At 57.2% G+C, this 111,827-nt stretch carries 124 protein-coding genes and 4 pseudogenes (1 of these 128 running past the window's edge); 79 read left to right on the top strand and 49 right to left on the bottom strand.

The features are described from left to right. Positions 1-272 precede the first annotated feature (272 nt). Positions 273-1,736, top strand: coding sequence for a glyceraldehyde-3-phosphate dehydrogenase (locus tag B7L09_RS27570; protein ID WP_094471533.1), 1,464 nt, complete (start codon positions 273-275; stop codon positions 1,734-1,736). A gap of 164 nt (positions 1,737-1,900) precedes the next feature. On the opposite strand, the gene B7L09_RS27575 is transcribed toward B7L09_RS27570, so the two are convergent. Next, a complete protein-coding gene (locus B7L09_RS27575) occupies positions 1,901-3,199 on the bottom strand; it encodes an MFS transporter (RefSeq protein ID WP_094471534.1) in 1,299 nt (432 codons plus the stop codon). Between the two features lie 217 nt (positions 3,200-3,416). Here B7L09_RS27575 and B7L09_RS27580 point away from each other — a divergent pair, with 217 nt between their 5' ends. After that, a complete protein-coding gene (locus B7L09_RS27580) occupies positions 3,417-4,403 on the top strand; it encodes an FAD:protein FMN transferase (protein ID WP_094471535.1) in 987 nt (328 codons plus the stop codon). Positions 4,404-4,610: 207 nt separating this feature from the next. After that, positions 4,611-6,005: a Si-specific NAD(P)(+) transhydrogenase gene (gene sthA / locus B7L09_RS27585; RefSeq protein ID WP_094471536.1), complete on the top strand. Its 1,395-nt coding sequence runs from the start codon at positions 4,611-4,613 to the stop codon at positions 6,003-6,005. A 42-nt stretch (positions 6,006-6,047) separates the two neighbouring features. On the opposite strand, the gene B7L09_RS27590 is transcribed toward sthA, so the two are convergent. Both B7L09_RS27590 and B7L09_RS27595 read right to left on the bottom strand, forming a co-directional pair. Then, positions 6,048-6,770 (bottom strand): glycerophosphodiester phosphodiesterase, encoded by a 723-nt coding sequence (locus B7L09_RS27590; protein ID WP_094471537.1) that lies wholly within the window; start codon positions 6,768-6,770, stop codon positions 6,048-6,050. A gap of 14 nt (positions 6,771-6,784) precedes the next feature. After that, positions 6,785-7,363 carry a PilZ domain-containing protein gene (locus tag B7L09_RS27595; RefSeq protein WP_094471538.1) on the bottom strand — a complete coding sequence of 193 codons (579 nt, stop codon included), beginning with the start codon at positions 7,361-7,363 and terminating at the stop codon, positions 6,785-6,787. 94 nt (positions 7,364-7,457) lie between these two features. Here B7L09_RS27595 and B7L09_RS27600 point away from each other — a divergent pair, with 94 nt between their 5' ends. From B7L09_RS27600 to B7L09_RS27610, 3 genes are all read left to right on the top strand, one after another. Next, the gene (locus tag B7L09_RS27600; RefSeq protein ID WP_094471539.1) at positions 7,458-8,708 is read left to right on the top strand and encodes a lipoprotein-releasing ABC transporter permease subunit; all 1,251 of its coding nucleotides are present in this window, start codon (positions 7,458-7,460) and stop codon (positions 8,706-8,708) included. A gap of 7 nt (positions 8,709-8,715) precedes the next feature. After that, positions 8,716-9,399, top strand: a complete 684-nt coding sequence (lolD, locus tag B7L09_RS27605; protein ID WP_176457784.1) for a lipoprotein-releasing ABC transporter ATP-binding protein LolD — start codon at positions 8,716-8,718, stop codon at positions 9,397-9,399. A 65-nt stretch (positions 9,400-9,464) separates the two neighbouring features. Continuing rightward, positions 9,465-10,709: a lipoprotein-releasing ABC transporter permease subunit gene (locus tag B7L09_RS27610; RefSeq protein ID WP_094471541.1), complete on the top strand. Its 1,245-nt coding sequence runs from the start codon at positions 9,465-9,467 to the stop codon at positions 10,707-10,709. A 102-nt stretch (positions 10,710-10,811) separates the two neighbouring features. Here the strand turns inward: B7L09_RS27610 and B7L09_RS27615 are convergent, their stop codons facing one another. Together B7L09_RS27615 and B7L09_RS27620 are read right to left on the bottom strand one after the other, a co-directional pair. Beyond that, positions 10,812-12,161, bottom strand: coding sequence for a heavy metal sensor histidine kinase (locus B7L09_RS27615; protein ID WP_094471542.1), 1,350 nt, complete (start codon positions 12,159-12,161; stop codon positions 10,812-10,814). After that, complete coding sequence (locus tag B7L09_RS27620) at positions 12,161-12,841, bottom strand: heavy metal response regulator transcription factor (protein WP_094471543.1); 681 nt, start codon at positions 12,839-12,841, stop codon at positions 12,161-12,163. The genes B7L09_RS27615 and B7L09_RS27620 overlap by 1 nt, the downstream gene beginning before the upstream one ends. A 155-nt stretch (positions 12,842-12,996) precedes the next feature. Here B7L09_RS27620 and copI point away from each other — a divergent pair, with 155 nt between their 5' ends. Beyond that, complete coding sequence (copI, locus tag B7L09_RS27625; RefSeq protein WP_094471544.1) at positions 12,997-13,521, top strand: copper-resistant cuproprotein CopI; 525 nt, start codon at positions 12,997-12,999, stop codon at positions 13,519-13,521. A 61-nt stretch (positions 13,522-13,582) separates the two neighbouring features. Then, positions 13,583-14,413, top strand: coding sequence for an NADPH-dependent 7-cyano-7-deazaguanine reductase QueF (gene queF / locus B7L09_RS27630; RefSeq protein ID WP_094471545.1), 831 nt, complete (start codon positions 13,583-13,585; stop codon positions 14,411-14,413). A 173-nt stretch (positions 14,414-14,586) separates the two neighbouring features. On the opposite strand, the gene B7L09_RS27635 is transcribed toward queF, so the two are convergent. Together B7L09_RS27635 and pcrP are read right to left on the bottom strand one after the other, a co-directional pair. Next, positions 14,587-14,850 (bottom strand): DUF4404 family protein, encoded by a 264-nt coding sequence (locus B7L09_RS27635; protein WP_094471546.1) that lies wholly within the window; start codon positions 14,848-14,850, stop codon positions 14,587-14,589. A gap of 109 nt (positions 14,851-14,959) precedes the next feature. Continuing rightward, positions 14,960-15,580: an HAD superfamily inactivated hydrolase PcrP gene (gene pcrP / locus B7L09_RS27640; RefSeq protein WP_094471547.1), complete on the bottom strand. Its 621-nt coding sequence runs from the start codon at positions 15,578-15,580 to the stop codon at positions 14,960-14,962. A gap of 200 nt (positions 15,581-15,780) precedes the next feature. Between pcrP and B7L09_RS27645 the strand changes: the two genes are divergently transcribed. Next, complete coding sequence (locus B7L09_RS27645) at positions 15,781-16,470, top strand: MlaA family lipoprotein (RefSeq protein ID WP_094471548.1); 690 nt, start codon at positions 15,781-15,783, stop codon at positions 16,468-16,470. 62 nt (positions 16,471-16,532) lie between these two features. Here the strand turns inward: B7L09_RS27645 and B7L09_RS27650 are convergent, their stop codons facing one another. Next, positions 16,533-16,832 carry a PilZ domain-containing protein gene (locus B7L09_RS27650; RefSeq protein WP_077748235.1) on the bottom strand — a complete coding sequence of 100 codons (300 nt, stop codon included), beginning with the start codon at positions 16,830-16,832 and terminating at the stop codon, positions 16,533-16,535. A gap of 276 nt (positions 16,833-17,108) precedes the next feature. Here B7L09_RS27650 and rssB point away from each other — a divergent pair, with 276 nt between their 5' ends. Together rssB and rssC are read left to right on the top strand one after the other, a co-directional pair. Continuing rightward, positions 17,109-18,290, top strand: coding sequence for a two-component system response regulator RssB (rssB, locus tag B7L09_RS27655; RefSeq protein ID WP_094471549.1), 1,182 nt, complete (start codon positions 17,109-17,111; stop codon positions 18,288-18,290). Next, a complete protein-coding gene (gene rssC / locus B7L09_RS27660) occupies positions 18,290-18,772 on the top strand; it encodes an anti-sigma factor antagonist RssC (RefSeq protein ID WP_068587814.1) in 483 nt (160 codons plus the stop codon). Before rssB ends, rssC begins: the two co-directional genes overlap by 1 nt. Positions 18,773-18,883: 111 nt before the next feature. On the opposite strand, the gene tal is transcribed toward rssC, so the two are convergent. Continuing rightward, complete coding sequence (gene tal, locus B7L09_RS27665; protein ID WP_094471550.1) at positions 18,884-19,810, bottom strand: transaldolase; 927 nt, start codon at positions 19,808-19,810, stop codon at positions 18,884-18,886. A gap of 340 nt (positions 19,811-20,150) precedes the next feature. Here tal and B7L09_RS27670 point away from each other — a divergent pair, with 340 nt between their 5' ends. After that, positions 20,151-20,534 (top strand): hypothetical protein, encoded by a 384-nt coding sequence (locus B7L09_RS27670; protein WP_094471551.1) that lies wholly within the window; start codon positions 20,151-20,153, stop codon positions 20,532-20,534. A 25-nt stretch (positions 20,535-20,559) separates the two neighbouring features. Here the strand turns inward: B7L09_RS27670 and B7L09_RS27675 are convergent, their stop codons facing one another. After that, complete coding sequence (locus B7L09_RS27675) at positions 20,560-21,525, bottom strand: glycosyl hydrolase family 5 (protein ID WP_094471552.1); 966 nt, start codon at positions 21,523-21,525, stop codon at positions 20,560-20,562. A 305-nt stretch (positions 21,526-21,830) separates the two neighbouring features. On the opposite strand from B7L09_RS27675, the gene B7L09_RS27680 reads away from it, so the two are divergent. The 8 genes from B7L09_RS27680 (at position 21,831) to B7L09_RS27715 (ending at position 31,410) form a co-directional block, all read left to right on the top strand. Continuing rightward, positions 21,831-22,271: a low molecular weight protein-tyrosine-phosphatase gene (locus B7L09_RS27680; RefSeq protein WP_094471553.1), complete on the top strand. Its 441-nt coding sequence runs from the start codon at positions 21,831-21,833 to the stop codon at positions 22,269-22,271. A 44-nt stretch (positions 22,272-22,315) separates the two neighbouring features. After that, complete coding sequence (locus B7L09_RS27685) at positions 22,316-24,544, top strand: polysaccharide biosynthesis tyrosine autokinase (RefSeq protein ID WP_094471554.1); 2,229 nt, start codon at positions 22,316-22,318, stop codon at positions 24,542-24,544. Between the two features lie 95 nt (positions 24,545-24,639). Beyond that, positions 24,640-25,722: a glycosyltransferase gene (locus B7L09_RS27690; RefSeq protein WP_094471555.1), complete on the top strand. Its 1,083-nt coding sequence runs from the start codon at positions 24,640-24,642 to the stop codon at positions 25,720-25,722. 14 nt (positions 25,723-25,736) lie between these two features. After that, positions 25,737-26,849 (top strand): polysaccharide pyruvyl transferase family protein, encoded by a 1,113-nt coding sequence (locus B7L09_RS27695; RefSeq protein WP_094471556.1) that lies wholly within the window; start codon positions 25,737-25,739, stop codon positions 26,847-26,849. Then, positions 26,846-28,066, top strand: coding sequence for an MATE family efflux transporter (locus tag B7L09_RS27700; protein WP_094471557.1), 1,221 nt, complete (start codon positions 26,846-26,848; stop codon positions 28,064-28,066). Before B7L09_RS27695 ends, B7L09_RS27700 begins: the two co-directional genes overlap by 4 nt. Positions 28,067-28,296: 230 nt before the next feature. Beyond that, complete coding sequence (locus B7L09_RS27705; protein WP_255142794.1) at positions 28,297-29,169, top strand: hypothetical protein; 873 nt, start codon at positions 28,297-28,299, stop codon at positions 29,167-29,169. Between the two features lie 12 nt (positions 29,170-29,181). After that, a complete protein-coding gene (locus B7L09_RS27710) occupies positions 29,182-30,219 on the top strand; it encodes an acyltransferase family protein (RefSeq protein ID WP_094471559.1) in 1,038 nt (345 codons plus the stop codon). 39 nt (positions 30,220-30,258) lie between these two features. Next, positions 30,259-31,410, top strand: coding sequence for an SGNH/GDSL hydrolase family protein (locus B7L09_RS27715; protein ID WP_094471560.1), 1,152 nt, complete (start codon positions 30,259-30,261; stop codon positions 31,408-31,410). 4 nt (positions 31,411-31,414) lie between these two features. Here the strand turns inward: B7L09_RS27715 and B7L09_RS27720 are convergent, their stop codons facing one another. Both B7L09_RS27720 and galU read right to left on the bottom strand, forming a co-directional pair. After that, positions 31,415-31,822 (bottom strand): phosphohexomutase domain-containing protein, encoded by a 408-nt coding sequence (locus B7L09_RS27720; protein ID WP_094471561.1) that lies wholly within the window; start codon positions 31,820-31,822, stop codon positions 31,415-31,417. 27 nt (positions 31,823-31,849) lie between these two features. Next, a complete protein-coding gene (gene galU / locus B7L09_RS27725) occupies positions 31,850-32,683 on the bottom strand; it encodes a UTP--glucose-1-phosphate uridylyltransferase GalU (protein ID WP_090182155.1) in 834 nt (277 codons plus the stop codon). Between the two features lie 308 nt (positions 32,684-32,991). On the opposite strand from galU, the gene galE reads away from it, so the two are divergent. From galE to B7L09_RS27755, 6 genes are all read left to right on the top strand, one after another. Beyond that, positions 32,992-34,008, top strand: a complete 1,017-nt coding sequence (gene galE / locus B7L09_RS27730; RefSeq protein ID WP_094471562.1) for a UDP-glucose 4-epimerase GalE — start codon at positions 32,992-32,994, stop codon at positions 34,006-34,008. A gap of 141 nt (positions 34,009-34,149) precedes the next feature. Beyond that, positions 34,150-34,392, top strand: coding sequence for a hypothetical protein (locus B7L09_RS27735; protein WP_094471563.1), 243 nt, complete (start codon positions 34,150-34,152; stop codon positions 34,390-34,392). An 86-nt stretch (positions 34,393-34,478) separates the two neighbouring features. Then, entirely contained in the window at positions 34,479-35,588 is a 1,110-nt protein-coding gene (locus B7L09_RS27740; RefSeq protein ID WP_497006760.1) for a polysaccharide biosynthesis/export family protein, read from the top strand. Positions 35,589-35,602: 14 nt separating this feature from the next. Beyond that, positions 35,603-36,268: a YjbF family lipoprotein gene (locus B7L09_RS27745; protein ID WP_094471565.1), complete on the top strand. Its 666-nt coding sequence runs from the start codon at positions 35,603-35,605 to the stop codon at positions 36,266-36,268. After that, a complete protein-coding gene (locus tag B7L09_RS27750) occupies positions 36,265-37,026 on the top strand; it encodes a capsule biosynthesis GfcC family protein (RefSeq protein ID WP_094471566.1) in 762 nt (253 codons plus the stop codon). Before B7L09_RS27745 ends, B7L09_RS27750 begins: the two co-directional genes overlap by 4 nt. Then, positions 37,023-39,101 carry a YjbH domain-containing protein gene (locus B7L09_RS27755; protein ID WP_094471567.1) on the top strand — a complete coding sequence of 693 codons (2,079 nt, stop codon included), beginning with the start codon at positions 37,023-37,025 and terminating at the stop codon, positions 39,099-39,101. Before B7L09_RS27750 ends, B7L09_RS27755 begins: the two co-directional genes overlap by 4 nt. 297 nt (positions 39,102-39,398) lie before the next feature. Here B7L09_RS27755 and B7L09_RS27760 read toward each other — a convergent pair whose 3' ends face one another. The 4 genes from B7L09_RS27760 to B7L09_RS27775 all read right to left on the bottom strand — a co-directional run bounded on the left by B7L09_RS27760 (position 39,399) and on the right by B7L09_RS27775 (position 43,393). After that, a complete protein-coding gene (locus tag B7L09_RS27760; RefSeq protein ID WP_094471568.1) occupies positions 39,399-40,793 on the bottom strand; it encodes an undecaprenyl-phosphate glucose phosphotransferase in 1,395 nt (464 codons plus the stop codon). Positions 40,794-41,154: 361 nt separating this feature from the next. After that, a complete protein-coding gene (locus B7L09_RS27765; RefSeq protein WP_094471569.1) occupies positions 41,155-41,844 on the bottom strand; it encodes a helix-turn-helix domain-containing protein in 690 nt (229 codons plus the stop codon). A 30-nt stretch (positions 41,845-41,874) separates the two neighbouring features. Beyond that, positions 41,875-42,624 (bottom strand): EAL domain-containing protein, encoded by a 750-nt coding sequence (locus B7L09_RS27770; RefSeq protein ID WP_094471570.1) that lies wholly within the window; start codon positions 42,622-42,624, stop codon positions 41,875-41,877. Positions 42,625-42,652: 28 nt separating this feature from the next. Beyond that, positions 42,653-43,393 carry a winged helix-turn-helix domain-containing protein gene (locus tag B7L09_RS27775; protein WP_094471571.1) on the bottom strand — a complete coding sequence of 247 codons (741 nt, stop codon included), beginning with the start codon at positions 43,391-43,393 and terminating at the stop codon, positions 42,653-42,655. Positions 43,394-43,892: 499 nt separating this feature from the next. On the opposite strand from B7L09_RS27775, the gene B7L09_RS27780 reads away from it, so the two are divergent. Then, on the top strand, positions 43,893-44,726 hold the full coding sequence (locus B7L09_RS27780) for an undecaprenyl-diphosphate phosphatase (protein WP_094471572.1): 834 nt from the start codon (positions 43,893-43,895) through the stop codon (positions 44,724-44,726). Between the two features lie 53 nt (positions 44,727-44,779). On the opposite strand, the gene dusA is transcribed toward B7L09_RS27780, so the two are convergent. Then, entirely contained in the window at positions 44,780-45,799 is a 1,020-nt protein-coding gene (dusA, locus tag B7L09_RS27785; RefSeq protein ID WP_094471573.1) for a tRNA dihydrouridine(20/20a) synthase DusA, read from the bottom strand. A gap of 102 nt (positions 45,800-45,901) precedes the next feature. On the opposite strand from dusA, the gene B7L09_RS27790 reads away from it, so the two are divergent. The 3 genes from B7L09_RS27790 (at position 45,902) to B7L09_RS27800 (ending at position 48,536) form a co-directional block, all read left to right on the top strand. Beyond that, positions 45,902-47,041, top strand: coding sequence for a site-specific integrase (locus tag B7L09_RS27790; protein ID WP_010456238.1), 1,140 nt, complete (start codon positions 45,902-45,904; stop codon positions 47,039-47,041). A gap of 69 nt (positions 47,042-47,110) precedes the next feature. After that, positions 47,111-48,040, top strand: coding sequence for a hypothetical protein (locus tag B7L09_RS27795; protein ID WP_010456235.1), 930 nt, complete (start codon positions 47,111-47,113; stop codon positions 48,038-48,040). A gap of 1 nt (position 48,041) precedes the next feature. Continuing rightward, positions 48,042-48,536 (top strand): hypothetical protein, encoded by a 495-nt coding sequence (locus B7L09_RS27800; RefSeq protein ID WP_010456233.1) that lies wholly within the window; start codon positions 48,042-48,044, stop codon positions 48,534-48,536. A 57-nt stretch (positions 48,537-48,593) separates the two neighbouring features. Here the strand turns inward: B7L09_RS27800 and B7L09_RS27805 are convergent, their stop codons facing one another. The 11 genes from B7L09_RS27805 to B7L09_RS27850 form a co-directional block, all read right to left on the bottom strand. Continuing rightward, the gene (locus tag B7L09_RS27805) at positions 48,594-48,863 is read right to left on the bottom strand and encodes a pyocin activator PrtN family protein (protein ID WP_010456231.1); all 270 of its coding nucleotides are present in this window, start codon (positions 48,861-48,863) and stop codon (positions 48,594-48,596) included. Beyond that, on the bottom strand, positions 48,860-49,012 hold the full coding sequence (locus B7L09_RS32065; RefSeq protein WP_158491245.1) for a hypothetical protein: 153 nt from the start codon (positions 49,010-49,012) through the stop codon (positions 48,860-48,862). Before B7L09_RS32065 ends, B7L09_RS27805 begins: the two co-directional genes overlap by 4 nt. Continuing rightward, a complete protein-coding gene (locus B7L09_RS27810) occupies positions 49,009-49,428 on the bottom strand; it encodes a hypothetical protein (RefSeq protein WP_010456229.1) in 420 nt (139 codons plus the stop codon). Before B7L09_RS27810 ends, B7L09_RS32065 begins: the two co-directional genes overlap by 4 nt. 72 nt (positions 49,429-49,500) lie before the next feature. After that, positions 49,501-50,313 carry a DUF2303 family protein gene (locus B7L09_RS27815; protein ID WP_010456227.1) on the bottom strand — a complete coding sequence of 271 codons (813 nt, stop codon included), beginning with the start codon at positions 50,311-50,313 and terminating at the stop codon, positions 49,501-49,503. A gap of 42 nt (positions 50,314-50,355) precedes the next feature. Then, positions 50,356-50,706 carry a YfdP family phage-associated protein gene (locus tag B7L09_RS27820; protein WP_010456225.1) on the bottom strand — a complete coding sequence of 117 codons (351 nt, stop codon included), beginning with the start codon at positions 50,704-50,706 and terminating at the stop codon, positions 50,356-50,358. A gap of 59 nt (positions 50,707-50,765) precedes the next feature. Continuing rightward, positions 50,766-51,008: a pyocin activator PrtN family protein gene (locus B7L09_RS27825; RefSeq protein WP_010456223.1), complete on the bottom strand. Its 243-nt coding sequence runs from the start codon at positions 51,006-51,008 to the stop codon at positions 50,766-50,768. Beyond that, on the bottom strand, positions 51,005-51,388 hold the full coding sequence (locus B7L09_RS27830) for a hypothetical protein (protein ID WP_010456221.1): 384 nt from the start codon (positions 51,386-51,388) through the stop codon (positions 51,005-51,007). Before B7L09_RS27830 ends, B7L09_RS27825 begins: the two co-directional genes overlap by 4 nt. Continuing rightward, complete coding sequence (locus B7L09_RS27835; RefSeq protein ID WP_010456219.1) at positions 51,385-51,660, bottom strand: hypothetical protein; 276 nt, start codon at positions 51,658-51,660, stop codon at positions 51,385-51,387. The genes B7L09_RS27830 and B7L09_RS27835 overlap by 4 nt, the downstream gene beginning before the upstream one ends. A gap of 10 nt (positions 51,661-51,670) precedes the next feature. Continuing rightward, positions 51,671-52,042, bottom strand: coding sequence for a hypothetical protein (locus B7L09_RS27840; RefSeq protein ID WP_081853999.1), 372 nt, complete (start codon positions 52,040-52,042; stop codon positions 51,671-51,673). Beyond that, entirely contained in the window at positions 52,039-52,245 is a 207-nt protein-coding gene (locus B7L09_RS27845; protein WP_010456215.1) for a hypothetical protein, read from the bottom strand. Before B7L09_RS27845 ends, B7L09_RS27840 begins: the two co-directional genes overlap by 4 nt. Before the next feature lie 139 nt (positions 52,246-52,384). Beyond that, positions 52,385-53,062: a LexA family protein gene (locus B7L09_RS27850; RefSeq protein WP_010456213.1), complete on the bottom strand. Its 678-nt coding sequence runs from the start codon at positions 53,060-53,062 to the stop codon at positions 52,385-52,387. Positions 53,063-53,163: 101 nt separating this feature from the next. Between B7L09_RS27850 and B7L09_RS27855 the strand changes: the two genes are divergently transcribed. The 34 genes from B7L09_RS27855 to B7L09_RS28020 all read left to right on the top strand — a co-directional run bounded on the left by B7L09_RS27855 (position 53,164) and on the right by B7L09_RS28020 (position 82,088). Further along, a complete protein-coding gene (locus B7L09_RS27855) occupies positions 53,164-53,361 on the top strand; it encodes a helix-turn-helix domain-containing protein (RefSeq protein ID WP_010456211.1) in 198 nt (65 codons plus the stop codon). Positions 53,362-53,499: 138 nt separating this feature from the next. Beyond that, positions 53,500-53,988, top strand: coding sequence for a phage regulatory CII family protein (locus tag B7L09_RS27860; RefSeq protein WP_042933044.1), 489 nt, complete (start codon positions 53,500-53,502; stop codon positions 53,986-53,988). Further along, positions 53,981-54,187, top strand: a complete 207-nt coding sequence (locus B7L09_RS27865; RefSeq protein WP_010456207.1) for a TraR/DksA C4-type zinc finger protein — start codon at positions 53,981-53,983, stop codon at positions 54,185-54,187. Before B7L09_RS27860 ends, B7L09_RS27865 begins: the two co-directional genes overlap by 8 nt. Further along, complete coding sequence (locus B7L09_RS27870; protein WP_010456205.1) at positions 54,184-56,883, top strand: bifunctional DNA primase/polymerase; 2,700 nt, start codon at positions 54,184-54,186, stop codon at positions 56,881-56,883. Before B7L09_RS27865 ends, B7L09_RS27870 begins: the two co-directional genes overlap by 4 nt. 328 nt (positions 56,884-57,211) lie before the next feature. Next, positions 57,212-57,694, top strand: a complete 483-nt coding sequence (locus tag B7L09_RS27875) for a hypothetical protein (protein WP_010456203.1) — start codon at positions 57,212-57,214, stop codon at positions 57,692-57,694. Positions 57,695-57,886: 192 nt separating this feature from the next. Then, positions 57,887-58,225 (top strand): phage holin family protein, encoded by a 339-nt coding sequence (locus tag B7L09_RS27880; RefSeq protein ID WP_042933045.1) that lies wholly within the window; start codon positions 57,887-57,889, stop codon positions 58,223-58,225. 172 nt (positions 58,226-58,397) lie between these two features. After that, positions 58,398-59,000 carry a hypothetical protein gene (locus B7L09_RS27885; RefSeq protein ID WP_042932705.1) on the top strand — a complete coding sequence of 201 codons (603 nt, stop codon included), beginning with the start codon at positions 58,398-58,400 and terminating at the stop codon, positions 58,998-59,000. Between the two features lie 4 nt (positions 59,001-59,004). Further along, positions 59,005-61,020 (top strand): phage terminase large subunit family protein, encoded by a 2,016-nt coding sequence (locus B7L09_RS27890; protein ID WP_010456199.1) that lies wholly within the window; start codon positions 59,005-59,007, stop codon positions 61,018-61,020. A gap of 1 nt (position 61,021) precedes the next feature. Then, entirely contained in the window at positions 61,022-61,228 is a 207-nt protein-coding gene (locus B7L09_RS27895; RefSeq protein ID WP_010456197.1) for a phage head-tail joining protein, read from the top strand. Next, a complete protein-coding gene (locus B7L09_RS27900; protein WP_010456196.1) occupies positions 61,228-62,709 on the top strand; it encodes a phage portal protein in 1,482 nt (493 codons plus the stop codon). Before B7L09_RS27895 ends, B7L09_RS27900 begins: the two co-directional genes overlap by 1 nt. Further along, the gene (locus B7L09_RS27905; RefSeq protein ID WP_010456194.1) at positions 62,706-63,866 is read left to right on the top strand and encodes a head maturation protease, ClpP-related; all 1,161 of its coding nucleotides are present in this window, start codon (positions 62,706-62,708) and stop codon (positions 63,864-63,866) included. The genes B7L09_RS27900 and B7L09_RS27905 overlap by 4 nt, the downstream gene beginning before the upstream one ends. Next, positions 63,863-64,207 (top strand): head decoration protein, encoded by a 345-nt coding sequence (locus tag B7L09_RS27910; protein WP_010456192.1) that lies wholly within the window; start codon positions 63,863-63,865, stop codon positions 64,205-64,207. The genes B7L09_RS27905 and B7L09_RS27910 overlap by 4 nt, the downstream gene beginning before the upstream one ends. Before the next feature lie 62 nt (positions 64,208-64,269). Then, positions 64,270-65,265 (top strand): major capsid protein, encoded by a 996-nt coding sequence (locus tag B7L09_RS27915; protein ID WP_010456190.1) that lies wholly within the window; start codon positions 64,270-64,272, stop codon positions 65,263-65,265. Between the two features lie 2 nt (positions 65,266-65,267). After that, positions 65,268-65,588, top strand: coding sequence for a head-tail joining protein (locus B7L09_RS27920; RefSeq protein ID WP_010456188.1), 321 nt, complete (start codon positions 65,268-65,270; stop codon positions 65,586-65,588). Beyond that, a complete protein-coding gene (locus B7L09_RS27925) occupies positions 65,585-66,250 on the top strand; it encodes a hypothetical protein (RefSeq protein ID WP_010456186.1) in 666 nt (221 codons plus the stop codon). The genes B7L09_RS27920 and B7L09_RS27925 overlap by 4 nt, the downstream gene beginning before the upstream one ends. Beyond that, positions 66,243-66,761, top strand: a complete 519-nt coding sequence (locus B7L09_RS27930; RefSeq protein ID WP_010456183.1) for a hypothetical protein — start codon at positions 66,243-66,245, stop codon at positions 66,759-66,761. Before B7L09_RS27925 ends, B7L09_RS27930 begins: the two co-directional genes overlap by 8 nt. After that, positions 66,758-67,315, top strand: a complete 558-nt coding sequence (locus B7L09_RS27935; RefSeq protein WP_010456182.1) for a phage baseplate assembly protein V — start codon at positions 66,758-66,760, stop codon at positions 67,313-67,315. Before B7L09_RS27930 ends, B7L09_RS27935 begins: the two co-directional genes overlap by 4 nt. A 53-nt stretch (positions 67,316-67,368) precedes the next feature. Then, complete coding sequence (locus tag B7L09_RS27940) at positions 67,369-67,599, top strand: hypothetical protein (RefSeq protein ID WP_010456178.1); 231 nt, start codon at positions 67,369-67,371, stop codon at positions 67,597-67,599. 5 nt (positions 67,600-67,604) lie between these two features. Further along, positions 67,605-67,931 (top strand): GPW/gp25 family protein, encoded by a 327-nt coding sequence (locus B7L09_RS27945; protein ID WP_010456177.1) that lies wholly within the window; start codon positions 67,605-67,607, stop codon positions 67,929-67,931. Further along, positions 67,928-68,815 (top strand): baseplate assembly protein, encoded by an 888-nt coding sequence (locus tag B7L09_RS27950; RefSeq protein WP_010456175.1) that lies wholly within the window; start codon positions 67,928-67,930, stop codon positions 68,813-68,815. Before B7L09_RS27945 ends, B7L09_RS27950 begins: the two co-directional genes overlap by 4 nt. Continuing rightward, a complete protein-coding gene (locus B7L09_RS27955) occupies positions 68,812-69,420 on the top strand; it encodes a phage tail protein I (protein WP_010456173.1) in 609 nt (202 codons plus the stop codon). The genes B7L09_RS27950 and B7L09_RS27955 overlap by 4 nt, the downstream gene beginning before the upstream one ends. Next, positions 69,413-71,743: a phage tail protein gene (locus tag B7L09_RS32535; RefSeq protein ID WP_255142816.1), complete on the top strand. Its 2,331-nt coding sequence runs from the start codon at positions 69,413-69,415 to the stop codon at positions 71,741-71,743. Before B7L09_RS27955 ends, B7L09_RS32535 begins: the two co-directional genes overlap by 8 nt. 12 nt (positions 71,744-71,755) lie before the next feature. Further along, complete coding sequence (locus B7L09_RS27965; RefSeq protein ID WP_010456169.1) at positions 71,756-72,181, top strand: phage tail assembly chaperone; 426 nt, start codon at positions 71,756-71,758, stop codon at positions 72,179-72,181. A gap of 104 nt (positions 72,182-72,285) precedes the next feature. Continuing rightward, on the top strand, positions 72,286-73,452 hold the full coding sequence (locus tag B7L09_RS27970) for a phage tail sheath subtilisin-like domain-containing protein (RefSeq protein ID WP_010456166.1): 1,167 nt from the start codon (positions 72,286-72,288) through the stop codon (positions 73,450-73,452). A 12-nt stretch (positions 73,453-73,464) separates the two neighbouring features. Continuing rightward, positions 73,465-73,968: a phage major tail tube protein gene (locus tag B7L09_RS27975; RefSeq protein ID WP_010456165.1), complete on the top strand. Its 504-nt coding sequence runs from the start codon at positions 73,465-73,467 to the stop codon at positions 73,966-73,968. A 13-nt stretch (positions 73,969-73,981) separates the two neighbouring features. Further along, positions 73,982-74,302 (top strand): phage tail assembly protein, encoded by a 321-nt coding sequence (locus B7L09_RS27980; protein WP_010456163.1) that lies wholly within the window; start codon positions 73,982-73,984, stop codon positions 74,300-74,302. Between the two features lie 147 nt (positions 74,303-74,449). Further along, entirely contained in the window at positions 74,450-77,362 is a 2,913-nt protein-coding gene (locus B7L09_RS27985) for a phage tail tape measure protein (RefSeq protein WP_010456161.1), read from the top strand. Between the two features lie 12 nt (positions 77,363-77,374). Further along, positions 77,375-78,235 carry a phage tail protein gene (locus B7L09_RS27990; RefSeq protein ID WP_042932707.1) on the top strand — a complete coding sequence of 287 codons (861 nt, stop codon included), beginning with the start codon at positions 77,375-77,377 and terminating at the stop codon, positions 78,233-78,235. Continuing rightward, entirely contained in the window at positions 78,210-78,416 is a 207-nt protein-coding gene (locus B7L09_RS27995; protein WP_010456157.1) for a tail protein X, read from the top strand. Before B7L09_RS27990 ends, B7L09_RS27995 begins: the two co-directional genes overlap by 26 nt. A 99-nt stretch (positions 78,417-78,515) precedes the next feature. Continuing rightward, a complete protein-coding gene (locus B7L09_RS28000) occupies positions 78,516-79,562 on the top strand; it encodes a phage late control D family protein (protein WP_010456155.1) in 1,047 nt (348 codons plus the stop codon). Positions 79,563-79,617: 55 nt separating this feature from the next. Continuing rightward, the gene (locus B7L09_RS28005) at positions 79,618-80,253 is read left to right on the top strand and encodes a glycoside hydrolase family 19 protein (RefSeq protein WP_094471574.1); all 636 of its coding nucleotides are present in this window, start codon (positions 79,618-79,620) and stop codon (positions 80,251-80,253) included. Continuing rightward, complete coding sequence (locus B7L09_RS32540) at positions 80,163-80,705, top strand: lysis system spanin subunit (RefSeq protein ID WP_094471575.1); 543 nt, start codon at positions 80,163-80,165, stop codon at positions 80,703-80,705. The genes B7L09_RS28005 and B7L09_RS32540 overlap by 91 nt, the downstream gene beginning before the upstream one ends. Before the next feature lie 149 nt (positions 80,706-80,854). Beyond that, positions 80,855-81,649, top strand: coding sequence for a DNA adenine methylase (locus B7L09_RS28015; RefSeq protein ID WP_010456149.1), 795 nt, complete (start codon positions 80,855-80,857; stop codon positions 81,647-81,649). A 208-nt stretch (positions 81,650-81,857) separates the two neighbouring features. Next, on the top strand, positions 81,858-82,088 hold the full coding sequence (locus B7L09_RS28020) for a hypothetical protein (protein ID WP_010456147.1): 231 nt from the start codon (positions 81,858-81,860) through the stop codon (positions 82,086-82,088). Here the strand turns inward: B7L09_RS28020 and B7L09_RS28025 are convergent. The 5 genes from B7L09_RS28025 to B7L09_RS28045 form a co-directional block, all read right to left on the bottom strand. Then, positions 82,085-82,792 carry an SOS response-associated peptidase family protein gene (locus B7L09_RS28025; protein WP_094471576.1) on the bottom strand — a complete coding sequence of 236 codons (708 nt, stop codon included), beginning with the start codon at positions 82,790-82,792 and terminating at the stop codon, positions 82,085-82,087. The genes B7L09_RS28020 and B7L09_RS28025 overlap by 4 nt on opposite strands. A 22-nt stretch (positions 82,793-82,814) precedes the next feature. Next, positions 82,815-83,543: a hypothetical protein gene (locus B7L09_RS28030; protein WP_010456144.1), complete on the bottom strand. Its 729-nt coding sequence runs from the start codon at positions 83,541-83,543 to the stop codon at positions 82,815-82,817. Positions 83,544-83,700: 157 nt separating this feature from the next. Beyond that, the gene (locus tag B7L09_RS28035; RefSeq protein WP_010456142.1) at positions 83,701-83,949 is read right to left on the bottom strand and encodes a hypothetical protein; all 249 of its coding nucleotides are present in this window, start codon (positions 83,947-83,949) and stop codon (positions 83,701-83,703) included. Further along, positions 83,946-84,197: a hypothetical protein gene (locus tag B7L09_RS28040; RefSeq protein WP_010456139.1), complete on the bottom strand. Its 252-nt coding sequence runs from the start codon at positions 84,195-84,197 to the stop codon at positions 83,946-83,948. The genes B7L09_RS28035 and B7L09_RS28040 overlap by 4 nt, the downstream gene beginning before the upstream one ends. Next, the gene (locus B7L09_RS28045; RefSeq protein ID WP_010456137.1) at positions 84,188-84,514 is read right to left on the bottom strand and encodes a hypothetical protein; all 327 of its coding nucleotides are present in this window, start codon (positions 84,512-84,514) and stop codon (positions 84,188-84,190) included. Before B7L09_RS28045 ends, B7L09_RS28040 begins: the two co-directional genes overlap by 10 nt. Positions 84,515-84,973: 459 nt before the next feature. Between B7L09_RS28045 and B7L09_RS28050 the strand changes: the two genes are divergently transcribed. The 6 genes and pseudogenes from B7L09_RS28050 to B7L09_RS28070 all read left to right on the top strand — a co-directional run bounded on the left by B7L09_RS28050 (position 84,974) and on the right by B7L09_RS28070 (position 90,379). Beyond that, positions 84,974-85,225, top strand: coding sequence for a DUF6555 family protein (locus B7L09_RS28050; protein WP_010456135.1), 252 nt, complete (start codon positions 84,974-84,976; stop codon positions 85,223-85,225). Positions 85,226-85,654: 429 nt separating this feature from the next. Further along, a complete protein-coding gene (locus tag B7L09_RS28055; RefSeq protein WP_010456133.1) occupies positions 85,655-86,641 on the top strand; it encodes a nucleoid-associated protein in 987 nt (328 codons plus the stop codon). A gap of 1 nt (position 86,642) precedes the next feature. Beyond that, complete coding sequence (locus B7L09_RS28060; protein WP_010456131.1) at positions 86,643-88,100, top strand: hypothetical protein; 1,458 nt, start codon at positions 86,643-86,645, stop codon at positions 88,098-88,100. Positions 88,101-88,134: 34 nt separating this feature from the next. Continuing rightward, positions 88,135-88,543: pseudogene (locus B7L09_RS32545) on the top strand (tyrosine-type recombinase/integrase); the annotation flags it as partial. A gap of 298 nt (positions 88,544-88,841) precedes the next feature. Further along, the gene (locus B7L09_RS31815; RefSeq protein ID WP_141213513.1) at positions 88,842-89,678 is read left to right on the top strand and encodes a pentapeptide repeat-containing protein; all 837 of its coding nucleotides are present in this window, start codon (positions 88,842-88,844) and stop codon (positions 89,676-89,678) included. Between the two features lie 8 nt (positions 89,679-89,686). Beyond that, positions 89,687-90,379, top strand: coding sequence for a nucleotidyltransferase domain-containing protein (locus B7L09_RS28070; RefSeq protein ID WP_010456129.1), 693 nt, complete (start codon positions 89,687-89,689; stop codon positions 90,377-90,379). A 760-nt stretch (positions 90,380-91,139) separates the two neighbouring features. Here the strand turns inward: B7L09_RS28070 and B7L09_RS28075 are convergent. The 3 genes and pseudogenes from B7L09_RS28075 to B7L09_RS32950 all read right to left on the bottom strand — a co-directional run. Next, positions 91,140-91,565 (bottom strand): response regulator, encoded by a 426-nt coding sequence (locus B7L09_RS28075; protein WP_010456127.1) that lies wholly within the window; start codon positions 91,563-91,565, stop codon positions 91,140-91,142. 336 nt (positions 91,566-91,901) lie between these two features. Next, the gene (locus B7L09_RS28080; protein ID WP_010456124.1) at positions 91,902-92,117 is read right to left on the bottom strand and encodes a hypothetical protein; all 216 of its coding nucleotides are present in this window, start codon (positions 92,115-92,117) and stop codon (positions 91,902-91,904) included. Positions 92,118-92,243: 126 nt separating this feature from the next. Next, a pseudogene (locus tag B7L09_RS32950) lies at positions 92,244-92,333 on the bottom strand (hypothetical protein); the annotation flags it as partial. Between the two features lie 243 nt (positions 92,334-92,576). Between B7L09_RS32950 and B7L09_RS32550 the strand changes: the two are divergent. Then, the gene (locus B7L09_RS32550) at positions 92,577-92,777 is read left to right on the top strand and encodes a hypothetical protein (RefSeq protein WP_094471577.1); all 201 of its coding nucleotides are present in this window, start codon (positions 92,577-92,579) and stop codon (positions 92,775-92,777) included. 134 nt (positions 92,778-92,911) lie between these two features. Here B7L09_RS32550 and B7L09_RS28090 read toward each other — a convergent pair whose 3' ends face one another. The 9 genes and pseudogenes from B7L09_RS28090 to B7L09_RS28130 form a co-directional block, all read right to left on the bottom strand. After that, the gene (locus B7L09_RS28090; protein ID WP_094471578.1) at positions 92,912-93,703 is read right to left on the bottom strand and encodes a transporter substrate-binding domain-containing protein; all 792 of its coding nucleotides are present in this window, start codon (positions 93,701-93,703) and stop codon (positions 92,912-92,914) included. A 159-nt stretch (positions 93,704-93,862) separates the two neighbouring features. After that, the gene (locus tag B7L09_RS28095) at positions 93,863-94,132 is read right to left on the bottom strand and encodes a heavy-metal-associated domain-containing protein (protein WP_010456118.1); all 270 of its coding nucleotides are present in this window, start codon (positions 94,130-94,132) and stop codon (positions 93,863-93,865) included. Positions 94,133-94,230: 98 nt separating this feature from the next. Further along, a complete protein-coding gene (locus B7L09_RS28100) occupies positions 94,231-94,638 on the bottom strand; it encodes a hypothetical protein (RefSeq protein ID WP_094471579.1) in 408 nt (135 codons plus the stop codon). A 104-nt stretch (positions 94,639-94,742) separates the two neighbouring features. Then, positions 94,743-95,135: a hypothetical protein gene (locus B7L09_RS28105; protein WP_010456114.1), complete on the bottom strand. Its 393-nt coding sequence runs from the start codon at positions 95,133-95,135 to the stop codon at positions 94,743-94,745. Between the two features lie 85 nt (positions 95,136-95,220). After that, positions 95,221-96,156: a copper homeostasis membrane protein CopD gene (copD, locus tag B7L09_RS28110; RefSeq protein WP_010456112.1), complete on the bottom strand. Its 936-nt coding sequence runs from the start codon at positions 96,154-96,156 to the stop codon at positions 95,221-95,223. Positions 96,157-96,159: 3 nt separating this feature from the next. Beyond that, positions 96,160-96,531: a copper homeostasis periplasmic binding protein CopC gene (copC, locus tag B7L09_RS28115; RefSeq protein WP_010456110.1), complete on the bottom strand. Its 372-nt coding sequence runs from the start codon at positions 96,529-96,531 to the stop codon at positions 96,160-96,162. A gap of 55 nt (positions 96,532-96,586) precedes the next feature. Then, positions 96,587-97,363 (bottom strand): annotated as a pseudogene (locus tag B7L09_RS28120) (copper resistance protein B); the annotation flags it as partial. A gap of 122 nt (positions 97,364-97,485) precedes the next feature. Then, positions 97,486-99,186 carry a copper resistance system multicopper oxidase gene (locus tag B7L09_RS28125; protein ID WP_094471581.1) on the bottom strand — a complete coding sequence of 567 codons (1,701 nt, stop codon included), beginning with the start codon at positions 99,184-99,186 and terminating at the stop codon, positions 97,486-97,488. A 159-nt stretch (positions 99,187-99,345) separates the two neighbouring features. Next, positions 99,346-100,050 carry a murein L,D-transpeptidase catalytic domain family protein gene (locus B7L09_RS28130; RefSeq protein ID WP_094471582.1) on the bottom strand — a complete coding sequence of 235 codons (705 nt, stop codon included), beginning with the start codon at positions 100,048-100,050 and terminating at the stop codon, positions 99,346-99,348. Between the two features lie 81 nt (positions 100,051-100,131). Here B7L09_RS28130 and B7L09_RS28135 point away from each other — a divergent pair, with 81 nt between their 5' ends. After that, entirely contained in the window at positions 100,132-101,883 is a 1,752-nt protein-coding gene (locus tag B7L09_RS28135; protein ID WP_094471583.1) for a L,D-transpeptidase family protein, read from the top strand. A 68-nt stretch (positions 101,884-101,951) separates the two neighbouring features. Here the strand turns inward: B7L09_RS28135 and B7L09_RS28140 are convergent, their stop codons facing one another. Together B7L09_RS28140 and B7L09_RS28145 are read right to left on the bottom strand one after the other, a co-directional pair. Further along, on the bottom strand, positions 101,952-102,419 hold the full coding sequence (locus B7L09_RS28140) for a hypothetical protein (RefSeq protein WP_094471584.1): 468 nt from the start codon (positions 102,417-102,419) through the stop codon (positions 101,952-101,954). Between the two features lie 110 nt (positions 102,420-102,529). Then, positions 102,530-103,378 (bottom strand): LysR substrate-binding domain-containing protein, encoded by an 849-nt coding sequence (locus B7L09_RS28145; RefSeq protein WP_094471585.1) that lies wholly within the window; start codon positions 103,376-103,378, stop codon positions 102,530-102,532. A gap of 108 nt (positions 103,379-103,486) precedes the next feature. On the opposite strand from B7L09_RS28145, the gene B7L09_RS28150 reads away from it, so the two are divergent. From B7L09_RS28150 to B7L09_RS28165, 5 genes are all read left to right on the top strand, one after another. Then, positions 103,487-104,191: a haloacid dehalogenase type II gene (locus B7L09_RS28150; protein WP_094471586.1), complete on the top strand. Its 705-nt coding sequence runs from the start codon at positions 103,487-103,489 to the stop codon at positions 104,189-104,191. Between the two features lie 18 nt (positions 104,192-104,209). Further along, positions 104,210-105,001 carry an aldolase gene (locus tag B7L09_RS28155; RefSeq protein ID WP_094471587.1) on the top strand — a complete coding sequence of 264 codons (792 nt, stop codon included), beginning with the start codon at positions 104,210-104,212 and terminating at the stop codon, positions 104,999-105,001. A gap of 65 nt (positions 105,002-105,066) precedes the next feature. Then, positions 105,067-106,638, top strand: coding sequence for a sensor domain-containing diguanylate cyclase (locus B7L09_RS28160; protein ID WP_094471588.1), 1,572 nt, complete (start codon positions 105,067-105,069; stop codon positions 106,636-106,638). Between the two features lie 142 nt (positions 106,639-106,780). Continuing rightward, on the top strand, positions 106,781-106,933 hold the full coding sequence (locus B7L09_RS32955; protein WP_255142829.1) for a hypothetical protein: 153 nt from the start codon (positions 106,781-106,783) through the stop codon (positions 106,931-106,933). Between the two features lie 20 nt (positions 106,934-106,953). After that, complete coding sequence (locus tag B7L09_RS28165; protein ID WP_255142831.1) at positions 106,954-108,189, top strand: DUF1254 domain-containing protein; 1,236 nt, start codon at positions 106,954-106,956, stop codon at positions 108,187-108,189. Between the two features lie 53 nt (positions 108,190-108,242). Here B7L09_RS28165 and B7L09_RS28170 read toward each other — a convergent pair whose 3' ends face one another. Next, entirely contained in the window at positions 108,243-108,545 is a 303-nt protein-coding gene (locus B7L09_RS28170) for a hypothetical protein (protein WP_438269356.1), read from the bottom strand. A 140-nt stretch (positions 108,546-108,685) separates the two neighbouring features. Continuing rightward, positions 108,686-108,811 (bottom strand): annotated as a pseudogene (locus tag B7L09_RS28175) (GNAT family N-acetyltransferase); the annotation flags it as partial. A gap of 144 nt (positions 108,812-108,955) precedes the next feature. Here B7L09_RS28175 and B7L09_RS28180 point away from each other — a divergent pair. Both B7L09_RS28180 and B7L09_RS28185 read left to right on the top strand, forming a co-directional pair. Then, on the top strand, positions 108,956-111,526 hold the full coding sequence (locus B7L09_RS28180; RefSeq protein ID WP_094471589.1) for a bifunctional diguanylate cyclase/phosphodiesterase: 2,571 nt from the start codon (positions 108,956-108,958) through the stop codon (positions 111,524-111,526). Between the two features lie 43 nt (positions 111,527-111,569). Further along, a protein-coding gene (locus tag B7L09_RS28185; RefSeq protein ID WP_094471590.1) for an exodeoxyribonuclease III crosses the window boundary here: on the top strand, positions 111,570-111,827 show its 5' portion. 537 nt of this gene lie beyond the right edge of the window; the window shows 258 of its 795 coding nt (coding positions 1-258); its start codon is at positions 111,570-111,572; its stop codon lies off the right edge, out of view.

A 111,827-nucleotide genomic window follows, 5' to 3' on the forward strand; every position in this document is an offset into this window, starting at 1 on the left:
GTTTGTAGAAATGTAGTGGTAAAGACAAAATCCGCCGGTTTTTTACCGGAAATTGATGATTATGTAGTGGCAAAACGACCGGGTGTTACGGAGGGTTACGGATAAGACAGCGGTATCTCCAAAAAATTGACTGCGCTGAAAGCCGCGGTTTTACTGGGCTCCGTCGCTGCGTGATTTTTTTGAACCTGAATTTGTTACGGATCGCACGACAGGCGCGCATTGCTACGGGAGGCACTCGGCGGCATAATGTAGCCCCTTTTTTCTGCCCCTACATGTGGAAGGTTCCCGTGACTCAGAAGCCCGACCAGTGTCTTGGTGAATGGATCGACCGTGAAGCGCTCGCTGAAGCGATGATTCCGCTTATCGGTCAGCTGTACCGCAATAACAATGTGGTGAGCTCGATCTATGGCCGCAGCCTGATCAACCAGTCAGTCATCGCGATTCTCAAAGCGCATCGCTTTGCTCGCCATCGTTCTGCCGACGACAGCGAACTCTCCGTCCACGAAACATTCCCTCTGCTTAAAGCCATGAGCGAGCTCAAGCTCGGCGCCGCTTCGGTTGACCTGGGCAAGCTTGCCGTCAAGTTCAAAGCCGAAGGCAATGGCCGTACTGCCGAGCAGTTCGTCCGCGAAGAACTGGCTGACGTCGTTGGTCAGCAGAACGTTTCCGCTCGCAAAGGCACCGACGTTGTGCTGTACGGTTTCGGTCGTATCGGCCGTCTGCTGGCGCGCATCCTGATCGAAAAAACCGGTGGCGGCGACGGCCTGCGTCTGCGTGCCATCGTGGTACGTAAAGGCGCCGAGAACGACCTGACCAAGCGCGCCAGCCTGCTGCGTCGCGACTCGGTACACGGTCCGTTCAACGGCACCATCGTCATCGACGAAGAAAACAACACCATCACCGCCAACGGTAACCTGATCCAGGTGATCTACGCGAAGAACCCGGCTGAGGTGGATTACACCCAGTACGGTATCAAGGACGCCCTGCTGGTGGACAACACCGGCGTATGGCGTGACGCCGAAGGCCTGGGCCAGCACCTGGCTTGCCCGGGTATCGATCGCGTTGTGCTGACTGCGCCTGGCAAAGGCAAGCTGAAGAACATCGTTCACGGCATCAACCACGGTGAAATCACCGCCGACGACAAGATCGTGTCCGCTGCTTCCTGCACCACCAACGCCATCGTGCCGGTGTTGAAGGCTGTGAATGACAAGTTCGGTATCGTTAACGGTCACGTTGAAACGGTTCACTCGTACACCAACGACCAGAACCTGATCGACAACTTCCACAAAGGCGATCGCCGTGGCCGTAGCGCCGCGCTGAACATGGTTATCACCGAGACCGGTGCTGCCACCGCTGCTGCCAAGGCCCTGCCTGAGCTGGCCGGCAAGCTGACCGGTAACGCGATCCGCGTTCCGACGCCAAACGTGTCGATGGCCATTCTCAACCTGAACCTTGAGAAAGCCGCCACCCGTGAAGAGATGAACGAGTACCTGCGCTACATGGCGCTGCACTCCGACCTGCATAAGCAGATCGACTTCGTTAATTCGCAGGAAGTGGTCTCCACCGACTTCGTTGGCTCGCGCCACGCCGGTGTGGTGGACGCTGAGGCGACCATCACCCAGGACAACCGCGTTGTACTGTACGTCTGGTACGACAACGAGTTCGGCTACAGCTGCCAGGTGGTTCGTGTGATGGAAGACATGGCCGGGGTTAACCCGCCTGCGTTCCCGCGCTAAGCCTTAGCTGCACATGAAAACGCCCCGACTTTGGTCGGGGCGTTTTTGTTTGTGCAGTTTGTCAGTGGCAAGTGTGTTGAATGTACAAGTCTCTTCGCGGGCAAGCCTCNCTCTGAAATCGCACACGACCTGTAGGAGCGGGGCTTGCCCGCGAAGGCTATAGATCAGGCGCCACCAGCCACAGAGGCTTGCGCCGTGCGCAGTTCATGCCGATTGCCCTTGAACAGGATCAGTGTGGCAATCAACCCCAACACCGCTGCCCCACTGAGCCAGATCCCCGGTGCCGCCTTGTTGTCCAGCACATGGATCAGATAGGTGCAGGCCGCCGGCGTGAAGCCACCGAACGTTGCGGTTGCCAAGCTGTAGGCCAGGGAGAAGCCGGTTGTGCGAACTTCCACCGGCATGATCTCGGTCAGCGCCACGACCATCGCACCGTTGTACGAGCCGTACAGGAACGACAACCACAACAACACAATCAGCAGGTGGTTAAAGCTCGGGTTGACCACCAGCCAGGACAGCGCCGGGTAAGCCGTGAGGATCGCCAGAATAGTCGCCGCCAGGAGTAGGGGTTTGCGACCGATCTTGTCGGACACGGCACCCATGACCGGCAGCCAGAAAAAATTCGACAGACCGATACACACCGTCACCAGCAACGCATCGAAATCCGAGAGGTGCAATTCGGCCTTGCCGAAGGTCGGGGTGTAGGCGGTGATCAGATAGAACGACACAGTGGTCATCACTACCAGGGCCATACCGGCGATGACGATGCCAAAGTTCTGACCGATAGAGCGGACGATTTCCTGCAGGGTAGGGCGGTGTTTGCGCGCCTGGAACTCAGGCGTTTCTTCCAGCGAGCGACGAATCACGAAAATCACCGGCACGATCAGGCAGCCGATCAGGAACGGCACGCGCCAGCCCCAGTCACCCATTTCTTCGGGGCTTAGCCAGTGGTTCAGGCCCACGCCGAGCAAACCGGCGAACACCACGGCGGCTTGCTGGCTGGCGGACTGCCAACTGACGAAGAAGCCCTTGCGGCCCGGTGTGGCGATTTCCGCCAGGTACACCGACACGCCGCCCAACTCGACGCCTGCCGAGAAACCCTGCAGCAGGCGGCCGAACAACACGAGCAGCGGCGCGGCCACGCCGAGGGTGGCGTAACCCGGTACGCAGGCAATCAGCACCGTACCGGCAGCCATCATCGCCAAGGTGATGATCAAGCCTTTGCGGCGGCCATGACGGTCGATGTAGGCGCCGAGGAAAATCGCACCCAGCGGGCGCATCAGGAAGCCGGCGCCGAAAGTGGCCAGCGACAACATTAGGGAGGCGAAAGCGCTGTCGGCAGGNAAGAAGGTTTTGGCGATGGCCGTGGCATAGAAGCCATAGACCATGAAGTCGAACATCTCTAGGAAGTTGCCGCTGACAACGCGAAAAATCGCTTTGCCTTTGCTCGTGTTGGAGGACATTTGTAGATACTCCCTCTGGTGAATCTTGTTTGAAAGCGCTGCTCCTGTGGGAGCCTGTGTGGCGAAGGGACTTGCGAGCACGCTCGCTCCCACAGGTTTTGCGTCTGGCAGGTAGATGAGGCAGGTCTGGCTCCCCTGCGCTCTGAAGCCCATAATGGCGGGCGCGGTTTTGGGGGGAGATGAAGATTTGTTAACTGGACGGTGGGCTGGGATTGTGATGCTGGTCGGCGTTTTGTCCGGTTGTGGCAACGGCGACAGTCTGGAACGCTTCGACGGCCCAACCATGGGCAGTCGTTATTCCATTCAATACGTAAGGCACTCCTCCACGCCCGGGCCGAAAGCGGTGCAGGCTGAAGTAGAAAATATCCTCGCTGAAGTGGATCGACAATTCTCGACCTACCGCAGTGACTCGGACATCGAGCGCTTCAACGATCTCCCCGCCAATCGCTGTCAGAAAATGCCCGCGCCGATCCTCAAACTGATCCGCTTTGCTCAGCAGCTGTCCGAACAAAGCGAAGGCGCCTACGACCTGACCGTGGAACCGCTGCTCAACCTCTGGGGGTTCGGCCCGCAGGCCCGTGAGGAAAAAGTCCCCGCGGCCCGGGCACTCGCCGAAGTCAGGCAGCGGGTCGGCTACCAACACCTGCGCATCGACCGCGATCAGCTGTGCAAGGACGCCGCCGTCGAAGTCGACTTCAACAGCATCGCCGCCGGTTACGCCGTCGATACCATTGCCGAGAAACTCGAGGCGATGGGCATCCGCAACTACCTGGCCGAAGTCACCGGTGAGCTCAAGGCTGCTGGCAAAAAACTCGATGGCTCAGCCTGGAAGATCGCGCTGGAAGAGCCTCGTGACGACCAGCAAGTGGCGCAAAAAATCATTGCGGTCGACGGCTACGGACTGTCCACTTCCGGCGACTACCGCAACTATTTCGAGCAGGACGGTCGGCGCTATTCCCACACCTTCGATGCCCGCACCGGTGCGCCGGTCTCACACACCCTGGCGTCGGTCACGGTGATTAATCCTTCAGCGTTAATGGCCGATGGCTTATCGACGCTGTTGCTGATTCTCGGCCCCGAGCGCGGTTGGGACTACGCAGAAAAACACGATATCGGCGCATTTTTTGTGATCCGTGCCGATACAGGTTTCGTCACACGAACCAATCAGGCATTTGAGCGCCTCAGCGGCGGCAAAACCGAATGATTACGACAGTTCGTGCATTGAAGACTGGCGTTGTAGTGCAGGCAAAACTAGCCTACGACGCGACCAAGGGTTAATGTGCCCGGCGTTGACGCTTCTATAGACTGTGTCCGGGTTCTGCATTGGCCCCAAATTGTTCCTTCACGCCACAGATCGGCGTGATTTAGCCGCAGGTGCCGAGGGCGCCGCGGCCTGTTCTGAGGAGTACGCATGGCTGTCTACAACTACGACGTGGTGGTACTGGGTTCCGGCCCGGCTGGAGAAGGTGCGGCGATGAACGCCGCCAAAGCTGGGCGCAAGGTGGCGATGGTCGATAGCCGTCGCCAGGTCGGCGGTAACTGCACCCACCTGGGTACCATCCCGTCCAAGGCCTTGCGTCACTCGGTGCGCCAGATCATGCAGTTCAACACCAACCCGATGTTCCGGGCCATTGGTGAGCCGCGCTGGTTCTCCTTCCCGGACGTGTTGAAAAGCGCCGAGAAAGTCATCTCCAAACAAGTGGCGTCGCGCACCGGTTACTACGCCCGCAACCGTGTCGACCTGTTCTTCGGCACCGGCAGTTTCGCCGACGAGCAGACCGTCGAAGTGGTCTGCGCCAACGGCGTGGTCGAGAAGCTGGTGGCCAAGCACATCATCATCGCCACCGGTTCGCGCCCGTATCGCCCGGCCGATATCGATTTCCACCACCCGCGTATCTACGATAGCGACACCATCCTGAGCCTGGGCCACACCCCGCGCAAACTGATCATCTATGGCGCCGGCGTGATTGGCTGTGAATACGCCTCGATCTTCAGCGGCCTGGGTGTGCTGGTGGAGCTGGTGGATAACCGTGATCAGTTGCTGAGCTTCCTCGACTCGGAAATTTCCCAGGCGTTGAGCTACCACTTCAGCAACAACAACATCACCGTGCGCCACAACGAAGAGTACGAGCGGGTCGAAGGCCTGGACAACGGCGTGATCCTGCACCTCAAGTCCGGCAAGAAGATCAAGGCCGACGCCTTGCTGTGGTGCAACGGCCGTACCGGCAACACCGACAAGCTGGGCATGGAAAACATCGGGGTCAAGGTCAACAGCCGTGGCCAGATCGAAGTGGACGAGAACTACCGCACCTGCGTGACCAACATCTACGGCGCCGGTGACGTGATCGGCTGGCCGAGCCTGGCCAGTGCCGCCCACGACCAGGGCCGTTCGGCTGCTGGCAGCATCGTCGATAACAACAGCTGGCGCTTCGTCAACGACGTTCCGACTGGCATCTACACCATTCCGGAGATCAGCTCGATCGGCAAGAACGAGCAGGAACTGACCAAGGCCAAGGTGCCTTACGAAGTCGGCAAGGCGTTCTTCAAGAGCATGGCGCGTGCGCAGATCGCCGGCGAGCCGCAGGGCATGCTGAAAATCCTGTTCCACCGCGAGACCCTGGAAGTGCTGGGCGTTCACTGCTTCGGTTATCAGGCCTCGGAAATCGTGCACATCGGCCAAGCGATCATGAGTCAGCCGGGTGAGCAAAATACCCTCAAGTATTTTGTGAACACCACGTTCAACTACCCGACCATGGCCGAAGCCTATCGGGTAGCGGCCTACGACGGCCTCAACCGGCTTTTTTGAGCGGCTCCGGCCGGTGGCCTGAGCCGGCCGGGGAGACCGATTTCAGTAATTCTCGAGGGTGGCAGTGGCCAAACCGGGAAAGTCTGTAATCAGGCTATCTACGCCGAAGTCGGCGAGCCTGCGCATCAGCGCAGGTTCGTTGACTGTCCATACCGACACATGCAGCCCCTGACGTTGCGCCTTCTGCAGGCGTTCCGGCGTACACAGGGTCCAGTTCAGCGCCAGAATCTCACAGCCATAACTCTGGGCGACCTTCAACGGGTCGAGCCACGCATATTCAGCCACCAATCCACGAGATACGTCCGGCACCAGGTCCAGTGCGGCTTTCAGCACTTCGCGTGAACTCGACGTGATCGTGACCTTGTCGAGCAGACCGAAACGCTGCGCCATTTCGCGTATCGCCAGCACGGTCGTCGCGGCGCGGGTGCGAGAAGCGCTTTTGACTTCCAGCTGCCAATGCTCGAAATCGCATTTCTCGAACAACTCTTCCAGCGTGGGGATCGGGCAAGGCTTGATCCAGCCCGGCCCGCCCTTGCGTGCGTCGTAGGTCACCAGCTCGGCCGCCGTGTGCTCGACGACCTTGCCGCGNCGGTCGGCNGTGCGCTTGAGGGTGGGGTCGTGGATGACCATCAGCTCGCCGTCCATGGACAGGTGCAAATCCAGTTCGCAGCGGCGCACGCCGTGCTTGAGGCATTGCTGGAAACTGGTCAGCGTGTTTTCCGGTGCTTCGCCCTTGGCGCCGCGATGGCCGTAGATGAGGGTCACGGTTCTTCCTTAAATTAAATGCCTGATTCGTTTTCGCGGGCCAGACGTCGTTCCTGGGCCTGCTTCTGCAAAATGTAGCGGGCCAGCAATTGGCGCTGGGCGTCGGTCGGGTATTCGAACTCGGTGCCCACGTCGTAGGCACCCGCCTTGCGATCGCAATGCGTGACCTTGGCCCGCAGCAACAGGCCGAGGGCTTGCGGCATCAGCACCAGTTTGACCGACAGGTGCGCGCCCACGGCGATGGGCGTCGGGTACTGAAAGTCGATACCGCCTTCGGAAATGATTACCGGCTGCGGCTCGCCGATCTGCCCGAGCACGGTGATGGCGATCACCTGGCTCAACAGATCAATGCGTTTGTTCTGGGATTTCAGGAAGGCTGCCAGGCTGCGATCTTTCTCGCTGATCTGGCGCAGCAGGTGCTGGGCTTCGAATTCGCTCAGGTGCAGTTCGCTGAGCAAGTTGAACAGTGGGGAAGCATCCTGCAACACTTCCTGGCCTGCGGCTTCGGGAGCGGACAGGGGGCNAATTTGAAGTGCGATCATGTCGTCGATACGGTAGTATTCGCGGCGTTCTTCTTCATCTAATGTCGACATGGCGAACCCAAAGTAGCGGTAATGGTCTGAGTGTAAAGCTGCTTACCTGACCCCGCCACCGGGACGTCTTCTTTTCCTCCGAACAAGCCCCGACATGTTCAGACCTCTCTTCGTATTTATCGGCACGCGTTATACCCGTGCAAAGCGCCGCAATCATTTTGTGTCGTTCATTTCCCTTACCTCGATGATCGGGCTCGCCTTGGGCGTGGTCGTGATGATCGTGGTGCTGTCGGTGATGAACGGCTTCGATCATGAGATGCGCACCCGTGTGCTGGGCATGGTGCCCCACGCGACCATCGAGTCCGATGAGCCCATCAGTGACTGGCCAAGCCTGGCCGACAAGGTCAAGCAGAACCCCAAGGTGACGGCCGTTGCGCCGTTCACCCAGATGCAGGGCTTGCTGACTAACAACGGCAAGGTCTCCAAAGTCCTGCTCAATGCCATCGACCCTGCGCTGGAACGCCAGGTCTCGATCATCGATAACTTCATGCAGCAGGGCAAACTCGATGACCTCACGCCNGGCAGCTTCGGCATTGTCATCGGTGACAAGGCGGCCGCGAAGCTTGGCGCAGCGGTCGGCGACAAGCTGACGTTCGTGGCGCCGGAAGTCACNGTGACCCCGGCCGGCATGTTCCCGCGCATGAAGCGCTTTACCGTGGTCGGCACGTTCCACGTGGGCGCCGGCGAGATCGACGGCTACCTGGGTGTCACCAACCTGCAGGATCTGGCGAAGCTGCATCGCTGGAAGCCGGATCAGGTCCAGGGCATCCGCCTCAAGTTCGATGACCTGTTCCAGGCCCCGCGCACGGCGTGGAATATCGCCCAGCAACTGGGCGAAGACCATTTCTACGCCCGCGACTGGACCCGTACCCACGGCAACCTGTACCAGGCCATCCGCATGGAAAAAGCCATGATCGGCCTGTTGTTGCTGCTGATCGTTGCCGTGGCCGCGTTCAACATCATCTCCACCCTGGTGATGGTGGTGAACGACAAGAAGGGCGACATTGCCATCCTGCGTACCCTTGGCGCCACGCCGGGGCAGATCATGGCGATCTTCATGGTGCAGGGCACCGTGATTGGCGTGGTCGGCACCTTGATCGGCGCCGTGGTCGGGATCTTCGCCGCGTTGAACGTCAGCGCCGCGATTTCGGCCCTCGAAGGGTTGATCGGTCACAAATTCCTGAACGCCGACGTGTACTTCATCGACTACTTGCCGTCCCAGGTTCAGGCCCAGGACGTGTTGATGGTGGGCGGCGCCGCGTTGCTATTGAGTTTCCTTGCCACCCTGTATCCAGCCTGGCGCGCGGCACGTACCCAGCCAGCACAGGCCTTACGTTATGAGTGAATCGGGCATGAGTGAAAAAGCGATTTTGAGCTGCCGCAACCTGGGCAAATCCTACGAGGAAGGTCCGGAGTCGGTGGTGGTGTTGTCCAACCTGCAGCTGGAACTGCACCCGGGCGAGCGCGTGGCGATCGTCGGCAGTTCCGGTTCGGGCAAAAGTACCTTGCTCAACCTGTTGGGCGGCCTCGACACGCCGACCAAGGGCAGCGTCTGGCTAGACGGCGAAGAGCTGTCGGCCCTGAGCGAGAAGAATCGCGGCCTGTTGCGCAACCGGTCGCTGGGTTTCGTCTACCAGTTCCACCACTTGCTGCCGGAATTCACTGCACTGGAAAACGTGTGCATGCCGCTGCTGATCGGCAAGACCGCGATTCCGGAAGCCCGCCAGCGCGCCAAGGCGTTGCTGGAGCGCGTCGGCCTCGGCCATCGCCTGGAGCACAAGCCGGCCGAGCTGTCCGGCGGTGAGCGCCAGCGTGTGGCGATTGCCCGCGCCCTGGTGAACAACCCAGGCCTGGTGATGCTCGACGAGCCGACCGGCAACCTCGACTCCCACACCGCCCAGGGCATCAAGGATTTGATGCTGGAACTGAGCACCCAGATGCGCACGGCGTTCCTGGTGGTGACTCACGACATGAACCTGGCTCGCCAGATGGATCGCGTCCTGCATTTGCAGGAAGGTCGCCTGACGCCCATCTGATTGGCCGAAACCCGGCGTGCTGAACAGTACGTCGGGTCTTTTATTTTTATACGGTGCCCCAGCGAATGTTCAGACCGTTATCGATTTTCATCGGCACGCGCTATACCCGCGCCAAGCGCCGCAACCGTTTTGTTTCGTTTATCTCGATGACCTCGATGATCGGCCTCGCCCTGGGCGTGCTGGCGATGATCGTGGTGTTGTCGGTGATGAACGGCTTCCAGCGCGAAATGAGCACGCGGATTCTCGGCATGGTGCCCCACGCCACCATCGTCGGCGTAAACCCGATTGATGATTGGCAGCCCGTGGCCGCTGCCGCGTTGAAGAATCCGGAAGTCACCGCCGCCGTACCATTCACCGAAATGGAAGGCATGCTCTCCTATAAAGGCACGATGCAGCCGATTCAGGTCAGCGGTGTGGATCCGGCGCTGGAAGGCAAGGTGTCGATCGTTGCCCAGCACATCGTTCAGGGCCGTCTCGATGCATTGAAGCCGGGCGAGTTCGGCGTGGTGATCGGCGAAATCACCGCGCGGCGTTTCCGCTTGAATGTCGGCGACAAGATCACCCTGATCGTGCCGGAAGTCAGCAACGCACCCGGCGGCATTACCCCGCGCATGCAGCGGCTGAACGTGGTGGGCGTGTTCAAGGTCGGTGCCGAGCTGGATGGCTCGATGGCGCTGATCCACGTCGCCGATGCTGCGCAGATGCAGCACTGGGAACCAAACCAGGTACAGAGCGTGCGTCTGGCCGTCAAGGATTTGTACGCGGCGCCGAAGGTGTCGAGCGATGTGGCTGCGGGTCTCGGCACCGCCTACCGGGCCGACGACTGGACCCACACCCAGGGCAGTCTGTTCAGTGCGATGAAGATGGAAAAAACCATGATCGGCCTGCTGTTGCTGATGATCGTCGCCGTCGCCGCGTTCAACATCATTGCCACCTTGATCATGGTGGTGAACGACAAGGGCGCCGACATTGCGATTTTGCGCACTATCGGCGCCACGCCACGGCAGATCATGGCGATCTTCATGGTGCAGGGCACGGTGATCGGCATCGTCGGCACCTTGATCGGNGGCGTGCTCGGCGTGATTGCAGCGTTGAACGTCAGTGAACTGGTGGGATGGATGGAACGGGTGAGTGGCCAGCACATCTTCAGTTCGGATGTGTATTTCGTCAGTAACTTGCCATCGGAATTGCAGGGTGGGGATGTGTTGCTGATCTGCTCCGCCGGGTTCGTCCTGAGCTTCCTGGCGACGGTCTACCCGGCCTGGCGTGCGGCGAAGATCGAGCCGGCTCACGCGTTGCGGTATTCGTAAGCCTTTACACCCACATCGCGGGCAAGCCCGGCTCCCACAGTTGATCGAGTTNAAACCCTTTGGGAGCCGGGCTTGCCCGCGATGAGGCCGGAACCGCTGGCCTCAATCCCCCTTAGGCAACTCGAGCACAAACCGCGTCCACCCATTCTCCGATTCGCAACGAATCTGCCCGCCATGGGCACGAATGATCGACTGCGTAATCGCCAACCCCAACCCCGCATGCTCACTGCTGCCTTCCTGGCGAGCCGGGTCTGCCCGATAGAACCGGTCAAACAATCGCTGCAGCAGCGCCCCATCAATGCCATCGCCACTGTTTTCAACCGTCAGACTCAACCCTTTGGCCTGTTCAACAATCCGCACCCGAACCTCACCCTCGGCCGGCGTGAACCGCAACGCATTGTCCAGCAAGTTGGACAGTGCTCGCCGCAACATGCTGCGATCACCTTCCATGCGCGCACTGCCTTCACGACTCAACCTGACCTGAGCGTCCTCCGCCAACGGCGCAAAAAACTCCAGCAACAGATCCGCTTCTTCCGCCAGCTGCAGGGACTCCCGCTTGGGCGTCAGCAACCCATGGTCAGCCTTGGCCAGGTACAACATGTCGTTGACCAGTTGCGCCATCCATTGCAGCTCCTCCAGGTTGCTGTGCAGCGCCTCGCGGTAGTCCTCCAGTGGGCGCGGCTGGGTGAGGATGACCTGGGTGTGGGTCAGCAGGTTCGACAGCGGCGTGCGCAGTTCGTGGGCGATGTCGGCAGAGAAGGCCGAGAGCCGTTGAAAAGAGTCGTCCAGGCGTCCGAGCATGGCGTTGAAGCTGTGGGCCAATTCCTTGAGTTCCGACGGCATATTCTCTTCGGGCAGTCGGGCATTGAGCGATTGCGCCGAAACGCCGCTGGCGATCGCACTCATGCGTCGCAACGGGCGCAAACCACTGCGTGCCGCCCACGCACCGAGCAGCGCGGTGGCCAGGGCGGACAAGCCGACGGTCAGCCAGATCAGGTGCTGCATGCGTTGCAGAAAGTGCTGGTGATGGGTGATGTCCAGAAGCAAGGTCAACTGCGGTGAGTCAGGCCGGTCGACAAACAACGGCGCGTTCAGCACACGGTAATCGGTGCCGTTGTCGTTCAGCGTGGATATGCCCGGTTTTTGCGGGAGCTTTTCCGGCAGGCGCGCCGAGCTGTCATACCAGCGCTGGCCATCGTTGCCGGTGATTCGCAGCGACAGGTCCACCTGCCGATTCAATTCATCCGCCAGTCTGACTTCGCTGTCACTCGATTGAACGTCGTGCAGCGCGCGGCGCAAATCCATCAATTTACCGTCCAGCAACTGCTGATCGAGTTCGACGAAGTGCGCCTCGCTGGCGCGACTGAACAGCACCCCGGCAAACAATGAAACCACGGCGGTACAAGCCGCAAATAGCAGCGCCAGACGACTGCTCAGCGAGAGTCGACGCATCAGGCAGGGCGCTCTTCAAGGACATAACCCATACCGCGCACGGTATGAATAAGCTTGTTGGGGAATTGGTCGTCGATTTTCAGGCGCAANCGGCGGATCGCCACTTCGATGATGTTGGTGTCGCTGTCGAAATTCATGTCCCACACTTGAGAGGCGATCAGCGACTTGGGCAGCACTTCGCCCTGGCGGCGCAGCAGCAGTTCCAGCAGGGAGAATTCTTTGGCGGTGAGGTCGATGCGCTGGCCGTCCCGCTCGACGCGGCGGCGGATCAGGTCCAGGCGCAGGTCGGCCAGTTGCAGCGCGGTTTCCTGCGGTGTGCTGCTGCCACGGCGCAACAGGCTGCGCACCCGGGCCAACAGTTCGGAAAAGGCGAAGGGCTTGACCAGGTAATCGTCGGCGCCCAGCTCCAGGCCGTGGACTCTGTCCTCAACGGCATCTCGCGCCGTCAGAAAAAGGACTGGCGTATCGAGACCGGCGCCACGCACCGCCTGCAGGATTTGCCAGCCATCACGACCGGGTAGCATCACATCAAGGATCAATAACGCGTAGTCACCACTCAAGGCCCGTTGTTGCCCGGTGATGCCGTCAGCCACCAATTCGGTGGTAAAGCCCGCCTCGGTCAGGCCCTGGCGCAGGTAATGGCCGGTTTTCGGTTGGTCTTCGACGATCAGCAGCTTCATGGGCAACTCGAGGCAAGTGGAACGAACGCTTTATACCGTGGGCAGCGTTAATACAGGTCAACCTGACAAAGTTGTAATCTGGCTGTCAGGTTGCGGGCAGTGGCAACAGTTTAGAGTTTTCCACAGGCTGAACCTTATCTCGTTGGAGTACGACTATGTTTTTGCGCAAATCTCTGGGGCTGGCCGCGTGCTTGCTGGCACTGAGCTCGCCGGTGTGGGCAGCGCCGGCGCATACCTACGATTTCGGTCAACCGGCCCCGGCAGCCAAGGCTACCCGCAGTGTCGAGGTGGTAATGGGCGACATGTCGTTCACCCCCAAAGCGATCGATATCAAAGCCGGTGAGACGGTTCGTTTTGTGCCGGTGAATAAAGGCCAGTTGTTGCACGAATTCAACCTGGGCGATGCGGCGATGCATGCCAATCATCAGCAGGAAATGATGAAGATGCAGCAGAGCGGCATGCTCACGCCTACAGGCATGAAGGAAATGGACCACAGTTCGATGGCTGGCATGGACCACGGGATGATGAAACATGACGACCCGAACAGCGTGCTNGTNGAGCCCGGCAAAACGGCCGAGCTGACCTGGACCTTCACCAAGGCCACGGGCCTGGAATTCGCCTGTAATATCCCAGGCCACTATCAGGCGGGCATGGTCGGCAAACTGACTGTCAGTCAGTAAGCACTCAAAGGCGGGCGCAAAGGCTGGTAGAATCCGCTGATTCTTCAGTCAGGTTTCCGCCATGCATCCCGCAGCCGAACANTCGCCGCTGGGCAAATCCAGCGAATACATCGCCACTTATACGCCGTCCTTGCTGTTCCCGATCCCGCGCACCGCGAAATGGGCGGAGTTGGGCCTGACGGCGCAAACCCTGCCTTATAAGGGTGTGGACTTCTGGAACTGCTTCGAGCTGTCGTGGCTGTTGCCGTCGGGCAAGCCGGTGGTGGCGATTGGCGAATTCAGCATCCCGGCGGACTCGCCGAACATCATCGAGTCCAAGTCNTTCAAGCTGTACCTGAACTCGTTGAATCAGACGCCGTTTGCCGATACCGCGACCCTTGAAGCGACGCTGGGCAAAGACCTGTCGGCCGCTGCCGGCAAGCCGGTTGGCGTGCGGATTCGCAGCCTCAAGGATGTCGAAGCCGAAGGCGTCGTGGCGTTGCCGGGTGTGTGCATNGATGACCTGGACATCAGCGTCAGCAACTACGAACACCCGCGCCCGGAACTGCTGCGCTGCGATGATTCGCGCATTGTCGAGGAGAGCGTGCACAGCCACCTGCTCAAATCCAACTGCCCGGTTACCAGCCAGCCGGATTGGGGCAGCGTGGCGGTGCAATACCGTGGTTCGGCCCTGGATCACGCCAGCCTGCTGGAATACATCGTGAGCTTTCGCCAGCATTCGGACTTCCATGAGCAGTGCGTGGAGCGGATCTTTCTCGACCTGCAGCGCTTGCTCAAGCCGGAAAAATTGACGGTGTATGCACGGTATGTGCGGCGCGGTGGGTTGGACATCAACCCGTATCGCAGTACTGAAGAAGTGCAACTGCCGAACCACCGCCTGGTCCGCCAATGAAGATCTAATGTGGGAGCGAGCTTGCTCGCGATGGCGGGGTGTCAGACAGCATCAATGTTGAATGTGCCGACCTCATCGCGAGCAGGCTCGCTCCCACAGGTGGATTGCATTGCAAATTGCAGATATGAAAAAGCCCCGCTAGCGATAGCGGGGCTTTTTTGCATCTGGCGGGTTCAGATCCCCATATTGCCGAGGGCCTGCACGATGTTGCGCAAGGTGCCGGCAAGGGTAGGGTGTTCGATTTCGAAGCGCTCGACAGCCAGGTTCACATTGTCGGCGAGGTTGGTGTCCTGGGTTTTGGTTTCGAGCTCCAGCTCCAATTCGATCTGTTGCATCAGCGCGTGCAGGTCTTCGCGCTCGGCTTCCGTCAGCGGTGGATTCTGTTCCAATTGCTCGCGCAGAGTATTGAGCTGTTGTTGCAGTTCGCGGGCAGGCATGGCGTTCTTCCTTTTATCGATAGGCACTGGCATAGACCGCAGCAGCGTGCCAAAGGTCTATGGCTTGCCTTTAGATTAATCCACTCCCGCGCAACCTGCATGATCTCGATCAGGGCTTTTCGCCCTTGAGCCGACGCAGGCTGATGTCCGCCAGGCAGGTGTCGAGCTCTCCGAGGTGATCGATTACCGAATGCACACCTAGGCTGAACAATTGCACGGTCGCTTTACCACGCAGGTGTTCGCGCTCCTTTTGGCTCAAGGCCTGCCATTCGCTGGGCGCCAACCCGCAGAGCGAGCCGCAGGACGCCAGGCCGATCGTCCACAACCCGGCGTTGAGGCCCGCTTGCAGCAAGCGTGGCTCGCCGCTGACCAGCACGCAACCATCCAGTTGCTCGACATTCAAGGCCATCAACGCTTGCCAGCAAGCGTTCGGGGCGGGCCACGGATTGATTGTTGCAGGGTGTTGCGAAGATTTGATCCACGAAGGCAACGCGCTGGCCAGGGAATGGGTGAGGGCGGGGGGCAACTCGTCGAGCCAGGCGCAAGGAATCTGCTGGCGTTGCAAACTGTTCAGACTGTCCAGCGCGCCGGGCGTGACATCGGCGTGCTCGGACGTGTGAGTGTCGTTCTGGCGGATCCGGGAGCCGAAATCCACCAGGCAACCACTGAGCCCGAACAGTACGGCGGTCAGGCTAGGTGCGGCAACGGGCAAGGCTTCGGCGTGCGGCATATCAACGTCCCTGAAATAGCGACAAGGCTATGTGCTGCCGGTGACAGTTGCATGACACTGATGTGAAGCGCTCTCAGTCAGGACGAATCATCCGTAGGTGATCACGTGCGAGGCTGCCCTAAACCGGCTTTTCCGTCTTATACTAGCCAACTTACCGCCTGGGCCAAGCGCCCATGCCAGTACAATCCAAGGAGTTTTCTATGCGCTGGAGCAATCGTCTAGCTCAGCTTTGTGTGTGTGCCAGCGTGTTGCTGGTTCCGTTCGCAGCCCAGGCTGCCACGGAAGAAGACCCTTGGGAAAGCGTCAACCGTCCTATCTTCCAGTTCAACGACTTCGTCGACACTTACGCACTGAAGCCAATCGCTCAAGGCTATGAGTTCGTGACGCCGCAGTTTCTGGAAGACGGCATTCACAACATGTTTCGCAACGTCGGCGATGTCACCAACCTCGCCAACAACGTGTTGCAGGTCAAACCTGCCGCCGCAGGCGTCGACACGGCGCGTCTGATTTTCAACACCACCTTCGGCCTGCTGGGCTTCTTCGACGTCGGCACCAAAATGGGGCTGCAACGCAACGACGAAGACTTCGGCCAGACCCTGGGTCGCTGGGGCGTCGGCAGCGGTCCTTATGTGATGTTGCCGCTGTTGGGCCCAAGCACCTTGCGTGATGCGCCATCCAGGTACGTCGACGGCTACACCGGCCCGTACCGCTATATCAACGACGTGCCCGTGCGTAACTCGATCTTCGGCCTGAACATCGTCGACACTCGCGCCAGCTTGCTGTCGAGCGAGAAGTTGATCAGCGGCGACAAATACACCTTCATCCGCAATGCGTATTTGCAGAACCGCGAGTTCAAAGTCAAAGACGGCCAGGTCGAAGACGATTTTTGATCTCGACCCCATAAAATGAAGAGGGCGGCCAATCGGCCGCCTTCTTTCGTTTGGATCCGGGCTTATTTCATCTTCAAGATTGTAAGCCCGAGTTTCTGACTCCCACCGTCCTGTTCTTTCACCCATACCACTTCGGTGTCGGCTTCAAGCCCTTTGAGCGCTACGTGATCGGAATCGATGCGCACGCTGAGCCGGTCACCGACCTTGAACAAGCGGGGTGCCTCAACCTGCATGCCACTGCTGGAAAGGTCTATACAGACGGCTGGCACCTCATCGCCTTCGTGAATCAGCGACACATCGGCATCGACCCGCATGCGGATGAAATCGCGCTTTTCGCTGTAGTCCCGATCGGTTTGACTCATGGGCTTCATCCTTTCATTGGGTTACGGTTTTGCCTGTTCTTATAACTCCCGGTGATTTGACAAGTAAAGACGTCAAGCGACCATCGGCATGAGCTTGAAACCCCTGACGGATGGGAGTACCGTCTGCGCCTTAGAAGGGCACCTCTGCTTTACCTTTGTGTAGGGCAAACGCTCGAAAACGGTGCAGTAGAGAGGCTAGAAAGCGAATCCAGTAGTGTGAGCCGGGCTAAACCCTGTGCCTGCTACGCCAACCTAATTCTGGCGCCGTTTGCCCACATGCAAAAAACCAGTGCCACGCTGCTGATAATCGATGACGACGAAGTAGTGCGCGCGAGCCTCGCGGCCTATTTGGAAGACAGTGGCTTCAGCGTCCTGCAGGCCAGCAATGGCCAACAGGGTCTCCAGGTATTCGAGCAAGACAAGCCCGACTTGGTCATCTGCGATCTGCGCATGCCGCAGATGGGCGGACTCGAACTCATTCGCCAGGTCACCGAGCTGTCGCCGCAAACGCCGGTGATTGTTGTGTCCGGTGCCGGCGTGATGAACGACGCCGTCGAGGCCCTGCGCCTGGGCGCCGCCGATTACCTGATCAAGCCCCTGGAAGACCTGGCCGTGTTGGAGCACTCGGTGCGCCGCGCGCTGGACCGTGCCCGCCTGCTGCTGGAAAACCAGCGCTACCGCGAAAAGCTCGAAACCGCCAACCGCGAACTCGAAGCCAGCCTCAACCTGCTCCAGGAAGACCAGAACGCCGGTCGCCAGGTGCAGATGAACATGCTGCCGGTCAGCCCCTGGACCATCGACGAGTTCAAGTTTGCGCACCAGATCATCCCGTCGTTGTACCTGTCGGGTGATTTCGTCGATTATTTCCGCGTCGATGAGCGGCGGGTAGCTTTCTACCTGGCGGACGTTTCCGGTCATGGCGCTTCTTCTGCTTTTGTCACCGTGTTGTTGAAGTTCATGACCACACGGCTGTTGTTCGAATCCAAGCGCAATGGCACCTTGCCGGAGTTCACCCCCTCCGAGGTGCTGGGCCACATCAACCGAGGCCTGATCAGCTGTAAGCTGGGTAAACACGTCACAATGGTCGGTGGTGTCATCGACGAGGAGACAGGTTTGTTGACCTATAGCATCGGTGGTCATTTGCCGTTGCCTGTGTTGTACACGCCAGACAGTGTGCGTTACCTGGAAGGCCGTGGTCTGCCGGTGGGCTTGTTCAATGAAGCCACCTACGAAGATCACGTGCTGGAGCTGCCGCCGACGTTCAGCCTGACGCTGATGTCCGATGGCATTCTGGACCTTTTGCCAGAGCCTACACTCAAAGAAAAAGAAGCGGCTTTGCCCCAACGGGTCAAGTCGGCGGGCGGCAGCCTGGATGGCCTGCGGCAGGTTTTTGGATTGGCCACGCTAGGGGAGATGCCGGATGATATCGCCCTATTGGTGTTGAGCAGGAATCTTTGATGAGTACCGGAAGAATCCAATTCGCCGAGCAGGATGGCACCTTCGTCCTGAAGTTCGTCGGTGAAGTTCGCCTGACCCTGTGTTCGGCGTTGGATGCGACTATTGAGCGGATCTTCACCGCGTTGAATTTCTCGGCGATCGTGATCGATCTGACCGAAACCCGCAGCATCGACAGCACCACCCTTGGCTTGCTGGCCAAGTTGTCCATTCTGTCGCGGCAGAAGGTCGGCCTGTTGCCGACTGTCGTCACCACCCACGAAGACATCACCCGGCTGTTGCAGTCCATGGGTTTTGACCAGGTGTTCAACATCGTTGACCGCCCGATCCCCTGCCCGGAATGCCTGACCGACCTGCCTTCGCAAGACCAGTCCGAAGAAGTCGTGCGGATCAAAGTGCTTGAGGCACACAAAATCCTCATGGGCCTGAACGACTCCAATCGTGAAGCTTTCCATGACCTGGTGAATGCTTTAGAGCGTCATTGATCACTGAAATGGATGTGGAGTAGACGGGCCCCGTCGCGAACACCCGAATCCAAAGCATGAAAAAGGGCGAACCTGTAAGGGTTCGCCCTTTTTGCGTTGCGCTGGACTAGATCAAAGCTTGGCTTGCAGCAGTGCTTCGAGTTTTTCCTGGTCGCGAGCGAACTGACGAATCCCTTCCGCCAGCTTCTCAGTCGCCATCGCGTCCTCGTTGGACTCCCAACGGAACTGCGCTTCAGTCAAATGCACCCGCGCTTCGCCGGCATGGCCTGGTGCCAACTTGCGCTCCAGCTTGCCTTCATCCGCCGCCAGCTTCTCCAGCAGGTCCGGGCTGATGGTCAGGCGATCACACCCGGCCAGCTCTTCAATCTGGCTGAGGTTACGGAAGCTCGCACCCATCACCACCGTCTTGTAGCCATTGGCCTTGTAGTAGTTGTAGATGCGCGTCACCGACTGCACGCCCGGGTCATCGGCGCCGGTGTAGTCGTTGCCGTTGGCTTTCTTGTACCAGTCGTAGATGCGGCCCACGAACGGCGAAATCAGGAACACCCCAGCCTCGGCACAGGCCACGGCCTGGGCAAACGAGAACAGCAGCGTCAGGTTGGTCTGGATGCCTTCTTTTTCCAGCNTCTCGGCGGCGCGGATGCCTTCCCAGGTGGAGGCGATCTTGATCAGCACGCGGTCGCGGCCGATGCCGGCCTTGTCGTACAGCTCGATCAGACGGTGCGCACGCTTGAGTACGGCGTCAGTGTCGAACGACAGGCGGGCATCCACCTCAGTGGAAATACGGCCCGGTACAACCTTCAGGATTTCCTGGCCTACCGCCACGCCAAAGCGGTCGCTGGCCAGGCCCACATCGCCCTGGCAGTCGTGAACGCAGGCGTTCAGCAACTCGGCATAACCGGGAATGGCCGCCGCTTTCAGTAGCAGGGAAGGGTTGGTGGTAGCGTCGACGGGTTTTACGCGAGCGATAGCTTCGAAGTCGCCGGTGTCGGCAACTACGGTAGTCATTTGTTTGAGTTGTTCCAGCTTGGAAGTCATGGGCGTGCTCTGTCCTGTGGGTCTGATGACATTACCCGAGCGCNGACAGCCACTCAAGGGCGCATGTACGTATCGATGGCCCCGTTGGCAACAACCGGAAAACGGATGTTTGAAAGGTGGGGCGCGGGTCTCGGTAAATACGATGCCAAAACCGCGCGCAGGTTCAAAGCAACTGACCGTTGACGGCTCTGTGGCAACTCTGGCGCCTGAGCTGGTAAGCCTGCATTCGGGCGCCAACCGGTGTTAAAAATGGTCAAGTTCAGCCGTTATAAGATGTCAATTAGTGCTGCTCGAATGGCGTGTAATGTGGCGCGGATAAATGTAGGTATTGGATGGGGAAATGACTTCACAAGGGGAGCGGGTGTCTGCAATTGTGGAGGCCTTCGATGACTTTATTCTCGGTTATGTCTTGAAGAAATTGACCGAAGTATTTGAAGAGCTGATGGCCGCATCAAAGAAGAACCATCCGGACAATATGACGGGGCTGGTTGAAATGGGACAAGTGAAAGCCGCAAAGAAAATTCCCGGCTGGCTAAATCGAGTGAAACACAGCATGCCCAGTCAAGTCACTCGCGTGTTGATGGCACAAATGAACGATTCACAGAAGTCCAAACATGACCTGCGGTTTGACGCGCAAGTCGTATTGTTCGAGGTGCTTGTGGAGGAGTCACTGGCAATGGACGCCGCGAGTTATACGGCATGGATTAATAAAAGCCCCTGTTAACGGTGTGCGAGGTCATTCGACAGGGTTACTTCAATAACATTTTGACGGCGGCTTCCGCAGGTTTTGATGTTCCATTGGACGACTTTAATCCAAAACTTCGCTCGCGATCATTACTGCCAGAGTCGCTGTTTTTCCATTCGTACAGGGAGGTCAGCGGTATATTCAGCTTTTTGACATCCGAGATGAATCGTGTAATCCGTGATGCTTGTCCGGCGGTGCCTCCGATGGAACTGAGTGATGGCACTCCCCATTCGGTAATGACCCCCGGTACATGGAAGTTATCAAGGATAAACGCTTGAGCACGGCTGATCTCGGCGCCCGACATGCCATACGGGTGATAAGAAACAGCACTGAGGCAGTGTGGGTGTTCTTTCTGGATTTCAGTCAGTGCGACGGTCGCCTTGGAGTCTTTGGTGGGCGCCTTCGCGAATCCAAACCCGATCAGGGGTGTTGAGTGATCCCGCTTTTGTAACGCGTTGCATACCGCGCTCATGAACGGCACAAACGTTCCTTCAAAATCCTGGGTAGGCCAGTATTTTGGCAAGTCTGGTTCATTCCAGATTTCAATGGCGACAAGCTGCGTGCTGAAGGCGTTTTCCAGACCGATGACCGAGTTGGCGAATGAGTCTCCCGCAGCGGCGAGATCTCTGCCACTGCTTTGTGTTTTGTGGGTTAACGCTTTGGTTGAGCGAACGGTCATCAATACGGGCAGGTCGGCGGATTTGGCAGCCGCGAAAGCTTCATTGATCTGCTGTTGATACGCCGGGTTACCCAGGCTGTTCGTCCATACGCCAAGGCGCACGAATCCGAACCCTGAGGCCTTGATCTGATGGGCGTCGGCCGTCGAGAAACTCTGGATCTTCACCTGAACGCCTATTGTCTTGTTGTCCTGGGCCAGCGCTGAAAAAGCCTGACTGGCGTAAACAGGGCTGAAGGCGCCAAGTATAAATAGTGTTGAAGTGGCAATCAGTCGAAAACACGTGGAGGGCATAACGGGAAATTCCTGTAGTCGTCCCGGGTAGGGACAGGGGAACATAGCATTAGTCAGTTAATACAGCGATATCATCAATCTTCCATCCCGGACGCCCATTGTTAATATTGGTCGGATAAATAACTTCCATTTCGCGAGTGTTATTTATGGTCCGGTTTTCTGGTTGGGCGTTTTTTGTGTGTCGTGGTATTTAATACGAAAGTATTTTCATGATGGGTCCCTCTCTGAATACGGGACGGTCTTGTTGGTTCACTTATATCCTCGCTATACGTGGGCCGAATCGACACTACACGGGAAGAGTAGCCTTGTTCAGAAAGATTCTTGTGGTCTGTGTCGGCAATATTTGCCGAAGTCCTACTGCTGAATTGTTGCTACGCCATGCGCTGCAACCTTCAGGTATCTCGGTGACCTCCGCGGGATTGAGCGCGCGGGTGGGTGAGTCTATGGAGCCCGACGCACTTCGGGTTCTTGAAGAACAGGGGCACGAAGACCAAGGGTTTAAAGCGCGGCAGATTACGCCCGCCATTGTCAATGAATCAGACCTCATTCTGGTCATGGAAAAAGAGCATGTACAGGGCGTACTAAAGATTGCATCACACGCCAGGGGCAAAGTGTTTCTTCTGGGGAAGTGGCAGAGCGAACGCGAAATAAAGGACCCGTATCGTCAAGGAAAAGCTGCGTTTGTCCATGCCCATGCATTGATTGAAGATGCCGTTTGCTCATGGGCGCAGCGCCTCGGACGTTGATGGATGATTTTCAGATTAGTAATAATGGTAAAAGAATAGACCTTATGCAGTTACCGTCAGTAATCAGCACCCGGCATAAAGACAGAGACGAGATTGATCTGCTCGGTTTATTAGGCACATTGATTGACCATAAATGGTTAATAGGTGCCATCACCGGGGCGTTCATGGTGACCGGTGCCGCGTATTCGATTTTATCGCCGCCCGTGTATCTGGCGAACGCCTTGGTCCAGGTCGAGCCGAAAAAGAACGACATGCTGGGGTTCTCGGATATCAGCAGCATGCTCGGTGGACAATCACCGGCGGCGACCGAGATCGGCATTATCAAGTCTCGCGCGGTCATCGGTAAAACGGTCGATGATCTGCATCTTGATATTGTGATTACACCCAACACCTTTCCCGTCGTTGGTGGGTTTATTTCTCGGCGCTATAAAAGCAGCCCCACGGAAAGTGTCTCGCCACCGCGCTTTGGCATGAACAGTTTTGCATGGGGCGGCGAGCGCCTTGATATCGAACAGCTCGATCTGCCGGCTGAACTGCTGGGCAAGAAATTGATGCTGGTCGCCGAAGAGAAAAATCGATTCAAGCTCTACGATGACAACGGCGGTTTGTTAGCCAAAGGTGCCGCAGGCGAAGCCATCGCGCAGGAGGGTGTCGAGATCCTTATCGCGAGCATGGCCGCGAATCCGGGCACTAAATTTGAAGTCGTGCGCAATCCACGCATTGTCACCATTCAGAATTACCAGGACGCCCTTGATGTCTCCGAGCAAGGTAAAGAGTCGGGCATTATAAGTCTGGCCCTGGCCAGCACCGACTACACCCTGGCGGTGAAGATTCTCAACAAGATCTCAAGGCTTTATGTGCAGCAGAATGTGCAACGTACTTCTGCCGAGGCTGCCCAGAGTCTGGAGTTCCTTCAGGCACAACTCCCGCAAGTCAAAGAAGACCTGGTCAAAGCCAGCAACGCACTGAACAGCTATCAGACCCGCGGAAACACAGTCAACATCTCCCTCGAAACCAAGTCTGTGCTGGAACAGATGGTGGTGCTGGATACGCGCATCTCGGATCTGAAACTCCAGCAAGCGGACATGGATCGAAAGTTCACCCGAGAGCACCCGGCCTACCGCGCATTGATGGCGCAGATGGGGGATTTGAATAAACAGCGACAAGGGTTGGAAAAGAAAGTCCAGGGGCTTCCGGCTACACAGCAGGAGCTGTTGAACCTGACCCGTGATGTGGAAGTGGCGACACAAATCTATACCCAGTTGCTGAACAAATCCCAGGAACTCGACATCGTCAGGGCAGGGGCGGTCGGTAATGCGCGGTTGATAGATACGGCGGATGTCGACATCACCACCCCGGTCAAACCTCGCAAAGCCCTGATCGTATTGATCGCGACTTTGCTGGGGGGCTTTGTCGGTGTAGCGCTGGTGTTAGTGCGCAAATCGCTGAGCAGAGGACTCGAAGGGCCGGAAGCCATCGAGCAACTGGGTCTGCCCGTTTATGCCTCCATTCCTTACAGCACCCTGCAACAAGAAGAGGACACTAAAAAAGTCCGGCTGGGCGACAGCGCCAACAGCCAGTCTTTTCTATTGGCCCTGCGTAACCCTACTGACCTGTCCATCGAATCGATACGCAGCTTGCGAACTTGTCTGCATTTTGCAGGCTTGGATGCGACCAACAACCGGATCATGATTTCCGGTCCGAGCCCCCAGGTAGGCAAGACGTTTGTCTCTTCTAACCTGGCCGCGGTCATCGCTCAAAGTGGGCAGAGGGTCGTACTGATCGATGCCGATATGCGCAAAGGTCATCTGCACAAGACCTTGGCGACACCGATCAGCAATGGCTTGTCCGATCTGTTGACCAAGCGCTGCAGTATCGAGCAAGCGATCAATAAACTCGAAGTCGATAACCTGCATTTCATCAGTCGTGGGCAAGTACCACCCAACCCGTCCGAACTGTTGATGCATGCCAACTTCAGAGAACTCCTGGCCGAGCTCAGCGAACTCTACGACGTGGTCATCATCGACACGCCGCCTCTTCTGGCCGTGACCGATGCGGCCATCGTTGGCCGTGAAGCCGCCATTAATCTGATCGTGACGCGCTTCGGTGTCAATCCAGCCAAAGAGATCGAATTGACGATTCGTCGGTTTGCTCAAAACGGCATCGAATTGAAAGGCGCGATTTTCAACGGTGTCGAGAAGCGAGCGTCCAGCTATTACGGTAATGGCGGTTATGGCTATTACAACTACGAGTACGCCTCTGACAAGTCGTAATGCGAGTTCTATTTGCCAGGTAATGGACTGAGAGTGGACTAACCATTCTCCGGTCCCTGTTGCCTTGCGACTACGATAATGGAGTTGGGTGAACTGTGAAAAAAATACTACATGTGGCGGAAACGATTAAAGGTGGTGTTGCGACGGTCATCCGGACGATATCAACCCCTCCCAAGGGCGACGCCCAACAGTATGAACTGGTGTATTTGATTCCGTTCGACCAGAAAAAAGAACTGCATGGCATTGATGAAAAAGACATCAGGACCTTCTCCCGAAACAAGAGAGATGTCGTGTCGCTGCTGCGGTTTGCCTGGCAACTCATTCGAGTGATCTTCAAGGAAAAACCGGATGTCGTGCACTTGCACAGCACGTTTTCCGGGGTCATTGGCCGATGCGTGTGTCTGATCTTGCGCCCTTGGCGGTCTCCGAAAATCATCTACTGCCCGCACGCGTTTTCGTTCTTGATGGAAAGTTCTCCCGCCAAACAGAAAGTGTATTCACTGATTGAGCGGCTTTTGCAAAAAGTCACGGATGTCATTATCTGTGTCAGCCAGTATGAACTGGATAAAGCGGCCTCGTTTGGTATCGACCGCCACCGTATGAAACTGATCTACAACGGCATTCATTATAAAAACGATGAGAGCCTGTCCAGTCAGTGCACGGATATTCAACTTTTATTTGTGGGGCGACTGGACTATCAGAAGGGCTTCGATGTGTTGCTCAAGGCATTCACGGAAGTCGAGCGCACCGACTTGAAACTGACGGTGGTCGGCAGTGCCGTGAATGAGGAGGCGGTAGAGTGCCCCGTCATTGACGCTGTGGAATACCTGCCTTGGGTGACCCCGGCCGAAGTCAATGCCCTCTATAAAACCGCCGATGCCCTGATAGTCCCTAGCCGCTGGGAAGGTTTTGCCATGGTTCCCCTTGAGGGCATGGCCATGGGCGTGCCCGTTATTGCCAGCGACTGCACTTCGCTGCCTGAACTGGTTACGCACGACGTTACGGGCTACATCTTTTCGACGGGCGATCACCAGGCGCTCGGCAACATCTTAGTGAACATCAAGAAGCAAAAGTTGCTGGAACTCGGCACCGCAAGCCGCAAGCGGGTGCGCGAACGGTTCAGCGCAACGCTGATGATTCAGCAAACCTATGACGTGTATTCCGCTCAAACTTATTAAGTAGATATCAAGATATGAACGTAACTATTTTGCATGGCTACAGTGCATCCAATTCCGGTGATGGCCTCCTGGTGGATCTGGCAATCGCCTTGGTGCTGCGAAACTTCGGTGCCGACACATTAATCAATGTCGTTGCGTCAGACCCTCAATCATTCAGTTACCTTCCCTATAAGCGGTATGACGCGCCGGTCATGGCGGCTAAAGGACTGGGACGCGTGAAGGAAGCGGTTTTCCTTAAACAGTCTTACGCGCCACTCGCCGACCTCTTGAGCACCAGCGATCTGATCGTCGGGGTGGGCGGTGGGTACATGCGGTCAAAGAGCGCCTTTGAACACATCAAGCTGAAGCTGGGTCACGCCAAACAGCTCGAAACGGCGATCTTGAGCAAGGTGCCGTCGGTTTACCTGCCGCAAAGTATCGGCCCGTTCCACGGTGAGAGCAGCGCGATCGTAAAACACTATGCCAGTGCCGATGCGGTGTTTGTCCGGGACAACAGGTCATCGGCTATTTTTCAATCCAATGAAAATGTCTACCGAGCGCCGGACCTGGCGGTCCAGGCGTTGGCGAAAAAGATTCTGGTGCAACCCAAGTTCACCCGCTGTGCGTCATCGCCGGCCGTGGTCTGCGTGGTTTTACGCAAGCCGCCGGAATGGAGCAAAGAGAAAAAGATCGCCTACGTTGCCAACTTGAAGCTTCTTTTGAAGAGACTAAGGGCGAAAAGCAAAGTGGTCTGCGCTGTTCAAAGCGCCGTCCGTGGCAACGATGACGGGGCGTTCTATCGGGAACTTGGCATCACCGAGGACCTCTTGCCCTTGAAAGCGACCCTGTCCAAGTATCAGCCCGACCTGGTCATTTCCGTAAGGCTGCACGGAGCCATCGAGTCTTTACTCGCCGGCGTGCCTGCGTTTCATATCAGCTATGAACGCAAAGGTTTTGGCGCCTATCAGGATATGGGCGTGGAAGATTGGGTGATCAACGGTGGGGACATCAATGTCGACACCATCATCGACACGGTTTACGCCCCGAACGCGTTGTCCAGATTCGGTAAAAAACTGACGGACACCTGCAAAGAAATCGAAGCCAAAACGGAGCAGATGGACACGATCATCAAAGGGATCGTTCGATGATATTTCGGCTGTTGCTACGCGGAGGTGCTTTAGGCGCAAAGTTTTTACTGGTGTTGGCCATCACGCATTACCTGGGTTATGAGGCATTGGGTTTTTACGGGGTGGTGGTGGCCGCTTCATTGATCGCTTCCAAGTTTTACAGCGTCGGGTTCAGTTCTGAAATCAACCGGCTGATCAGCGTGGGGGGCAGTACGAAGCTTGTCGTTGATAAGGTACTGATTCTGTACCTGGCCGTTGGTTTGTTGTTATCGGTGGTCACGGTCGCACTCTACTCACTGTTCAGCGATGTTGAGGCGAGTGCCGCGTTGATCGCCTGCGTCACGCTGTTGCTGCTCACCGAGCATCTGTCCTTCGAAATAAACTCGTTTGTCTTTTCCGCACAAAAGGCCAACTGGGGGGCGTTGTTGTTTTTCATCAAGACCGGCCTCTGGGCGCTCCTTGCCGTGGGCGGACTGATGACGGGCGTAGTGTCCACTATCGCCAGTGTGCTTTGGTTGTGGGTGGCCACCAACCTGTTGGTCATCGTGGCCGGTTACTTCATTGTGGTTAACGTTCATAAGGGCCGCGACGTCAGTGCCGTCACCACGGTTTCGGTCTGGAGGGCAGGGTTGCCCTTTTATCTGGGAGGCGGGCTGATCGCATTAAGTCAGTACGCTGAACGATTTCTGATTCTGGACATTGAGCCGTATGCCAGCCTCGGCAAATACGTTTACTCCTGGTCTGCCGCCAACACGTTGCAAGCACTGTCCTACGCCGTTGTTGCAGTGGTGGGCATTCCCGTGCTCGCCAAGCGTTATAAAAATAACCAGCAGGCGCTGACAGTCCGGCAATTGTTCGTTAATCAATGGGTGCTGCGCTCTTTGATTATTTCCTGCGCGGTGGCTGTGCTGATTTATGCTTTCTTCAACATCCTGCTCGACTACGTGGACGCAGCAGTCCCGCGTCCGGATAACCGGATTTTAGCGATTCTGATTTTCTCTTTTGCCCTGCGCGCCGTCGGCGACATCGTGTGGGGCGGTCTTATTGCCTCGAAGAACAGTCGGGTTTCGTTAGCCAGTGCAGCGATCTGTTTGGTGGCATCACTGCCCGTCAGCTATGTGCTCATCAAGCACTATTCAATTTATGGCGCGGCGTGGGGCAATGTCTTTTCGATCACGGTGCAGTTGGCCGTCATTGCTTTGCTGACCAGATTTGCCCGGTCGAAGGGGGCCTTGTAATGGCCATCTCTCTACCGTCCATAGAGTTTCGCGGAAGAAAACTCGATTCGCCCATTTCATTGCTGATTCTACTGTGTGGTCTTTTTCTGTCTATTGCGATGCCGCTGCTGATGCACCGCGATCCTGGCCCGGATGCCATGACGTTGTGGACGTCATACGTTCGTTCAGACAACTGCAATTTCTGGAATCCGTTTTCACCAGACCGGTCCTCTTACGAGTGCTCCGCCTACTTGCTGCGTCCCACCGGTATCAACCTGACCAATGCATGGGCCTATGGGATGTTGTGCAACCTGTTTCTGACCTCTATCCCGATCTTCATCTTCAAAAGAATACCGATAACGATCTTCCTGACCTTGTGCCTGTGGGGGGTGGTCAGGTCGTTTTTCCTCGATAACCTGACCAAGGAAATCATTGTCTCGGTAGCGGTGATCGCGATTCTTTTTTTCTCCTTTTCGAAACGCTACCGCGCGGGCTTTTTCCTCTCTGCGCTGTTTTACGGTGTGCTGATCCGGCCCTACTGGATATTGTTTTCGCTGGTCTGGGTCGGCGTGTGCGTGATGAAGAAGCATGTGTCGCGTTTCAGCTTTTTCGTGATGTTGTTCATGTTCTATTTGTTGATCGCGACGGCCATTCAGTTGCTGGTCGGCTATTCGGTTTCGTCTATTCGCGCCAGTAACAATGAGCAGCGCACGCTGGGTGAAGAAGGCTCGAAGTCGTTGATCGTTTCGTGGATTAACGGCGGTGACTTCGTGTCGCAGGCCGTGGATTCGATGAGCATCTTTTTCAGGCTGTCATTCCCGGTGGAGTTGATCCTGCTCTCCGGTCTGGGGCAGATCATCTTCGTCGTCCTGATGATGATGACCTCGTTGTTGATGTTCAAAATGATGACGTCGAGTCATTACAAAGGCTCAACCATCGAGCCGAAAGTCAAAGAGCTGATTGCGATCCCACTGTCCTTTTTATTGGTGCAGGGGTTGTTCGAGCCTGACTTCGGCTCGTTTGCCCGACATTTCTCCATGGTGGTGCCGGTGCTGTTTCTGGGCCTGGGATTGCAGTTGCGCTCAAGGAAACCTGAGTCGGTTGAATCAAGCGTCTTGAGCTGAGGTTTGTGGTTTATGCAAAGCAAGAAAAAATCGTTGGAAATAGAAACGCTCAGAGGCCTGGCATGCCTGCTGCTGGTGCTCTATCACGTGATAGGGCCGCTGGGCGGCGGACTGAAAATTGACCTGGGATCACCTTTTCGGGTGCTAGCGGATTCGATGGTGTACGTCAGGATGCCGCTGTTCACCTTCATATCGGGCTACATCTATTCGATATACAAAATCAGAGGCAATGACTTCTCCGCTTACTGCGTTGGCAAGGTGAGAAGGTTGATCGTGCCGTTGTTTTTTGTCGGTATTCCGTTTTCGGTGCTGCAGGTTGTAGGGCCAGGCGTGAATAAGGAGGTCGGGTTAATCGACGCCTTGTTGTCGTTCTACATACCGGTTAACCATTTCTGGTTTTTGCAGGCCGTCTTCATCATCTTTATGTTTGTCGGTTTTCTGCAGTGGCGCGGTCTGTTGCAGGCGGCGACGCGGCTGTATCTGCTGTTCTCGTTTTCGGCGCTGGTGTTCTTGTTGCCGGCTTTTCCGGTTGACGCGTTTGGCATCAATGGCGCGGTCTATTTGTTGCCGTTTTTCGTGACAGGGATGATTTGCCACGAAAAGGTCAGCGCTTTAAAGCAATCGCTGAAAGTGATCGGGCCGGTCGTGTTCGTCTTGATATCGGCTGTGCTGCTTTATGTCGCCGCCGTGGATCGCGAACTCATTGTCGATCGTAGAAGCGTTGTCGGTTTGCTCGTTGGCTGTATGTCCTGTGTCGCGCTACTGTCGACTGACATGCGTTCGAAAGCCCTGATCTGGCTGGGTGGATATTCTTACGCCATTTTCCTTTTTCACGTGCTGTTTGCCGCCAGTTCGCGGTTTGCCTTGGGGCGTTTGGGCGTCACGGACGACAGCGTTCTGGTCGCAGGCGGCGTGCTGTGCGGATTGTTGGGGCCCGTGCTGTTGTCGAACTTTCTCAGCCGTTTCACCCTGACTTCCGTTCTGTTTTTGGGCGAGCGTGTTACCCGCAAAAAGACTCCAGAGGTCGGGTTGAAGGTGCCTCAATCCTGAGTGCCCATTCAGCCGGCTTCCTGATAGAGGGATGAGTCAATGGTAGATGTCGATGATGTGCGCCCTGTTCCTGCTCCGGTTGTCGAAGTGAGAAGTTCACGCGAGCGGCTTTCCACAATGGCTAAGGGTAAAGCGGGGGAGGTGCTGGCCATCTCGGTGATAGGCGACAGTTACAGCGCCGGGCAGGACTTTTATCTCAATGCCCTTACTCAGCACCTGGCGAAAGAGTTTGGTTTCGCCGGGCCTGGTTATGTCGGGTTCAATCACGGTGCCGCGCTTGGCGGTACGAATTTCAAATACACCCGCAGCAGCAAGAACTACTTCGGTGGGGATTGGGACGTTTCCAGTCTTGGCCAGGCGAGTCCGGACAGCCGCACCGTGACCGGGCAGGCGGGTGCTTTTCTTGAAGTGGACTCCAAAGAAACAGCAACCATCAATACAACCATTACCGACGCCAAGTTGCTCTACCTGGGCAATGGCAAAACCAGTGAGATGCGCTATCGGTGGACACCTTCAGATACCTGGCATCCTTTGACGATGGCGGGTTCAGGGGTTCAGGAAGTGCAACTCAGCGTCCCCGCCAATGATGAATGGTCGTTAAGGCTCGAAGTGGTGAGCGGTGCGCCGACGTTGTTTGGTCTGTGGCTGGCCAATAATCAGGGCGGCGTCAGGGTCTCCAAACTCGCTGCTTCCGGCGCCGCCTCAGGTGACTTTTATAAGAACGACCGCCCATGGCAAACCCAATGGAAGACCGTTGTTTCCAAGATACCGGCGGACGTTTACCTGATCATGTTAGGCGGTAATGACCAGGGGTTTGGCGTCAAGCCCCAGGACTATCTGAAGAACATGAAAGGGTTGGTGCGGATGATTCGCGAAGTTCATCCGGCGGCGAGCATCAACGTCATCCTGCGTCAGGACACAACGCGCTCCAGTGCCTATCCGATGTCGGAGTACGCTCAGGTGCTTGAGCCTTGGGCGCGTTCGGAAAACATTGTGTATTCGAGTTTGCAATGCACGTTCGGTCCCGACTTCAAACGCTACGCCAGTGGCGGGCCGACCCCCATGATCGGCCCGGACAACATCCATCCCATCCCGGGTTCGGGCGGTCGGCTCATCGCCGATTACGTGTATCGCCTGATTGTCGGAGGTGTCAGTGAGTCGTCGGGTCAGTGTGGTTCTGCTTTGAAATAATCACTCACCGTTCAAAGCGTTCCAGATGGCTCAGCAGCTCTGCGGTTTTCACAGGCATCAAGTCAGGATCACATCGCGTTTCAATATTGATGATGATTGCCGGGTCGCTATAGCGCACGCGAACCCGGAATCGCCAATCATTGAAAATCACTTTTAGCCCGTCGCGTTCATCGATATCCAGGGCCTGGTGGGCGTACAGACTTTTCAGATGTTTCAAGAGTGCAAAAGGGTCCCTGACCGGGCGATGGATATCGCCCGAAGAGGGGAACACCCCGATGCGCTCAACCAACAAGGCTGTGCCAAACCAGGCCGCCGAAGTGGAGGATAACGATGGGGTTTTTGACAGCCAGGCCATCACCCCGACGTTGCCCGCTTTCTGTTCGATGTCTACCGAGCGTTTTGCAGTGGTCATAGTGGCCTGCCTGGGTGAGTGAGTGGGTCAAAGACCGTTGAGATACAGCTGCTCATAGCAAAAGTTGGTGGCGTCGATATAGCCTTCTGCACCACCGCAATCAAAGCGCAGGCCTTCGAACTTGTAGGCCAGCACGCAGCCATTTTGCGCCTGCTTCATCAGTGCGTCGGTGATCTGGATTTCGCCGCCCTTGCCCGGTTGGGTGTCGGCAATCAAATCAAAAATATCGGGGGTCAGAATGTAGCGGCCAATGATCGCCAGGTTGGACGGTGCGTCCTCGGGTGCCGGCTTCTCGACCATGCTGTTGACCCGGTAGATCCCTTCGGAAATCAACTCGCCGGCGATCACGCCATATTTGTGAGTCTGATCTCGAGGCACTTCTTGAATGGCCACGATCGAGCAGCGGAATTTTTTGTAGAGCTTGATCATCTGCGCCAGTACGCCGTCACCTTGCAGGTTCAGGCACAGGTCATCCGCCAGCACTACGGCGAACGGTTCGTCACCGATCAAGGGACGACCGCTGAGAATCGCGTGTCCCAGGCCTTTCATTTCGACCTGACGGGTGTAGGCGAACGTGCAGGTTTCAATCAGCTCCCGGGTGCCGGCCAGAAACTTTTCCTTTTCGGTGCCGCGAATCTGGTGTTCCAGTTCATAGCTGATATCGAAATGGTCTTCCAGCGCACGTTTGCCCCGGCCGGTCACAATTGCCATGTGTTGCAGACCGGCGTCCCGTGCCTCTTCAACGGCGTACTGGATTAAAGGCTTGTTGACGATTGGCAGCATTTCCTTCGGCATGGCTTTCGTCGCAGGCAAGAAGCGCGTGCCATAACCGGCGGCGGGGAACAAGCATTTACGAATCATAGATATATCCTGAAAAGTCATTCCACAGCCACACGGAAAACAATATCGAGTAGGGCTGTGAGTTTTGAAGTATTACGGAGGTGTACTTTAATACCTGAGTAGAGGTTTATTGGCAATTATTAGCAGGTGTAGAGTGGGGTGAATGTTATTAGTTGTCGGGGCTGATAGCTTTTAGTTAATTTTAGTCGGTGTCTGTTAATAGTGTCGGTTGTTCTGAAGTGCTAATAAGTGTTTGGCGTCAATGGGTGATGTGCGCATTTAACATCACCTGTAATTGAGCACTTCAATACCCCACTATGGACCGCTCTATGAAGATTCTGGTAACGGGTGGAACCGGTTATATCGGTTCTCACACCACACTTGCGCTGCTTGAAGCGGGCTTCGACGTGGTTGTGCTGGACAACTTGTGCAACAGCTCTGACGCGTCCCTGCACGCCATTGAAGCCATCTGCGGCAAGTCCGCGTCAATGATTCGCGGGGACGTGTGCGACCGAGCATTGCTGGACCGGATTTTTCAGGAGCATTCCATTGATGCTGTCCTGCATTTTGCCGGGCTCAAGGCCGTAGGCGAGAGCGTGCGCAAGCCACTTGAGTATTACGAGGCCAATGTTTGCGGGAGCATTACGCTGTGTCAGGCGATGTCCGCGGCCGGCGTGTTCCGGTTGGTGTTCAGTTCATCGGCCACGGTGTACGGAGCGCCTGAGCAGATGCCGATTCGAGAAGATTTTCCTACCGGTACGCCGACCAATCCCTACGGGCAATCCAAACTGTTCATCGAAAACGTGCTGCAGGATCTGTGTGCGGCAGAGCCGCGCTGGAGCATCGCGCTGTTGCGCTACTTCAACCCGATCGGCGCTCACGCCAGTGGCCACATGGGTGAAGACCCCAGCGGGATTCCCAATAACCTGGTGCCTTACATTAGCCAGGTGGCCGTCGGCAGTCTCAAGGAGTTGTCGATATTTGGTGACGATTACCCCACCGTCGATGGCACCGGTGTGCGCGACTACATCCACGTGGTGGATCTGGCGGACGGGCACCTCAAGGCATTGCAGACGATCTCGACGCGCACTGGAATCAATATCTGGAACCTGGGCACGGGCGACGGTTACAGCGTTCTGGAGGTAGTGCGGGCCTTTGAGCAGGCTTCGGGGCGTCCAGTGCCTTATTGCGTGATGCCGCGACGCTCGGGCGATGTCGCCAAGTGTTGGGCCGATCCTTCCAAAGCGGCGAAGGAGCTCGGCTGGAAGGCCACGCGGAACTTGCAGGAGATGATGACGGACACCTGGCGTTGGCAATCGAACCATCCCAGGGGCTACCTCGAGTAAGGCTTTAAACAGGCCGTCAGTGTCCGGTTTTTCTGCTGAACTGTTATATCAGGACGCGATGTTAATTATGGTCGGGAAAATTGACTGGAAACCCATCCCGCAAGTCCGTAGATATAAAGAACACGCAGGAAGGAGTTTGATATGAAAAAGATGATGGTAATTGCCGTGTTGTCGATGATGAGCAGCGGAGCGTTTGCGCTAGAAGCACCACTCGCACTGGATACAAAAGTGTTGGGTGATGTCACGGCGGCACAAGCGGCGCTGGCCAGCACTGCGTTGGTTGCAGGTGCCGTTGCAGCGTCTAACAGCGGTGGAAGTTCCAATGGTGGAACGACCGGAAGTACCGGGACTACAGGCACTACCGGTACCACCGGCACAAACTGATAAATACCGCAGGTGTCACACAAGATTGCCCGGCTAACACTGGGCGATCTTGTTTTGGGTTTGCCCTTGAATAGCGTAGTGCCATTATGATTCGTAGTGTTCCTTTTTTAATGCTGGCAAGTATTGCTTTGCAAGGTTGTATGTTTTCGCCGGGTCAACATATGAGCACCAGCGATATCACTCGCGAAGGCGCCAGCGAAAACAGTCGGGTTGAGCTTATTCCGATCACCCCCAAGCTCATCGCCATGGACAGGGCCACTCAGGTACGTGAGTCATTGCCCCCGGAATTGTTGACCACGCCCGACGAATACCGCATTGGTAACAACGATGTCTTGTACATCACGGTATGGGATCACCCCGAGCTGACCGCACCTTCTGGCGCGCAACAGCAGATCGATGCAAACGGCCGTCTTGTTCGTTCCGATGGCACGCTTTATTACCCCTACATCAAAGAAGTCCAGGCCGCCGGAAAAACCATCCAGCAACTGCGATCCGATATTGCCGAGAAGTTGTCGACCTTCATCTCGGACCCGCAAGTGGATGTCGCGGTGTTGCGCTTTGCCAGTCAGAAAGTGGTGGTGTCGGGCGCCGTATTGAGAGCAGGCCCTCAAGCGATTTCCACCAACCCGCTCAACGTGGTTGAAGCCTTGGGTTCGGCCGGTGTCGATCCGCTGAATGCGGACTTATCCGGGTTGCTGTTGACGCGAAACGGGCGGGTTTATCCGCTGAATCTCGACGCGCTCAATCAACAGAATGCCGAGTTGCAGAAGGTCTATCTCAGAGGTGGCGATCAGTTGTATCTGCCGTACAACGACAGCAAGAAGATCTACGTGATGGGCGAGGTCAATCAGCCGCGTGCATTGACGTTCAAGACCCGCACCATGAATCTTTCCGACGTCATCGGCTCGGTAGGCGGGTTGAACCAGACCACTTCGAACGGCAACGCCGTGTACGTCATCCGGGGCGTGGAAAACCTCGATGTAGAACCCGCCAAAATCTATCAACTGCAAGCTGAGTCGCCGTCTGCCATGGCGCTTGCCACTCACTTCGATGTTCGTCCCCAGGACATTGTTTACGTAGGCCCTGCCAACGTCACCCGCTGGAACCGCTTCATCAGTCAATTGGTGCCATCGGCCTCGATTCTCGGTATGGGCGCGGCGGCACAAAACAACTTAAGTGAAGCCAACAGCAGATAAGGTCTGGTCCCACTGTGAGAACGTTGAAAGTTAGCGTCTGCTTGATGGCGGCCTTGCTGTTGTGTGGATGTAATCCGCTGATGAAGGCCACCTTGGCGAACTTCAAAGCTGTGGTCACCGGGCCTGACGATCTGGAGTTGACCCCGGCGCAAGTGGCCGAGGTTCAGTATCCGCAACTCAAGCTGACGACCCCTTCCGGCGAAGGGGTGTTGGCGATGGTGCGTGAGCGAGGCGACTTGCAGTACTGGGTCGCGTCCGGCAAGCAGGTGCTGTTGCTGCGCGACGGGTTGGCGGTTCGCACTGTCGGCCTGGGCTTTGAAGGTGACCTGGACGGGACCCGTATCGAAGCGCAATCGCCGTTCAAGCAAGGCCTTCACCGACTGCCGGATGGATACACAAGCCAGCGCTGGATCGATCTCTATCGAGGTTACGAAGTGGGCGTTGCCGTGAGCAGTCGCTTCACCCGAAAACCCATGGAAACCCTCAGGATCCTGGACAAGGAATACGCCGTGCTGCGTGTCGATGAGCAGATAGAAGCACCGGCTATTGGCCTGCGCGCGACCAATCATTATTGGGTCGATCCGGATAACGGTTTCATCCTCCAGAGTGAACAGCAACTGACAGGGCAACTCAGGGTGAAGATCGTGCAGTTGACCTCTGAGCGCAGGGCTGTCCGTTGAAGTTTCCCAAGGTGTTATGGACGTGCCTGTTGTTGATCTCCTGTGGTGTGAATGCGGCAGTCAACGTCAGCGGCGATGTGCGCAATCCGGGGCCGGTCGAGCTGCAACCCGGGGGGCGCGTGCTGGACGTGATGCGTTTGGCGCAACCCAATCCTGAAAGCTACTGGCTGGCGGCCGCCTGGCTGCGACAACCATTGCATGAGGAGCAGACCCGACTCAAGACCGGGGTCCTGTTCGACTTGAAGGTGCTGCAACGCACCGCATTGCTGTTCGATCGGCCCAGCCGGGCGGCATTGGCGTTGCGGTTGTACGAGCAAGTCAGCCGCATGCCGGTTACCGGGCGCCAGGTGGCGGTCCTTGATCCGATCGCGGTGGAGGTCGGCTTCGCTCGCAACTTCCGCCTCGATGACGGCGACAGCCTGATCTACCCGAAGCGTTCCGATGTAGTTGAAGTGCTGGGCGCTGTCGCCGAACCGTGCCGGCTCACCTATCGCCCGCTGCAAGAGGCCCGCGATTACCTGCAAAGGTGTTCACCGCTGGCCGATGCCGATGCCGATTACCTCTGGATTGTTCAGCCCGATGGCGTCACCCGCCGTGTCGGCATTGCGCCGTGGAATCGCGAAAGCGGGCAGGTGCCTGCCGCCGGCAGCAAAATCCTCGTCCCTGTCAAAACCGATGATCTTAATCCGCCTATACCTGAACTGAATCAGCAGTTGGCCGAATTTCTTGCCACGCAACTGGCTGAGGTGGTTCCTTGAATTTACGTTTTGCTGCAGTGCTGTTGTTGCCGTGTGGTTTGGCTCACGCAGAGCCGCGATTGACTCAAAATGATTTCGGCGGCGTCGGCTTGATGCAAACGCCGACGGCCCGAATGGCGCCGGCCGGCGAGCTGAGTGTGAACGCCAGTCGAACCGACCCCTATACCCGTTACAGCGTTTCATTGCAGCCATATGAATGGCTGGAAGGCTCGTTTCGCTATACCGCGATCACTAACCGCCGGTATGGCCCCGAATCGTTGAGTGGCGACCAGAGTTACAAGGACAAGGCCGTGGACCTCAAGGTCCGCTTGTGGCAAGAAAGCCACTGGGCACCTGAACTGGCCCTGGGCTTTCGGGACGTCGGGGGGACCGGTCTGTTCTCCAGCGAATTCCTGGTCGCTAACAAACGCTATGACGACTTTGATTTCAGCGCGGGTATTGCCTGGGGATACATCGGCAATCGAGGCGATTTTGACAACCCGTTGGGTTGGGCGGCTGATCGCTTCAAGACCCGGCCGGACGGCGAGGGCACCGGTGACGTCAACACCAATGCCTATTTCCGTGGGCGACCTTCATTGTTTGGCGGCGTGACCTACCAGACACCTTGGGACCCGCTCAGCCTGAAGCTCGAATACGAAGGCAACGACTACAAAAAGGAGCCGAAAGACAACGCCATCAAGCAAGACTCGCCCATCAACATCGGCGCCGTGTTCAAGCTGACCGATTCAGTGGATCTCAGCGCGGGTTGGGAGCGCGGCAATACCGCGATGTTCGGCATCACCCTGCACACCAACTTTGTCAGCCGCAAGGCGCCGGCCAAGACTTACGATCCGCCAGCGGAGCGTCTGCCGACACAAGCACCCGCCACTCCACCGGATCAGGTCAACTGGGCCAATGTGTCCCAGCGCTTGCAGAAAAATGCCGGCTATAAAGTCGAGCGCATCACTCAGCGCGGCCCTGAGTTGTTTGTGTACGGCGAGCAGACGAACTATTTCCATTCGGCCAAAGCCGTCGGCCGCGCCAGCCGGATTCTGGACAACAGCGTCAACGACGATATCGACTGGTTCACCCTGGTGAACAAGCGGTACGACATGCCGCTGGAAGAAACCAGCGTGCCGCGCGAGACCTTCCGCGAAGTGGTCAACAATGAGGAGCCGCTGCAAACCTTGCACCGCGCCACTGAAGTCAACGGGGCGATGCCGCACACCGAGACCACGCTCTATACCGCCGCGCGCGATCCCTTCAGCTATGGTGTCGGGCTGGGCTACAAACAGAACGTCGGCGGCCCTGATGGTTTGCTCTATCAGCTGAGTGCCGATGCGGACGCCGAGTATCGTTTCACGCGCAATACCTGGTGGAGCGGCCTGCTGAGCGCCAACCTGGTGAACAACTACGACAACTTTACCTACGACGCACCAAGTGGTTTGCCCCGGGTGCGGACCGACCTGCGCAAGTACCTGACGACCTCTGACGTCACCATGCCCACGTTCCAGCTCAGCCACGCCGAGCAACTGGATAAAGACCTGTATGGCATGGTCTACGGCGGCTATCTGGAGTCGATGTTTGCCGGTGTGGGCGGTGAGGTACTGTTCCGTCCGGCAGGCCAGCGTTGGTCGGTGGGTGCAGACCTGAACTATGTGCGTCAGCGCGAGTTCAACCAGGGCTTTGGCCTGCGAGATTACTCGACCGTGACCGGCCATATCACCGGTTATACCGACTTGCCTTTCGATACCCAGGCAGCCGTCAGTGTCGGCCGTTACCTGGCGCGGGATTGGGGCGCCACAGTCGATCTGTCACGGGAGTTCCGCAATGGTGTGCGATTCGGTGCCTGGGCCACGCTGACCACCGCGACAAAAGCGGAATACGGCGAAGGCAGTTTCGACAAGGGTATCTACATCTCCATTCCTTTCGACGAATTGATGAGCATGTCGACCATGCGTCGGGCCAATATCGTCTGGTCGCCACTGACCCGGGACGGCGGTGCACGGCTCAATCGCAGCTACTGGCTGCACTCCATGACCGATAGCCGTGACAGCGACTTGTTCTACCGTAACTTCGACAAGATCACTGAGTGAAAGCGGGCGATCTGCAGGGCGATTAGCGCTGTAGATCGCATCGCGGTCGACCGGAAGGGGGCTATCTGGAAGGTCTTTTAGTGAGCAGCGCCATCTTGCGCAGGGTTCTCTGCGTTATCCCCACACACTTGCAACGATAAGCCGGGGGTTGACTTGGCTCCCGGCTTGAACTCGCGTGGCCGCGTATCAGGGGGCTGGTGTGGCAGGGGCGTAAGTGCAACTCAGCGCCCAATAGACGCCCATGAAAAAGGGGACTTGCGTCCCCTTGTCATTTCGCGTTGCCTGGGATTCAAGCGATCAATAGATGTCCTTTGACAGTAAGGTAAAAGGCGTCTTCACCAGGATCTTCAGATCCAGCCACAACGACCAGTTATTGATGTATTTGAGATCGATCTCCACACGCTTTTGCATCTTGTCGATGGTGTCGGTCTCGCCACGGCAACCGTTGATTTGAGCCAGTCCGGTAATCCCCGGTTTGATTCGGTGGCGAGCCATGTAGGCGAGAATCTTCCCGGAGTAGTAATCGTTGTGTGCAACGGCATGGGGACGTGGTCCGACCAGGGCCATATGGCCTTGCAGCACATTGATCAACTGTGGCAGTTCGTCCAGCGAAGTGCGACGGATAAAGCGTCCCACCGGAGTGATTCGTGAATCGTTACGGCTGGCCTGCTTGACCTCTAGATCATCGTGCACGCGCATCGAGCGAAACTTCCAGACCTGGATCACCTTGCCATTCCAGCCGTGGCGGTCCTGCTTGAAGAACACCGGCCCCGGGGAGTTGAGTTTAACGGCCAGGGCAATCAGCAACAGCAACGGGCTTAGAAGAACAAGGGCCAACAGCGCCACGCTCTTTTCCAGCAGGCTTTTACTCAGTGCGGCGGTCGGCTGGCTGGTCAACGGGCTTTCATTCAAGTAGATCGCTGGCAAGCCGTCCACGACCCTTACCGAGTGATTGAGCAGCGTCAGGCTGTTCAAGTCCGGCACCCAGACCACATCGACGTTGGCCCCCAGCAAATCGATATACATGGCTTCGATTTTTGCCGCTTCACTCAGGGGCAGCGTGATGTACAAACGGCGGATGTCGTGGGCCTTGATCAGCTCCAGCAACTGCTCCTGCGGACCTACGATCGGCGGTGAGCCCATCGCCAGCGGGAGCGAGGTGTCGGTGCTGACCAACCCCACCAGCGGGAAGTGTTCAAGGCTGCGCAATTTCCTGGCGAGCCCCAGCGCCAACTCACCCGTACCGACGATCAGGGTTTTATGCTCGCTTTGAAGTGACCGTTGATAGTATTGCGAGAAACCGTGCAGCGGAACGTACAACAGTGCCTGCCCGAGGTAACCGCAGGCTGCCCATACGAGGATCAGTTGACGGGAAAAAAGTTGATCGGCCTTGCAGATGAACGCCACACAGGCCAATGCTGCCAGGGTCATTGTCCAGCCCATCAACAAACGTCCCAATCCCTCAAGGTAGTTATCTTTCTTCGCATAGACGCCGCACCATGTATAAGCAGGTACCGAGGCAAGTACAGCAAGAATTGCGCACACCCGATAATAGAACTCTACCGTTCCGGTCTGGTAATAAACCAATAGAAACAACAGGGCCACAACAAAGCCCTGACCCAGTGCCCATTGTCCCCAGAAGGTCAATCCTTTGAGGTGGGTATTTCGATTGATACGAAGATTGTTAACCATGCGATATCCCCAAAATACGTCCATTCGCGTGTCGACAGACAAGAGCCAAGTTGATGTAACAAACATTATTATTTTTATAAGAGGGCAAAACATTGACGGTCGAAACGCCACTGCGCGGCGCGCTCGTCAGTGAATAGATTAATTTATTGGGCAGAAAGCTGTCTGACGACTTTTAACGAGTGGTTTGTTTATATGGCGATGATGTTGGGGGGGGCGAGGTGTTAGAAATGGTCGATAATGTAAGTTGATTCAAAGGTGGAGAGGGCGGAGTTTATCTGGGGGGCGAGACGCGCTGGAGGGTGAAATGGTGGGGTGCTTTTGTTGTTTTTGTATGCACTACCATTGGGGTCATTTCATTAACTCAGGTGAGGCTTTTTCCCCGTATAATTTTTTGAATCAGGCAATAACCACGATTTCTGACTGCTCGGAAAAGACGTTCGCCATTGCTGGCATTTTTAAATTTTTCCTGTAGCCGGCTCAGGCACATTTCCAGGCCTCGATAATGTTCGGGTTCTCTGCCAATGCTCCGAATAAGGTCATCTTTGCTGACTACCCTGTCATCATGGTGCAGCATCTTTTTGACCAGTGTGGCTTCAAGACCAGTCAACACAATCTCGACATCATCTTTAATTAAAGCGCCATTGATATTGCTCAGTCGCCAGGCTTCGGAATAAGGATAGTGCGGTCTCGCTGCCACGTTGGAGAGCGAATCCCGGGCGTCATCCCGATCTTCATCTGCCAGTGAGGAAATATTATTGAACTGTGTATCGGACTGGGCTGCTCGCCACTCGGATTCGAATGTCGAGAGTATGCGCTGTGTATCATGTCTGATAACAGGAGGGACAATCCTGTCCAGGTGAGGGGAAATAAACTCCATGAGTTTCGGGGCGGAAGAGGGTAGGGCAACACCTTCGACAAACATCTTTGCCTGTGGCGTACCGAATGAGTTATAGCGCTCGCTCGATAGTAATGCTTCAAGCTCAAGTTGTAATGCCGGACTATGAGTAACGACGACAAAATATTTTCTGGGGAGGGGTGTACTGCTTTCCATGTCTCTCTCCTGAAGGGGCACACTCGGTTTTTAGTTTAATAGGTTGTCGGCAGGGGAGTAATGGCTCCCTTGAAAGTAATCAAATGGCAGCGCGCGTGCCAGTATATGGCTAGCAGCATGCTCTACTCTGTCGGCTATAAAGGCGACTTTGGTAGTGTGAGTCAGCATGGTCATGCGGTCGTGGAGTCGGTTGAATAAATCGGGGTTGCCTGTCAGTTTAAGGCTCAAGTCTAGGGCTGAAAGGGGGATCTTTATATAGTCGAAAAGATTCAGGGTTGTAAATATTTCGATACTTTCATCTGCGATGTTATAGCCATCGAACGCGATTTCTACGCCGTGATCTTTAAGCAGATATACGTTGTTGAGGATTTTCTTTTTATCAATGAAGCTGACCGCCGAAAGGGGTAGCTCATTGAAAGCGATAACCAGTGTCTGACCAAAGTTGCGCAGGGCGTCGCTGGACTGTATCAACTCTTCCGTTAGTGCAGAATCGGTGAGATCTGACTGTCCAACGCAAACGAATCTATGGCTTAAGTATTTGTTTTTACTGGATATATTTTGATCTTTTAACGAAAAGGCGATCAGCCGGGTCTGCATGAGCACTTCACTGTAAATGCCGTTCATCTCTTGCGGTGCAGCAGCGGATGCATGAGCCTGACTGTCGTCAAACTGAATTCTGATTTCGCTGCCAAAGGGGCAGTCGTCACGAGTGAGGATCAATTGTCGAGACAGATAATGACTCGCACGATAGATGTGTGACGCGCTCATCGTTGCGTTCATAATGCGATAACTCCCTGCATATTAATTATCAGGCGGTCGAGATCAGACCCCTGACAAGACGATATCCATGCCCGCGAATACTTTGAATGGCGTTGGTGCCATACATGCCTTTTATCTTGCCGCGAAGGCGGCTGATAGATTTCTCCAAGGCTCTTGGGTCATAAAAAGTTATATTCAGCCCCATGATTCTGGCGATTTCATCATGGCTCAATATTTGGTTTCTTGTTTCGGAAAATGCTTCAAGAATTTTCATTTCCGGAAACGATACATCCAGCTTTTTATAGTCTCCAATCAGGCACATACGCGTCGGGTCCAAGAGCAGGTTGTGCTGCTTGTGCCATTCTGCGCTATTAAAAAACTCGGAAAGTACGTCCGGGTTATCTTCAGGAAGCGTACTGAATTTAATGCAGTGGTCGGCGCCGGCAAGATAGTATTTCATCTTGTTGTAGGTGCCTTTGCCGGTGATGGCTACAAAGATAATAAGGGCCTGGTTATCGGCACGCATATTTTCCACCAAGGCGATGCTTTCATCAAACGCCTGAGGGCTGTCAATGACAATGAATACTGCACGGTATGAATGGGAGTCCTTGTTTTTTCTAAACAGGTTTTTGTAACACATAGTGTCAACAGGTATATCATGCGCTACATAACCTGCAACTAATGTCCTGAAACCCTCAGCTAAACTATGGGTCCGCCCAATGGTGAGAATACCCGTCACCTCCTTTGTGTGGCTGTGGCTGGTATTCGTTAATTTCCCTGTAAGCATCATGCTTTGACTCGGCTGGGTGCTGACATTTGGATGTTAAAGCACCGATTCTCATTTGTGACTGACAATTGGTAACATTTCCCGGGTTTTCAAGCAGGCGTCACAATTTTTTTAACATTGTTGGCCAATCTGGCGAGATCCTTTGTGCCCCTGATGCTTGGCATGCAGGGTGGCAAAGGGGCATCATTGTGCCATCTTTTCGCGCGATGTCCCGCTTTTCCAGTTCAATAAGCCTGGGTGGGTGGCTGAAGCCGCCGTAGTTGGATTTTTTATGGGGGTCTTATGAGTTTCCAGAACTAGGCTGCTTTAAGTACTGGTTTGAGTCTGTCTTTAGTTTGGAACTAACCGATATTTCTTGTTATATAACGTCCTGACTCAGGGTGGTAGTTATGACATTTGTTAACGTTGAGTTTTAATCCAGGGCTGAATGCGTTTTACTGACTCGTTGGCGATATAGCCGTCAGTTCGTCAGCAGATTTGCTTTTGTGGGTGAGGGGGATTAATGGATTTTTGGACTACCGTAACGGTATTGATTTTAGGCGTGGTGGAGGGGCTGACAGAGTTTTTGCCCATATCAAGTACGGGGCACCAAATCATTGTTGCAGACCTGCTCGGCTTCGGTGGTGAGCGTGCCATGGCCTTCAATATCATCATTCAANTGGGGGCNATCCTGGCGGTGGTCTGGGAGTTTCGGCGCAAGATTCTCGAGATCGTCACAGGCTTGCCAACCCAACGCAATGCGCAACGGTTTACCTTGAACTTATTGATCGGCTTTATGCCTGCCGTTGTATTAGGTGTATTGTTCGCCGATAAGATTCACGAGTATCTGTTCAATCCAATCACCGTGGCGGTGGCATTGGTCGTGGGTGGTATCGTGATGTTGTGGGCTGAGCGGCGGGAACATAGGGTGTATGTCGAACATGTTGATGACATGCGCTGGACCGACGCGTTAAAGGTCGGGTTCGCTCAATGCCTGGCGATGATACCGGGCACCTCACGCTCTGGATCGACCATTATAGGTGGGTTGCTATTCGGACTGTCGCGCAAGGCGGCCACCGAGTTCTCGTTCTTCCTGGCCATGCCAACCATGGTCGGTGCCGCCGTCTACTCAGGCTACAAGTATAGGGATCTGTTCCAGGCCAGCGACCTGCCAGTCTTCGCCTTGGGCTTCGTCACCGCGTTCTTTTTCGCCATGATCGCCGTGCGCGGCTTGCTCAAGTTTATCGCCAGCCACAGTTACGCCGCGTTCGCCTGGTACCGAATTGCATTCGGTCTGGTGATCCTGGCTACATGGGCATTCGGTTGGGTTAACTGGACTGAAGCAGCAGCGCTCTGACACTTGAACCAGGCTGCGGACCCGCCAGCCTGGTATTTAAAAGATAAAACGGATTAACGCCCTTCAAGCAACTCAGCAGCCTGATCCAGCAACGCTAAAGGCTCTTTAGCTTTGTGGATATCCACCGACAACAACTGCCGNAACCGGCGAGCCCCTGGGAACCCGGTGCCCAGCCCCAGCACGTGCCGGGTGATATGGTGCATCGAACCGCCCGCATCAATATGCGCCGCTATGTAAGGCCGCAACTGCGCCAGCGCCTCTGCCCGAGTGATCACCGGCGCCGTACTGCCGAACAACTGCTGATCCACCTCAGCCATCACATAAGGATTGTGATACGCCTCACGGCCCAACATCACGCCGTCGAACGTCTGCAAATGCGCGTGACAGGCTTCCAACGTTTTGATCCCGCCGTTAAGAACAATCTCCAACTCCGGAAAATCCGACTTCAACCGCGCCGCCACGTCATAACGCAGGGGCGGAATGTCACGGTTCTCCTTAGGCGACAACCCCTCNAGAATCGCAATCCGCGCATGCACCGTAAAACTGGTGCACCCGGCGTCCCTCACCGTCCCGACGAAATCACACAACTCGGCATAACTGTCGCGCCCATTAATCCCGATACGATGCTTCACCGTCACCGGAATCGACACCGCATCCCGCATCGCCTTCACGCAATCCGCCACNAANTGCGGGTGCGCCATCAGGATCGCGCCGATCATATTGTTCTGCACCCGATCACTCGGGCAGCCGACGTTCAAGTTCACTTCATCGTAACCGTGGTCCTGGGCCATGCGGGCGCAGGCGGCCAAGTCGAGAGGGACGCTGCCGCCGAGTTGCAGGGCCAGCGGGTGTTCGGCTTCGTTGTGACGGAGGAAGCGGTCGTGATCGCCGTTGAGGAGCGCGCCGGTGGTGACCATTTCGGTGTAGAGGAGGGCGTTTTTCGACAATATGCGTAGGAAGAAGCGGCAGTGGCGATCGGTCCAATCCATCATGGGGGCGACGGAGAAGCGGCGGGAGAGCGGGGCGGGTGTGGCGGTGATTTTTACGGGCGCTTCAGGTTTTTCGAAATTCATTTGCACTGGTCTTTTATACAGCGGTTTTTACCCATTTTTCCTTGTCTTTCGAAGTCGGTTGCTACAATGTAGCAAGCTGACTCGGCAATGTAGCAACTGGAAATGGGCACGATCACATCACGTAAGCGCAAGGACAACTCGACGGCCTACACGGCGCAGATACGGATCAATCGGGACGGGAAGACAGTTTATCAGGAAAGCCAAACCTTCGACCGCAAGCAGGTCGCCCAAGCCTGGATCAAGCGTCGCGAGACGGAGCTGGCGGAACCGGGTGCCATCGAGCGCGCGAACCGCAAAGGGGTGACGATCAAGAAGATGATCGAGCAGTACCTGGAGGAGTACGAGAAGATCCGGCCGTTGGGCAAGACCAAGAATGCGACGCTGACAGCGATCAAGGACACCTGGCTGGGCGAGCTCGACGATACGGCGCTGAGCAGTCAGAAGTTGGTGGAGTTCGCACAGTGGCGAATGAGCAAGGAGGGCGGCGGCGTCCAGGCGCAGACGGTCGGCAACGATCTCTCGCACCTGGGCGCGGTGTTGTCAGTGGCGCGGCCGGCCTGGGGTTATGAGGTCGACCCGCTGGCTATGTCGGACGCGCGCAGGGTTCTCCGCAAGCTGGGTATGGTGAGCAAAAGCAAAGAGCGTAACCGACGGCCAACGCTGGATGAGCTGGACAAGCTGATGAAGCATTTCTTCGAGATGCAGACGCGGCGAAAAGCCCAGATCGACATGCCAAAGCTGATTGCCTTCGCGCTCTTCTCAACGCGCCGGCAGGAGGAGATTACGCGAATTCGCTGGGAAGACCTGGATGAGACCCGGCAGGCGGTCCTGGTGCGGGACATGAAAAACCCCGGGCAGAAAATCGGCAATGACGTGTGGTGTCATCTGCCAAACGAAGCTTGGGCGATTCTGCAGTCCATGCCCAAGACGGAGAAGGAGATCTTCCCCTACAACGCCAGGTCGGTGTCAGCGTCCTTCACGCGGGCCTGCCCGATGCTAGGCATCGAAGACCTGCATTTCCATGACCTGCGGCATGAAGGGGTGAGCAGGTTGTTTGAGATGGACTGGGACATTCCAAGGGTGTCGAGTGTTTCAGGGCACAGGGATTGGAACTCGTTGAGGCGGTACACCCACCTTCGAGGGAGAGGGGACGCTTATAAAAAGTGGGAGTGGCTAAGCAAATTGGTTTCGCCGGTGGAGCGAAGCGGTCATGCGCCTAAGGGGGCCGTGATTGCACATTGAGATCGCTCTCTAAAAAGGGTACGTTGCCGAGCACTGCTGAACTCCTAATAGACGTTGAAGGATTTTGTTGTGAAAGGAATCAAACCGTTTTTGGTGTTGCGATATTCACTGATTGAAAATAAGCAAGGCGCCCTTGTTCCAAAGCCCTTACCAAGCCCCAAAGGGGCGGTGGTCGTTTCTGCCCTACAAGATGACGGCCGTGAATTTGTTAAAAACAAGGTTCGTTACAGTTTTGTAGGGTTTTCTTACGTTGATCCCATAGCGAATGAATTTCCAAAGGGCAGGTTTTTGGTGGGTAAAACGGCCAAACACAAAATAACGAAAGTTGGCGATAAGATACCAGGTGATATTGTTCCTCATGATGCAGATGATTGGGTGCCAGTTATCACTGTGGTTGATATTGTTGATCAGTATGTTTTTGTTCAGCACGATTGGCGGTTTGGTACAGATGAGCAGATCGCGAATGCAATTCATGCCGGGCTTAAAGATGCGGTCTTGGATGAGTTTAATTATTCAATTTTCATCGAGCCTAAGACCATAAGGGGTGAGTTTTGGAATGTTATCAAGTCTCATAAGAAAGTGTATGAGATCGAGTTGGAACTCATATCCCCAAATATTCTGGAAACGAACGTCAAAGCTCGCGATGCTCTCAAAGCGATGAAAGAGCTTTTTGGTCAGGATGAAGTCAAGATTACACTCAGTAATGAATATGGTGACCTTAAAGTTCCAGCTTCTCCGGTAGAAGATTATGTGGACTATATTGAGGAGGGTGAAGGCAAATGGAGTGTTACGACTGAAGACGAGCATCATGGAAAAAAAGTTCATAAAAGCATATCTGCTATAGTTAAGATTGATTTGAATGTTCCGTCAGATGACGTAGTAATGCACGAGGGTCAGCTAGAGCTTGAAACAGGACAGCCTGCACCTGGACGTTCTGATCATGATGCCCGGATGGTGGCTGATGTTTATTCTGCTATAGGTGAGTTGTTGAGGCGTTAGTATGCTCCGCCTGCTACTGGTTTTTTTTACATCGTTCGGTCTTTCCTTCCTGTCGTTGTGGGGGACGGCGGGGGAGGTGAGTCCATTATTTAACAATGTCAATGCGGTTTTGTTCGTTTTGGGTACGTTGTTCGGGGCTTTGTCACTTGCTTTTTTCAATTACGTGGAAGGGGTGATGAAGGATGTCCCGAAAAAGTTGAAAGTGAAAAGTCCGCAAGTTTATGGCGTAGTTATCAATGCCCTGACTGATTTAAAGCATGAAGTTATTGTTAATGTTGTTTTGGTTGTTGTCTTGTTCATAACAGCTTATGTCGTGGGTGCCTTCGTTGAAATGGCTTTCGTGCAGGGTTTGTTTTATGCGAAATATTGGGTGTGGTGTGCGTTGTCCGTTCGAGGAGCTTGTTTGGTAAGTGTTCTTGTTGTGTTGTTTGTTCAAGCAGCAGGGTTTATGACTGCAAACAAGTTGCGTGCGGAAATATCTATGTATGGTGAGTAACGGTTTTGGTTCCTGGCTGAAAAGGCGAGGCTTAGATGTAGCCTCGCCTTTTTTGTATTAAGCCGCTCTTCCCATCAGTTGGTTTTGCTCCTTCGCCGCTTTTTCTCGTTGGCGATCAATATAGTCAGCCAGATCGTTAAGATGAATACCCAGCGCTGCTTTTTGAGTGTCTGCGCCTAATCTCACAACAGGGATATCAATCTCTCCATCGAGGCGTTTACGTTTGAATTTTTCTACAGTCAAATGCATGTAGTCCGTACAGACTTTATCAAGTGGGATAACGGCTTGACCGTTATACTGTGCCATCAATAGAAATAGAGTGTTCATGCCGCCTCCGCCATGGTGGGTGGAATCTCGCGGGTGCGGCCGTTAAGGCGGCGCAGATTCATCGGCGAGTGGTAAATGTCGAGTGGGTTACATTGGTAAACATCCCGTTCCAGCGGGGCAACGTGCTCCCGGGTGAGTATCTCCCTCATGCGGCATCCTCTTGTGTTGCTGGCACTAGCAGTGCGGCCATGGCGAGCGTTTGATCCCGCAAAGCACGAGTGTCGCGCTCCAGCTTTTTGCCAGTGCGGAATGCTCTGAAAGTCTCGGCAGCGATCCTCAGTTTTTCAGCGATATCCAGCATGGTCTGATGGTGTTCTTCACCTATGGCGTTGCTGTCCTGGGACCTTCTGGAATGCTCGGCAAGGCGTTGGTGATCGGCTCGAATGAACTGAAGGGATGCCTCAAGTTCGCGGATGGTTTTGGCGCTTTCGGTTCGTTGACTGTTGATACCTTCATCAATTCCTTCGATGCGGCCGTTAGCCAAGCCGCCTCGATAGCCGATCCAGTAGAGCAGGGCGGCCGCAATGATGATGCTGATCAGGGCGCATATTTGAATTGCTGTCATGTGCTGTGTACCTCAGTAGAGTGCGCCACCGGGATCATTGGTGAGAGGCCGGCGGCGGGGTGTTGAAGTTCGTTAACCCAGGTTGAAACTGCCGATGGTCAGTTTCGCGCTCCCGCCGACTTCTTGTTGAACGACATCCTTGAACTCTTGCGCGAGGTCTTCGCGCAATTGTTCTTCACCGATCCAGCGCAAGCGCAGCATGGGCCTGTCACCACCGGTGAGAACGGCAACACGAAGGCGGATGATCTGAACCTGCAGCCCTTCGTATGGCTCGACTGTGAACAAGAATTCAGCGGGCAGGGCTTCGGAGGATTTGGCTTCGATCTGGTCCATCGCAGAGCGAGAGGAGCTCAGGTCACCGACGACGTGTTCGCTCTTGCGTGCCTGCTCGATGCTGATGGAGCGGATGGCGCTCGCGGCTTTGCGCAAATCGATTTGAGTGTCGTCAGCTGCAATGGCTTGGAGGTTCGAAGCCCAGTCTTCAATCCAGTCGCTCAGGTCTTTCTGCGCGAACTGGGTGGAGGCAGCACGCTCGAGTGCCCGGAACGCAGCGGTTTTTTTCAGGTTGAGGGTTGCGGTGAAGTCGCCGTGTCCTGGCTCTTTGATGTTGCCCAGGTTGAAAATCACATTGCACAACATCGCTTCAGCATCGACAAAACCGGAGGCGACGGTATCGGCACTTTGTTCCATCACATAGTTGCCGAAGTCCAGCAGCGAGTGGGTGGCGAGCGCGCCACGGAAGCGGCTGCGTGCAGCTTGGAACTTCTCAATGCTGTGAATCTTCTGGTCAGATGGCAGCACCAGCGTTGGAGTGAAGGTGTTGAGGGGCTTGGCGTACGCCAGAACTGCGGTGTCTTGAATCAGCTGAATTGCTTTGGCTTCCATTGGATCGATTTCCTTTTGGTGAGAGGCGAGGAGCTGGGTGGCTTACGACCTGGCGTGGATCGGCGCGTCGTCTCGGTTGAACAACTGGCCAGCGCGAGGCGCTTCCGCAAACAGCGTTAAGCGGCCGCCCTCGTTGACGTGCATTGGTGTGTCGAGCGTGGTGTCTTCGCTGCGGCTACCGCGTTTCGTTGGCACCTTGTAGGCGAGCTTGTGATTGACCGTGACCTGGTGACTGTCGGCAATTTGCTTCAGGGTGAAAGTCAGCGTGACTGAGCCGACCTTGCCGTTATCAACAACACCTGCTGCCACTTCGGAAAGTGCGTGACCGATCTGGTTTGCGAATACGCCTGCGTTGAGTTCGCCGATGAACTCGGCGGTGTCCGTGGGTTTCATGTGCTGTGCCTCATAGAGTGCATTTTGTTTGCCTCTGGACGGCAGAGGCTACCGTTGAATCAAGCTGCTGCTCTCGTCGCTTGAGCGTCGAGGTAGTCAGCCAGGTTGTGCAGGTACACCACCGGTTTTGCTCGTACTGAGCAGTGCAGGCGCGTCACTACCAGTGCGATACGGCCTGCCTTTATCTCGGCCAGTAGGTGGCGGTCGGTGCGGATGTGCGTGAAGTACTGTTCGCGCACGGCGGTCAGGGACGGGCAAGGCGTGGCGAACTGTTTGCGAAGCTGGTCGAGTGTGTTGCTCATGCGGCAACCTCCCCGAACCCCTCCGATGGGGGCACCAGCTTGAGGCGGATCATTTCAGCCAGGCCTTCTTTGCTTTTGCCCATCGCTGCGGCGCAGATTTGGCCCTTCGCATCCGCCACCACGGCACCGAATGGATACTCCGGCGAGTTGGTCGGCGTTACATAGGCGACCTGACCTTCACTGATCACGTTGTTGACGCTGCGGAATACTTCGGCCAATTCGGTGCTCAGCACCGGCATGCTTTCCAGTAACTGGATCGCTTCGGTCGATGCACCGATCAGCGTGGCACGGCTGATGACGCCCGGGCAGTTGAGGAAGATAGGGATCAACTTCAAGGCGCCGAGGGCTTGTGTGTAGGCATTGGCTTGATTAGTTTTCATGCAGCGGCATCCTTGTTCGTGATTGTGATTCCCAGCTTCTTGGCCAGCCAGTCAACCCCTTCCTCTTTCACCATGACCACTGCGTAGTGCCGGTATTTGTTGATGGAGGGGATTAAGGTGCTGCGTGGATCCGAGTACAGATAACCTCGGTCGCGGTGCCGGCTGCCAAGGTCACCGCTGCTGTTCAAGATGCCCAACTCACGCAACCTGGTACGGAAGGCGCGGGGCTTGAGTCCGAGCAATGCTGCGGTTTCGTCCAGAGTGCGGTTCATGGCGCTGTCCTTAGGCTGCAAGCAGTTTGCGAACGTGGACCAACAAGGCTTCCGAGGCGGCGAGCGCTTGATCAATTTTCGCCAATCGGCCGGACTGCTCGGGTGGCGCGGGTTGTGCCGACTCAATTCGACCGTTCGCAATGTCCTGGATGAAGTCCCGCAGGTGCAGATGATTGGCCCGGTCCGAGCGCTTGAGGGTCAGTTCACCGGTGTGGCCGCCCAGGTCCACATTGATTACTGCACTAGTGTCGGTGAGTTCTACTTCAAGGTTTGCGTGGACGGTCTGCTCTGGACGCTGAAGCGGGCACACGGCCGCGCCGCCAACCTGAAGCATGTGGTGCAGGAGTTCCTGCTTTGCCAGTGGGATTAGATAGCTATTCATGCTGCGTCACCCCCAAACGGCCAAGAGGTGTCATCGACTGCGGCGCTGGCGAATGGCTTGATGGCTTCTGTGCATCCTTTGGGGCTGGTGATCACCAGCAATCCGGTGCGACGCTGGATGGCTTCAACGGCGGCCCGGCTACTGCATGCCGACGGGTGCAGATAGACAGGGCAACGGGTGTTGCTGTGCTGTGTGGTTTGCATGGCTCGTACTCTTTGGTGAGAGGTATACGATGCAAACGATACAAATACGTATTGATTCAGTCAATACGTATTTGAATTGATTTTGTTGTCGTGCATAAGAAAGCCCGCTAAGTGCGGGCTCGGTTTGCTCGGTAACGTATTAGAAAATTTCCAGCTTCGAAAAGACAACGCCGCAAATCATTGCATCGCTTCCTAACTCAATGATGGGCTCAGGCCATGCAGGGTTTAACGGCTTCAAGAATCGGCGACTTCCTTCCATTACTAACTGTTTGAATGTTGCCTCTTGGCTATCAACGAGCTTTGCTATGACAAGTGAGCCGTTTTCCGCGTCCTTCGCAGGGTCAACAAATATGATATCGCCGTCTCGAAAAGATCGGCGTTCATGTTGGTTAAACATAGAAAGCCCACGAACTCTGAGGGCATAGCTCTGGCTGCTATGTGAGGCCGCGCATGGCAACCATATTTCAGCATCATCAAGTGTCCGTACGTCTTCTACTTCGCACCAGGCGCCTGCCTGAACCCATGAAATTAAAGGTACGTAGCCCTTGATAGCCGGCCCTGGTTCCACGTTGGTGTCAGACGTGGATGGTGTGGCCTGATCAGTGGTCGGATTCTTATGCTCGCCTCCCTTCCAGAGCCAGTTACTACTGACCTTCAGGGCTTTGGCAATCTTTTCAACATTCTCATGACGGGGGCTGGCAACCGCATTCGTCACGATCCTATGAATTGTTGGCTGAGGAACCCCGGAGCGGCGACCGAGTTCGCCTTCAGACAACTCCATTTCCTGCATGCGTTGAGCGATGCGGTCTCCGATCACTTTTATCTGCCTTGATTCAAAAACGTATCGCCGATTGTATTGAATCGATCAATACGTTTGTGTATTGTGGCGTTCAATGCGAAAGCGCATCGGTGAACGATATGACTATCCAAGAAATGCTCGCGGAGTTGCTGCGGTCTGGTTTATCCCAGCGGGTTATCGCAGATCGCGTAGGAACAACGCAGCCGACTATAAATCGCGCAGCTAAAGGTGCGGATGTTCGGTACGTAACGGGTAAGGCCATTGAAAGCCTATACAACCAAGAAAAAGAAGCGGCTGACCTGAAGTCGGCAGCTTAAAGGGTGCCGAGCTGGGGCCTCTCACCAAAGATCCCCCAGCTCAGCTACGACGACACACAGCACATGCACATCGGTCGTGGTCGTAGGATAGGGTTTGCCCTGGACTATGGCTACACCGTAAATAGGGGATTTACGGTTATGAGTCGAACAGATCTTTTGCCGGACGCTGGTCCGGTCCTTCCACTACGCCAGGCGATTTATCGCGCTGGTCGTGACTATAAGGGCGGAATCACCGCCCTTGCTTTTGACATGGTGTTGGACAACGACACCCTTCAAAAGAAACTCAAGCTCGATGAAGAACGGCGCTGGCTGAACCCTGATGAGCTTGAAGACGTAATCAGGCTGACAACCGACTCGCGCTTGCTCGATGCGTTGATGCGTCCGGCCGGCGCGGTTTGGTATCGCCCGGTTCCGGTACCAGCAACACGGGACGCCCTCAAAGCCGTTGGGAAACTGCTCGGTGAGACCGGCGAGTTCGTGGCTGCGATGCATGACGGGGCTGCCGACAACGTCTGGGAGCTTCACGAAGTCATTGACCTAGAAAAGCAAGGCATGGACGTCATCCGCGAAATTCTCGGCATCATGGCAGGTGCGCGTCAGGCGATGGAGGATCGCGTCAATGGCTGATGATATCGACCGCGCCAATGAGCAGGCGCAATATCTGCTTGACGTTGCTATCCATCGCAACCGTCGTGTGCCTACCAGCCGCGTCAGCGCGCAATTCTGCGAAGATTGCGACGATCCTATCCCGTTGCTTCGACAGCAGACAATTGAGGGTTGCGAGACCTGTTTTCACTGTCAGGGGTTGCGGGAGGCTCGGCGATGAGTGAACCGGCAAAAGGAATAGCCATCGCCACATGGGCAAAGCGTTACATCAACACCTTCGGTCTTGCCTTGGTCGCCATTGAACCTGGTGAAAAGGCGCCGAAAGGAATTGGTTGGAACAAACCGGGCGGATTCATCACCGACCCTGCGGCAGCCGAGGCATTCTGGGAAAGAAATCCGAACCACAACCTGGGCGTCGTACTCGGACCGAGTCGCGTCTGCTCGTTGGACGTTGACGATGTGCAGTGGACGCGCCACGTGCTTTACGAGCTGCTGGGTGTGGATCTGGATGCCATGGCTGTCGTGTATCCGACCATCGTTGGTAACCCGCTAAGGTTTCGAGTTTTGTTCAAGTTGCCGGATGGTGTTGAACTGACCCGGCATTCTCTTTCCTGGCCTAATGAAAAAGACCCGGATGGGTCGATTCACAAAGGCCTGATGGACACAGCGAAGGCCGCGAAAGAGCAGGGCGATGTCACTGGCGAGGCTGCTGCCCGTGCGGAAGCTGAAGAGTACAAGCGTTTTACGGTGTTTGAGCTTCGTGCTGGCCTGGTGCAGGACGTGTTCCCTCCTTCGATTCATCCTGGTACCGGCAAGCCTTACATCTGGAAAACTCCGCCCAACGCCATGGACGGTTTGCCAACGCTGACCAGCGATCTGCTGAACATCTGGCAAAATTGGGACATCTTCAAGCGCGATGCCGAAGCAGCGTGCCCGTGGGCGATCAAACCCGCAGCACCTGCGCCGAAGGCGGTCAAGCGTTCGGCGCCGACGGCGGTTAAGTCCCCCTCAGTGATTGACGAGTTCAATCGCTGCCATGATGTTGAAGAATTGCTGCGTGCCCATGCGTATATAAAGCGGGGCAGCAAATGGTTATATCCACAAAGCAGCACCGGCCTGCCGGGAGTCACGATTAGTGAGGGCAAGGTTTACTCACATCATGGGGCCGATCCACTTGCGAATGGTCATCAGAACGATGCCTTTGAGGTGTTCTGTTTGCTCGAGCACGGCGGTGATCAGTCGAAGGCAGTCAAGGATGCTGCGCGCATGCTGGGTATGCAGCATTCAGCAAGGCCTGATCCGCGTGATCTTCCCCCGACCCCATCCGGTGATTTGAGCGAGCCAAGCTCTGGTGTCGCCATTGGCCCAAGCGACGCCGCTCCTGCATCTAATGGGGGGGCGGGGGAGGCAATGACGCTTGACCATTTGCTTCGTCGTTTCGCCTTGGTCGAAGGGACCACGCACGTGTGGGACTGCGACCAGTCTCGGGTGATGAAAAAATCAGCCTTCGAAGCACGTGTCAGCAAGTCGCTGGCCAAAGCCTGGTTGGATGACACGGGTAAGCGGTTGATCTCTGACGAGCATGTCCGAGAGATTGAACAAACGCGGCGGATGGCGGGCAAAAAGGGTGGTGTGTTTGGCATGGCACCTACAGATCGCTACGTTTACATCGATGGCACTAAAGATGTTTGGGATCGGGAGAAGAAGCGACGCATTGCCGAAGGCGCGGTGAAAATGGCTCTGGGTGACACCTATCCATTGTGGCTGAATAGCAGCGAGCGGCGGACCGTAGACGTCGAACATATCGTGTTTGATCCGACCATGACCAAGGACCCGGCGGTGTACATCAACACCTTTGATGGCCTGCCGTTGGAACCGGTCAGGGATGACGAAGCCTGCGCCAACCTTCGGTGGCTTATATCATTTTTGTGCAACCACGACGAAGCTGCTGCCGGTTGGCTAACTCGTTGGCTGGCGTACCCGCTGCAGCATTTGGGCGCCAAGATGGATACGGCCGTGCTGATGCACTCGATCATGGAGGGCTCGGGTAAGAGCCTTCTCTTTGCTGATGCTCTCGGAATGCTTTATGGCCAATACGCGGCAACGGTTGGTCAGACTCAGCTGGAAAGCAGTTTCAACGCCTGGCAAAGCCGCAAATTGTGGTCGGTGTTCGAGGAGGTTGTCAGCCGTGATCAGCGCTACAACCAAGTGGGCAAAATCAAGCACCTGATCACTGGTAAAACGGTTCGTATGGAGTCGAAGTTCATCAATGGCTGGGAAGAAGCCAACCATATGAACGCGGTGTTCCTGAGCAACGAGATTCTCCCTTGGCCCATCAGCGACAGCGACCGACGAATGTTGGTGATGTGGCCCATGGAAACCTTGCCGGTCGAGCGGCAAAAGGCGATCGGGCATGAGCTCAAACAAGGTGGCGTGGCGGCGCTGTATGGATGGTTGTTGTCCATCGAACTCGGGGACTTCAACCAACGTACGCGACCGCCATCGACTGATGCACGTGAGCGCTTGGTCGCTTTGAGTCGGGCTGGTTGGCAGACGTTTCTGCATTTGTGGAAATACAGCGAACTGGGGCAGGGACTTTGGGGGCCGTGTCTATCGACTGACCTTTATTCGCTGTTCCTCGAGTGGTGCCAGCGCAATAAAGAGCACGTGATGAGTCAGACGAAATTCTCGTTGTTCATCAGTTCTGAGGTGGATAAAACGCGGGCCATTCCTTGGACTGATGGCAACAACCGCCGCTTTGGTGCGTTCTTCTTTCCCGTGGATCCTGATGCTTCCCCACCCCCATCACTGAAGGCGGCCGAGCTGGGCAAGCAGGTGGAACATTGGCGGGCCAAGGCGAAGTTGGCGGGCTGGCACGTGGACAGTTGGGACCACATCAAGGCGATCGCCGCATGACTACCTCTATAAGTGTGTTGGGTGTGTCGGGTGTGTGTCGGGTTGAATTTGAAGACCCTACACATTTTCAGTCCCTGTATTACGCGCGATTACGGTTGTTGTGTGGAGTGTGTTGGGTTTCGTGTCGCGCACGCGCATGCATGACGTTATTTGAATCGATTGTAACGGGAAGAATTTTTTCTTATGCGATGACAGATAAACCCAACAAACCCAACACACCCCACCCAAGCTTGATAAAGGTATTGAATTCAAAGGCTTTTACTTGTGTTGGGTTTGTGTCGGCTATTGGTTTTTCTGTGTTGGGTTCGCTTCTTCGGGGGGAAGGACAATGATTGAGGCGATGGAGGTACTGCTGAAGCACTGGGGTGAGCAATGTCGGCACAACGGCGAGGCCGGGGGGATGAGCAGCCCGATGGCAACGATTATGGAATGGGGCGGTTGCGCGCCTCGCGGAACACCAGGCTCCCGAATCATCCTCGGCGCTGGAGCAGGTCCCGATAGCGTCGCTCAAGAGATCGGTGCAGCATTGTCCGAGATCGCTCGACAAGACGAACGTGGTGAACGATTGCAGCGCTTGGCGGGATTGCGTTACGGCGATGATCCGGCGCCTACCTGGATCATGCAGATGCATGAGCTAGGTTATGTCGCCAAGGCCAAACAAACCTATTACGACTTGGTGCATAGCCTGCATCAGCGTCTGTTGGAGGTGTTGACTGAGCGTGCTGATGCCCGCAAGTGGCTGACCACTGGTCGGGGAGGGATGCCTCAAAGTCTCCTCAAAGTTGCGTCAAAGTTGCGTCGAGCCGGTTAACCGAAAATGCCCCCTTTTCGGTTCCGTACTCAGGGGGTAAAAAGTCACCACGATATGGATTTTGCGCCTTGGCGCTTCCCCCGAGCACGTGCTGTGCACTTCGTCCTGGCCTGCGCCGCGACACTGAAAACCCTGCCCACCGGCGGGGTTTTCTTTTTTGTGTTCGGCACGTTCATTCACTTGAGGCACAACATGACAAATGAGCAGCAAGCGCTGGCAGAGATGCCGATCTGGTTAGTGATCGTCCTGGCTCTGGTCGGTGGCGTATCCGGTGAAATGTGGAGAGCCGATAAAGACGGTGCACGAGGTTGGGCATTGATGCGGCGTCTTGCACTGCGTTCCGGTGCCTGCATTGTCTGCGGCGTGTCGGCGATGATGTTGATGATCGGCGCTGGCATGACGATCTGGACCGCTGGCAGCTTGGGCTGCCTGACTGCAATGGCCGGTGCAGATGTTGCCATCGGGTTGTACGAACGCTGGGCCGCCAAGCGGCTGGACGTCTGCGAAGGACCACCTACCAGTGGCAAGTAGGGGTAACGAATCGCTCCGGCGCGCCGAAACCGCCGGGGACCCTGGGGTTATCTCGCGGGTACGGGGTCGGAAACCCGCGGGAAGTTGTTAGCGGCAGGGTTGTCAGCTTACTGAAATTCAATCCATTGAAATTGAAAGGTTCCCATTGAAAAGCCGTTGAAAAGGAGGGCTTATGACAGAACCAATGTACCTGTCAAAGAGCGCCTTCGCGGCTCGGATCGGCAGGGCGCCCAGCTACATCACTTGGTTGAAAAACAACAACCGCCTGGTACTGACCGCCGACGGTAAACAGGTCGATGTCACGGCCAGCGAAGCGTTGATTCGCGACACCGCTGACCCCAGTAAGACTGCTGTCGCTGACCGCCACCACCAAGATCGGCTTCAGCGTGACGTTTACAGTCAGCTATCCAGCCAGGTCGAGCCGACTTCAACGGCTGCGCCGCCGCTCGTGATCACCCCTGCGGGGCAGCTCCCCGATTTCCAGAAGGCCCGCGCACTGCGCGAGCACAACCTAGCCCAGCTCGCCGAGATCGAGTTGCACAAGGCTAAAGGCTCGCTGGTAGCTCTGCCGGCAGTTCAAACCGGTGCCTACAACGCCGGTCGCATGCTGCGCGATCAACTGCTGGGGATGCCTCCGCAACTGGCGCCGGAACTGGCATCCATGACCGACCCTTGGGAAATCGAAAAGCACCTCACGGCGGCGATCCGCCGCTCGCTGGAAGACGCCGAACGCATGTCTTCAGCGGACCTTGAACACGCACTGACCACGAGTTAAGCCCATGCCCACTGGATTCCCTGACGGTGCAGAGGTGTACCGCGAGGCGTATTTCCGTGGGCTACGGCCCGACCCGGACGTCTGGATCGATCAATGGGCTGACGAGTACATGCGGATCCCGCGTGATACCGGCGCCGCTGAGCCGGGCCAGTACCGCACCTCGCGTACGCCGTATGCCCGCGAGCCCATGCGCTGCCTGTCGCCGGCTCACCCCTGCAAGCGCGTAATCACCATGGTCGCGTCGCAGTTGATGAAAACCCAGATCGGTCTGAACTGGATCGGTGGCCTGATGCACATGGCGCCGTCAAATATCCTGGCACTGTTGCCGAGCCTCGGCCTGGCCAAACGGGTGTCCTCTCGGATCGGCAAAACGATCAAGGCGACGCCGGTTTTGCGCGAACGTGTGGCGGCTAACCGCTCGCGGGATTCGCGCAACACCATGGACACCAAGGAGTTCGAGGGTGGCACGTTGTACGTCACCACCGCCGGCTCGGCCGCCAACTTATCGGAGCTGTCGGCCCGCTATGTTTACGGTGATGAGATCGACCGCTGGGAAGTTGATATCGGTGAGGAGGGCGATCCCATCGAGCTGGCGGAAACCCGGGGTAGTACCTTTGGCCGCAACGCCAAGTTCTATTTCTCCAGCTCGCCGACGATCAAGGGCGCCTCGCGTATCTCCGACCTGTTCGATGGCAGCGACCAGCGTCACTACTACGTGCCTTGCCCGACTTGTGGGCACATGCAGACCCTTGAATGGGATCGGCTGCACTACTCAACGGATTTTAGCGTGGTGCACTACCAGTGCGCCGGGCCTGAGTGTGACGTGCTGATCGAGGAGTACCACAAGGGCGAGATGCTCGCCAAAGGCGAATGGCGGGCGCACGCCGATGGCGACGGCGAAACCGTTGGCTTCCACCTCAACGCGTTGTATTCGCCGCTGGGTTGGATGGATTGGAAGTCGCTGGCCAAGCAATTCGAGAAGGCGAAGAAGGCCCAGGCCAAAGGCGATCTTGAGCCCATGCAGGTGTTCTACAACACCCGTCTCGCGAAGGTTTGGGACGCGGCTCAGGAGCAGACCAAAGCAGACGTCCTGAGGCAGCGGGCGCGGTTGGAAGGATACAGCCTTGGCTCAATGCCAGCGGCGGTGATGATGATCACCGGGGCCGTCGACGTTCAGGCCAACCGGCTGGAATTCATGGCCATGGGTTGGGGGGCCGGCATGGAGCGCTGGGTTGTTGATTTCCAGATCGTTTCGGGCGATCCCGCCGACGAGCGCACCTGGGCGGCTCTGGATGAATTGCTCAAGGCTAAATATCGCCATCCGTGCGGTGTTGGCTTGGGCATTCTGGCCACCGCTGTCGACTCCGGCGGTCACCACACCGATGAGGTTTACCAGTTCTGTCGTGTTCGTCGCTGGCGCAACGTGTTCGCCATCAAAGGTGCAAGCAAACCCGGCAAGCCGGTCATTGCTCAACGCCCCTCGATGGTCGACGTGACCTGGAAAGGCCAAACCGAACGCAACGGTGCTGAGCTGTGGTTCGTCGGTACCGACACGGCAAAGGACTGGATTTACAACCGCTACCCGTTCGAATCCGGTCCGGGTGCGTTGCACTTTGCCAATGACTTGCCGGATGACTTCTTCGATCAGTGCGTCGCAGAGCGCAAGGTTGCGCGCTACGTACGCGGTCACAAGCGCATCGAGTGGGTCAAGGGCAAAGCCGAGCGCAACGAAGCGCTCGACCTGATGGTGTATTGCCTGGCCATGGCGCATTACCTGGGCCTGAATCGCTACAAGGAACACGACTGGGAGCGCGTACGTCAGTCCCTGGCGCAGTCCGGACTGTTTGACGAAGCCCTGGGCAGCAAGCCCGTTCAAGGCGAACGGGTCGATAGTCTTGGTTCAGCAACACCGACTCGGCAACCGGCGTCACCACCCGCTGTTCCGGTCGTGCAAAGGCGCCCCGCAGCAACACCACCTCAACGCCGCAGTTCCACCAGCGGTTACCTGAAGAGACGCTGATATGTCATTTACCCAGAAGCACCTCGACGCGGTTGAGGCGGCCATCGCTCGCGGTGAGAAAGTCGTCCGCTACACCGATCGCACCGTGGAATACCGCACCGTCGACGAGCTGCTCAAGGCGCGCGAAGAGATTCGTTCGTCGCTGGTCAACGCTGCCGGACCGCGCTCGCGCGTGGTTCGGCTTTACCACGGGGGCAAGGGAGTCTAATGGCCCGACACTTTCCGACGCTCACCCGTAACGGGTTCGTGTTGCCGTCGAACATCAAGGCCAGTTACGAAGGTGCCGGGGAGGGCCGACGCTCCACTGGTTGGGATGCTCCCGACAACGGGATCAACAGCATCAACACCCCGGCACTGCGCAACCTGCGTTCGCGCTCCCGGGCAGCGGTTCGCAATGACCCGTATGCCTTCAACGTGATCGACAAGCGCGTCAGCAACCTGATCGGCACGGGCATCACCCCCCGGCCGACCACTGACGACGATGCTTTACGCAAATTGCTGCAGGAGCTGTGGGGCGATTGGGTCGATGAATCGGACGCGGATGAACGCACAGATTTCTACGGCCAGCAGGCCCTGGTAGCGCGCACGGTTGAAACCTCTGGCGAGTGCTTCGTGCGGCTACGACCGCGCAGCCTGGACGAGGGTTTGGCGGTTCCGCTGCAGCTGCAGATTCTGGCGCCGGAGTTCGTACCGCATGACAAGTACGAGAGCACCAAATCCGGCAACGTTATCCGCGCCGGGATCGAGTTCAATCCCGGCGGCAAACGGGTGGCGTACTGGATGTACCTGTCACATCCACGCGACGCGTCGTCGTTGAACGCCGGCTACAACCAGCTGGTGCGGGTACCGGCGGCCCAGGTGCTGCACATCTTTGAACCGGTCGAGCCGGGTCAACTGCGCGGCGTGCCGCGATTGTCGCCTGTGCTCAAGCGTTTGCGCAGTCTCGACAACTACGACGACGCGGTCTTGTTTCGCCAGGAGGTGGCCAACCTGTTTGCCGGCTTCATCAGCCGGCCGGCTTCGGACTCGGGGCAGACGCCACGAGATCCGGTCACCGGCCAGCTGTTGGATCTCGATCGTGACGGCTTCACCCCGATGGTCGCGCTGGAGCCCGGCACCATGCAGGAGTTGGGACCAGGTGAAGAGGTGGAGTTCTCCAAGCCACCGGACGCGGGCAACAACTACCCGGACTTCATGCGGCAGCAACTGATGGCCGCCGCCGCTGGGTCCGGCACGCCTTACGAGATCCTCACCGGCGACATGCGCGGGATCAACGACCGAGCGTTACGTGTGGTGCTCAACGAGTTTCGGCGCCGCCTGGAACAACTGCAATTCGGTGTCTATGTCCACCAGCTCTGCCGCCCAGTACGGGCCGCCTGGATGGACATGGCCGTGTTGTCCGGTGTCCTGGTGCTGGGCGATTACGCGCAGAAGCGCCGTGACTATTTGCGTACCCGTTGGGTGCCGCAAGGTTGGGCCTACATCCAACCGGTGCAGGACGTTCAGGCGCGACGGATGGAAGTGCAGGCTGGCTTTGCCTCGCGCAGCGAGATGGTCCTGCGCACTGGCTACGACGCCGAAACGGTCGACCTGGAAAACGCCGCCGATCTGGCGCGGGCCACCGCACTGGGCCTCAACTACAACACCCTGGATGCCGTCGAGCCAATCGACGACAAGGAGCAACCATGAGCAAAAAAGCGCGACCGCGCGTTTACAACCGGGCAGGCCAGCGTGTGCAAGTTCAGGACAAAACCTGGTACGCGTTGCAGTCTAGCGGCGAGGACACCGAGAGAGTGATCGAAGTCTTTGTCTATGGCGAGATCGGCACCTGGGGCATTACTGCCAATCAATTCGTGCAGGATCTGCGCGCCATAGACGACGGCGTCTCGCCGGTGATCGCGGCATTCAACAGCATCGGCGGAGATTTGTTTGACGGGTTGGCGATGCACAACGCGCTGTCGCGCCTGGGCGAGCGCTGCACCGGCCGGATTGATGCGTTGGCCGCTAGTGCGGCCAGCGTGGCGGTGTGTGGTGCACACCGTGTCGTCATTGCATCGAACGCCATGCTGATGATCCACAACCCTTACACCTATGCCGGAGGCGACGCGGAGGACTTCCGCCGGGTCGCTGATGTGCTGGATCAGACCCTGGAGGCGATCATCGCGGCCTACAAGGCCAAGGCGCCGGACATTGATGACGCGGAGCTGCGGCGCATGGTCAACGCCGAAACTTGGCTGACAGCCAATGAGTCGGTGGCACTGGGTCTGGCCGATGAGGTCGGCGACGGCATTACGGTCAAGGCCTGCCTTGGCCAAGGGGCCGTGCTGCAGCGTTACCAGCATGCACCGGCTGAACTGGTGGCCCAGCTCGACGAAGCATCTGAACCGGATCCGGACCTGGAGCCGGATCAACTCGACCCGCCCTTGGTGCCGCCGGTGGTCGATTCGGCCAAGTTGGCACTGATGATCACCCAGCGCTGCACGGCGGCGGGCATCAGCAACCTGGTTGAGCCGCTGCTCAGTTCGACCCAGCTCGAAAGCGAAGAGATCGTCCTGGCCGGATTGGCGCGTGCCAAGGCGGTGAATGACCTGTGTGTGGCCGCCCGCTTGCCAGAGTTCAGCGCCGAGTACGTTTCAGCGGGGCTGGATGCTGCAGCGGTTCGAGCCCGTCTGTTCGACAAAATTGTCACCAGCGGTAAGGGCTTTGAAATCGACAACAGCCTGCCGCTCGACCACGACCCGGCACCCAAGGTGCTCGCCAAACAACCTGATCCCACCTCGATCTGGGCTTCGCGACAAGCGGCCCAATCTGGAACTGCGCGCGGCGCGAAAGGAGCAAGAGCATGAACATCAAAAAAGAGCCGATCCACGCAGGTGAGTTTCTGCTGTCCGAGGGCGCTGGGAACATTTCTCGGGAAACGATCAACGTCGCCGCTGGCCCCGCGCTGAATCCGGGGCAGGTTCTCGGCCTGGTGACGGCCACAGCCGAATTCGCACCGTATGACTCTGCTGCCACAGACGGTACCGAGGCGGCCGTGGCGATTCTCTACGGGCCATTGGGCGAGTCGGACATTGTGCGTCGGGGGCGCGCCGTGGTGCGTTTGGCTGAAGTCAGCGAAGCACACCTGACCGGGCTTGACCCTTTGGCGGAACAGGCTTTGGCCAGCCATTTCCTGATTGTTCGCTAAGACTATCCCTTACGTTTATCCGGCCCGCCCTGAGCGGGTTTTTTCATTTCTGGAGAGTACCCATGGCCGAGATCGCCATTTTTGACGACGAAGCGTTTACCGTTACCGCGCTGACTGCTGCACTCAACGATCAACCCTACCTCCCGGGCCGCATCAGCGCCCTTGGCCTGTTCCGCGAAGAAGGCATCACCACCCTGACCGTGCAGATCGAAAAGGACGGCGACACCCTGGCGCTGGTGCCGGCTGGTGAACGCGGCGGCTCTGGTCTGGTGGTCGCGGCGAGCAAGCGCAATCTGATCCCGTTCAACACCGTGCACCTGCCGGAGCGCTTCACCATCAAGGCCGACGAGATTCAAGGTATTCGCGCCTTCGGTACCCGCACCGAGTTGCAGGCAGTGCAGGATGTGGTCAATACCCGTCTGGCCAAAGCGCGCCGTCAGTTGGACGCAACCCACGAGTTTCAGCGTATGGGCGCGCTCAACGGCTTGATCCTGGATGCCGATGGTTCGACGGTGCTGCTAGACCTGTATGACCGCTTCGGAGTAGAGCGTCAGAAGCTCTCCATGGGCCTGAATGATCAAAGCACTGAACTGCGGGTCAAGTGCCTCGAAGCGCTGGACATGCAGGAGGACGCACTCGGCGCCGTGACCAGCACCAATTCCCGCGCGTTCTGCGGCAAGCATTTCTGGAGCAAGCTGATCGCTCATAAGGCAGTAGTTAAAACTTACGAAGGAACGTTACAGGCTGCGGCGTTACGTGGCGATGCTCGGGAGAGTTTTGAGTTCGGCGGTATTACTTGGGAGCGCTACCGTGGCAAGGTTGCCGGTGTGTCTTTCGTCCACGACGACAAGGCGTTGCTGGTTCCTGAAGGTGTTCCTGATCTGTACATCTCAGTGTTCGCACCGGCCGACTACATGGAAACGGTCAACACCCAGGGCATCCCGTACTACAGCAAGATTGAACCGATGCAGTTCGGCAAGGGCATGGCTGGTGAAGCCCAGTCCAACCCGTTGCACCTGTGCACCCGGCCGCGTGCACAGATCCTGCTGGAGCTCTGACCGTGGGCTTTCGCGATCTGATTGCCGAGGTCGATGCGGTGGTATTCGAAACGCTGGGCGACAGCGCGCGGATCGAGGGCCGAGCTGAACCGGTGCTCGGCATGTTCGCCGCGCCCTGGTTACAGCCCCAGTTCGGCAAGCTCAACACCGGATTGCGTGAGCCGAGGTTCGAGATCCGCGTCAGCGATTCGCACGGCCTGGAGCAGGGCATGCTGATCAGCATCGATCTGCCCGCGCTGGATGGCGGTGGCGATTACGACCTGCTGCAGCTGGAACCGAGTGGCGACGGTCTGGTTGCCTTGATTCTGAGGATGCGCCCGTGAGCGTCGGCAGCTACTTCAAGCCGTCGGCCGGTGGTGGGATGATTTCCATTCAGTCCTCGACGGCAGACCTGAACGCGTTCCAGGACTTCGCCAAGCTGGTGCCCAAGGCTGCAGCAGCTGCGCAACGTCGTGCGATCAACAAAACGTTAGGTTGGCTGCGTACGCATATTGCCCGGGCCGTCAGTCGGCAGGAACGTATTGCCGTCGCGGCGGTTCGTCAGCGCTTGCGTAGCTACCCGGTCGCCGGTGGGGCCACCAGCGGCAAGTTGTGGTTCGGTTTGAATGCCATCGAGTCCAGTCGAATCGGTCGGGCACGACAGTCTGGCACTGGCGTGTCGGTGGCCGATCGACGTTATCAGGGCGCCTTTCTCAAGAGGGTCTACGGCAACAAGCCCGACATCTGGATTCGCACTGCGAGCAAGCACTTCAACGCGGACGACTATCCCGACAGCACAGTGTCGTCGGCCGGTGGCGCCAGTTCGGGTTGGGTGGCGGAAAACGGCAATCGCTTCCCGCTGGCCAAAGCCAAAGTGTCACTGGAACAAGCCCGCCCGCACTTCGACAGTTGGGTCAAACGCGCCGATGCGCGCCTGCTGGAAATTCTGCGGCAGGAATTCAACTTTGAGCTGCAAAAGTATTTGAAGGGGACGGCCAATGTTTGATGAGCCTTTCAGTCTCGACCAGCTGTACCGGGCAATAGAACAACACCTGAAGGCTCATCTTCCAGGCGTTCACGCGGTGACAGCGTGGCCGAACATCAAGGATCGCATTGCACTGCCGGCGGTGTTCATCGAGTTGGCTGAGATGGAACCTGGTGTCGACATCGGAACGGGGCAGACAACCGTTATTTGCAAGTTCGAGGCCCGGATCATTGTTGACCCGATACGCCCCCAGCATTGCCAGCAAGCCGCGCACCTGGCAGCGCAGCTGGCTGTCTTGTTGCGACTGCAAACGTGGGGGCTCGAGGTAGAGCCTGCCGAGTTTGTTCAGGCGATGCAGGACTGGACCAAGCCGGAGCTGGATGGCTACGTGGTCTGGTTGGTGGAGTGGACGCAGCAGATCTACCTCGGCGAGGAAGAATGGCCGTGGCCGGACGAACCGCCGGGCACCCTGATGCTGGGCTTCAACGACGACGTCAAACCCGACTTTTTCAAACCTGAGGACCTGCCGTGAGTTACGCGTGCGCCGAGCATGACCGCATGATTGCAGCCATGTTGATGCCGTGTGCGGTAGTCGGCGTCGATCTGGTTGCACCTGCAGTGCGGGTGTCGAATGGCGAGTGGACCAGCGCCTGGGTGCGTTGGCACAGCTTGGCCGCCGGTAAGGCGCGACACTGGCGCGTGCCAAGCCTCGGTGAGCAGGGGGTGTTGTTCAACCCCAGCGGTCAGGCCGGAATGGGCACTTTTGTTCCGGGCTTGTATGGCAACGCTGGCGCGCCACCGGATAACCGCGACCATGTCGAGGTCTGGCGTTTCGACGACGGTGGTTCGCTGGTCTACGACTGGCAGGCCAGGTCCTACGCCATCACCCTGCCAAGCGGCACGGTGACCATTAAAGTCGCCAGTACTGAGGTGATCGTAACCGATGCCGCCGTTACCGTAACGACCGGCAATATCAACCTGAAAGCGGCGGTGACCATCGACGGTGCGCTACACGTCACGCAGGGCATCACCAGTGCCGGCGCGATCATTGACACCGGTGGTAACAGCAACCATCACACGCATTAATTTTTCACCCCACGACAACCCGCCAAGTGCGGGTTTTTTTGCCTGGAGAAAACATGGCCAAGACCATCGACACCCCTGTCAGCGATGAGCAACCAATCGCGCTTCCGGTACCAGAGTTGCGGCTGAAGTTTCGCGACAAGGTTTATACGTCACGAACTTTAATCATCCCCAGAAGCGGCCGCGCATTGTCGGTGGCCAAAGGGCTGGTGGAAGTCGCAACGTCCGACAGCGAGGCTCTGACGTTCCTGAAAGCCAGCGAAGAATTCGAACAGTTTAAGGAGTGACCTAGATGATCGGAATGGATCGCCACACCGGCCAACCCATCTCCGGCATCGCGCATCTGCGCCAGTCCATGGCCGACATCCTGGGCACACGGGTGGGCAGTCGCCGGCACCGGCCGGAGTACGGCAGCAACATCCCCTTGTACGTCGACATGCCGGTGAATGAAGGCTGGAAAAGTTCGGTGCAAGCCGAGGCGGTCCGGGCGATCAGTCGCTGGGAACCGCGCGTCAAGCTGGAGCGCATCCGCGCACTCTCGGTGCTGGGCGGGCAAATCAATCTGAGCATTGCCGGCGAATACCTCGGCGACCGTTTTCTGTTTGAGGTGAGCGTATGAGCATCGTGGATCTGTCGGCCCTGCCGGCACCGGATGTGCTGGAGCCGTTGGACTTCGAGGACACCTATGACCAAGCCCTGAGCACGTTTCGCGGCCATATGGGAGACAACTGGAGCGCGCCGATTGAAAGCGAGCCGGTGGTGAAGGTGCTGGAGGTGGGGGCCTATATGAAGGTCGCTAACCGTGCCCGGGTTAACGATGGCTGCAAGGCGCTGCTGTTGGCCCATGCGATCGGCGCTGACCTTGATCACCTGGGCGCCAATTACAACCTGAAGCGCCTGGTGATTCAGGCCGAGGATCTGTCGGCGGTGCCGCCGGTGCCGGAGGTCAAGGAGCAGGACGACCCGTTTCGCGAGCGCATCCAGTTGGCTTTTGAGGGGCTGACCACGGCCGGGCCGCGCGCCAGTTACATCTTGCACGCCCGTAACGCCTCGGGGTTGGTGATGGACGCCACGGCGGAAAGCCCGGCGCCGTGTTACGTCACGGTCACGGTGTTGAGTTCCGAAGGTAAGGGTGAGGCCAGTGCCGAGCTGTTGGCCACGGTCAAGGCGGCGTTGAATGACGAAGACGTGCGGCCGGTGTGCGATCGGGTGACGGTGCAGAGTGCGCAGATTATTGATTATCGCATTGACGCCATTTTGCACATGGCCGGCGTGGGGCCTGAAGGGGATGCCAGCTTGGCCGAAGCCAACCGACGCTTGGCGGCGTGGATCAATCCGCGCAAGCGCTTGGGGGTCGAGGTGGCGCGTTCGGCGGTCGATGCGCAGTTGCATGTGGCCGGCGTGGCCCGGGTTGAGCTGGTCGGCTGGGCGGATCTGGCGCCGACCAAGGCGCAGGCGGCGTATTGCGTGGGCTATGACGTGAAGCTGGCGGGGGCATCATGAAAAGCCTGCTGCCGAGCAATAGCACGCAACTGGAGCGCGCCTTGGAGGCGGCGTTTTATGAGCGAACCATTGTCCCGTTGCGCACCCTGTACAACGCCGATACCTGCCCGGTCCATCTGCTGCCGCATTTGGCGTGGGCGTGGTCGGTCGATCGCTGGGACCCAGGATGGACCGAGGCGACCAAGCGCGCGGCCATCAAGGCGTCTTATTACATCCATGCCCACAAGGGGACCATCGGCGCACTGCGCCGGGTGGTCGAGCCCTTGGGCTACCTGATTGAAATCGTCGAGTGGTTTAACGCGGTGCCGGAAGGCCCGCCGGGCACCTTTGCGCTGAAGGTTGGCGTGCTGGACACCGGGATCACCGAAGAAATGTATCAGGAGCTGGAGCGCCTGATTGACGACGCGAAACCCGTCACGCGGCACTTGACCGGGCTGGCGATCAGCCTGGAAACCCAAGGCGTTTTAGACATCAGTGTCGCCGTGTATGAAGGCGACGAAATCGACGTATATCCGCCGGTCATGCGTGACATCGAGGTCACCGGAACCTTCGGCGTAGTCGGCCGCGAACACTCCATAGACACCCTGGACGTTTATTATGATTGATGCGAATTCGCAGTTTTTTGCGATCCTCACGAACGTGGGGATGGCCAAGCAGGCGAACGCCGACGCGCTCGGCATTCCCTGGAAACTTACGGAAATGGGCGTGGGTGATGCCAATGGCACCGACCCGATCCCCAACGCAACGCAAGCCCACCTAATCCGCGAATGGCGTCGCCGTCCGCTCAATCAGGTCAAGATTGATCCGGTCAACCCGGCCGTGATCATTGCCGAGCAGGTCATTCCGGCCGACGAGGGCGGTTTCTGGATTCGCGAAATCGGCCTGTATGACGCGGACGGCGATCTGGTGGCGGTGGCCAACTGCGCGCCGAGTTTCAAGCCGGTGCTGTCGCAAGGCTCGGGCCGCACGCAAGTGGTGCGGATGAATTTCATTGTGTCCAGCGCTGCCAATATCACGCTGAAGATTGACCCGTCGGTGGTGCTGGCGACGCGTGAGTATGTCGATTCGAAGGTGCTGGAAGAACTGTACAAGCTCGACAGCAAACAGTCGGTTCGCGTGGCGACTACTGCCAACATCGCACTGGCCGGGCCGCAAGCAATCGATGGCGTGGCCGTAGTCGCTGGCGATCGCGTCCTGGTTAAAAACCAGACGGCCGCAAAAGATAACGGCCTCTATATTGCCGCGGTTGCTGACTGGGTTCGGGCGAAAGACGCGGACGCCAGTACAGATGTGACGTCGGGTCTGATGGTCTCCGTAGAGCAAGGAGCGACGCTGGCCGATACTCGTTGGCAGTTGGTCACTGACGGGGCGATTGTCCTGGGCACCACGGCGCTGACGTTCCAGAACGTGACGCAAGGCTTTGCGCCGCTCAATTCGCCGGCGCTGATCAGCCCCACGGCGAATGCGCCGGCTCGGTTTGATAACACCAAGAAGCTTGCAACGACTGAATGGATCAAGGCCAGAGGGGTCGAGCTGTACATTGATGTCTCCGGCTCCGGTGTACTGACGCTGACGGAAGCTCAGGCCGGAACGGGAACGCTGAGCCTGTTCGGGGCGCTGACCGGCAGCCGCACAATTGTGGTTCCGACCATGCCGGCGCGTTACCAAGTGGTCAACAGCACCGAAGGCGCTTTCGCCTTGACGGTGAAGACGGCGACGGGTTCCGGGGTGGTGGTCACGCAGGGCCGGTCAACCCTGCTGTTCTGCAACGGTTCGAACAACATCGTGCAGCAGCAGAGCGACTTTGACAGCATTGCCATGACCGGCAATCCGACGACCACGACACCGGCCCCGGGCGACAACGATAAGTCGGTAGCCAACACGGAGTTTGTCCAGGCGGCGCTGGGTGTGGCCATCAATGGTGCGATCGGTGTCAACATCGCGGGCAGCGGAAGCATCACGCCGACAGCGGCGCAATTGGCTGCGGGCCTTATCGTGCTGACCGGGGTACTGACGGGCAATAGAACGGTTATCGTGCCGTCTGCTGTAGGTCGTTATCACTTCCAGAACGTTACCTCTGGAGCCTTCACCGTTACGGTAAAGACCGCTGCCGGGGCTGGGGTGGTGATTACGCAAGGCCAATCGTCATTGCTGTTCTGCGACAGCGCGACCGTGATGCTGCAACAGTCGGATTTTGTAGACACGATTTTGCGAGGCGCTCCCCTAGCCCCGACCCCGTCTAAGTTCGACAACAGCCAGAAAGTTGCCACAACTGCCGGGGTGAAAGCGGCGGGGTGGCAGTTTTCTGGGTTCTACTCGATCACCGGCGCGCTAGCGGGGATCGCTGCCCATGTTGGCGGGTTGGTACATTCGTCGGGCGGGGCGGGGACTTCGTACAGTCTTCCGGACTCGGTGGCGAACGGCCTAACGCCCGGGGCTACGGTTCGCGTGCAGAACTGGAGCACCAACAACATGCTGTTGGTGTGTCAGGGCACTGACAAAATGCAGGAGAGCTTGTCTGTTTTGTCGTCTGCCGGCACGCGCACCATTCCGGTCGACACCTATCTGGATGCCATTTTCATTGGCGGCGGTGTGTGGGTGTTGATGGGGCCGGGCGTGGTTGCTAAAACGGCGCCGTTTGGTGCTCTGCTGGGGGCGTCAGGCTATCAGAAACTGCCGTCTGGCCTAATCATGCAGTGGTTTACCGCGCAGTTCGCCTCGGCGTTTATGGCGTCTGCGTTTAACTTGCCGATCGCCTTCCCCACGGCGAACTTCGGCTGCAACGTGTCGATGACCGATAGTGCGATTTACAACACGGCCGGCTCGCCGTTTTGTGCGGGTATGCCTAACGGTCTGAATCAGGTGATGTTGCAGTCCAACTACACCGCCAGTCAGTCGGCGGTGCGTGTGTTGGCTTTAGGGATTTAAGGGGCTACGTCTATGATTTTCTCCAGCAAAACCAGTCGTTCGTTTCACGATTCCGAATTAGGCGGGGAGATCCCGGCGGACGCCATTGAGCTAGCCCCGGAGCTGCACGCTGAGCTGATGAACGGGCAGACAGAGCTGATTATGATCAACTTTGATACTGAGCCGCCGTCGTTGATTGAGCGTCCGCCAATGAGTGCCGAGCAACTGGCGGACATTGAGCGGGCGTGGCGGGATGGGCAGTTGGCCAGGACTGACGGCGTGGTGGCGCGCCACCGTGACGAACTGGAAAGTGGCCCAGCCACCACGCTGACGGCAGAGCAATACACGGCCTTGCAGGTCTACCGCCGTGAGTTGCGCGATTGGCCGCAAGGGGCTGAGTTTCCATTGGTCGACCACCGCCCGATTGCGCCACCTTGGCTGGCCGAGCAAACCAAATAGACGCCCCGCACTGACGGGGCGTTTTCTTTTCCGTTACGCGTAACACGCACACCCCTGACAGCCTCGCTTATGCGGGGCTTTTTCGTTTCTGGAGATTGAGCCTTATGAGTTTCTTTCACGGCGTCACTACCACGCTGATCGACACCGGTGCGCGCACCATCTCGCTGCCGTCGTCGTCGATCATTGGTCTGTGCGACACCTTCACCCCGGGCCTGTTGGGCGGCGGCAAGGCCCTGGCCGGCGAGCTGGTGTTGCTCACGTCCGAGCGCGAAGCCATTGCCGCGTTCGGCCCTGACTCGGCCATCACCAAGGCCGCCCAGGCGATCTATGTGCGGGCCAAGGCGGTGATCGTCGCCATCGGCGTGCCCAAGTTAGAAGACGCCGCGCTGCAAACATCCGCCATCATTGGTGGCGTTCTGGCCGATGGCCAGCGTACCGGCCTGCAAGCGCTGCTGGACGGCAAGAGCAAGCACAACGCCCAGCCCAAGTTGCTGATCGCCCCGGGACATTCCTCGACCCAAGCGGTGGCCACGGCCATGGATGCGCTGGCCGGCAAGTTGCGCGCGATCGCCATTATCGACGGCCCGAACACCACCGATGAGGCGGCCATGGCCTACGCCCTGGAGTTCGGCAGCAAGCGCCTGTATCTGGTCGACCCCGGCGTCAAGTATTGGGACACCGTCACCAGTGCCACGGTTGACGCGCCGGGTTCGGCGTGGGTGGCGGGTCTGTTCGCCTGGACCGATGCCAATTACGGCTACTGGGCGTCGCCGTCGAACAAAGAGTTTGTCGGCATCACCGGCACCAAGCGCCCGATCGAGTACTTGGATGGCGACGAAACCTGCCGGGCCAACCTGCTGAATAACGCGAACATCTCGACGATTCTGCGCGATGGCGGTTATCGCCTGTGGGGCAACCGCACGTTGTCCAGCGATCCGAAATGGTCGTTCGTTACCCGGGTGCGTACCTGCGACATCCTCATGGATGCGATCCAGGCCGGGCACAAGTGGGCAGTCGACCGCTCGATCACCAAGACCTATGTGCAGGACGTGACCGAAGGCCTTCAAGCGTTCATGCGCGATCAGAAGAACGCCGGCGCGGTGATCAACTTCGAAGTCTATGCGGACAAGGAGATGAACACGGCCAGCCAAATCGAACAGGGCAAAATTTACTGGCGCATCCGCTTCACCGACGTGCCGCCGGCAGAAAACCCGAATTTCCTCATTGAAGTCACCAACGAATGGTTGACCGAAGTTCTTGAAACCGCCTAAGGGGGCCGCTCAATGATTCCTCAAGTTCTCACCAACATGAACGCCTTTGTCGACGGCGTAAGTTTCGCCGGCGACGTGCCGACCCTGTCGCTGCCCAAGCTGACGCAAAAGACCGACGACTATCAGGGCGGCGGCATGTCCGCGCCGATCGAAATGGCCATGGGCCTCGAAAAGCTGGAAGCGGCGTTTACCACCAACGGCGTGCGCCGCGAGTCGCTGAAGTACTTCGGTCTGGCCGATCAGACCGCTTGCACCATCGTCTTTCGGGGCGCCTTCCGTGGCCTGCGAGGCGTGGTGACGCCGGTCGTGGTCACCCTGCGCGGCGGTATCAAAGAGGTCGACATGGGCGACTGGAAGCCGGGCGACAAGGCGGAAATCAAGCATGCGATCAAGGGCATTTATTACAAGCTCGAAATCGACGGTCGCGTGATGTACGAGATCGACCCGCTCAACATGATTCAGGTGGTCGACGGTGTTGATCAACTGGCGGCAGAACGTTCGGCCCTCGGCCTCTAAGGACTAAAAGAACATGACTCAAGTAACCCAAGACACCACCGAGCCGACCTTGCCTAAGTGGCTGAAGCTGAGCGCCGAGGGCGTGACCGTAACGCTCAAATACCCAACCCTGATCAGTGACGTCCTCACGGACGCGCTGACCATGCGTGCGCCCAGCCTCAAGGATTGGCGCGCGTCCAAGGTCGCCGGCAATGGGGACTATGAAAAGCAGGAAATATCGCTGTTCAGCAGCTTGACCGGGTTGTCTGAATCGGAGCTGTTGACCTTGAAATTCAAGGACTACCAGCGCCTTTCGGCGGGCTATTTTCGCCTGGTCGAAGAAGACGACGTTTAACGCCGTCACGCTTAGGGACACGGCTCAACGCTTGGCCAAAGAGACAGGGTTCTCGGCGGCCGAGATTGAGACGCTGCCCTTCGATCAGATGCTGTGGTGGCTCACGGATTGAGCCGCTTTGAACTCCCCGACGTATAGGGCACGCACATGGCGAACAAACTCGCGCTCGGTCTGGTCATTGGCGGGGCGGTCAGCTCCACGGTGGGCTCGGCGTTCAAGGACGTCACCAGTCGCATAAAGCGCCTGGAGACGGAAGGCAAAAAAGCCCGGGTGCTGGAAAAGACCATTGGCGACACCATGCGCCTGCGCGACGAATGGCGCCGGGCGCACATGGCCGGCGAGAAGGGTGCCTCGGCGTTGCAAAAGCAACTCGAAAGCAACCTCAACAGCCTGAAGAAAGAAGGCGTAGAGGTGCGCAATCTGACCAAGGCCTATGCGGCCATGGGGCAGGCGGCGAACAAGGCCGAGCTGAAGGCCAAAGGTCACCAGCAACTCGACGAAGGCAAGCAGAAACTCAAAAGCAGTGTCGGCCAAGCGGTGGCCGCCACGGCGGCGATGGCCATTCCGACCAAGGTCAGTGCGGACTATGGCGCGATCATTCGTGACATCGCGATCAAGTCGAACATTGCCAACAAGCCCGAAGAAGCGCAGTTGTCGAAAAAGATCGTCGACACGTCGCGCGATACGGGCATGGCGCGCAATCAGGTGGCCGAGGTGGTCAATGCCCTGGTGGGCGCTGGCATGGAGCTGGACAAGGCCCTGCAATACGCCCCGACCGCCGCCAAGTTCGCCGTGGGGCAGGGCTCCGACGGTGGCGAAACGGCGCGCATGATCAACGCTCTGGGGCAGAACGCCAAGATCACCGACCCGGCCATGATGCAAAAGGCCCTGGAGGCGATCGCCTACCAAGGGCAGGCGGGCAGTTTCGAGGCGGCCGACATGGCGCGTTGGTTCCCCGAGTTGCTGGCGGGCATGGGCAAGCTTGGCATCACCGGCATGGACTCGGTGTCGCAACTGGGCGCCATGCTTCAGGTGCAAATGAAGACCGCCGGCGGTTCCGATGAGGCGGCCAACAACCTCAAAAACTGGATGGAAAAGATCGGCTCGGGTGACACGGTCGAGGCCTATAAAAAGGCCGGGATCGATTATCAGGCGTCGATGAATACCGGGCTGCAGAATGGTAAATCCACTCTGGAATCCAGCTTTGAACTGGCGCAAAAGTACATTGCCGCGACCGATCCGAAGAAGGCCGCCGCCATGGCCGAAGCCACGGCCAAGATCAGCAAGGAGGCCGACCCGGAAAAAGCCAAGGCCATGATCGCGTCCCTGGAGCAAGCCTTGCGCACCGGCGATCTGTTCGCCGACATGCAGGTTAAGGGCGCGCTGACGGCGTTCATGCAGAACAAGGAGCTGTATGCCAGTCTGAAAAAGGACTCGGCCAACGCCACCGGGATCTTAGACAAGAACCTGGAGGAGCGCCGGCAATCGTCGGCGCAGAAGTGGGCGGAAATGGCCCAGGGCGCGGACGACGCCATGCGCGCGATCGGCGACGCGTTTCGCCCGGTCACGGATGCCGTCGCGGACGGGCTGACCTACGTCACCCAAGGCCTGAGCAAGCTGTCGGACGAATCGCCCAAGCTGGTGACCGGCATCGGCGCGGCCGTGGCAGCGGTGATCGCCTTTCAGAGCGCCATGAGTACCTTCAAGATCGCCAAGGGCTTGCTCAACATCGGGCGCGGTTCGCTGATGGGCAATCCGAACATTCCGCAAAAAGTCATTGTGGTGGGCGGTGGTGGTGGCGGGGGTGGTGGTCTGGATGCCGGCGATCTGGACGACGACGGCAAACGCGACAAGAAAGGCAGGAAGGGCGGCCGGGGTGGTAAAGGCGGCAAGTTGGCCAGTGTCGCCTCGACCGCCGCAAACACGGCCAAGGCGGCCAGCACGGCCGGCGCTGCCGGTTCGGTCGGGCGGGCGGTGAGTGGCGTCGGTCGAACCGTGGCCTCGGGGGTCAAGGGGCCGGCCATCTTTGCGGTCGTTGAGGCCGGTCTGAAAGCCAAGGACACCTACGACAACGCGGTGACGCAGGACGAAAAAGCCGAAGGCTACGGCGCGGCAGTGGGTGGGCTGGCGGGCACGCTGACCGGGGCGGCCGCTGGGGCGGCGCTCGGCACGATGGTCCTGCCGGTGGTTGGCACTTTCGTCGGTGGTTTGATTGGCGGTTATCTCGGCAGCCAGGGCGGTGACGCCCTGGGCGGTGCGCTGGGGAAAGCGGCGTTTGGCACGCCTGACGAACTGAAGCGCCTGCCGGCGGCCGGTCCGCTGATGATGGCCAATGCCGGCAAGGACATCCCGCCGGTGCTGGGCGGGATTGCCCAGTCGTTCGCTCCGTCGACCACTGGGCCGCTGATGCTGACGAACCCCGGCGCCGGCCCGGGGGCGGCCGTCGCCGCGACGACCGCCGCCGCGCCGAGCGTGCCGGCTGCGCCGCCGGTGTCGTATGACCCGCGCGACCTCAACTCAAAAGACGCCATGCTGATGCCGCACTTTGCCAACAAGGTGCGCTTCCCGGGCTCTGAGTTGCGTCGCCCGAGAGTCATTCGTTCGGGCCTGGAAGATCCGGCGGCGCAGCCGGGTGAAGCGGCTGCGCCGCCGGTGTCGTATGACCCGCGCGACCTCAACTCGAAAGACGCCATGTTGATGCCGCACTTTGCCAACAAGGTGCGCTTCCCGGGTTCGGAGTTGCGTCGACCGAAAGTCATTCGTTCGGGCCTGGAAGATCCCGCGCCGCAACCGGGGGAGGCGGCCAAAGCCATGATGCTGCCGCCGGCCAGCGCGGACGCGGCGGCGGGGGCCTTGGTCAAGCCGATGGCGGCGAAAGCGGAGGCGCCCAAAGTTGAGTCCAACGTGGCGATTCAGGCGCCGTTTTCGCTGACGGTCAACGGCGACGTGAAGGATGGCAATCAGCTTTTTGCGCAGATCAAGCCGCAGCTCGATCAGTACTATCGCGACATGGCCAAGCAGGTGGGAAGCGCTCAGCTCTTTGACGCGCCGCACGTTTAATCGGGAGGGCCTATGTCTGATCAAAACAAGACTGCATTGGAGCGGTTACAGTCGGGAATGAAGTTTCTGGCCACGGCCGGGGAAACCGGCCGGCGCAGCCTGGACGGCATGTTGGGGCCGGTGAATGGCGCGATCGGGGAAATCACCGGGGCGGCGTCCGAGCTGGAGGGTTTGCCTTTTGTCGGTCCGGCGATCGGGGCCAAGCTTCAGCGCGTCATGCGCGGGGTGAATGCGGCTCAGGCCCAGGTCGGAAAAGTGGTGGCCATGTACGGCACGGCCACCCGGGCGCTGTCGCAGATTGACGAGCGGATGGGGGTGCTGAAGGAACAGGCGGGCAAGGCGGCGACGGCGATTAACAAGATCGCCGGCAAGGTCAGTCCGTCGCTGGCCAACATCGTGCCAACGGGGGCCTTTGCCACGGATCAGACGCCGGCGCCGGAGGCGGTGAAACCGTTTCCGCACCTGCTGATCATCCAGCCGCAAGATCCCAAGGCGCCGCCGTATTTCTTCAACCTTGATACGGCGGCCTTTGATGAGTTGCGCCGCTCGACCGAATTCCGCTGGGCCTCCCAGGAGCGCCTGTCGCGTCGGCCGGCACAACAAGGCGTGGGCATGGGCGACGAAAAGATCACGCTCAAGGGCGCGATTTTCCCCGGGTTCAAGGGCGGCCTGAAGCAGCTCGACACGCTGCGCGCGCTCGGCGCCCAGCTCAAGCCGCTGACCCTGACCACGGGCTACGGCGATGCGCTCGGCACCTGGTGCCTGAAAAGCCTCGACGAAGAACAAAGCGCGCTGATGCAGGGCGGCATTCCGCGCAAACAAGGGTTCACTCTGGAGTTTGTGCGCTATGGCGACGACATGCAGAACGTCTGACGGGGATCTGCTGGACACCATCTGCCATAACTTCTATGGCCACCTCAACGGCAGCGTGGAGGCGGTCCTTGATGCCAATCAGGGGCTGGCCGATGAGCCGCAGCCGTACCGCGACGGCGTGGTGATCCTGTTGCCGGATCTGGCAGCGCCCGCCCAGGAGCAAGTCACCTTGTGGGACTGACGCCGTCCGGAGTGCCTGCCGGCGAATCCGTTCGTTACGCGTAACGCGCCACTCCCGCCCTGAGCCCGCCTTGTGCGGGTTTTCTTTTGGAAAAAATCCATGACTCCCATGTTTCGCATCGTGGCCGATGGCACCGATATCACCGGCCTGATCAACGATCGGCTGATTCAGCTCAGCACCACCGACAAGCCGGGCATGGATTCGGACACCTTCGAGCTGCGCATTGATGACCGTGACGGGCTGGTGACGTTGCCTCGGCGCGGCATCGGGATCGAGATCTATCTGGGCTATGCCGAGACGGGGCTGGCTCGCTTGGGCCGCTACGTGGTCGACGCGGTCACCGTGTCCGGCCCGCCGGATACGATCGTGATCAAGGGCAAGGCCAGCGACATGCGCGGCAGTGGCAAGACCGTCCGCAGCGGGAGCTGGGAGGACGTGCCGTTGTTGAAGATCGTCGGCGATATCGCCGCGCGTAACGGTTGGGCGCCGGGGTGTCCGGTGTCGACCAAGGTCGTCCGGGCGGACCAGCTCAATGAGTCGGACTTCAATTTCATCACGCGCTTGGCTAAGCAATACGACTGCACGGCCAAGGTGGCGGACGGTAAATTGTTGGTGATGCCGCGTCAGGGCGGGCAGACCGCCAGCGGCAAGGCCTTCGGCGCGATCACCCTGACGCGCCGCGACGTGAGCCGCTGGCAGTTCAATCTAGAGGATCGCAACACGCACAAGTCGGTCGGCGCCAAGCATCAGGACAAGAAAACCGGAAAGCTGGTGGTGATGTCCCTGGACAATGACGACCTGCCGGACGGGTTGCCGGCGGTGCATACCGATCGGCATATCTACCCCAACAAAACCGCCGCCGAATCCGCGGCCAAGGCGCGCTTGGCCGCGTTCAACCGATCGAGCGCCGGCGTGCGTTTTGAGATGCCCGGTCGCACGGATCTATTTGCCGAGCGTTCGATCATCGCCCTGGGCTTCAAGGTCGGCCTCGATGGTGAATACCTGACCGACTCAGTCGAGCAGGTGTACACCCAAGCTGGCTGGTCGACCACCGTCGAATGTAACGGCGGCAAGATTGGCAAGGCCAATGCCAAGGGCAAGAAAAAGAAGAAGGAAGCCAAGCCGCTCAAAGTCGTGAACCTGTAACGCGCACCTGCGCACCCCGGCCGCCGCGTGCGGTTTTTTTATGCCTGGAGTTTGTATGGCGATCACCGAGCAACAGCTACAACGCATCATGCCGAACGCCCGCCGCCAAGCGGGCGTTTTTGTATCCGCCCTCAACGCCGCGATGACGCACCGGCAAATCAATAATGCGAAGCGCATCGCCGCCTTCCTCGCCCAGGTCGGCCACGAATCCGGCCAACTGCGCTACGTGCGTGAACTGGGCAGCGACCAGTACCTGGGCAAATATGACACCGGTGCCTTGGCCGAGCGCCTGGGCAACACGCCTCAAGCAGATGGCGACGGCCAGAAGTACCGGGGCAGGGGGCTGATCCAGATTACCGGGCGTCGTAACTACCTGGCCTGCAGCCAGGCGCTGTTTGGTGATGATCGCTTGCTGCGCGAGCCCGAGTTGCTGGAGCAACCGCAGTGGGCGTGTGAGTCGGCTGCGTGGTTCTGGCAGCGCAACGGTTTGAATGAACTCGCCGACAAGGACCGGTTCACCACTATCACCCGACGCATAAACGGCGGGCTCAACGGACTGGAGGACCGTTTGCAATTGTGGGCGCGGGCGAAAGCGGCGTTATGTGTTTCCTGGCGGGGATCCCGACACCGTATCAACTGTTCGCCAAAGGGATGCTGCTGGCCGTGTTGGCTGGCGGATCGGCTGCGTTAGCGTGGCAGGTCCAGGACTGGCGCTACGGACAGCGACTGGCGGAGCAAGCGCGCCTGCAGACCGAGAAGCTGAATCAGCTGACCCAGGTTGCCGCGACGCAACAACAGGCCGAGCAGGGCAAACGTCTGGCTCTGGAACAACGGCTGTCGGCCAGTGAACAAACCCATTATCGAGTCTTGAGCGATGTCCAACGTGATCAAGGTCGCCTGCGTGACCGTCTTGCCACTGCTGATCTGCGCCTGTCAGTCCTACTCGACGCAACCGTTGCCGCCGGCAGCGACTCAGTGTCAGCCACCGCCGCCTCCAGCGGCGTGGTTCATGGCCCCACAAGAGCCCACCTTGACCCAGCGCATGCTCAACGAATTATCGGCATCACCGATGCCGGCGACCAAGGATTGATCGCCCTGGCAGCTTGTCAGGCCTACGCCAAAGAAGTCTCAACACCGAAGTGAAAAGAGCGGCCGGGTTGGATGCGTCAACATCCAACCCGACCGCCGTCCCTGCAGATGGTCCCTGCAAGTCCAGCCAAGGCTCTTACTCCGTGCACGAAGCGCGGCGAGCCTAGCACCTGTTTATCCATACAGTAAAGGTCTTGCTATCTATGTCTACCCCTATCATCCCTTGGATGGGCGGCAAACGCCGCCTGGCCGACCGCCTTATTCCGCTGTTTCCGCCTCACGAATGCTACGTCGAAGTCTTTGCCGGTGGCGCTGCGCTGTACTTCATGCGCCCTCAGGCCGCGCCGGTTGAAGTCCTCAACGATATCAACGGCGACTTGGTGACGCTGTACCGCGTCGTGCAGAACCACTTGGAAGAATTCGTGCGCCAGTTCAAATGGGCGCTCAGTTCACGCCAGGTGTTCGAGTGGCAGAAGATGACCCGTCCCGAAACCCTCACCGACATCCAGCGCGCCGCACGCTTCTTCTATCTGCAGCACCATGCGTTCGCCGGCAAGGTCACCGGGCAGACGTTCGGTACCGCCACCACTGGCCCTGCCATCAACCTGCTGCGCATCGAGGAAAACCTCTCGGCCGCGTGGCAGCGTCTGTCCGGCACCTACGTCGAAAATCTCCCTTGGCTTGAATGCGCCGAACGTTACGATCGTGCGCATACCTTTCACTACATGGATCCGCCTTACTGGCAGACCGCCGGCTATGGGGTGGACTTCCCGTTCGAGAACTACGAGCACATGGCCGACTTCATGCGCCGCTGCAAAGGCAAGGTGATGGTGAGCATCAACGACCATCCGGACATTCGGCGGGTGTTTGACGGTTTTCATTTCGAGACACTGGACATTCGTTACTGCAACACCAACCAACGGCAGGGGAAAGCCGAGGTCAGTGGCGAGCTGGTCATCATGAACTGGACGCCCGCTGAATTGGGAGGGCTGTTTTAGGCGAACGTGTGGATAGCTGATCGGTGTAACGGCGTGATGGCGTCCCGCCAGTCTTGTTGGGTGTCGGCCTCTACTTCATTCTTCGGTTTTTTCGAAGCGATCGCTCATGGATAAGCACCTGTTAGGACTATCAATTCTGATGACACTCGTCTGGACTTCAGTGGTCTTACTGGTGATGCATGGGATGTCCCATTAGAGGATCGCCGTTGTGCAAGATGTGGTGTTAAACGACAAGATGAAGCGGGAAGCGGAGCGCCTTTTGGCGCAGATAGGGCGCGCTGACTCACTGATTGTGGCCGTGAAGGCCGGCGCTCGGGCGGAAGGTTTCGTGCTTGGAATGGAAACGGTCGGTGCTTTACGCTCCGGCGACGCGGAACGGCTCTACCTCAATTTCGAGGCAGCATTGGAAGCACGGCTGAAGTTGCTGACCTCGAGTTAGAACAAGCCATCACCCGGAGTCTCCGGCCCAATGGGTTTGATCAAATCGGGCCCTTGTTTGCGCACGTTGCCCACGGCTGGGTCAACCTTGAACCACTCGAAAGCCTCGGCGGGTTCGCCCTGATACAGCACCATCTGCTCGGCGCGCGCCGTTGGCGTGGCCGGGTCGAGCCATTCGCGTGCGAGTTCCGGCGTCAGCACCACCGGCCGGCGGTCGTGAATGTCGACCATACCGCCAGCACTGTCGGCGGTGATAATCACGAAGCCGTCATGTTCGCTCGGACCTTCATCGGCATCCGGCAGTTGGCCAATGGACGCACACAGGACCGGGCAGCCATCCCGTCTACGGATCAGGTAAGGCTGTTTCTTCGGCCCACCTTCATCTACCCACTCAAACCAATTGTCGATAGGCGTAATTGCCCGGTGTGGCCAGATCGCCCGGAAGAACGGGCTGAGTGCGACCTTCTCGACGCGCACATTGATTGGCGTGGCGCGGTCCTTGGCCCAATGCGGCCTCCATCCCCATCGCACCGGATCGGCCAGCAGCAACTCGCCCTGGACGTGCAGCAGGGCTACCTGGGTTGTCGGGGCCACGTTGTAGTGCTCGATCGGCTGGTCACCCACGCTGCTCGCCAAAGCATTGGGCATGCCAAGCGCGGCAACGAATTCGTGAATGCCCCGGTACTGTGAAAGTCTTCCGCACATGGCCCAACCCTCAGTCGTGTATTCAGGATAGACCCGTGGACATCGCCTTCGTTACAAACCCGTTTCCGCAGCAGGTTGGACAGTCGTCGCGCGAGCCAAAGCGATCCAGGCAGGTCGGGCAGGTGCAGAAGCTTGCCAGTTCAAGCAGGGGCCGGGCCTTTTCGAAGGCGCGCAGATCTTGGCTCTCCTGGGCGATCTGTGCAGTATCGACCAGCACACGAAACAGGTCGGGATCGTCGATGGGCTGGTAGGTCACGCCCTCGACCACACGCTGCGTCTCAATCAGGTCATACCGTCGCCCATCGGGCATAGTCAGCGTGAGCCCGATGATTCGCGCGCTGACTCCAGATGAATTAAACACCAGGTTCGCACCGCCGGCATCCGGATAGATCTTGCCGTCGTAGCCAGACCGCTGAGGATCCGCGAGCGAACTGACGTCATAAAAAATAGAGCGGCCGATGCGACCGAATAAGTCGGTGGTGCCGCGTAACACCACATCATAGGACGACGCCCCGCAGTAGCGCGGTGGCGCGTTAATCAGCTCTTCCACCGCGTGCCAGTAGGCGGCGTTCGCCAGCTCATCCATGTCGAACTGTTCGAGCGGGTCAACTAGACCCTCGGCGGCCAAGGTTTGGCTCATGGCGTGCAGGGTCTGGCGGTGTGCCTCCGGGTTCTGCAGCCGGAATTCGTGGTTGTTGAGGGTCGAGCGCCACTGCTGCAGTCTCAGCGCTTTGGCCTGGTCGAAATTCATGGGAACGGATTCGCTGTACAGATACTGGTTGTATGTACAGTAATCTAGCGCCGAGACGCAGGCGAGGGGGAGGCGACGAGCAGTCGCTCTATGTCAGGGCGGTGCTGATTGTCCACGTCGTGGAACCGGCGATGCACACTATATGGGCGCCTAGCGCTCACAACTCGACGGTGAATCCGCTGAGGCCCACGCCTTCGGCAAAACGCCCCACGGCGGTCAAGCTGGCCCAGGTGCGCAGGCGCTCACGCCGCGAGCGCACCGGCACCCAGCGCGCACCGCTGCCACCGAGGCGGATCGACAAGCCCCAGGCGGGGCCGCCGTCGACCTTGGCCACCAGGCATTCGCGCACCGCGTGCTGTTCGACCAAGGCGCGCAACACCTCCTCGTGGATGCCTTCACCCATCATCCGCCCAGCTCGGCGTGGCGCCGCTGGACGGCTGCCTCCACCACTACATAGAGGTTCTCCACATCGACAATGGTTAGTGGGTATACGGTCTCGAGGCCCAAGACAAACCCCTCGGCACGGCCTGCGGCGCGCAGCAGTTCGCTGAGATCACGGGCCTGGGTAATGGCGCCCAGCAGCTTAGTGGCCTGGACGCGAATTGCTTCAGGCAGGTTCAGCGCGGTCAAGGCGTCACCCATGTTTATTCCCATTTCCAGCCGTTCCCGGGCGCCGGCGGTTCGAGTGGCAGTTCGTTCTGCGCGACGTCGATCAGCAGCCAGCCGCCGGCCGGTTCGTTGCTGCCGTCGACAATCGAGCCTTGCAGCAGCAGCCCGCCCGGCAGTACCACGCGCAGCGCATTGGCTTTCTTGGGGCCTTGCAGGTAATGGTCAAATTCAAGGCGAAAGCGCTTCGGGTCGAGGTTGAGCACCCGAACATTTAATTCCAACGTGGTCAGTTCATTCGGCGGCTGTCCCCGGTACAGGGCCAACACGGCGACGGTGGCCAAACCTTCATAGGCGTAGGACATGAGCAGGATTCCGGTTCAAGTCAGTGGCGGTCTTTACATAAAACCAGGCAGTCAGGGGATGGTAGACCAGCCCTGGCGGTGCTGGTTTCCAAGGCGCATAAAAAAGGCCCCCACGCTTACCGAAAACGTGGGGGCCTGTTGAACATAAACGCCGTTCGCCGAAAGCGGCCAGACCTTGGACGACCTGATGATAGCGACTCTAGTCGACCGTCGCAGCGGCAATGGACATCGAACTGTCCCCAATTATTCTGCGCAGTTGACCAACTGATAGACGGTTCATTCCCAGTAATCCACGCGGGGTACGCAACTGATCTACCGATCCAAAAGAGCGAAGGTGTTTGATCTTTAAGCCAATGGAATCTCTTTAGAAAAATCAAAGGGTTAACAGTGCCTAAAAATCCATTGAATTTTTTTCTGACGCAGTCAGTCCTTTGTTTATCAGCAAATGGAGGGGATCTCATGAAAACCGATCTATACGTGATTGAGTACAAGCTTCATGGGGAGCCGAAATCTTTTGTTATCCGGGCGAAGATAAGAAGCAATGCCGACGCATGGCACTGGGCGAGTTGTGATGCTGGAGTGGCGCCGATACCGAAACCAGGGCGGAAACCGCTGAAGTTGGTGTCGAAACCACAAGCGGAGAAATATGGGCTTACCGACGTGGCATGGCGTGAAACGGCAGCCTTGGTTTGGACTGAGGTGGCTACTTGATGAGCATCAAAAGTGGGCCAGAGTCAAACGCCACTCTTGACCGATCGCACTCTGTCACGAAAGGCCGCTTTCGGCCAACAGCAGTCACTCATCGGAGGCTAGCAATTGGCCCATAGTTGCCCTTGTGGATCGCAGTAACCGACCAGAGCCCATCCGTCCCAATGGGTTGATTAGGCACCGCTAAATCAAATGTCACCGCAGTCCCTGTCCGCGTCTAGACGTGTGAAAGATGGCCAGTGCGTGCGACGACCTGGGGTGATCGCAGCGACTGAACGTAGAAAATTGAGAGAAGTCCCCCTTGGTGAGGACGAGTTGACTTTTGCGACATGTATGGATATACAGTGCTATAACCATGCTCGATGTATGAAATTTTTGGGAAAAGTGGTTAGATGCTATGTCATATAGCCATCAATGCAGGGAGAGGTAAACTTGGCCACTTTAACTGACGAGCAAATAGCTTCATTAAAGATCAGCAATTTCCTCTTTCACGTAGTTCACCATGGAAAAGATGAACCTGAGTATTTTGACGATGTCCCTCTCGGAAAGTATGAGTTATTCTTCATTGCCCGAATAAAAGACACTCTCAAGGGAAATAGATTCTCCTTCTTGGATAATTCGAGCGTTAAAGACGAAATATTGAAGTGGCAAGAAAACAAGATAACTTTCCTAGAGTTTTCAAAGTTGTTGGCTTTTCAGTTTAATTCGCTCTACGACAAGCGAGTTACACCTGGAGTCTTGATTGTGATTGAACTATTCGCTGGTCAGAATCGATACTATTCTCTTATAAAATATGACTCAGATGAGGTTGTTAGCTTCACAAGGAATGGGTCAAAAGCTGTTCTAGCTGATGTGGTGAATAATTTCACGCAGTCAGCAAAGTCACTTCAGAAATCGGCGCTTGTTGACTTGGATGCAGTTGCCGGCGAGGGTCACGTTGCAGTGATTGACCGTCAGACACGATCCAGTATAAGTGACATTTTCAGAAAGTTTCTGGGTGTGGAGCGCACCAAAAAACCAGCGGAGTTGACCGAATCGCTGCATAAGGCGGTGATTAAGATTGTTTCCAAACATAGAGATGTTTTTCCATCTTCATTTACTTATCGTGCCGGAGATCAAGTACGGGAAATCGCAGAGAAACAAAAAGAATTCGATGCAGAAGGATTTTATAATCAGTTCTTCGGCGCCTATGGAAGTGATGATGTCAAAGCATCGTATCAAAAAGAGATAACCAATCAAGGTCTTGCCGGTGAAGTATTTGAGTATGTGCCAGAAGCTTTGCCGGTAGTGCGGAAGACGAGATATAGGACCCAAGAGGGTATCTTGATCACGGTTCCACCTGGGGCTGGTAATGCCTTTAAAATTTCTCCGGATGGGAAAACTATTACCATTTCCACATCCAAAGTTAACGAGATCTAATATGGATTATGGTGCTCAACTAATTAGGTTGCTAGAGCAGCCAGGTGTGGGCGCCAAAGCCGCAGTTTTTGAAACGCTGACTGAAGTGCGAATGGATGATCTATCTGATCCCAGTACTGAGTTTATCGAAGAGCTAAAGCTCACTTCGTTATACCTCACGGAGCATAAGCTAGGCGCGATAGTGATCATTGGCACAATCAGTGGTCAGGAATGGTCTGCTGAGAACTTCTCACTAGAACATTCCTTAGAGCCTGTCAGGGTCATTCTCACGAAGGTATCGACTGATGGTTGGGTATATTTCGTGACGGTCGCCGGATTTCGTCACTGGCTAAAAAGCTTTTCTGCCGGCCAAGCCATTTCACCAGAAAGACTTTGCATCTGGGTTGCCGGAGAATTTGCGCCTTTTGCTACTTTTCAACACGCTGTAAGGCCATTTTTCGCAGATAAGTTTCTTCCCGAGATCGGGCAGAAGCCTGAAAAGCCATGGAAGCTCGTCCGAGATTTGACTCATTCCTATACCCCGTCATCTATAAGTCCGTGGTTAATTTTAGAGAGTCCTACCTCGCCAAGCGTGATATACGAAGCATGGTCAGATACAGCCAAACAGAATCTGGCCTTCTGTTTGCCATCTGAAATTCGTAGCGAAGGTGACGTTGTAGAGGCAGTGTTTCGAGGGGGGCGTTCACTTCCTGTAACTGTAGCAGAGGTTGACTGGGGCACTGTTGACTACGTTAGTTTTAGTGATGCATGTAGTTGGATTTATGCAACGCCTCGAGAAGCGGAAACAAAATTTCAACTCTTAAATAATCATTTGGCTATTAACTGGAACCTGGGGAGTGTATGGCCTGAAGGTTCCAATCAGATTCTTGATAACAGCCTCACCGGTGCTAAAGAGGCGTTTGCTTTCCACTTACAGGATCAAAGTAAAGAAGCTGTAAAGGGCCTTGGTGATTTGAGAAAAGGGCTACAGGAAGAAGTCGCAAAAACGCAGGCTGCGGCGCGTGATCTGATCTCAGCAGTGTGGCGCGACTTTGCTATTGCTGGTGTGGTGCTCGCGCTTAAGCTTCCAGGAAGCCCCATTACTTTAGATGGGAAAGTTATTCAGTCGCTTTATATTGCAACAGCAGTACTGCTGGCGCTCAGTGTTTTTGTCAGCGGATTTTCAAGTATCAGATTTAATGCATTGGCGGATTCCAGTAGAAAAGACTGGAGAAACAAGCTCTATAGCTTTATGTCTAATCAAGATTGGCAAAAACTGGTGGAGACTCCGATTAGGTCCGGGAGGCGAGTATTTTGGGTGATCTGGGGTATTTGTTTTTTACTTTACGCATCCATCGCTTTGTATTTAGTTTCACTTGCTTTTCCTGGGGGGATCACTAATACGTTGAATATTTTGTTTTTAGATTATTTTAATCCGGTGGTCGAAATAGTTAGGCGGTCTATTGATTGTTGCGTTTGATAAACAGCGCGTTGGGAAAATTTAATTTAGTGGGTATGGCGAGAACGTATCACCCGGAGCCATGGTGATGCAGCAGAAGACGCAGCGGCCAGTGCATTATGAGATCACCGAACAAAAACGGTTTGCTATCGCGGCCTGGATAAATTAGGTCCAACTACGCAGCGAGGGCTACCTTTTCCCGAGTCAGCTGCATACGTCAGACCATCTATCCACTGTCAATACGCTCGTATCGTCATAGGCTGGGCGAAAGCCCTTGGCCTTGATCCAGCCATGTATGGTTCTAACACAATGAGGCATACGAAGCATCGCTGATCTATCGCAAGACGAAGATTCTGCGAGCGGTTCAAGTGCTGCTCGGCCATACGAAGCTATAGAGCACCGTTCGATACCTGGGAATTGAAGTCGATGACGCCCTGGACATGGCGGAACAGACTGACGTTTGACTATGCGTAGCGAGGGTCGAAGTCTGGCCGTCGCTAACCGGCTAGAAGCCGACGTTCATACACATTAGCGACGGAGCGATACAGCCTATTGGTATCGGTCGCGACCGGCGGAAATCAGTCAGATTCAGACGGTCGCCGCCTTAATTTTGGCTAGGTTGTTGACGCTGCCAGCTCCGTTATTCTCTATCCCCCCCACGTGCTTCACGTAGGGAGTGTCAATTTTGCCATCAGTACCACTCGAAGCACTGCTATATTGAGCCTGCAGTGATACCTCAGACCTATTACTAACGGCGTAATCATGGAAAGCCTCATAACCCGGGATGATCTCGGTGCCGGCTCGGCACGAACTCTATCGCGTCTAGACTTGTCTGGGCGCTACTTACGCGACATCGAGGGTAAGGAAGTCACTTATAGTGACTGCACGTTCTCTTATAGCATCATCGAGCGAGGTTACTTCCATAAGGCGATTTTTATCAACTGTAAATTCATCGGAGCACGCATCCGCGAATCGATTTTTCGCTCTGCGACTTTTGAGAATTGCGACTTCAGTTATGTTGATTTTCATCGTTGCATATTACCAGTACCGCAACTTCTCGCTAACCTTCCAGGCTATCCGAACGTGCGCTGGGAAATGCTGCATAACTTAAGAGCAAATGCTCACAGCGTCGGCGATACGAAGTGGGAAGCAGATGTCGTATACCATGAAGCTCGCACGGAGATTGAACATTGGCGTGGCATCGCAAACGCAGGCACTGGTTATTATCAAAAATACTCCATGCGCCAGCGATTGGCCGCGCGTTTTCATCACGTTCGCCTTTTAGCAGAACGATATATTTGGGGGCATGGAGAGTCACTGTTTCGCCTAGCATTGTCGACTGTTTTTTTTCTGATTTTATTTAGTTTTTTTCACGCTGCAGGTCAAGTCGCAGATCTAGAAGCTGTATCTATTGGAGCGTTATTTCACCAATATGTTAAAAGCTTGTATTTTCTGTCTTCACTATATATTGATCTCCCAAGTGTAAGTGCTTCTGAGGTTTTAGCCAGCCCTATCACATCTGTACTCGCGGTGACCTTACGCTATGTATCTATAGGTTTAGGTATACCTGTGCTGTATAAATGCATAGCCAGAAGATAGGGTGAAAAATGAATAATTTTAAGGCTTATCTTTTTGGTTCGGTTGCGCGTGGTGACCAAGACCGCATGAGCGACACCGACGTGTTGCTGGTTTACGATAAAGTGCTCGACAGCCGGTTACAGTTTGATGCAAGGGAGCAAGTCTCCTCCGCGATGTCCATGCATTGCACCTTCGCGGAGTATTCGTGTGGCCACTTAGAGCGCATGTTCAAAGAAGGCCACTTATTCGCTTGGCATCTGCATCTAGAGGCTCGTCCGATACCAGGGTGGGAAAATCGTCAGGACTATCTGCACACCTTCCCAGCTCCTGCACCTTACACTGGAGGTTTAGTCGACGCGATGAACTTCAGCGATTTACTCAAGTCTGCGCAGCAATCCATCATACTTGGCAGTAAATCTCCAGTGTACGAAGCGGGTATTGCTTATGTTGCTCTTCGCAATGTTGGTATGTCATTGAGCTCGTCCGTCCTAGGGCTCCCTTGCTTTAGCCGATTTGCACCGTTTGACGTGTCGGCGCGACTTCAGCTAGCGCCGCCGTGCAGCAAAAAATTCTACCAAACACTTATTAACGCTCGCCATGCGTCACAACGCGGATTACCTGCACCTCCTATTGCTATTGAAAAGCTAGTGGAGGGTATTCAGTCAGCATACACATGGACACAGAACATAATTGAGGTTGCACGTGAGAACTCCTTCTGCTGACCGCTTTGGCTCTTTCTTTTCACGAGTCCAAACTGAACGCAACGTGCTCGCTATAGTTAACGACAGATTTTCAAGTGTCGCCGAACTACATGGTTTGACCACTGAGGCGATCCAGCAATGGCAAAAGCGATGTGCTGCGGTTGAAAGACCGGTAGACAATCTTGATGCCATTTGCTTCCTTCTTCATCGGGTCTCCGCAAGATGCAAGTCTGAAGCTGACCAGAGTCGGATAGTCTTCGACGATGAGGCACGAAACCGTCTTCCTATATCTGGTTTGCTTATCCAACTTCGTGAGGCCTGCTTGCAGGCTAGATAGCAACCGGCCGCTTCCGGCCCCAAGGCTATGTGAAGACTCGCTAAATACGTCGAAAGCAGAGAGTCGCGTGAGTTTCCTGTGGAGTTAACGGCGGAAACGCGATTTACCTTCGCTAGTTACATAGACGTTCATAATGTCGTTTGGGCTGCGTCAGCGGCCCAAACTACGACTAAAGGGCGAGCAAGCCGCTGGATTTACGTAGAGGGTCGGATGATGGCTCGGGTAGCGCACATAGATCTCTGCCACTGACCGCTCCTGGCCGATAGCGGCCCATCACGCGGGAGCATCTGAGGCTTTAAATATTGCTTCTTTTCACAAGCTATCCCTCCTGGGCGAACTCAGGATAGCCAAACCATCGTCCCCAGTACGATGGTGATCCAAACGAAACTCAAGACGAAGAGTAAGCCGACAAAACCCATTTCGTTCATGAGAAACGTCCGCGAGTCATAACGATCGGTTACTGGATGGGTAAATGGGTTTGCCGGGCTGCAGAACAGTAGCCACCGACAGCACCAGATCTTCCAGCGACCATGGCTTATGCAGGTAAAGCGTAGCGGCCGGCAAGTCGGTCGGATCGATCAAATATCCGGACGTGAGAAGGGATGCGATCGCTGGCCAACGGCTTTGGACCATCTCAATAAACTCTATTCCCTGAAGCTGACCAGACAGCCTCTGATCCACGATAACCAGCGGGCACGACCCATGGTTCTGTAGAAGGTGGGTCAGCGCGTCGTCTGCAGTCTCGAAAGCCAGAACGCTGGAGCCGATCTCAGCCAGGATGTCCGTCATCAAAGAACGTAGTGTCAGGTCATCCTCAACGACAATCACGGCTCCTTCGATCGGCAGCAAACCATCCCAATTTACGTTCACTCTTCCTCCTTAATCGTTGGCATTTTCGCCGGTTTCTATTCATGGGGGAGAGAGGGAATGAGTTTATTCATGATTTTTCGTGACCGGTCATGTCCCGCAGTGGGGGCATTGTAGACCTATATGGGCTCTAGCTGATTTTCTACATCCGAGCGCCATTTATTGTGCGACGCGCGCCTACCAGCGTCCGAAATTCTGGGTGTGAAAGCGTAAATTCAACGTAAGGTTCACCCGCCATGTCGACCAGAAAAATGCCGAAGCGGTCCTTCAGTAGAAGGTAATCGGTCCTCGCTATAAATGCTTTGAGCGTTACTCCATTCGCATGCGGAAGGTCCTGGTTTAGCCGATCGTTGAACCTTTGAGCTTGGCCAAACCCTGTTTGATGTGGCCCGCATTTTCTCCAATGGTGTCCAGTGCTCCACGGGCATTTCCCCCGACATCCCCAGAATCTCGTTCTTCCACCCACTGCGTCAGCTCCATGATCGCCGCTTCCAACGCGAGTTGATTGTGGTACATCCGGTCCAGCACATCCGACAGCGAATACTCACCTGACATGGGGTCGACTCCTTTCGAGAAACCCCAAGCATAGTACCGGTCGTGCCCCTGACAAGCAGGACTTGCGGCTTGCTTATAAATTGCTACAAAGCGATGAGCTTTCGGTGAATGAGCCAGGCTGGCCGGGAAGCGGCAGTGGCGATCGGTCCAATCCATCATGGGGGCGACGGAGAAGCGGCGGGAGAGCGGGGCGGGTGTGGCGGTGATTGGGGGCATTGGGGGTCTGGAATGGGTAAGGCTAGGAAGAGGTGCAAGTTTATCAGGATTGCGCTAGTAGGACCTGCGCGAGTCTTGCGGCGTTTTTTGAAGACACTTNGGGGAGTTGATCGTATGACAAGAACAGCTGCAGCTTTACCAAACCTGTTGCCCAGCCAAGCTTCATAACGCCTAACGATTCGCAGCCTAGGATGAGGAGCAACCACTGTATCTCCACGCTCCCAGTCTTCAGGAACCTGAAAAATGATTTTAAGCCTCTTCAAAGTCGTGATGATCACCAGCGCTCTGCTTTTAAGCGCCTGCTCAGGCGTCAGCACCAACACCTGTTTTTCAGGAGGCTGCCAATCGTTCGATGGCCATGGCGCCAACAAGTTGAGCCTCGGCGGAAGCGCGATCGGTAGCAATTTCAGCGCGTACAGCTCGAGGTTGCTGCACGAAGACTAAGGCGTGACGCCCCGACGGAAGATGTTTGCGTCGGGGCGCGTTGTTATCTGATGCACCGTGGGTGCTGATTTTGCGACTGCTTTGCAGCCTGACGCAGGCTTCGCCAGCGGCTACCTGAATCGTGGATGTGGCGGTTATTTGGGGGCGGGCGTTGCTATCCATTGGCTGAGGACTTTCTGGTAGTTGCCGGTCACCTTGGCCAGGTGCAGCCATTGGTCGACATACAACTTCCAGGTCATGTCATCGCGTGGCAGCAAGTAGGCCTTCTCACCGTATTGCATGAATTGGCTCGGGTTAACCGCGCACAACCCGGGTTTAAGTTTCTGCTGATACAGCGCTTCCGACGCGTCGGTAATCATCACGTCAGCCTTCTTATTCAGCAGCTCCTGAAAGATCGTCACGTTGTCGTGAAGGCTCAATTTCGCCTTGGGCAGAAACGCGTGGACAAACGCTTCGTTGGTGCCACCGGCCGGTTCAACCAAGCGAACCGAAGGCTGGTTGATTTGTTCGACGGTCTGGTACAGCGCCTGATCTTCGCAACGGACTAACGGGATTTTGCCGTCGACATCCAGTGTGGTGCTGAAAAACGCTTTTTTCTGGCGTTCCAGGGTGACCGAGATGCCGCCCACGCCGATGTCGCATTTGCCGGCCAGCATGTCGGGCATCAGCGTTTTCCACGTGGTCTGCACCCACTCAACCTTGACGCCCAGGCTGTCGGCCAATGAGCGGGCCATGGCGATGTCGATCCCCGAGTATTCGCCGTCCTCGGCTTTGGAGGTATAGGGTTTGTAGTCGCCCGTCGTACACACGCGCAGTTGGCCTTGCTGGATGATGCTGTCCAGATGCGAGGCGCTTTCCTGGGCTTGAATGCCAACACTTAGAGCGAACAGGCCGCTGAGCATCATTGTGCTTTTTATGGTTTTCATTTTTGTCGGGCTTTAGTGATGGAGTGGGGTTGAAGCGGCATTGAGTGTAATAGCTAGAAGCGCATAGGCCGAAAATGAAAAAGGGCGCTCCTTGGCGGGCGCCCTTTGTCGTGTTTAGTGCCTTTCAGAAGCAGAGGCTGTCATCCTGGCCGTTCGGACTCAGTGACAACAGCAACTGGAGCCGCCGCACCCCGACTTTTTCTCGACGCTTTGGGGGCGTTCACCCTTCAACACGCTTGCTGGATACCCTGCCTCATTCAGTGCCGATAACAGGACATCGCTGTCGATGTCCCCGGTCACTTTGACCCGGCCAGACGCCAGGTCGACAGTCACTTCACCAACCCCGGCCAGTGGCAGCAACGCAGCGTTGACGTGTTTGACGCAACTGCCGCAGCTCATGCCTTCGACTTGCAATTCTGTACCGTTCATTGCGTAAACCTCTTTCGCCATGAGTGGCGGTGGTGTGATGACAGGGTTCGATGGTTGAAAGTAAAACCGTCGCTGCATTGCCTATAGGCTTGTGCGCGTCACTTGCTCATCGGCATGTTCATCATGCTCGATTGCTGATCCATCATTTTCATCATCATGTTCATCATTCCCATCTCCATGCCGTCTTTGTTGCCGTCCATGCCCATGCCCATGCCCTTGCCATGACAGTTCTTATGCATCATGGCCATGCTGTCCTTCATCGTCTTCATGCTCTCCTGCATGGCGGCGTGTCGCTCGGCAGGGGTCTTGGCGGCGGCTGCCTTGTCGTGTGCAGCCTGCATTTTTTGCATTTGCTCGGTCATGACATTGTTTTGCATCGGCGTAGCTGCTTCGCTTGTCTTGGCGGGCGCGGTCTGCCCCTCCGGGTGATGCTCATCGACTGCCGAGGCGATAAGTGGGCTGCTCACGAGCAAGGTGGCGAGGAGTGCTTTGAAGTGCGTATGCATGGCAATCTCCAGTGAGTCAGGGACGTACAGGAACTATTGAGCCGCGCTAAAGAGGCGAAGCCAAAGGAGGGGCGGCCGGAACTCCGGACGCTCGGAGAGTGGTTTTAATCGTTGAAGCGAACGAAGCGCAGGCGCGCTGGCGGCCGGGGTGGCGCCGGTCGGTGTAAGGTGAGAAACGCGAACGGAGTCTGGGAGCGGACACTCAGAATCAGCGCAGGCAGCAGAAACAGGACGGCCCAAAGGGCGTGTTCGAAGGTGGGCAAGGTCTGTGCGGGGGGCAGTGCTGTGGCGCTGTGTTCGCAGTATTGCAGGCAGCCGCTGGCATGCTGCTCATGACTATTGTCATGTCCAGCGCTGCTGGTGATTTCATGGGCGGCGCTCAGATCATGGGGCGGCAGGCTAAGACAACCCTGGCTCGCCGCTACCGCAAAGGCTAACAGCCACAGTGCGAGCACTTGGCGGATCAGCAGCGGTAGATGGGTGCGGAGCCCGTGCATGTCTGGTATCCGATCTGAGGGTTATTTTGAGCGTAGCCCTGTGTAGGGGGCTGTCGTTGATCTATATCAAGTGGCGCCCTTTACGTTACTCCGCGGCCATTTCCATCTCTGGACTCAACGTCCCCAGCCAGGCCACCAGCCCAACAATCAGAACGGCCGCAGCCAACTCCATCACCACACTGCGCCGCAGTGCATTCGCCGCTACCCAATACTGCCCGTTGCGCAACGACCTCTGCAAAAACGGTCCAAGGTGAAACCGGTTCAACGCGGCGAGCACCAGCATCCCTGCAAACAAGGTGACTTTGATAAACAGCAAAATCCCGTAGGTGCTTAGAAATAAGTCATCAAGCTCCAGCCCAACGATGAAGAGGTAGTTCACAACACCCGTGACGGTGATGACGACCACAATCAACGCGCCCACCACTTCAAACCTTGTCACTGCGCGGGCCAGCAGCCGGATGCGCTCTTCGGTTTGCAGAACATTGGCTTTCGCCATCAACGCAAGCGCCACTAGCGCTCCCAGCCACACTCCTGCGGCCAGCAAGTGCAGGATGTCGGTGGTGAAATGCCAGACACGGCGGATGCCTTCATCCATCGCGCCATGTCCGTTCCAGGCGAGAGAGGCGAGGGCGATACCGCCAGCAATCGTCGCAACCAGCAAGCCAACGCCAGGGGCACGATGATTGAGCATCACCGCCAATCCACCAACAACCAGTGCGACGATACGCACGACCCAGGCCAGGCCCATGTCCGTTTCCAACACCATCATCTCGAGGTGTGGACGTAACTCGGCAAAGGCCGTTTCACCGCTCATGGCGCTCGCCATCACTACCATGCTCGCAATAGACAACAGCAACCCAAGCGCTGCCGTTCCCGCCAGCATCAACCGAAACGGCAACACCGCGCCCGACACGCGTTCCCGCCCTTTAAGGCTGTACAACCCAAACAGCGGCAAGCCCAACAGCAGCATCAAATCCACATACAAGCCAAACCGCAGGGCAATGCCGATCGAGTCGCTCATTCATCACTTCACTTTGAACGTAACATTGCCGGTAATCGGGTGAGTGTCCGAAGACACCGCGCGCCATTCGACTTTGTAGGTGCCGATGGGCAGTGGCGAAAGCGGGGTGATGACCATGGTTTTCGGGTCGCCGCCGCCGGAGACTTTGGCTTTCATCGGCATGGGGGCGTGGGCCATGCCGGGCATTTCGGTCATGACCAGTTTCGCGCCGGAAAACTGGGTCATGAGATTTTCGGAAAAGTGCAGTTCGATTTTGGCGGGTGCTGCGCCGACTGCACCTTCAGCGGGGGTGGAGGACAGTAATTTCGGGTGGGCTTGAGCGAATGTGCTCAGCAGCAGTCCCAGGGCAACAACGGTGGTTTTGATCATGCGCATGCGAGGCCTCTTACCGTTTTTAACGGTTGGTTTTTGGTTTTTTGCTTACCGTGATTTAGAACCACACCCGGACGCCAAGCACTAGACGTGCTTCGCTGCGGTCTTCGCCTTCGTCGCTGGCATAGTCAGCGGTTTTTCCATAAGACCGATTCCAAGTCACACCTACGTAAGGTGCGAACTCTGGACGGATTTCGTATCGCAGCCGCAAACCAACTTCACTCTCAGACAACCCTGAACCGACTCCACGTTTGGGATCGTTTTTGCCATAGAAATTGAATTCTGCCGTTGGTTGCAAAATCAGCTTATTGGTTAGAAGAATGTCGTAGTTCCCTTCCAGTCGCGCTGCGGTCTGGCCACCTTCACCTAGATAAGCTGTGGCCTGGGCCTCGAAATTGTAGAGCGCCAAGCCCTGGACACCGAAAGCCGCCCACGTTTGAGGATCTTCTGGTTTGAAGTCTTGACGAACACCGCCGACTAGATCCCACCAGGGGCTGATGGAGTGCCCCCACAATGCTTGCACTTCAGCTTTTTCAGTCTTCCCATTGGTGCGCTCGCCTTCGGAACGCAACCACAGGCGGTCGATGTCGCCGCCGATCCAGCCTGACAGATCCCAGGCCAGGACGCTGCCGTTGTCCGCGTCCTGCCATTCGAGTTTGTCGGCAAGGAAATAATAGTTGAGTGCGGTGTCATGCACGCCGTGGCCGGTCGGGCTGGCATACACGGCGGCGCGGTCGGCGTCGGTCAGCGTCGGGATCGGCGTGCGGCTTTCAGTCGGCGCGGCGGGCTGCATCTGGCCGTCATCCATGCTTTGCATCTGGCTGTGATCCCTGCCCGTCTTCGGTACCCTGGCTTGTTTCAGCGGCTGCCGGCAAGACAAAACCAGCGGCTAGAGCGACGGTAAATACAGCTGAGTGCATGCGAGTCCCGCAAAAATAATTGCTCATAGTCGACTCCTTATTCCTCTACACGCACTTCGCGGAACATCCCCATTTCCATGTGGTACAGGAGATGGCAGTGGTAGGCCCAGCGCCCCAGCGCATCGGCTGTCACTCGGTAGCTGCGCTTCGACCCTGGCGGCATATCAATGGTGTGTTTGCGTACAAGGAATTGCCCGTTTTCATCTTCAAGGTCGCTCCACATGCCATGCAAGTGGATGGGATGAGTCATCATGGTGTCGTTGACGAGAACGATCCGGACTCGCTCGCCGTATTTCAGTTTTAAAGGCTCGGCGTCCGAAAACTTCACCCCGTCGAAAGACCAGGAAAATTTCTCCATATGCCCGGTCAAGTGCAGTTCAATAGTTCGACTTGGCTCACGGCCATCTGGATCCTCAAACGTGCTCTTTAGGTCAGAATACGTCAGCACTTTTCGACCATTCTCGCGAAGGCCCATGCCAGGATCATCAAGCTTGGGCGAGGTGGACATGGCTTGCATGTCCACCAGCGGGTTGTCCTTTTCCGTCTCTGGATGAGACTGCATGCCGGCCATGCTGCTGTGATCCATGCCTGCCATATCGCCCATGCTGCTGTGGTCCATGCCGCCCATGCCCATGTCATCCATGGTCACTAACGGTCGAGGGTCCAGGGCCGGGATCGGCGCCGACAAACCTGGCTTCGTTGCCAGCGTACCCCGTGCAAAACCCGTGCGATCCATCGATTGCGCGAACAGCGTGTAAGCCGCTTCGGTCGGCTCGACAATCACGTCAAACGTCTCTGCCACTGCGATCCTGAACTCGTCCACGCTTACGGGCTTAACATACTGGCCATCGGCAGCCACAACAGTCATCTTCAAACCCGGAATACGGACATCAAAGTAGCTCATGGCTGAACCATTGATGAACCTCAACCTAAGCTTTTCGCCAGGTTTGAAGGTGCCCGTCCAGTTGGAGTTCGGCGCGTGGCCGTTCATCAAGTAGGTGTATGTCGCGCCACTGACGTCTGCAATGTCAGTGGGATTCATCTTCATTTCGGCCCACATCTTGCGGTCAGCGACGGTAGCTGACCAACCTTTGTCAGCTACGTCATGGATGAAATCACTGACTGTGCGCTTGTGGGTGTTGTAGTAGTCAGACTGCTTCTTCAGTGTTTTCATCATCGAAGCCGGATCTTCATCCGTCCAGTCGGTAAGCATCACCACGTATTCACGGTCATACTCAAACGGCTCGGGCTCTTTCGCGTCGATTACCAGTGGGCCGTACACACCTACTTGTTCCTGGAAGCCGGAGTGACTGTGATACCAGTACGTTCCGTTCTGCTTGACCTTGAATTGATAGACATACGTGCCGTTAGGCTCGATCCCATGGAAGCTCAGGCCCGGTACGCCGTCCATGTTGGCCGGCAGCAAGATGCCGTGCCAGTGAATGGACGTGTCGACTTTGAGCTTGTTCCTCACCCGCAACGTCACCGTGTCGCCTTCGCGCCAGCGCAGCAGCGGGCCGGGAATGCCGCCGTTGATGGCCATGGCGGTGCGCGGGTTGCCGGTGATGTTGACCGGGGTTTCGCCGATCGACAGATCGAAGTCGGTGCCCGTCAACACCTGAGGTTCGCCAGGGCTGGTGATTGCCCAGACCGGCGTGCGCCATAAGCCGAGGCCACCGAGCAGTCCGCCTGCGGCCAGCCCTTTCACGAAGGTGCGTCTTGTAGTGTTGGAATGCATGCCGTTGTGTTCCCTGTCCGTCAGCTTGGAGCTAGCTTGACGATGAGGCTAACGAGCGGTGCCTTAAAAAGGGCGCTCCTTGGCGGGCGCCCTTTGTCGTGTTTAGTGCCTTTCAGAAGCAGAGGCGGCGATTACCGTTCTGCAAGCCTCACACGTTGTTCACTTGCGGACAGTGGTGTTGGAGGTTGACGCCACCGTGCCGCTGCCACAATTGATATACGAGGAAGACTTCAACCAACGCTGATCCGGATAGTAAGAAAACAACAGCTGCCCACCCTTCATCGAATCAATCAGCCGACGAGCAACCGCCGGTCTGACCGCCGGGCAACCGAGGCTCCTGCCAATCCGCCCATTCGCACGGGCCAGGACCGGACTCACATAAGGCGCGCCATGAATCACGATGGCCCGGTCAAACGCGTTGTCATTGAAACCCGGCTCAAGGCCTTCCATGCGTAGCGAGTAACCGTTCTGTCCGACATAGCTCTGCTGGGTGCGATACAACCCGAGGCTGGTGGCGAAGCTTTCATTCTGGTTGGAGAAGTTGACGGCCATGTTTTCGCCGCTATTGCGTCCATGGGCGACCAGTTCATGAAACAGCAACTTGCGCTTCTTTAAATCGAACACCCATAAACGTTGCTCGGTCGAAGGCAGGGAATAATCAATAACCGCAAGTCTTTGGACAGGAGCTTTGCCTTGAGCGATGCTGCATTGCGAGGCGCGAACGGCGAGGTTGATGACGTTGGCGTTAGCTTTCGGGGCCGCTTTGATGAGGGCGGCCGCGAGCGAATCGGCGTAGGCTGACGGTACGGACATTGCAGTCAGTAGCAGGGCCGAAAGTAGATAGCCAAAACGTAGTGGCGCCATATAGATGTCTCATCATGTTAAGTTCGAGTCTAGCAGTGCGTGGGAAGCTAGCTGTTGAATGCGGGGGATTAAGGATTATTCATGGTGCTTTTAACAAGGTTATTCGTCATAAGCCGCGTATTTTTTATGGGCTTTCTGATAAGCGGCACAGCACTTGCGGAAACGTCGTCGATTGAGCCGCTAAATGCACCTACCTCCACAATCGAGGCCGCAGCGGACGATAACGTCGGTCAAGCGATTCAGGCCTCGCTTGAACCGCTGAAAACTGCATTTCCGCCGCTGCTGACCGCACCACGCAATCGGCGGGTGGATGTCAGCCGTCTGGTCATGGATTTTTATACGCATCGTGCCTACCGCGCGGCGTGGACCAATGACAGCGATGTCGCGCAATTGATCGCCAGCCTGAACGCGACTGAGGCCGACGGCTTGACCCCGGCGGACTTTCATATCGATGAATTGGTCCGGTCGCAAACCACGATGCAGACGACACCGGTGACGCCCGAGCAGCGGGCGGCGTTCGATATGGCGACCACGCATACGTTTATCACCGCGCTGCTGCAGTTGCGGCGGGGCAAGGTCGACCCTTCGCGGCTCGACATTCACTGGAATTTTGATTCGAATGGCGTCGATCCACGTGACGACGTCAATGCTTTCTTCGCCGCACTCGACAATCACGACGTGGCCAAGGCTTTTGCCCAGGCACCGCCGCAAGAAGCGGTGTACGTCGGTTTGCGTCAGGCCTTGGCGCAATTGCGCGGCATTCGGGACCGGGGCGGCTGGCCGAAAGTGGTGGTCGATCATTCGCTCAAACCGGGCATGGATGAACCGGCGGTCGCGCAATTGCGCGCGAGGATGGTCGCGGCCGGTTTTCTCGATCCGCGATTGATCCACGGCACCCAGTACGACGGGGCCGTCACCGCAGCGGTGAAAAAGTATCAGAACGAGCAATACCTGAGTGCGGACGGCATGGCAGGGGCGACAACACTGGCAGCGCTGAACGTGCCGGTTGATGCGCGCATCGACCAGGTCCGCGTGAACATGGAGCGCGCACGTTGGCTGCTCTACAAACTCCAGGGCACGTTCGTTATCGTCGATATCGCCGGCTACAAAGTGGCGATGTACCGCGATGGCCTGCCGATCTGGCGATCCCGGGTGCAGGTCGGTAAAGCGGCGCGCAATACCCCAATCTTCCAGGCGCAGATTACTTACATCACGTTTAACCCGACCTGGACCGTACCGCCAACGATCCTCAAGGAAGATATGCTGCCGAAGGTGCAGAGCAATCCCGGCTACCTCGCGGCCAACCGCATTAGAGTGCTGGATCGCGAAGGCAATGTGCTCGACCCGTCGACCGTCGACTGGAGCAACCCGCGCGGCCTCACGCTGCGTCAGGATGCCGGGCCTGACAGTTCGTTGGGCCAGGTGGTGATCCGCTTTCCCAACGACTATGCGATTTACCTCCACGACACGCCGCACCGCGAGTTGTTTGCCAAAACCGTCCGCGCAACCAGCTCGGGCTGCATTCGGGTAGAGAATCCGCTGCAGCTTGTGGAGTTGTTGTTCAACGACCCGGTCCGGTGGAACAGCGAAGGTATTCAAAAGCAGTTGGCCAGCGGCAAGACCGAGAACATTCGGCTTCCGGTGAAAGTGCCGGTGTTGCTGGCGTACTGGACCGTGGATTTGGGCAGCGACGGGCGAGTGGCGTTCAAGCCTGATGTGTACGGCTACGATGCGCCGGTGTTGCGCGCGCTGAATCGGCCGTCGCCGCTGCCAGTACTGGATTTGCATTCGGCGGTGGGATCGGTGGTGGCGACGGGACCGGCGCGGCAGTAGGGGATTGGACTTGATAGTAAGTCCGTCCCCTTGGTTTTGGTGATCTGTCTTCGTTGTTCGTCTGGGTGTTAAAGCTGCATACCTTCCTGCACCACCGAAAGTAGACTGCTCTCCGTCAACGCAACCGCATCCAGTTGCTGTCCGGCCTGCTCAATCACCTGCAACCACCAATGCGTCTCGCCATGCTCGTCCACTGTGCGCAACAGCGCGAGTTCTTTGTCTGTCGAGTGAATCTCGACACGCCCAGCGCCATCTTCAGTGAAGCGCGCAACAGGGTCGAAGATGATGCAGTGCTCATTGCCTTCGATCAGAAGCTGGTCGATCGCGTAATCGAAAGTCGCACCTTCTGAATCGCACTCGAAGACATGTGTCGGATTGCGTCGCAGAATCAGGCCTACCTCAGTCAGCGGCTTCAGCCACGCCTCGATCTGCTCATATAACCCGTAGACTTGGCCGGGCCAACTGTCGATCATCTGATCTGCGCTGGTAGACCGGGTCTGTTTCAGCTTCGCCGCGAGTTCGTCTGCCTTACTCATTTCTATTCCCTGTCGTGATGTAAGAGTAATCGTAGCTCCTTCACTGCCATCCGGGCTTTGCCCTGCGTCATGTCAGCGACACAAGCGTGACAAATCATTTCTACTCACACTCAGTTGCCCAAGACCGCCAACTCCTCCCGCAAAAACTCCACCAGATCCCGCTGCAACCCCGTCAACGCGCCCTCGCGGCTGATCAACGCCAACTCCGTCGGCGGCAACTCCGGCAGATCGGTGCACACGCTGTGCTCCGGCAACACCGCCGAAGCCGGCAGTACGGAAATCCCCAACCCCGAAGCCACCGCCGCCTGGATTCCGGTCAAGCTATGGCTGCCAAACGCAACACGCCAGGGGCGCTGTGCCACGTCCAGCAAGCGGATCGCTCGCTGGCGATAAATGCACCCTTGTGGAAACAACGCCAATGGCAACACGCCGTTGGCCGAGTCGACCCCCGCGCCTTTGACCCACACCAGCACTTCCGGCCACGCCGCCCAGCATGGTCCGCTGTCCGGTTCGCGTTTGACCAGGGCGATGTCGATCTCACCCGATGCGAGTTTTTGCTTCAGATCCGTGCTCATGCCGCTGACCGTATCCAGCCGGGCTTGCGGTCTGGCGCGATTGAAGCCGGCGAGGATCAGCGCCATACGCCGCGCATCAAAGTCCTCCGGCACGCCGATGCGCAGGATCTCCAGATCCAGGTCGCAGGCCAAGGCTTCAACCGCTTCAGAAGACAGGGCCAGCAAGCGTCGGGCGTAGTGAATCAGCAGTTCGCCATGCTCGGTGACGTTGACGTTCTGCCCGGTACGGTCGCGCAGGAGCAGGGGATGACCGACCAATTCTTCCAGTTTGCGAACCTGTTGGCTCACGGTGGATTGGGTTCGATGCACACGTTCGGCGGCGCGGGTGAAGCTGCCTTCATCGACCACGCAGACGAAGGTCTTGAGCAATTCAAGATCAAGCATGGTGACCTCCTTGATATTTGATTTTCGACTGACTAGTCGATATTAATTTAATTTCACACTATCACTGACGGCTCGTAATCTGAAGATCACCGTTCAGAGGATACAAACATGACACTCAAAAATACCCCGCGCCCCGAATGGCTGACCTTCGATTGTTACGGCACGTTGATCCAGTGGGATGAAGGCCTCAAGGCCGTGGTCGCTGAGATCCTGCACGACAAGGGCGACCACAGCGTTGAAGCCGATCGCCTCATCGAGGTCTACGACCGGCATGAACACCGGCTGGAGCAGATCCCGCCGCATCGCTCGTTTCGCCAACTGAGCACGCTCGGGTTGCAGCTCGCTCTGGAGGAGCTGGGCTTGGCGAGCCTGCCCGAAGACAGTCAGCGGTTGGCCGGGGCGATTCCGCGGATGCCGCCGTTCCCTGAAGTGATCGAGACCCTCGCGAAACTCAAGGCGATGGGTTTCAAACTGTGCATCGTCTCTAACACCGACGACGACATCATCGCCGGCAACGTTGCGCAGCTCGGCGGACATATCGATCGGGTCATCACTGCGCAACAGGCCGGGGCCTACAAGCCGAATCCGCGACTGTTTGACTACGCTCACGAGCAGCTTGGTGTCAGCCGGGATCAAGTGGTCCACATCTGCGCCAGCCCGACACTGGATCACGCCGCTGCCCGAGACATGCACTTTCGCTGCGTGTGGATTGACCGTGGCACGGGTCGGCAATTGCTGCCGGACTACCGACCCGATGCGATATTGAGCACGCTGGATCAGGTTGTACCTTTGTTCACATCCCTCGGCTGGTAAAAACACGGAGACCTCGCCATGGCCCACACCCTTGCAGGCGGTTCGCGTTCCGCGCGTTATGCCGATCTCAACCTGGATTCACTAGCCGTCATCACCGCCCGCACCGAGTTGGCCGCGTGTTTTCAACTGGCCGCGCTGCATGGCCTGGAGGAGGGCATCTGTAACCATTTTTCGGCGATGGTGCCGGGCCGGGATGATCTGTTTTTTGTGAATCCCTACGGGTACGCATTCGCCGAGGTGACGGCGCAGAATCTGCTGGTGTGCGACTTCCACGGCAATGTCGTGGACGGCGAAGGGCAGCCCGAGGCGACTGCGTTTTACATCCATGCCCGACTGCACAAACAGCTGCCGAGGGTGAAAGTGGCGTTCCACACTCATATGCCTCACGCCACGGCGTTGTGCTTGCTGCAAGGTCCCCCGCTGCTGTGGTTGGGCCAGACGGCGCTGAAATTTTACGGCCGCACGGCGGTGGACGAAAACTACAACGGCCTGGCCCTCGATGATTCCGAAGGCGACCGGATCGCCAGTGTCATGGGCAACGCCGACATCCTGTTCCTCAAGAACCACGGGGTGATTGTCGCCGGGCCGACCATCGCCGAAGCCTGGGATGATTTGTACTATCTGGAGCGTGCCGCGCAAGTGCAACTGATGGCCATGGCGACCCAGCGCGAACTCAAACCGGTGCCCCACGACATTGCCCAGCGGGCCTACGAGCAAATGCGCCTGGGCGATGCCGAAAGTGCTCGCGCGCATTTGCACAGTGCGATGCGGCGGCTAGCCAAAGGACAATTGCCCCTCACCCCCGCGTAGACTAAGCTCACAAAAATTAAGGGCTTTGGGCCTTTGCCCATGCCTTGCCCTTACAGGACGAGCTTTTGCCTATCCTCACTCAAGACCCGCAGCAAACTTCGGACGGCGCTTTGAAACGGTTATCTCTGCTCAAGGCAGCGGTGCTGTTTATCGCGACGGTGTGCCTCTGTCTCTGTGGTCTGCTTTATCTGCAACTGGAGCAATCGCGGCGCCACGCGCTGGATGTGGCGCAAGTCGCGTCTTCGAACCTGGCTCGCGCCATGGCACAGCAGGCCGAAGACACCTTTATGAAAGCCGACCTGGTGTTGACCAGTCTGGTGGACTGGATTCAGGTCGATGGCTACGGCGCGGCACAAAAGCCACGCTTGCAGAAAGTCTTCGCCCGGCGGGTGCAGGCGCTCGACCAATTGCACGGGATATTTCTGTTCGACAAGCAAGGGCAGTGGGTCGTGACGTCGTTCGATGATTTGACCCGCGGTCCGGGCGTGTCGGATCGAGAGTACTTCACGTTCCACCAGCAGAACGCATCGACCCTCGCCCACATCGGGCCGGCACTTCGCAGTCGGGAAAATGGCGAGTGGATCATTCCGGTGTCCAAACGGGTGAACGACAAGAACGGCAACTTCCAGGGCGTGGTGTTGGCCGGAATCAAAATGGCCTATTTCGATCAGTTCTTCAAAAGCTTCAGCATCGATGACAATGGCTCGATGTTTTTGGCGCTGACCGACGGCACGCTGCTGGCGCGAAGGCCGTTTGTGGAAGCGCAGATCGGTACGTCCCTGGCCAAAGGCGAAATCTTTCAGAAACTCTTGCCCAACGCGCCCGCCGGCAACGCGATGATCAGTTCGGTAGTCGATGGTGTTGTCCGTTTGTATGGCTACCGTCAACTCGAGGCCTATCCGCTGGTGGTCTCGGCGGCATCCTCCAGGGATTCGATTCTCAAGGATTGGTACGGCACCGCGTTTCAGTCCTGCGTCATCGTTGCCCTGGTGGTGCTGGGTGTGGGCCTGTTCGGTTGGGTGTTCGTTCGCCAGGTGCGCGTTGGCGTGCAGGTCGAGGCCGATTTGCGCAAGGCCAAGGAAGCACTGAAGCTGATCGCGACTCACGACAGCCTGACGGGTCTGGCCAATCGCCGACTCTTCGAACAGGCGCTGGACATCGAGTTTGGGCGAGGTGCCCGGCAGTCGAGTTCGCTAAGCCTGATCATGCTCGATATCGATTACTTCAAACGCTACAACGATGCTTATGGCCACGTAGCAGGGGACCACTGCCTGGCGGAAGTGGCACGGGCAATCAAGAGTTGCTGTCACCGCAAAGCCGATCTGGCGGTGCGTTATGGCGGTGAGGAGTTTGCGGTGCTGCTGCCTGACACCGACCTTCACGGTGCGTTGGTAATTGCCGAACAGATCCGCCGCAGCGTCATGGACAAGAACATCACCCACAGCGGTTCACCCACCGGTTTCGTGACAGTCAGCCTTGGCTGTTACGCGTTTGTGCCGACCGGGCGCGACAGCATCGAAGTGTTCATCGAGCGAGCGGATGCGGCGTTGTATCAGGCCAAGCATTCGGGTCGAAACCGTGCGGCGGTGTTGTCGATGGAAGGCGGGGTGGAAGCGCTGATGCGCTCCGACCGTTGAGGCATTTCGTGCAGTTGTTTCAGGCCTGTAACAGTCACTCGTCCGTCTGTCTTTCTATCAGTTCCGTCTGTTTTCATCGTCTAGAGTTGCGGTAGCTCTGTCGAACCCGACAGGGTTTCCCACAGCACGGACAATCGCCAAAATGTTGATCACTCAAGCATTGAAAGCCGTTGCTCTAATTCTTGCAGTTTCCGTTGTATTGCCGCTGTCCAGCCAGGCTCAAACGAACGTCACGCCGCAAGAAGCCAACGTCTTTGTGACGTTTGCCTACCTGTATTTTTACCCGTTGCTCTAATTCTTGCAGTTTCCGTTGTATTGCCGCTGTCCAGCCAGGCTCAAACGAACGTCACGCCGCAAGAAGCCAACGTCTTTGTGACGTTGCCGCAGTACCCATCCGAAGACTTCAAAGCCGTGGTGCAGTCGAACGTCGACACGTTGTACTCCATCGCCTGGCTCGATTTGACCAAGGAGCCGCTGGTGATTACCGCACCGGACACCGCCGGGCGTTTTTACGTGTTGCCAATGCTCGATATGTGGAGCGAGGTGTTCGCCTCGCCGGGTGGACATGAGACGGGCACACAGTCCAATGAGTTTCTGGTGACACCACCGGGATGGACCGGAACGGTGCCGGCGGGCTTGAGTCAATTGCCGGCGCCTACGTCCTTCATCTGGGTCATCGGCCGCACCGAGGTCAGTGGGGCAGTGGACTATGCGACGGTGAACAGGATTCAGGCTGGCTACACCGTGACGCCGTTGTCGCAGATCGGCAAAAGAGCCGAGCCGGTCGCCATCCATGCTCGTGTGGTCACGGCGGGTAAGACGCCGCCAAAAATTCAGATCGATACGATGTCAGCGGCCGATTACTTCGTCTACGCCGCCGCGCTGCTCAAAGTGCATCCGCCCCACATCACCGATCAGCCGATACTGGCGCAAATGCAGCGCATTGGTATCGAGGCCGGCAAGCCGTTTAATTTCGATGCAATCGATCCCGATGTCCAGGCGGCACTTCAAACCGTGCCCCAGGAAGCTCAGGCGCTGATGAAGTGGAAGGTTGCAACCCTCGCGCGCGTGGTCAACGGTTGGTCGATGAATACCGACACCATGGGCGTCTATGGTAACTACTACCTTAAACGCGCCATCGTTGCGCAAGTCGGGCTCGGCGCCAACCTGCCAGAGGATGCGATTTATCCGTTAAACATCGGCGATGACAAAGGCAGGCCGCTCGACGGTTCTAACAAGTACGTGCTGCATTTCGACAAGGGAGAGGTGCCGCCCGTAAGTGCTTTCTGGTCGATCACCCTGTACGACTCTGAAGGGTTCCAGGTCGGCAACGAACTCAACCGTTTTGCGGTCAGCAGTTGGATGCCGTTCAAGACCAATGCGGATCAATCGTTGGATATTTACTTCCAGAACGAAAGTCCCGGCAAGGAACTTGAAGCCAATTGGCTGCCCGCGCCAAAAGGTCCGTTCAACTTGACGATGCGCTTGTACGGACCCAAGCCCGAGGCGCTTAACGGTAAGTGGGAGCCACCCCCCGTCAAGCGGCTATGAAGGTGTCGTATGAAAGCAGGCCGCGATGTTCATCACGGCCTGCTTTTATGCGTTCAGCTGCCTGTTCCACCTCCAGCCCCACCGGTACCACCGCCGGCAGCACCGGTGCCGCCGCCCGCGCCGGAACCTGAACCGCTGGCCCCACCGCTGGTGCCGGTACCGGAGCCACCACCCGAATCCGTACTGTTTCCGGAGGAGGGCGAACCGGGGGTGTTATCGGGCGGCATGGTCGAACCGCTGGTAGCGCCGGATTTCGTACCGGTCGCATCAGCACCATCGCCGGAGGCCGCAAAGGTGGCCGCCGAAGCGGCGCTCAGCAAACCGGTCAACAACAGGGTGGTGATGTTGATGTTCATCAGTCCACGTCTCCAATGATGAGTCGTTACCGCTGATGGTGTGACGGGCCGGGCGGAAGGTGTTGGCGGGATGACGAATGGTCGATGGTGCGTTGCTTCTCGGGTTCGGAGCAGGCGCACTCCCACAGTGACTCAAAGTGTTAACGAGGGCTGTATTCAGCCAGTTTCTTCTCAAGATGCTCCCGCACCACCGGCCACTCCTCATCAATGATGCTGAACCGCACCGAATTACGCTTGCGGCCATCCGGCATGATCCGTTCGTGGCGAGAGGTTCTCGGCATTAAAAGGTTCGCGGGTGATGCGCGCCATTACAGGGTAGCGGCTGTCGATTGGCAATAGTCGTGACGCGATGTTGGACCCTGGCTGCTATGGTCAATGGACGCAGGCAATCGATTGACAGGATCCCATGCATGGAATTCACCGCGCCGACCGCCGCCGCACCCGCGCGCCATACGCCGATCACACGGAACCTGGTCTGGTCCGTCGGGCTGGTGTTTGTATTGGGGGTGCTGATTGCCTTGGTTGCCTTGTTCAACATTGCCGGCCGGCTCGATGCCCGGGATCTGGCCAAGACCACGTTCTACACCCAGCGTGCGCTGGAAAACCGCATCTCAGCCTCAAAAAACTACGTCGCCAGTTATGCAACCTGGACCACCGCCTACGATCATTTGAATGGCGAAGTCGATGCACAGTGGGCTTACGTTGAGCAGAACATGGGTAAAACCCTGTTCACCATGGATCATTACGACGGCGTTTTTGTGGTCGACCATCAGCGAACCAAATACGCCGTGGTGCGCGGCCTTCAGGTCCGGGACGACGCAGCGGTCCGGCTGTCGATAGCGATGGCGGCACTGATCAAGGAAGTGCAGGGCCAGGAAAGCCTGCTTGTCCCCATCAGCCGGTTCACGCTCTTCGAGGGCCAGCCCGCGCTGTTGACGGCGGCGGCGATCGTGCCCAATGACGAAAGGCCGGCGGTCGATCCCCAAAGCACGTCGGTGCTGGTGTTCGTCGATCAATTGAGTCCGGAAAAGCTCAGCGCCTTGAGTGCCGACTATGGTTTGCATGACTTGAGCCTCGCACCTGACAACACCCTTGCTCCCGGTCAGCCCGCGGTGGCACTCACGGGTACCGGCTACAGCCTGGTCTCGCGGCTCGAACAACCAGGCCATCAGCTGCTTTGGTCACTGCTACCACCCCTTGGCGGCGCGCTGTTGATTCTCGCGTTATTGACGGCTTACTTCTTTCGTTATGTATTGCGCACGTCGGGGCACGTGGATGCCAGTTACATCAACCTCGATTTGTCTAACCAGGCGCTGGAGGCCAGTGAAGAGCGTTTTCGGGCAGTGGCCGAGGCCGCTTCCGACTGGATCTGGGAAATCGATGACCAGCATCGGATCACGTACCTGTCGGGGCGTTTCGGCGCCGTCACCGGTTTTTCCGATCAGCAATGGCTGGGGCAGGACATCGAGCAGCTGCTGTATTGCGATACCACGCCGTTGTCACTGTGGCTGAACAAACTCAACGAAGAGCACAGCGTCAGTCATCTGCGCTGTTCCTATCGCGATCAGTCGGGGCAGCAACGTGTCAGTCGGGTGTCGGCGCGACCGATCCACAGCAAAGGCGCAGTGCTGGGTTACCGCGGCACGGCCAGCGACATCACCGATGAAGTCGCCGCCCATGCGCAAATCCAGCATCTGTCGTTGCACGACGCGCTGACCGGCCTGCCCAATCGCAACAAACTCGCGCGTTACCTCGAAGACGCTTTGGTGCTGAAGGAGCATTCGGCGCCGCTGACGTTGTTGATGATCGACTTGGACAACTTCAAGCCGATCAATGACTCTCTTGGTCACCCGGCCGGCGATGCGGTGTTGCTGGAGGTGGCCACCCGCTTGCGTGAATGCACGCGCGACATTGACCTGGTCGCACGACTGGGCGGCGACGAGTTTGTGCTGGTGCTCAATGGCATGGACATCCACACGGAAATCGACCGGATCTGCGAACGTATCCTCGAAAGCCTGCACCAGCCGATCCACTATGACCATCACACGCTGCACATCGGTGCGAGCATCGGCATCGCCTTGAGCCGACGTCAGGGGCACATGCCGGAGGAGTTGATTCGATGTGCCGACATCGCGCTGTATCAGGCCAAATCCGACGGCAAGAAAACCTGGTGCTATTTTGCGCCGCACATGAACGATCAGATCCAGCATCGCCGCAAACTCGAAAACGACCTGCGCCAGGCGATCAAGAACAACGAGTTCGTGATGCACTATCAGCCGCGTTATCACGTCGATGGCAAGCAGATCGTCTCGGTCGAAGCGTTGCTGCGCTGGCAGCATCCGGTGCAGGGATTACTCAGCCCCGACTCGTTTATTCCGTTGGCCGAGCAGACTGATCTGATCGTGCCCTTGGGGCGCTGGGTTTTACGTGAGGCGTGCGAGACGGCACTGACCTGGCCGGGTGAGTTGATGGTGTCTGTCAACCTGTCGCCTGTGCAATTCGTGCGCAGTGACGTGGTGGAGGATGTCAGGGAGGCGTTGATCCAGAGTCGTTTGCCTGCCAGTCGACTGGAGCTGGAGATCACCGAAAACGTGATGCTCAACGATGTCGACGGTGCGCTCGCGACCATGAACGCACTGAAGGAATTGGGTGTGCGTTTGAACATGGACGACTTTGGCACCGGTTATTCGTCGCTGGGTTACCTGCGCACGTATCCGTTCGACGGGATCAAGATCGACAAGCGCTTTATCTCGTCCATGAGCGGCACCGGTAACGACCGTGCGGTGGTGCAGGCGATCATCAACCTGGGCAAGGCCATGGGGCTGACGGTGACCGCAGAGGGCGTCGAGACTCTGGAACAACTGGACTTCCTGATCTCGGACGAGTGCCATGAGGTGCAGGGTTTCTACCTCAGCCGGCCGATGGAAAACCAGGCGCTGCTGCCATTGCTCAAGGCATCGCGTGATGAGCATCCGTTGTAACGGGGGACCTTTAGTCGCCTGTATCCGTTGCGAGCCCCGGCCTATGAAAAACCTGAAAATCGCCACTTTCAACGTCAACGGCATGCGTGCCCGGCTGCCGAATCTGCTGGCCTGGCTTGAGCGGGAAAAACCGGACATTGCCTGTTTGCAGGAGCTCAAGTCGGTCGACAGCGCATTCCCGGCCGCCGAGCTTGAGGCCATTGGCTATGGCGCCATCTGGCAAGGCCAGTCGTCGTGGAACGGGGTGGCGATTCTGGCCCGTGATGCGCAACCTTTGGAGAGCCGGCGCGGCCTGCCGGGA

The organism is Pseudomonas mandelii, from assembly GCF_002251635.1.
Classification (GTDB): Bacteria; Pseudomonadota; Gammaproteobacteria; order Pseudomonadales; family Pseudomonadaceae; genus Aquipseudomonas; species Aquipseudomonas mandelii_B.

Coding starts and splice junctions, on each gene's coding strand:
- B7L09_RS27570 (WP_094471533.1), top strand. CDS start 273: ATGTGGAAGGTTCCCGTGACTCAGAAGCCCGACCAGTGTCTTGGTGAA.
- B7L09_RS27580 (WP_094471535.1), top strand. CDS start 3,417: ATGCTGGTCGGCGTTTTGTCCGGTTGTGGCAACGGCGACAGTCTGGAA.
- sthA (WP_094471536.1), top strand. CDS start 4,611: ATGGCTGTCTACAACTACGACGTGGTGGTACTGGGTTCCGGCCCGGCT.
- lolD (WP_176457784.1), top strand. CDS start 8,716: ATGAGTGAAAAAGCGATTTTGAGCTGCCGCAACCTGGGCAAATCCTAC.
- B7L09_RS27615 (WP_094471542.1), bottom strand. CDS start 12,161: ATGCGTCGACTCTCGCTGAGCAGTCGTCTGGCGCTGCTATTTGCGGCT.
- B7L09_RS27635 (WP_094471546.1), bottom strand. CDS start 14,850: ATGCCTGCCCGCGAACTGCAACAACAGCTCAATACTCTGCGCGAGCAA.
- pcrP (WP_094471547.1), bottom strand. CDS start 15,580: ATGCCGCACGCCGAAGCCTTGCCCGTTGCCGCACCTAGCCTGACCGCC.
- B7L09_RS27645 (WP_094471548.1), top strand. CDS start 15,781: ATGCGCTGGAGCAATCGTCTAGCTCAGCTTTGTGTGTGTGCCAGCGTG.
- B7L09_RS27650 (WP_077748235.1), bottom strand. CDS start 16,832: ATGAGTCAAACCGATCGGGACTACAGCGAAAAGCGCGATTTCATCCGC.
- rssB (WP_094471549.1), top strand. CDS start 17,109: ATGCAAAAAACCAGTGCCACGCTGCTGATAATCGATGACGACGAAGTA.
- rssC (WP_068587814.1), top strand. CDS start 18,290: ATGAGTACCGGAAGAATCCAATTCGCCGAGCAGGATGGCACCTTCGTC.
- B7L09_RS27670 (WP_094471551.1), top strand. CDS start 20,151: ATGACTTCACAAGGGGAGCGGGTGTCTGCAATTGTGGAGGCCTTCGAT.
- B7L09_RS27675 (WP_094471552.1), bottom strand. CDS start 21,525: ATGCCCTCCACGTGTTTTCGACTGATTGCCACTTCAACACTATTTATA.
- B7L09_RS27685 (WP_094471554.1), top strand. CDS start 22,316: ATGCAGTTACCGTCAGTAATCAGCACCCGGCATAAAGACAGAGACGAG.
- B7L09_RS27695 (WP_094471556.1), top strand. CDS start 25,737: ATGAACGTAACTATTTTGCATGGCTACAGTGCATCCAATTCCGGTGAT.
- B7L09_RS27700 (WP_094471557.1), top strand. CDS start 26,846: ATGATATTTCGGCTGTTGCTACGCGGAGGTGCTTTAGGCGCAAAGTTT.
- B7L09_RS27710 (WP_094471559.1), top strand. CDS start 29,182: ATGCAAAGCAAGAAAAAATCGTTGGAAATAGAAACGCTCAGAGGCCTG.
- B7L09_RS27715 (WP_094471560.1), top strand. CDS start 30,259: ATGGTAGATGTCGATGATGTGCGCCCTGTTCCTGCTCCGGTTGTCGAA.
- B7L09_RS27720 (WP_094471561.1), bottom strand. CDS start 31,822: ATGACCACTGCAAAACGCTCGGTAGACATCGAACAGAAAGCGGGCAAC.
- galU (WP_090182155.1), bottom strand. CDS start 32,683: ATGATTCGTAAATGCTTGTTCCCCGCCGCCGGTTATGGCACGCGCTTC.
- galE (WP_094471562.1), top strand. CDS start 32,992: ATGAAGATTCTGGTAACGGGTGGAACCGGTTATATCGGTTCTCACACC.
- B7L09_RS27735 (WP_094471563.1), top strand. CDS start 34,150: ATGAAAAAGATGATGGTAATTGCCGTGTTGTCGATGATGAGCAGCGGA.
- B7L09_RS27740 (WP_497006760.1), top strand. CDS start 34,479: ATGATTCGTAGTGTTCCTTTTTTAATGCTGGCAAGTATTGCTTTGCAA.
- B7L09_RS27760 (WP_094471568.1), bottom strand. CDS start 40,793: ATGGTTAACAATCTTCGTATCAATCGAAATACCCACCTCAAAGGATTG.
- B7L09_RS27765 (WP_094471569.1), bottom strand. CDS start 41,844: ATGGAAAGCAGTACACCCCTCCCCAGAAAATATTTTGTCGTCGTTACT.
- B7L09_RS27770 (WP_094471570.1), bottom strand. CDS start 42,624: ATGAACGCAACGATGAGCGCGTCACACATCTATCGTGCGAGTCATTAT.
- B7L09_RS27775 (WP_094471571.1), bottom strand. CDS start 43,393: ATGATGCTTACAGGGAAATTAACGAATACCAGCCACAGCCACACAAAG.
- B7L09_RS27790 (WP_010456238.1), top strand. CDS start 45,902: ATGGGCACGATCACATCACGTAAGCGCAAGGACAACTCGACGGCCTAC.
- B7L09_RS27800 (WP_010456233.1), top strand. CDS start 48,042: ATGCTCCGCCTGCTACTGGTTTTTTTTACATCGTTCGGTCTTTCCTTC.
- B7L09_RS27805 (WP_010456231.1), bottom strand. CDS start 48,863: ATGAACACTCTATTTCTATTGATGGCACAGTATAACGGTCAAGCCGTT.
- B7L09_RS32065 (WP_158491245.1), bottom strand. CDS start 49,012: ATGAGGGAGATACTCACCCGGGAGCACGTTGCCCCGCTGGAACGGGAT.
- B7L09_RS27810 (WP_010456229.1), bottom strand. CDS start 49,428: ATGACAGCAATTCAAATATGCGCCCTGATCAGCATCATCATTGCGGCC.
- B7L09_RS27815 (WP_010456227.1), bottom strand. CDS start 50,313: ATGGAAGCCAAAGCAATTCAGCTGATTCAAGACACCGCAGTTCTGGCG.
- B7L09_RS27820 (WP_010456225.1), bottom strand. CDS start 50,706: ATGAAACCCACGGACACCGCCGAGTTCATCGGCGAACTCAACGCAGGC.
- B7L09_RS27825 (WP_010456223.1), bottom strand. CDS start 51,008: ATGAGCAACACACTCGACCAGCTTCGCAAACAGTTCGCCACGCCTTGC.
- B7L09_RS27830 (WP_010456221.1), bottom strand. CDS start 51,388: ATGAAAACTAATCAAGCCAATGCCTACACACAAGCCCTCGGCGCCTTG.
- B7L09_RS27835 (WP_010456219.1), bottom strand. CDS start 51,660: ATGAACCGCACTCTGGACGAAACCGCAGCATTGCTCGGACTCAAGCCC.
- B7L09_RS27840 (WP_081853999.1), bottom strand. CDS start 52,042: ATGAATAGCTATCTAATCCCACTGGCAAAGCAGGAACTCCTGCACCAC.
- B7L09_RS27845 (WP_010456215.1), bottom strand. CDS start 52,245: ATGCAAACCACACAGCACAGCAACACCCGTTGCCCTGTCTATCTGCAC.
- B7L09_RS27855 (WP_010456211.1), top strand. CDS start 53,164: ATGACTATCCAAGAAATGCTCGCGGAGTTGCTGCGGTCTGGTTTATCC.
- B7L09_RS27860 (WP_042933044.1), top strand. CDS start 53,500: ATGAGTCGAACAGATCTTTTGCCGGACGCTGGTCCGGTCCTTCCACTA.
- B7L09_RS27865 (WP_010456207.1), top strand. CDS start 53,981: ATGGCTGATGATATCGACCGCGCCAATGAGCAGGCGCAATATCTGCTT.
- B7L09_RS27870 (WP_010456205.1), top strand. CDS start 54,184: ATGAGTGAACCGGCAAAAGGAATAGCCATCGCCACATGGGCAAAGCGT.
- B7L09_RS27875 (WP_010456203.1), top strand. CDS start 57,212: ATGATTGAGGCGATGGAGGTACTGCTGAAGCACTGGGGTGAGCAATGT.
- B7L09_RS27880 (WP_042933045.1), top strand. CDS start 57,887: ATGACAAATGAGCAGCAAGCGCTGGCAGAGATGCCGATCTGGTTAGTG.
- B7L09_RS27885 (WP_042932705.1), top strand. CDS start 58,398: ATGACAGAACCAATGTACCTGTCAAAGAGCGCCTTCGCGGCTCGGATC.
- B7L09_RS27890 (WP_010456199.1), top strand. CDS start 59,005: ATGCCCACTGGATTCCCTGACGGTGCAGAGGTGTACCGCGAGGCGTAT.
- B7L09_RS27895 (WP_010456197.1), top strand. CDS start 61,022: ATGTCATTTACCCAGAAGCACCTCGACGCGGTTGAGGCGGCCATCGCT.
- B7L09_RS27900 (WP_010456196.1), top strand. CDS start 61,228: ATGGCCCGACACTTTCCGACGCTCACCCGTAACGGGTTCGTGTTGCCG.
- B7L09_RS27905 (WP_010456194.1), top strand. CDS start 62,706: ATGAGCAAAAAAGCGCGACCGCGCGTTTACAACCGGGCAGGCCAGCGT.
- B7L09_RS27910 (WP_010456192.1), top strand. CDS start 63,863: ATGAACATCAAAAAAGAGCCGATCCACGCAGGTGAGTTTCTGCTGTCC.
- B7L09_RS27915 (WP_010456190.1), top strand. CDS start 64,270: ATGGCCGAGATCGCCATTTTTGACGACGAAGCGTTTACCGTTACCGCG.
- B7L09_RS27930 (WP_010456183.1), top strand. CDS start 66,243: ATGTTTGATGAGCCTTTCAGTCTCGACCAGCTGTACCGGGCAATAGAA.
- B7L09_RS27940 (WP_010456178.1), top strand. CDS start 67,369: ATGGCCAAGACCATCGACACCCCTGTCAGCGATGAGCAACCAATCGCG.
- B7L09_RS27945 (WP_010456177.1), top strand. CDS start 67,605: ATGATCGGAATGGATCGCCACACCGGCCAACCCATCTCCGGCATCGCG.
- B7L09_RS27950 (WP_010456175.1), top strand. CDS start 67,928: ATGAGCATCGTGGATCTGTCGGCCCTGCCGGCACCGGATGTGCTGGAG.
- B7L09_RS27955 (WP_010456173.1), top strand. CDS start 68,812: ATGAAAAGCCTGCTGCCGAGCAATAGCACGCAACTGGAGCGCGCCTTG.
- B7L09_RS32535 (WP_255142816.1), top strand. CDS start 69,413: ATGATTGATGCGAATTCGCAGTTTTTTGCGATCCTCACGAACGTGGGG.
- B7L09_RS27965 (WP_010456169.1), top strand. CDS start 71,756: ATGATTTTCTCCAGCAAAACCAGTCGTTCGTTTCACGATTCCGAATTA.
- B7L09_RS27970 (WP_010456166.1), top strand. CDS start 72,286: ATGAGTTTCTTTCACGGCGTCACTACCACGCTGATCGACACCGGTGCG.
- B7L09_RS27975 (WP_010456165.1), top strand. CDS start 73,465: ATGATTCCTCAAGTTCTCACCAACATGAACGCCTTTGTCGACGGCGTA.
- B7L09_RS27980 (WP_010456163.1), top strand. CDS start 73,982: ATGACTCAAGTAACCCAAGACACCACCGAGCCGACCTTGCCTAAGTGG.
- B7L09_RS27985 (WP_010456161.1), top strand. CDS start 74,450: ATGGCGAACAAACTCGCGCTCGGTCTGGTCATTGGCGGGGCGGTCAGC.
- B7L09_RS27990 (WP_042932707.1), top strand. CDS start 77,375: ATGTCTGATCAAAACAAGACTGCATTGGAGCGGTTACAGTCGGGAATG.
- B7L09_RS27995 (WP_010456157.1), top strand. CDS start 78,210: ATGGCGACGACATGCAGAACGTCTGACGGGGATCTGCTGGACACCATC.
- B7L09_RS28000 (WP_010456155.1), top strand. CDS start 78,516: ATGACTCCCATGTTTCGCATCGTGGCCGATGGCACCGATATCACCGGC.
- B7L09_RS28005 (WP_094471574.1), top strand. CDS start 79,618: ATGGCGATCACCGAGCAACAGCTACAACGCATCATGCCGAACGCCCGC.
- B7L09_RS32540 (WP_094471575.1), top strand. CDS start 80,163: ATGTGTTTCCTGGCGGGGATCCCGACACCGTATCAACTGTTCGCCAAA.
- B7L09_RS28015 (WP_010456149.1), top strand. CDS start 80,855: ATGTCTACCCCTATCATCCCTTGGATGGGCGGCAAACGCCGCCTGGCC.
- B7L09_RS28025 (WP_094471576.1), bottom strand. CDS start 82,792: ATGTGCGGAAGACTTTCACAGTACCGGGGCATTCACGAATTCGTTGCC.
- B7L09_RS28030 (WP_010456144.1), bottom strand. CDS start 83,543: ATGAATTTCGACCAGGCCAAAGCGCTGAGACTGCAGCAGTGGCGCTCG.
- B7L09_RS28035 (WP_010456142.1), bottom strand. CDS start 83,949: ATGATGGGTGAAGGCATCCACGAGGAGGTGTTGCGCGCCTTGGTCGAA.
- B7L09_RS28040 (WP_010456139.1), bottom strand. CDS start 84,197: ATGGGAATAAACATGGGTGACGCCTTGACCGCGCTGAACCTGCCTGAA.
- B7L09_RS28045 (WP_010456137.1), bottom strand. CDS start 84,514: ATGTCCTACGCCTATGAAGGTTTGGCCACCGTCGCCGTGTTGGCCCTG.
- B7L09_RS28050 (WP_010456135.1), top strand. CDS start 84,974: ATGAAAACCGATCTATACGTGATTGAGTACAAGCTTCATGGGGAGCCG.
- B7L09_RS28060 (WP_010456131.1), top strand. CDS start 86,643: ATGGATTATGGTGCTCAACTAATTAGGTTGCTAGAGCAGCCAGGTGTG.
- B7L09_RS31815 (WP_141213513.1), top strand. CDS start 88,842: ATGGAAAGCCTCATAACCCGGGATGATCTCGGTGCCGGCTCGGCACGA.
- B7L09_RS28070 (WP_010456129.1), top strand. CDS start 89,687: ATGAATAATTTTAAGGCTTATCTTTTTGGTTCGGTTGCGCGTGGTGAC.
- B7L09_RS28080 (WP_010456124.1), bottom strand. CDS start 92,117: ATGTCAGGTGAGTATTCGCTGTCGGATGTGCTGGACCGGATGTACCAC.
- B7L09_RS32550 (WP_094471577.1), top strand. CDS start 92,577: ATGATTTTAAGCCTCTTCAAAGTCGTGATGATCACCAGCGCTCTGCTT.
- B7L09_RS28090 (WP_094471578.1), bottom strand. CDS start 93,703: ATGAAAACCATAAAAAGCACAATGATGCTCAGCGGCCTGTTCGCTCTA.
- B7L09_RS28095 (WP_010456118.1), bottom strand. CDS start 94,132: ATGAACGGTACAGAATTGCAAGTCGAAGGCATGAGCTGCGGCAGTTGC.
- B7L09_RS28100 (WP_094471579.1), bottom strand. CDS start 94,638: ATGCATACGCACTTCAAAGCACTCCTCGCCACCTTGCTCGTGAGCAGC.
- B7L09_RS28105 (WP_010456114.1), bottom strand. CDS start 95,135: ATGCACGGGCTCCGCACCCATCTACCGCTGCTGATCCGCCAAGTGCTC.
- copD (WP_010456112.1), bottom strand. CDS start 96,156: ATGAGCGACTCGATCGGCATTGCCCTGCGGTTTGGCTTGTATGTGGAT.
- copC (WP_010456110.1), bottom strand. CDS start 96,531: ATGCGCATGATCAAAACCACCGTTGTTGCCCTGGGACTGCTGCTGAGC.
- B7L09_RS28125 (WP_094471581.1), bottom strand. CDS start 99,186: ATGCATTCCAACACTACAAGACGCACCTTCGTGAAAGGGCTGGCCGCA.
- B7L09_RS28130 (WP_094471582.1), bottom strand. CDS start 100,050: ATGGCGCCACTACGTTTTGGCTATCTACTTTCGGCCCTGCTACTGACT.
- B7L09_RS28135 (WP_094471583.1), top strand. CDS start 100,132: ATGGTGCTTTTAACAAGGTTATTCGTCATAAGCCGCGTATTTTTTATG.
- B7L09_RS28140 (WP_094471584.1), bottom strand. CDS start 102,419: ATGAGTAAGGCAGACGAACTCGCGGCGAAGCTGAAACAGACCCGGTCT.
- B7L09_RS28145 (WP_094471585.1), bottom strand. CDS start 103,378: ATGCTTGATCTTGAATTGCTCAAGACCTTCGTCTGCGTGGTCGATGAA.
- B7L09_RS28150 (WP_094471586.1), top strand. CDS start 103,487: ATGACACTCAAAAATACCCCGCGCCCCGAATGGCTGACCTTCGATTGT.
- B7L09_RS28155 (WP_094471587.1), top strand. CDS start 104,210: ATGGCCCACACCCTTGCAGGCGGTTCGCGTTCCGCGCGTTATGCCGAT.
- B7L09_RS32955 (WP_255142829.1), top strand. CDS start 106,781: ATGTTGATCACTCAAGCATTGAAAGCCGTTGCTCTAATTCTTGCAGTT.
- B7L09_RS28170 (WP_438269356.1), bottom strand. CDS start 108,545: ATGAACATCAACATCACCACCCTGTTGTTGACCGGTTTGCTGAGCGCC.
- B7L09_RS28180 (WP_094471589.1), top strand. CDS start 108,956: ATGGAATTCACCGCGCCGACCGCCGCCGCACCCGCGCGCCATACGCCG.